This window comes from Priestia sp. Y58, assembly GCF_029522095.1.
GTDB lineage: Bacteria > Bacillota > Bacilli > Bacillales > Bacillaceae_H > Priestia > Priestia megaterium_E.
In genome coordinates this window covers 54120-169462 of sequence record NZ_JAKWFL010000001.1, presented here as the reverse complement: position 1 = coordinate 169462, position 115343 = coordinate 54120, and the positions used below count along the sequence as shown (strand labels likewise).

General features: G+C 39.7%; 123 protein-coding genes, 1 tRNA gene, 2 riboswitches and 1 other annotated feature (2 of these 127 cut by a window edge). Of the genes, 85 read left to right on the top strand and 39 right to left on the bottom strand.

The features are described 5' to 3' along the window. On the bottom strand, nt 1–288 hold the 5' portion of the coding sequence (locus tag MMB68_RS00970) for an amino acid permease (RefSeq protein ID WP_264408490.1). It extends 1083 nt beyond the left edge of the window; 288 of the gene's 1371 nt are visible here — the first part of the coding sequence; it begins with the start codon at nt 286–288; its stop codon lies off the left edge, out of view. 67 nt (nt 289–355) lie between these two features. After that, nucleotides 356–587 (bottom strand) — a binding site (T-box leader). 228 nt (nt 588–815) lie between these two features. Between MMB68_RS00970 and MMB68_RS00965 the strand changes: the two genes are divergently transcribed. The 7 genes from MMB68_RS00965 to MMB68_RS00935 all read left to right on the top strand — a co-directional run bounded on the left by MMB68_RS00965 (nt 816) and on the right by MMB68_RS00935 (nt 8169). Next, nucleotides 816–1709: a DUF4405 domain-containing protein gene (locus MMB68_RS00965; protein WP_260507768.1), complete on the top strand. Its 894-nt coding sequence runs from the start codon at nt 816–818 to the stop codon at nt 1707–1709. A gap of 108 nt (nt 1710–1817) precedes the next feature. Next, nucleotides 1818–2003 (top strand): Fur-regulated basic protein FbpA, encoded by a 186-nt coding sequence (locus MMB68_RS00960; protein ID WP_013058636.1) that lies wholly within the window; start codon nt 1818–1820, stop codon nt 2001–2003. 194 nt (nt 2004–2197) lie between these two features. Beyond that, nucleotides 2198–3325, top strand: a complete 1128-nt coding sequence (locus MMB68_RS00955; protein WP_221783593.1) for an NADH-dependent flavin oxidoreductase — start codon at nt 2198–2200, stop codon at nt 3323–3325. 151 nt (nt 3326–3476) lie between these two features. Then, entirely contained in the window at nt 3477–4376 is a 900-nt protein-coding gene (locus MMB68_RS00950; protein WP_221783595.1) for a DMT family transporter, read from the top strand. A 52-nt stretch (nt 4377–4428) separates the two neighbouring features. Further along, the gene (locus tag MMB68_RS00945) at nt 4429–4782 is read left to right on the top strand and encodes a cupin domain-containing protein (protein WP_221783596.1); all 354 of its coding nucleotides are present in this window, start codon (nt 4429–4431) and stop codon (nt 4780–4782) included. Between the two features lie 408 nt (nt 4783–5190). Next, nucleotides 5191–7113, top strand: a complete 1923-nt coding sequence (gene ltaS / locus MMB68_RS00940) for a lipoteichoic acid synthase (RefSeq protein WP_221783598.1) — start codon at nt 5191–5193, stop codon at nt 7111–7113. 75 nt (nt 7114–7188) lie between these two features. After that, entirely contained in the window at nt 7189–8169 is a 981-nt protein-coding gene (locus MMB68_RS00935; protein WP_406626915.1) for an LCP family protein, read from the top strand. 37 nt (nt 8170–8206) lie between these two features. Here MMB68_RS00935 and MMB68_RS00930 read toward each other — a convergent pair whose 3' ends face one another. Beyond that, nucleotides 8207–8788: a YitT family protein gene (locus MMB68_RS00930; protein ID WP_042992429.1), complete on the bottom strand. Its 582-nt coding sequence runs from the start codon at nt 8786–8788 to the stop codon at nt 8207–8209. 200 nt (nt 8789–8988) lie between these two features. Here MMB68_RS00930 and MMB68_RS00925 point away from each other — a divergent pair, with 200 nt between their 5' ends. Beyond that, nucleotides 8989–9486: a GNAT family N-acetyltransferase gene (locus tag MMB68_RS00925; RefSeq protein WP_221783602.1), complete on the top strand. Its 498-nt coding sequence runs from the start codon at nt 8989–8991 to the stop codon at nt 9484–9486. A gap of 42 nt (nt 9487–9528) precedes the next feature. On the opposite strand, the gene MMB68_RS00920 is transcribed toward MMB68_RS00925, so the two are convergent. Then, nucleotides 9529–11571, bottom strand: coding sequence for a catalase (locus tag MMB68_RS00920; RefSeq protein ID WP_221783604.1), 2043 nt, complete (start codon nt 11569–11571; stop codon nt 9529–9531). Nucleotides 11572–11743: 172 nt separating this feature from the next. Here MMB68_RS00920 and MMB68_RS00915 point away from each other — a divergent pair, with 172 nt between their 5' ends. Further along, nucleotides 11744–12715, top strand: a complete 972-nt coding sequence (locus tag MMB68_RS00915) for an NAD(P)H-dependent flavin oxidoreductase (protein WP_221783606.1) — start codon at nt 11744–11746, stop codon at nt 12713–12715. A gap of 70 nt (nt 12716–12785) precedes the next feature. Beyond that, complete coding sequence (locus MMB68_RS00910; protein ID WP_116372278.1) at nt 12786–13181, top strand: hypothetical protein; 396 nt, start codon at nt 12786–12788, stop codon at nt 13179–13181. Nucleotides 13182–13208: 27 nt separating this feature from the next. On the opposite strand, the gene MMB68_RS00905 is transcribed toward MMB68_RS00910, so the two are convergent. Next, nucleotides 13209–14561, bottom strand: coding sequence for a cation:dicarboxylate symporter family transporter (locus MMB68_RS00905; RefSeq protein ID WP_269870277.1), 1353 nt, complete (start codon nt 14559–14561; stop codon nt 13209–13211). A 234-nt stretch (nt 14562–14795) separates the two neighbouring features. Further along, entirely contained in the window at nt 14796–15560 is a 765-nt protein-coding gene (locus MMB68_RS00900; RefSeq protein ID WP_028415040.1) for a sulfite exporter TauE/SafE family protein, read from the bottom strand. A 271-nt stretch (nt 15561–15831) separates the two neighbouring features. Between MMB68_RS00900 and MMB68_RS00895 the strand changes: the two genes are divergently transcribed. The 6 genes from MMB68_RS00895 (at nt 15832) to MMB68_RS00870 (ending at nt 23547) form a co-directional block, all read left to right on the top strand. Then, the gene (locus MMB68_RS00895; protein WP_221783610.1) at nt 15832–17106 is read left to right on the top strand and encodes an ATP-binding protein; all 1275 of its coding nucleotides are present in this window, start codon (nt 15832–15834) and stop codon (nt 17104–17106) included. A gap of 147 nt (nt 17107–17253) precedes the next feature. Further along, on the top strand, nt 17254–18270 hold the full coding sequence (locus MMB68_RS00890; protein WP_221783612.1) for a LacI family DNA-binding transcriptional regulator: 1017 nt from the start codon (nt 17254–17256) through the stop codon (nt 18268–18270). An 85-nt stretch (nt 18271–18355) separates the two neighbouring features. Next, nucleotides 18356–20476, top strand: coding sequence for an amylo-alpha-1,6-glucosidase (locus MMB68_RS00885; protein ID WP_221783614.1), 2121 nt, complete (start codon nt 18356–18358; stop codon nt 20474–20476). A gap of 66 nt (nt 20477–20542) precedes the next feature. Next, nucleotides 20543–21784, top strand: coding sequence for an ABC transporter substrate-binding protein (locus MMB68_RS00880; RefSeq protein WP_264408477.1), 1242 nt, complete (start codon nt 20543–20545; stop codon nt 21782–21784). Between the two features lie 23 nt (nt 21785–21807). Further along, nucleotides 21808–22710 carry a carbohydrate ABC transporter permease gene (locus MMB68_RS00875; protein ID WP_060747159.1) on the top strand — a complete coding sequence of 301 codons (903 nt, stop codon included), beginning with the start codon at nt 21808–21810 and terminating at the stop codon, nt 22708–22710. 15 nt (nt 22711–22725) lie between these two features. Next, nucleotides 22726–23547: a carbohydrate ABC transporter permease gene (locus MMB68_RS00870; RefSeq protein WP_014458643.1), complete on the top strand. Its 822-nt coding sequence runs from the start codon at nt 22726–22728 to the stop codon at nt 23545–23547. 106 nt (nt 23548–23653) lie between these two features. Here the strand turns inward: MMB68_RS00870 and MMB68_RS00865 are convergent, their stop codons facing one another. Next, the gene (locus MMB68_RS00865) at nt 23654–24556 is read right to left on the bottom strand and encodes a TetR/AcrR family transcriptional regulator (protein WP_277447274.1); all 903 of its coding nucleotides are present in this window, start codon (nt 24554–24556) and stop codon (nt 23654–23656) included. A gap of 266 nt (nt 24557–24822) precedes the next feature. Here MMB68_RS00865 and MMB68_RS00860 point away from each other — a divergent pair, with 266 nt between their 5' ends. Beyond that, nucleotides 24823–26346, top strand: coding sequence for a DHA2 family efflux MFS transporter permease subunit (locus MMB68_RS00860; protein WP_277447275.1), 1524 nt, complete (start codon nt 24823–24825; stop codon nt 26344–26346). Between the two features lie 33 nt (nt 26347–26379). Here MMB68_RS00860 and MMB68_RS00855 read toward each other — a convergent pair whose 3' ends face one another. Further along, nucleotides 26380–27432 carry an aromatic ring-hydroxylating oxygenase subunit alpha gene (locus MMB68_RS00855; protein WP_277447276.1) on the bottom strand — a complete coding sequence of 351 codons (1053 nt, stop codon included), beginning with the start codon at nt 27430–27432 and terminating at the stop codon, nt 26380–26382. Between the two features lie 210 nt (nt 27433–27642). Here MMB68_RS00855 and MMB68_RS00850 point away from each other — a divergent pair. The 5 genes from MMB68_RS00850 (at nt 27643) to MMB68_RS00830 (ending at nt 32121) form a co-directional block, all read left to right on the top strand. Continuing rightward, a tRNA-Thr gene (locus MMB68_RS00850) sits at nt 27643–27715 on the top strand. A 267-nt stretch (nt 27716–27982) separates the two neighbouring features. Next, nucleotides 27983–28933 (top strand): ABC transporter ATP-binding protein, encoded by a 951-nt coding sequence (locus MMB68_RS00845; RefSeq protein WP_277447277.1) that lies wholly within the window; start codon nt 27983–27985, stop codon nt 28931–28933. Beyond that, nucleotides 28933–30456, top strand: a complete 1524-nt coding sequence (locus MMB68_RS00840) for an ABC transporter permease/substrate-binding protein (protein WP_277447278.1) — start codon at nt 28933–28935, stop codon at nt 30454–30456. The genes MMB68_RS00845 and MMB68_RS00840 overlap by 1 nt, the downstream gene beginning before the upstream one ends. A 259-nt stretch (nt 30457–30715) precedes the next feature. Continuing rightward, a complete protein-coding gene (locus tag MMB68_RS00835; RefSeq protein WP_277447279.1) occupies nt 30716–31462 on the top strand; it encodes a YwaF family protein in 747 nt (248 codons plus the stop codon). Nucleotides 31463–31602: 140 nt separating this feature from the next. Beyond that, nucleotides 31603–32121 carry an NAD(P)H-dependent oxidoreductase gene (locus MMB68_RS00830; protein WP_221812541.1) on the top strand — a complete coding sequence of 173 codons (519 nt, stop codon included), beginning with the start codon at nt 31603–31605 and terminating at the stop codon, nt 32119–32121. A gap of 27 nt (nt 32122–32148) precedes the next feature. Here MMB68_RS00830 and MMB68_RS00825 read toward each other — a convergent pair whose 3' ends face one another. Continuing rightward, complete coding sequence (locus MMB68_RS00825) at nt 32149–32517, bottom strand: cupin (RefSeq protein WP_228540864.1); 369 nt, start codon at nt 32515–32517, stop codon at nt 32149–32151. Nucleotides 32518–32726: 209 nt separating this feature from the next. Then, nucleotides 32727–33458 (bottom strand): LCP family protein, encoded by a 732-nt coding sequence (locus MMB68_RS00820; RefSeq protein ID WP_416234864.1) that lies wholly within the window; start codon nt 33456–33458, stop codon nt 32727–32729. Between the two features lie 537 nt (nt 33459–33995). Between MMB68_RS00820 and MMB68_RS00815 the strand changes: the two genes are divergently transcribed. The 3 genes from MMB68_RS00815 to MMB68_RS00805 all read left to right on the top strand — a co-directional run bounded on the left by MMB68_RS00815 (nt 33996) and on the right by MMB68_RS00805 (nt 36649). After that, on the top strand, nt 33996–34670 hold the full coding sequence (locus MMB68_RS00815; RefSeq protein WP_269870268.1) for a hypothetical protein: 675 nt from the start codon (nt 33996–33998) through the stop codon (nt 34668–34670). A gap of 75 nt (nt 34671–34745) precedes the next feature. After that, nucleotides 34746–35846 (top strand): M24 family metallopeptidase, encoded by a 1101-nt coding sequence (locus tag MMB68_RS00810; protein WP_153255266.1) that lies wholly within the window; start codon nt 34746–34748, stop codon nt 35844–35846. Between the two features lie 224 nt (nt 35847–36070). After that, nucleotides 36071–36649, top strand: coding sequence for a suppressor of fused domain protein (locus tag MMB68_RS00805; protein WP_013084584.1), 579 nt, complete (start codon nt 36071–36073; stop codon nt 36647–36649). Between the two features lie 41 nt (nt 36650–36690). Here the strand turns inward: MMB68_RS00805 and MMB68_RS00800 are convergent, their stop codons facing one another. The 3 genes from MMB68_RS00800 to MMB68_RS00790 all read right to left on the bottom strand — a co-directional run bounded on the left by MMB68_RS00800 (nt 36691) and on the right by MMB68_RS00790 (nt 38903). Beyond that, nucleotides 36691–37632, bottom strand: coding sequence for a DMT family transporter (locus MMB68_RS00800; RefSeq protein ID WP_269870267.1), 942 nt, complete (start codon nt 37630–37632; stop codon nt 36691–36693). Beyond that, a complete protein-coding gene (locus MMB68_RS00795; protein WP_221783638.1) occupies nt 37629–38309 on the bottom strand; it encodes a GntR family transcriptional regulator in 681 nt (226 codons plus the stop codon). The genes MMB68_RS00800 and MMB68_RS00795 overlap by 4 nt, the downstream gene beginning before the upstream one ends. Before the next feature lie 75 nt (nt 38310–38384). Then, nucleotides 38385–38903 (bottom strand): acyl-CoA thioesterase, encoded by a 519-nt coding sequence (locus MMB68_RS00790; RefSeq protein WP_013058600.1) that lies wholly within the window; start codon nt 38901–38903, stop codon nt 38385–38387. Between the two features lie 150 nt (nt 38904–39053). Between MMB68_RS00790 and cuyA the strand changes: the two genes are divergently transcribed. Next, entirely contained in the window at nt 39054–40046 is a 993-nt protein-coding gene (gene cuyA, locus MMB68_RS00785) for a D-cysteate sulfo-lyase (protein ID WP_153255264.1), read from the top strand. A 35-nt stretch (nt 40047–40081) separates the two neighbouring features. On the opposite strand, the gene MMB68_RS00780 is transcribed toward cuyA, so the two are convergent. Together MMB68_RS00780 and MMB68_RS00775 are read right to left on the bottom strand one after the other, a co-directional pair. Then, on the bottom strand, nt 40082–41431 hold the full coding sequence (locus tag MMB68_RS00780; RefSeq protein WP_221783642.1) for a sensor histidine kinase: 1350 nt from the start codon (nt 41429–41431) through the stop codon (nt 40082–40084). Continuing rightward, the gene (locus MMB68_RS00775) at nt 41428–42099 is read right to left on the bottom strand and encodes a response regulator transcription factor (RefSeq protein ID WP_153255262.1); all 672 of its coding nucleotides are present in this window, start codon (nt 42097–42099) and stop codon (nt 41428–41430) included. The genes MMB68_RS00780 and MMB68_RS00775 overlap by 4 nt, the downstream gene beginning before the upstream one ends. Before the next feature lie 222 nt (nt 42100–42321). Here MMB68_RS00775 and MMB68_RS00770 point away from each other — a divergent pair, with 222 nt between their 5' ends. Next, nucleotides 42322–43596, top strand: a complete 1275-nt coding sequence (locus MMB68_RS00770) for a S1C family serine protease (RefSeq protein WP_277548015.1) — start codon at nt 42322–42324, stop codon at nt 43594–43596. Continuing rightward, the gene (locus MMB68_RS00765) at nt 43593–44495 is read left to right on the top strand and encodes a peptidyl-prolyl cis-trans isomerase (protein ID WP_269870264.1); all 903 of its coding nucleotides are present in this window, start codon (nt 43593–43595) and stop codon (nt 44493–44495) included. The genes MMB68_RS00770 and MMB68_RS00765 overlap by 4 nt, the downstream gene beginning before the upstream one ends. Before the next feature lie 438 nt (nt 44496–44933). Here MMB68_RS00765 and MMB68_RS00760 read toward each other — a convergent pair whose 3' ends face one another. Continuing rightward, entirely contained in the window at nt 44934–45389 is a 456-nt protein-coding gene (locus MMB68_RS00760) for an Lrp/AsnC family transcriptional regulator (RefSeq protein WP_221783646.1), read from the bottom strand. A 120-nt stretch (nt 45390–45509) separates the two neighbouring features. On the opposite strand from MMB68_RS00760, the gene MMB68_RS00755 reads away from it, so the two are divergent. The 4 genes from MMB68_RS00755 to MMB68_RS00740 all read left to right on the top strand — a co-directional run bounded on the left by MMB68_RS00755 (nt 45510) and on the right by MMB68_RS00740 (nt 48742). Next, nucleotides 45510–45968: a carboxymuconolactone decarboxylase family protein gene (locus MMB68_RS00755; RefSeq protein ID WP_221783648.1), complete on the top strand. Its 459-nt coding sequence runs from the start codon at nt 45510–45512 to the stop codon at nt 45966–45968. A gap of 115 nt (nt 45969–46083) precedes the next feature. Continuing rightward, nucleotides 46084–46228, top strand: a riboswitch (cyclic di-AMP (ydaO/yuaA leader). A 124-nt stretch (nt 46229–46352) separates the two neighbouring features. After that, complete coding sequence (locus tag MMB68_RS00750) at nt 46353–47012, top strand: potassium channel family protein (RefSeq protein ID WP_013058591.1); 660 nt, start codon at nt 46353–46355, stop codon at nt 47010–47012. 3 nt (nt 47013–47015) lie between these two features. After that, complete coding sequence (locus MMB68_RS00745; RefSeq protein WP_221783649.1) at nt 47016–48335, top strand: TrkH family potassium uptake protein; 1320 nt, start codon at nt 47016–47018, stop codon at nt 48333–48335. A 326-nt stretch (nt 48336–48661) separates the two neighbouring features. Then, entirely contained in the window at nt 48662–48742 is an 81-nt protein-coding gene (locus MMB68_RS00740; protein WP_016765202.1) for a YjcZ family sporulation protein, read from the top strand. A 187-nt stretch (nt 48743–48929) separates the two neighbouring features. Here MMB68_RS00740 and MMB68_RS00735 read toward each other — a convergent pair whose 3' ends face one another. Continuing rightward, nucleotides 48930–49016 (bottom strand): YjcZ family sporulation protein, encoded by an 87-nt coding sequence (locus tag MMB68_RS00735; RefSeq protein ID WP_016765201.1) that lies wholly within the window; start codon nt 49014–49016, stop codon nt 48930–48932. Nucleotides 49017–49189: 173 nt separating this feature from the next. Here MMB68_RS00735 and MMB68_RS00730 point away from each other — a divergent pair, with 173 nt between their 5' ends. The 4 genes from MMB68_RS00730 to MMB68_RS00715 all read left to right on the top strand — a co-directional run bounded on the left by MMB68_RS00730 (nt 49190) and on the right by MMB68_RS00715 (nt 55248). Next, on the top strand, nt 49190–49687 hold the full coding sequence (locus MMB68_RS00730; protein WP_221783651.1) for a tetratricopeptide repeat protein: 498 nt from the start codon (nt 49190–49192) through the stop codon (nt 49685–49687). A gap of 409 nt (nt 49688–50096) precedes the next feature. Continuing rightward, nucleotides 50097–52175 (top strand): gamma-glutamyltransferase, encoded by a 2079-nt coding sequence (gene ggt, locus MMB68_RS00725; protein WP_221783653.1) that lies wholly within the window; start codon nt 50097–50099, stop codon nt 52173–52175. A 509-nt stretch (nt 52176–52684) separates the two neighbouring features. Continuing rightward, nucleotides 52685–53584: an arginase gene (gene rocF, locus MMB68_RS00720; protein WP_013058586.1), complete on the top strand. Its 900-nt coding sequence runs from the start codon at nt 52685–52687 to the stop codon at nt 53582–53584. 230 nt (nt 53585–53814) lie between these two features. Further along, complete coding sequence (locus tag MMB68_RS00715; RefSeq protein ID WP_043978423.1) at nt 53815–55248, top strand: amino acid permease; 1434 nt, start codon at nt 53815–53817, stop codon at nt 55246–55248. A gap of 50 nt (nt 55249–55298) precedes the next feature. Here the strand turns inward: MMB68_RS00715 and MMB68_RS00710 are convergent, their stop codons facing one another. Next, a complete protein-coding gene (locus MMB68_RS00710) occupies nt 55299–56474 on the bottom strand; it encodes a hypothetical protein (protein WP_221783655.1) in 1176 nt (391 codons plus the stop codon). A gap of 164 nt (nt 56475–56638) precedes the next feature. Further along, complete coding sequence (locus MMB68_RS00705) at nt 56639–56872, bottom strand: YczF family membrane protein (RefSeq protein WP_050689902.1); 234 nt, start codon at nt 56870–56872, stop codon at nt 56639–56641. 158 nt (nt 56873–57030) lie between these two features. Here MMB68_RS00705 and MMB68_RS00700 point away from each other — a divergent pair, with 158 nt between their 5' ends. The 3 genes from MMB68_RS00700 to MMB68_RS00690 are packed head-to-tail and all read left to right on the top strand — an operon-like array spanning nt 57031 to nt 61005. Next, on the top strand, nt 57031–58653 hold the full coding sequence (locus tag MMB68_RS00700) for a spore germination protein (RefSeq protein WP_221783657.1): 1623 nt from the start codon (nt 57031–57033) through the stop codon (nt 58651–58653). Continuing rightward, entirely contained in the window at nt 58643–59872 is a 1230-nt protein-coding gene (locus MMB68_RS00695) for a Ger(x)C family spore germination protein (RefSeq protein WP_014458677.1), read from the top strand. The genes MMB68_RS00700 and MMB68_RS00695 overlap by 11 nt, the downstream gene beginning before the upstream one ends. Before the next feature lie 17 nt (nt 59873–59889). Further along, entirely contained in the window at nt 59890–61005 is a 1116-nt protein-coding gene (locus MMB68_RS00690; RefSeq protein ID WP_221783659.1) for a GerAB/ArcD/ProY family transporter, read from the top strand. 21 nt (nt 61006–61026) lie between these two features. On the opposite strand, the gene MMB68_RS00685 is transcribed toward MMB68_RS00690, so the two are convergent. Beyond that, nucleotides 61027–62436, bottom strand: coding sequence for a polysaccharide deacetylase family protein (locus MMB68_RS00685; RefSeq protein ID WP_221783661.1), 1410 nt, complete (start codon nt 62434–62436; stop codon nt 61027–61029). 158 nt (nt 62437–62594) lie between these two features. Here MMB68_RS00685 and MMB68_RS00680 point away from each other — a divergent pair, with 158 nt between their 5' ends. The 3 genes from MMB68_RS00680 to MMB68_RS00670 all read left to right on the top strand — a co-directional run bounded on the left by MMB68_RS00680 (nt 62595) and on the right by MMB68_RS00670 (nt 64681). Beyond that, complete coding sequence (locus MMB68_RS00680) at nt 62595–63095, top strand: RNA polymerase sigma factor (RefSeq protein WP_221783662.1); 501 nt, start codon at nt 62595–62597, stop codon at nt 63093–63095. Then, nucleotides 63092–63955 (top strand): anti-sigma-V factor RsiV, encoded by an 864-nt coding sequence (rsiV, locus tag MMB68_RS00675; RefSeq protein ID WP_221783665.1) that lies wholly within the window; start codon nt 63092–63094, stop codon nt 63953–63955. Before MMB68_RS00680 ends, rsiV begins: the two co-directional genes overlap by 4 nt. 195 nt (nt 63956–64150) lie before the next feature. Further along, entirely contained in the window at nt 64151–64681 is a 531-nt protein-coding gene (locus MMB68_RS00670; RefSeq protein WP_013058578.1) for an HTH-type transcriptional regulator Hpr, read from the top strand. A 40-nt stretch (nt 64682–64721) separates the two neighbouring features. Here the strand turns inward: MMB68_RS00670 and MMB68_RS00665 are convergent, their stop codons facing one another. Continuing rightward, complete coding sequence (locus MMB68_RS00665) at nt 64722–66011, bottom strand: globin-coupled sensor protein (RefSeq protein WP_221783667.1); 1290 nt, start codon at nt 66009–66011, stop codon at nt 64722–64724. 184 nt (nt 66012–66195) lie between these two features. Here MMB68_RS00665 and MMB68_RS00660 point away from each other — a divergent pair, with 184 nt between their 5' ends. From MMB68_RS00660 to MMB68_RS00625, 8 genes are all read left to right on the top strand, one after another. Beyond that, on the top strand, nt 66196–66870 hold the full coding sequence (locus MMB68_RS00660; RefSeq protein ID WP_043978437.1) for a C40 family peptidase: 675 nt from the start codon (nt 66196–66198) through the stop codon (nt 66868–66870). A gap of 258 nt (nt 66871–67128) precedes the next feature. Further along, nucleotides 67129–67476 carry a DUF2642 domain-containing protein gene (locus MMB68_RS00655; protein WP_221783669.1) on the top strand — a complete coding sequence of 116 codons (348 nt, stop codon included), beginning with the start codon at nt 67129–67131 and terminating at the stop codon, nt 67474–67476. 18 nt (nt 67477–67494) lie between these two features. Continuing rightward, complete coding sequence (locus MMB68_RS00650; protein WP_221812531.1) at nt 67495–67695, top strand: hypothetical protein; 201 nt, start codon at nt 67495–67497, stop codon at nt 67693–67695. A gap of 2 nt (nt 67696–67697) precedes the next feature. Further along, a complete protein-coding gene (locus tag MMB68_RS00645) occupies nt 67698–69224 on the top strand; it encodes a glycosyltransferase family 2 protein (protein WP_221783673.1) in 1527 nt (508 codons plus the stop codon). Continuing rightward, complete coding sequence (locus MMB68_RS00640) at nt 69217–70440, top strand: nucleotide sugar dehydrogenase (protein WP_221783675.1); 1224 nt, start codon at nt 69217–69219, stop codon at nt 70438–70440. Before MMB68_RS00645 ends, MMB68_RS00640 begins: the two co-directional genes overlap by 8 nt. 44 nt (nt 70441–70484) lie before the next feature. Further along, nucleotides 70485–71906: a glycosyltransferase family 2 protein gene (locus tag MMB68_RS00635; protein ID WP_221783677.1), complete on the top strand. Its 1422-nt coding sequence runs from the start codon at nt 70485–70487 to the stop codon at nt 71904–71906. Between the two features lie 155 nt (nt 71907–72061). Beyond that, entirely contained in the window at nt 72062–72457 is a 396-nt protein-coding gene (locus MMB68_RS00630) for a DoxX family protein (RefSeq protein ID WP_013058570.1), read from the top strand. A gap of 169 nt (nt 72458–72626) precedes the next feature. Continuing rightward, entirely contained in the window at nt 72627–73841 is a 1215-nt protein-coding gene (locus MMB68_RS00625; protein ID WP_221783679.1) for a cytochrome P450, read from the top strand. A 23-nt stretch (nt 73842–73864) separates the two neighbouring features. On the opposite strand, the gene MMB68_RS00620 is transcribed toward MMB68_RS00625, so the two are convergent. Next, a complete protein-coding gene (locus MMB68_RS00620) occupies nt 73865–74233 on the bottom strand; it encodes a winged helix-turn-helix transcriptional regulator (protein ID WP_014458688.1) in 369 nt (122 codons plus the stop codon). Between the two features lie 242 nt (nt 74234–74475). Here MMB68_RS00620 and MMB68_RS00615 point away from each other — a divergent pair, with 242 nt between their 5' ends. The 3 genes from MMB68_RS00615 to helD all read left to right on the top strand — a co-directional run bounded on the left by MMB68_RS00615 (nt 74476) and on the right by helD (nt 77819). Further along, complete coding sequence (locus tag MMB68_RS00615) at nt 74476–74991, top strand: enoyl-CoA hydratase/isomerase family protein (RefSeq protein ID WP_221783682.1); 516 nt, start codon at nt 74476–74478, stop codon at nt 74989–74991. 140 nt (nt 74992–75131) lie between these two features. Beyond that, nucleotides 75132–75257 carry a hypothetical protein gene (locus tag MMB68_RS00610; RefSeq protein WP_014458690.1) on the top strand — a complete coding sequence of 42 codons (126 nt, stop codon included), beginning with the start codon at nt 75132–75134 and terminating at the stop codon, nt 75255–75257. A 243-nt stretch (nt 75258–75500) separates the two neighbouring features. Continuing rightward, on the top strand, nt 75501–77819 hold the full coding sequence (gene helD / locus MMB68_RS00605) for an RNA polymerase recycling motor HelD (protein WP_221783684.1): 2319 nt from the start codon (nt 75501–75503) through the stop codon (nt 77817–77819). Nucleotides 77820–77852: 33 nt separating this feature from the next. Here helD and comJ read toward each other — a convergent pair whose 3' ends face one another. Then, nucleotides 77853–78260, bottom strand: a complete 408-nt coding sequence (comJ, locus tag MMB68_RS00600) for a competence protein ComJ (RefSeq protein WP_221783686.1) — start codon at nt 78258–78260, stop codon at nt 77853–77855. Between the two features lie 35 nt (nt 78261–78295). Then, complete coding sequence (locus MMB68_RS00595) at nt 78296–78670, bottom strand: NucA/NucB deoxyribonuclease domain-containing protein (RefSeq protein ID WP_223269005.1); 375 nt, start codon at nt 78668–78670, stop codon at nt 78296–78298. Between the two features lie 445 nt (nt 78671–79115). Between MMB68_RS00595 and MMB68_RS00590 the strand changes: the two genes are divergently transcribed. Beyond that, nucleotides 79116–79376: a metal-sensitive transcriptional regulator gene (locus MMB68_RS00590; protein ID WP_013058561.1), complete on the top strand. Its 261-nt coding sequence runs from the start codon at nt 79116–79118 to the stop codon at nt 79374–79376. 156 nt (nt 79377–79532) lie between these two features. Further along, nucleotides 79533–81482, top strand: coding sequence for an FUSC family protein (locus MMB68_RS00585; RefSeq protein WP_221783688.1), 1950 nt, complete (start codon nt 79533–79535; stop codon nt 81480–81482). Between the two features lie 35 nt (nt 81483–81517). On the opposite strand, the gene MMB68_RS00580 is transcribed toward MMB68_RS00585, so the two are convergent. After that, nucleotides 81518–82336 carry a squalene/phytoene synthase family protein gene (locus tag MMB68_RS00580; RefSeq protein WP_221783690.1) on the bottom strand — a complete coding sequence of 273 codons (819 nt, stop codon included), beginning with the start codon at nt 82334–82336 and terminating at the stop codon, nt 81518–81520. Nucleotides 82337–82661: 325 nt separating this feature from the next. On the opposite strand from MMB68_RS00580, the gene MMB68_RS00575 reads away from it, so the two are divergent. The 6 genes from MMB68_RS00575 (at nt 82662) to MMB68_RS00550 (ending at nt 88535) form a co-directional block, all read left to right on the top strand. Continuing rightward, nucleotides 82662–83333 carry a response regulator transcription factor gene (locus tag MMB68_RS00575; RefSeq protein ID WP_221783692.1) on the top strand — a complete coding sequence of 224 codons (672 nt, stop codon included), beginning with the start codon at nt 82662–82664 and terminating at the stop codon, nt 83331–83333. 1 nt (nt 83334) lies between these two features. Further along, a complete protein-coding gene (locus MMB68_RS00570; protein WP_221783693.1) occupies nt 83335–84369 on the top strand; it encodes a sensor histidine kinase in 1035 nt (344 codons plus the stop codon). A gap of 87 nt (nt 84370–84456) precedes the next feature. Continuing rightward, nucleotides 84457–84813 (top strand): DUF1093 domain-containing protein, encoded by a 357-nt coding sequence (locus tag MMB68_RS00565; protein WP_221783695.1) that lies wholly within the window; start codon nt 84457–84459, stop codon nt 84811–84813. Continuing rightward, a complete protein-coding gene (locus tag MMB68_RS00560) occupies nt 84810–85577 on the top strand; it encodes an ABC transporter ATP-binding protein (protein ID WP_221783697.1) in 768 nt (255 codons plus the stop codon). The genes MMB68_RS00565 and MMB68_RS00560 overlap by 4 nt, the downstream gene beginning before the upstream one ends. Continuing rightward, nucleotides 85564–87474 (top strand): ABC transporter permease, encoded by a 1911-nt coding sequence (locus MMB68_RS00555; protein WP_269871344.1) that lies wholly within the window; start codon nt 85564–85566, stop codon nt 87472–87474. Before MMB68_RS00560 ends, MMB68_RS00555 begins: the two co-directional genes overlap by 14 nt. Before the next feature lie 128 nt (nt 87475–87602). Further along, nucleotides 87603–88535 (top strand): patatin-like phospholipase family protein, encoded by a 933-nt coding sequence (locus MMB68_RS00550; protein WP_221783701.1) that lies wholly within the window; start codon nt 87603–87605, stop codon nt 88533–88535. 11 nt (nt 88536–88546) lie between these two features. Here the strand turns inward: MMB68_RS00550 and MMB68_RS00545 are convergent, their stop codons facing one another. Next, a complete protein-coding gene (locus tag MMB68_RS00545) occupies nt 88547–88912 on the bottom strand; it encodes a DUF3221 domain-containing protein (RefSeq protein ID WP_016765167.1) in 366 nt (121 codons plus the stop codon). 173 nt (nt 88913–89085) lie between these two features. Between MMB68_RS00545 and MMB68_RS00540 the strand changes: the two genes are divergently transcribed. The 3 genes from MMB68_RS00540 to MMB68_RS00530 all read left to right on the top strand — a co-directional run bounded on the left by MMB68_RS00540 (nt 89086) and on the right by MMB68_RS00530 (nt 90850). Further along, the gene (locus tag MMB68_RS00540; RefSeq protein WP_221783703.1) at nt 89086–89694 is read left to right on the top strand and encodes a hypothetical protein; all 609 of its coding nucleotides are present in this window, start codon (nt 89086–89088) and stop codon (nt 89692–89694) included. A gap of 136 nt (nt 89695–89830) precedes the next feature. Next, nucleotides 89831–90091, top strand: coding sequence for a hypothetical protein (locus MMB68_RS00535; RefSeq protein WP_016765166.1), 261 nt, complete (start codon nt 89831–89833; stop codon nt 90089–90091). A gap of 420 nt (nt 90092–90511) precedes the next feature. Continuing rightward, nucleotides 90512–90850 (top strand): hypothetical protein, encoded by a 339-nt coding sequence (locus MMB68_RS00530; RefSeq protein ID WP_277548006.1) that lies wholly within the window; start codon nt 90512–90514, stop codon nt 90848–90850. 43 nt (nt 90851–90893) lie between these two features. Here the strand turns inward: MMB68_RS00530 and MMB68_RS00525 are convergent, their stop codons facing one another. Further along, a complete protein-coding gene (locus tag MMB68_RS00525; RefSeq protein WP_171776728.1) occupies nt 90894–91367 on the bottom strand; it encodes a YtxH domain-containing protein in 474 nt (157 codons plus the stop codon). Nucleotides 91368–91694: 327 nt separating this feature from the next. Between MMB68_RS00525 and MMB68_RS00520 the strand changes: the two genes are divergently transcribed. Together MMB68_RS00520 and MMB68_RS00515 are read left to right on the top strand one after the other, a co-directional pair. Next, entirely contained in the window at nt 91695–93173 is a 1479-nt protein-coding gene (locus MMB68_RS00520) for a glycoside hydrolase family 32 protein (RefSeq protein ID WP_153255233.1), read from the top strand. A gap of 132 nt (nt 93174–93305) precedes the next feature. Continuing rightward, nucleotides 93306–93479 (top strand): hypothetical protein, encoded by a 174-nt coding sequence (locus tag MMB68_RS00515; RefSeq protein WP_221783843.1) that lies wholly within the window; start codon nt 93306–93308, stop codon nt 93477–93479. A gap of 40 nt (nt 93480–93519) precedes the next feature. Here MMB68_RS00515 and MMB68_RS00510 read toward each other — a convergent pair whose 3' ends face one another. After that, entirely contained in the window at nt 93520–93801 is a 282-nt protein-coding gene (locus MMB68_RS00510; protein WP_028414975.1) for a hypothetical protein, read from the bottom strand. 86 nt (nt 93802–93887) lie between these two features. After that, nucleotides 93888–94076: a hypothetical protein gene (locus MMB68_RS00505; protein WP_221783708.1), complete on the bottom strand. Its 189-nt coding sequence runs from the start codon at nt 94074–94076 to the stop codon at nt 93888–93890. A gap of 123 nt (nt 94077–94199) precedes the next feature. Between MMB68_RS00505 and MMB68_RS00500 the strand changes: the two genes are divergently transcribed. Further along, nucleotides 94200–94490: a hypothetical protein gene (locus MMB68_RS00500; protein ID WP_221783709.1), complete on the top strand. Its 291-nt coding sequence runs from the start codon at nt 94200–94202 to the stop codon at nt 94488–94490. Nucleotides 94491–94539: 49 nt separating this feature from the next. On the opposite strand, the gene MMB68_RS00495 is transcribed toward MMB68_RS00500, so the two are convergent. Together MMB68_RS00495 and MMB68_RS00490 are read right to left on the bottom strand one after the other, a co-directional pair. Beyond that, the gene (locus MMB68_RS00495) at nt 94540–95784 is read right to left on the bottom strand and encodes an MFS transporter (RefSeq protein ID WP_260506654.1); all 1245 of its coding nucleotides are present in this window, start codon (nt 95782–95784) and stop codon (nt 94540–94542) included. Next, nucleotides 95781–96524, bottom strand: coding sequence for a MerR family transcriptional regulator (locus tag MMB68_RS00490; protein ID WP_277447288.1), 744 nt, complete (start codon nt 96522–96524; stop codon nt 95781–95783). Before MMB68_RS00490 ends, MMB68_RS00495 begins: the two co-directional genes overlap by 4 nt. 84 nt (nt 96525–96608) lie before the next feature. On the opposite strand from MMB68_RS00490, the gene MMB68_RS00485 reads away from it, so the two are divergent. Next, nucleotides 96609–97289: a CPBP family intramembrane glutamic endopeptidase gene (locus MMB68_RS00485; protein ID WP_221783712.1), complete on the top strand. Its 681-nt coding sequence runs from the start codon at nt 96609–96611 to the stop codon at nt 97287–97289. A gap of 227 nt (nt 97290–97516) precedes the next feature. Then, nucleotides 97517–98479, top strand: coding sequence for an aldo/keto reductase (locus MMB68_RS00480; RefSeq protein WP_264408460.1), 963 nt, complete (start codon nt 97517–97519; stop codon nt 98477–98479). Nucleotides 98480–98516: 37 nt separating this feature from the next. On the opposite strand, the gene MMB68_RS00475 is transcribed toward MMB68_RS00480, so the two are convergent. After that, nucleotides 98517–98903 (bottom strand): MerR family transcriptional regulator, encoded by a 387-nt coding sequence (locus MMB68_RS00475; protein ID WP_277548005.1) that lies wholly within the window; start codon nt 98901–98903, stop codon nt 98517–98519. A gap of 185 nt (nt 98904–99088) precedes the next feature. Here MMB68_RS00475 and MMB68_RS00470 point away from each other — a divergent pair, with 185 nt between their 5' ends. The 7 genes from MMB68_RS00470 to MMB68_RS00440 all read left to right on the top strand — a co-directional run bounded on the left by MMB68_RS00470 (nt 99089) and on the right by MMB68_RS00440 (nt 101336). Continuing rightward, a complete protein-coding gene (locus MMB68_RS00470; protein ID WP_176551730.1) occupies nt 99089–99259 on the top strand; it encodes a hypothetical protein in 171 nt (56 codons plus the stop codon). 62 nt (nt 99260–99321) lie between these two features. Beyond that, nucleotides 99322–99480, top strand: a complete 159-nt coding sequence (locus MMB68_RS00465; protein WP_277548004.1) for a hypothetical protein — start codon at nt 99322–99324, stop codon at nt 99478–99480. Nucleotides 99481–99630: 150 nt separating this feature from the next. Further along, a complete protein-coding gene (locus MMB68_RS00460; protein ID WP_260506655.1) occupies nt 99631–99765 on the top strand; it encodes a hypothetical protein in 135 nt (44 codons plus the stop codon). Between the two features lie 157 nt (nt 99766–99922). Then, the gene (locus tag MMB68_RS00455) at nt 99923–100444 is read left to right on the top strand and encodes a hypothetical protein (protein ID WP_221783717.1); all 522 of its coding nucleotides are present in this window, start codon (nt 99923–99925) and stop codon (nt 100442–100444) included. Nucleotides 100445–100508: 64 nt separating this feature from the next. After that, nucleotides 100509–101027 carry a GNAT family N-acetyltransferase gene (locus MMB68_RS00450; protein ID WP_221783719.1) on the top strand — a complete coding sequence of 173 codons (519 nt, stop codon included), beginning with the start codon at nt 100509–100511 and terminating at the stop codon, nt 101025–101027. Between the two features lie 2 nt (nt 101028–101029). Next, a complete protein-coding gene (locus tag MMB68_RS00445; RefSeq protein WP_260506657.1) occupies nt 101030–101185 on the top strand; it encodes a hypothetical protein in 156 nt (51 codons plus the stop codon). Further along, a complete protein-coding gene (locus MMB68_RS00440; RefSeq protein ID WP_221783721.1) occupies nt 101169–101336 on the top strand; it encodes a hypothetical protein in 168 nt (55 codons plus the stop codon). The genes MMB68_RS00445 and MMB68_RS00440 overlap by 17 nt, the downstream gene beginning before the upstream one ends. Nucleotides 101337–101347: 11 nt before the next feature. On the opposite strand, the gene MMB68_RS00435 is transcribed toward MMB68_RS00440, so the two are convergent. Both MMB68_RS00435 and MMB68_RS00430 read right to left on the bottom strand, forming a co-directional pair. Continuing rightward, nucleotides 101348–101989, bottom strand: a complete 642-nt coding sequence (locus MMB68_RS00435) for an MSMEG_1061 family FMN-dependent PPOX-type flavoprotein (protein WP_221783723.1) — start codon at nt 101987–101989, stop codon at nt 101348–101350. Nucleotides 101990–102113: 124 nt separating this feature from the next. Continuing rightward, nucleotides 102114–102368 (bottom strand): hypothetical protein, encoded by a 255-nt coding sequence (locus MMB68_RS00430; RefSeq protein WP_264408455.1) that lies wholly within the window; start codon nt 102366–102368, stop codon nt 102114–102116. Between the two features lie 297 nt (nt 102369–102665). Between MMB68_RS00430 and MMB68_RS00425 the strand changes: the two genes are divergently transcribed. The 3 genes from MMB68_RS00425 (at nt 102666) to MMB68_RS00415 (ending at nt 105301) form a co-directional block, all read left to right on the top strand. Next, nucleotides 102666–103676: an aldo/keto reductase gene (locus tag MMB68_RS00425; RefSeq protein ID WP_221783727.1), complete on the top strand. Its 1011-nt coding sequence runs from the start codon at nt 102666–102668 to the stop codon at nt 103674–103676. A 154-nt stretch (nt 103677–103830) separates the two neighbouring features. Then, nucleotides 103831–104049, top strand: coding sequence for a hypothetical protein (locus MMB68_RS00420; protein ID WP_221783729.1), 219 nt, complete (start codon nt 103831–103833; stop codon nt 104047–104049). 113 nt (nt 104050–104162) lie between these two features. Next, nucleotides 104163–104266: riboswitch (purine riboswitch) on the top strand. Nucleotides 104267–104422: 156 nt separating this feature from the next. Beyond that, nucleotides 104423–105301: a 5'-methylthioadenosine/S-adenosylhomocysteine nucleosidase gene (locus MMB68_RS00415; RefSeq protein ID WP_221783731.1), complete on the top strand. Its 879-nt coding sequence runs from the start codon at nt 104423–104425 to the stop codon at nt 105299–105301. A 140-nt stretch (nt 105302–105441) separates the two neighbouring features. On the opposite strand, the gene MMB68_RS00410 is transcribed toward MMB68_RS00415, so the two are convergent. Continuing rightward, nucleotides 105442–106176, bottom strand: a complete 735-nt coding sequence (locus MMB68_RS00410; RefSeq protein ID WP_221783732.1) for a class I SAM-dependent DNA methyltransferase — start codon at nt 106174–106176, stop codon at nt 105442–105444. A 156-nt stretch (nt 106177–106332) separates the two neighbouring features. Between MMB68_RS00410 and MMB68_RS00405 the strand changes: the two genes are divergently transcribed. Further along, nucleotides 106333–107682: a TcaA NTF2-like domain-containing protein gene (locus MMB68_RS00405; protein WP_221812516.1), complete on the top strand. Its 1350-nt coding sequence runs from the start codon at nt 106333–106335 to the stop codon at nt 107680–107682. A 100-nt stretch (nt 107683–107782) separates the two neighbouring features. On the opposite strand, the gene MMB68_RS00400 is transcribed toward MMB68_RS00405, so the two are convergent. The 4 genes from MMB68_RS00400 to MMB68_RS00385 all read right to left on the bottom strand — a co-directional run bounded on the left by MMB68_RS00400 (nt 107783) and on the right by MMB68_RS00385 (nt 110032). Continuing rightward, nucleotides 107783–108508, bottom strand: coding sequence for an AbrB/MazE/SpoVT family DNA-binding domain-containing protein (locus MMB68_RS00400; RefSeq protein ID WP_277548001.1), 726 nt, complete (start codon nt 108506–108508; stop codon nt 107783–107785). Nucleotides 108509–108975: 467 nt separating this feature from the next. Beyond that, entirely contained in the window at nt 108976–109131 is a 156-nt protein-coding gene (locus tag MMB68_RS00395) for a hypothetical protein (RefSeq protein WP_277548000.1), read from the bottom strand. A gap of 144 nt (nt 109132–109275) precedes the next feature. Then, nucleotides 109276–109476, bottom strand: coding sequence for a hypothetical protein (locus MMB68_RS00390; protein ID WP_141425866.1), 201 nt, complete (start codon nt 109474–109476; stop codon nt 109276–109278). 22 nt (nt 109477–109498) lie between these two features. Continuing rightward, a complete protein-coding gene (locus MMB68_RS00385; RefSeq protein ID WP_057273824.1) occupies nt 109499–110032 on the bottom strand; it encodes a ferritin in 534 nt (177 codons plus the stop codon). A 293-nt stretch (nt 110033–110325) separates the two neighbouring features. Between MMB68_RS00385 and pgaC the strand changes: the two genes are divergently transcribed. From pgaC to MMB68_RS00360, 5 genes are all read left to right on the top strand, one after another. Next, on the top strand, nt 110326–111582 hold the full coding sequence (gene pgaC, locus MMB68_RS00380) for a poly-beta-1,6-N-acetyl-D-glucosamine synthase (RefSeq protein WP_221783740.1): 1257 nt from the start codon (nt 110326–110328) through the stop codon (nt 111580–111582). Then, the gene (gene pgaD, locus MMB68_RS00375) at nt 111540–112001 is read left to right on the top strand and encodes a poly-beta-1,6-N-acetyl-D-glucosamine biosynthesis protein PgaD (protein WP_221783741.1); all 462 of its coding nucleotides are present in this window, start codon (nt 111540–111542) and stop codon (nt 111999–112001) included. The genes pgaC and pgaD overlap by 43 nt, the downstream gene beginning before the upstream one ends. Further along, a complete protein-coding gene (locus tag MMB68_RS00370; RefSeq protein ID WP_221783743.1) occupies nt 111998–112864 on the top strand; it encodes a polysaccharide deacetylase family protein in 867 nt (288 codons plus the stop codon). Before pgaD ends, MMB68_RS00370 begins: the two co-directional genes overlap by 4 nt. Nucleotides 112865–113242: 378 nt before the next feature. After that, on the top strand, nt 113243–114958 hold the full coding sequence (locus MMB68_RS00365; protein ID WP_221783745.1) for a putative bifunctional diguanylate cyclase/phosphodiesterase: 1716 nt from the start codon (nt 113243–113245) through the stop codon (nt 114956–114958). A gap of 83 nt (nt 114959–115041) precedes the next feature. After that, a complete protein-coding gene (locus MMB68_RS00360) occupies nt 115042–115194 on the top strand; it encodes a hypothetical protein (RefSeq protein ID WP_221783747.1) in 153 nt (50 codons plus the stop codon). A gap of 22 nt (nt 115195–115216) precedes the next feature. Here MMB68_RS00360 and MMB68_RS00355 read toward each other — a convergent pair whose 3' ends face one another. After that, nucleotides 115217–115343: the 3' portion of a hypothetical protein gene (locus MMB68_RS00355; RefSeq protein ID WP_260506658.1), read on the bottom strand. Its footprint extends 53 nt past the window's final position; only the last 127 of its 180 coding nucleotides appear in the window; its start codon lies beyond the right edge, outside the window — the gene reads right to left on this strand; its stop codon occupies nt 115217–115219.

Genomic DNA, 115343 nt, shown 5'->3' with positions numbered 1-115343 from the left:
GTAAATCCAGTCTAAAAAATAAGCGGGGTAGCTTCCTAAAATCGACTGAACTAAATCACGAAACGTTCGTGCGTCACTGTTTCGAACCGCCATTTCAGCAAGACCTTGCATAATGAATAGTAAAATAATTCCGCCAATTAAATAAGCAATGATAACTGATGGTCCTGCCATATCAATAGCTGAGCTGCTTCCTTTAAATAAACCAGCGCCAATTGCTCCACCTAGCGCCATCATCATAATGTGACGTGAAGTCATTGTTCGCTGCAAACCTTGGTTGTCCTTCTTCATGACTTTTCCCTCCACTTTTTTATAAAATAAAAAAAGCTTATCGTCTCCTACCTCATTATCAAATGAGAGAAGAGACGATAAGCTTTAGCTAACCGCGGTACCACTCTTGTTGGCTCTTAAAGAACCCTGCTTAAAACCTGATAACGAAGGTTAGACGTTAAAACTTAGAGAATACTTCTGCATTCTTTCTGAATTACCACTCCTGGGCGAGTTCAAAGTATTATTGGACTACGTTACACCAACCCGTAGCTCTCTTGACCGAATAATAAGCTTCTACTACTCCCAATCGCTGTGTTTTTGATTAAAATCTGAAAACTCTTGATGAATAACCATTACTATACGTGCTTCTTTTTTTTTTGTCAACAGCTATTTTCTAAAAAATAAAATGATGGAACTTTGTTTTTTATAGAACTCAGGACTGGTTATTTTGGTAAAAAAATCAGTCGTTTCACCTAATTTTCACCAACTCTGATTACATTAAGAAATATGAAAAAGAGGTTGTTTTGACAAATACATAGCTGAGGAGAATGAATAGAGTGAAAAAGATGATGTACGTCCGGTTTGGACTGGATCTTTTAATGGCCGTTACGTTTGTTTTATTTTTTAACAAACAAGTATTGGGAGGGTTAACGTTTCATGAAATTGCGGGGCTAGCGATTGCCGTCGCGTTTTTTACCCACGTGCTGCTAAACTGGCAGTGGGTAAAGAAAGTTACGGTTAAATTATTTGACCGCAAGCTTCCGCGCAGAACAAAGTTCGGTTATTTTTTAAATATCATGCTGTTGATTACGATGTCATTTATTATGATTAGCGGTATTTTTATTTCAAGAGTAGTATTTCCAAATATTAATGTTGGGAACGAACAGTGGTTTAAGGTTTCGCATATTTCGGTATCATTCTTAGTGTTAATTTTAGTAGCCGCTCACATAGGTCTTCATTGGCAATGGGTTATAAATGTATGTAAAAATATGACGAAATTCAAAAAGTCAAAGAAAAGCTTAGGCATAGCAGCTAAGCTCGCAACCGTTGCACTGTTAGTCGTTGGCATATACGAAATAAATGAGACAGACTTTCTTGGAAAACTTGGAGGAGTAGCGAGAGTGTTGAATTTAAGTTCCTCAGATATGCCGCAAAAAGACGGTGGGAAGCCGGATTTTGATCGCCATTCATTTAGCGAGAACAAATCTCCTGCGACGGCATCTGCTGGTCACGAACGTCCGAACTTTGATCACGATGGCGAAGGTTTGGAAAGAGGGATGAAAGGAAAAGAAGGCGGTTTTGAAAGTCCAAATCCTTTTGTTGTAATCGGTACTTATTTTGCTATTATGTCGGTTTTTATTATCGTTATTTATTATATTGAAAAAATATTAACAGGAGTAAAAAGACGCAAAAAAATGTCGGGTCCGGCTGCGGAAATTTAAATAAAAAAGCTATCTATTTCACTGTTTTTTCATCGTACAGAAGTAAAATCATTTATGTAAAAGCGAATGCTTTGCAAAATTAATATGAGATAAACTTAGGTGGTGGAAATCGTGAAACAACACACACAGCCTGAAACGGAACATAAGAAAAATTGGTTTATTAATGCGCTATTGAATTTTGGTATTTATAAAAAAGGAAATCGGCATCTATACGAACTGACACTTCAAGAGTTAGAAGCTCAATATGTTAAAGTGAAAGCATTCATGTATAATCAGGAACCTCTTTCGCAATGATAAAAAAGCACTCAGTATATGAGTGCTTTTTTATATGAGAAAGTCTTATTCTTTGACAGGCAAAACTGTACAGATTAAAATCACAGTATATTTTAAAGTTACAGTTTTAAATGACACATGTTATAGGAAGGGAAATAGTTGCTACCTATAATGTGCCACTATTTTTGACCGTATCATTTTTGGAGGGAAATAAAATGACAAATAAAAAGTATGAGCCGCTTTTACAGCCATTTACTTTTTCAAATGGCATCAAATTAGATAACCGCGTTATTCTTGCGCCTATGACAAATTTTTCATCAAATGAAGATGGAACAGTATCAAATGCAGAAGTAGACTACTATGTACGACGTTCAAAAGGTGTTAGCATGGTCATTACAGCATGTACATACGGAACGCCGAACGGCAAAGGATTTCACGGAGAGTTTGCTGCAGACAGCGATGAAATGATTCCTAGCCTGCGCCGCTTAGCAACAGCAATTAAAGATCAAGGAGCAAAAGCAGTTCTTCAAATTTTCCACGGAGGCCGCATGTGTCCGCCTGAGCTTGTTCCAAATGGAGAGGTTGTTAGCGCAAGTGCTGTTGCTGCAGAACAAGAAGGAGCACCGGTGCCTCGAGAGTTAACAAATGAAGAAATCGAAGGCATTATTCATGATTTTGGTGAGATGACGCGCCGTGCTATTGAAGCAGGATTTGACGGAGTTGAAATCCACGGAGCAAATAACTATTTAATTCAGCAGTTCTTTTCTCCGCATTCTAATCGCCGCGAAGATAAATGGGGTGGCAGCGTAGAAAAACGTTTAACATTCCCGCTGGCAATCGTAGACGAAGTAAAGCAAGCCGTTTCCAAACATGCAAAAGAGCCATTTTTAGTAGGCTATCGCTTCTCGCCAGAAGAGCCTGAAACGCCAGGAATTACAATGGCTGATACGTTGAAGTTAGTTGATGCACTAGCAGAAACAGACCTTGATTACCTTCACGTATCCCTAATGGAATTCTGGTCAAAACCGCGCCGAGGCGTAGAAGATACTCGCTCACGTATTGAAATTATTCAAGAGCGAGTAGGAAGTCGCGTGCCTGTGATGGGCGTAGGTTCTATTCATACAGCAGACGAAGCAGCAGCAGCTCTTGAAACGGGTATTCCACTGCTCGCGATTGGCCGTGAATTAATTATGGATCCAGACTGGGTTCAAAAAGTCAAAGAAGGCCGCGAAAATGAAATTGTGACAACATTAAGCAAAAAAGATCAGGAAAAGCTTGTGATTCCTGACCCGCTGTGGCAAGCCGTTATTAACACACCAGGCTGGTTCCCGGTTGAAGATTAAAAGAAAGACAGAAAAGCGCAAAGACGATGGGACTGACCCCGTGTCTTTGCGCTTTTTGCTTTTTCATGGAACAGCGCTTATGAACCATTAATTTATAAATAGACTTCTTTGTGTTTGAATAATAATAGTTTTCTGAAAGTGAGGTGGAAAAATGAAAGCAGGCCCAATGGTGAAAATGATGGTTTCAATGAGCATTTTTGGTTCAATTGGCTTTTTCTCCACACAAACTGGACTGCCTTCTTTTGATTTAGTGTTTGTTCGCTGTATTTGTGCAACGCTTTTTCTCGGAATGTGCTGGTTTGTAACGGGTGAATATAAAAGGGAGAAATGGAATGCCAAAGAAATAAAGCAGATTTTACTGTGCGGAATATTTCTTGTGTTTAACTGGGTATTTCTATTTAAAGCATTTGAAATGATGTCCGTTACGGTAGCTATTTCTATTTATCATCTTGCGCCCGTTTTAGTATTGCTTCTGGGGAGCTTTATCTTTAAGGAGAAATTAACGGTTCTGGGCGTTATGTCTATTTTCATTTGTTTTGTGGGAACACTTCTGGTTATTGGGGTGAAGGAACTTACGATTGATGGCTTTATGTCGTCAGGAATACTGTGGGCGCTTTTAGCCGCTTTGTTTTATGCATGCACAACGCTGCTTGGCAAAGGAATTATTCATACGAGTGCTTACGCTGTTACATTTCTTCAGACTTTTGTAGGAATTTTTCTATTATTGCCATTTGTTCATTTTAGTGATTTTTATTTCTTAACAACGGCCAATTGGACAGCTATTTTAGTAACGGGCTTTGTACATACTGGTTTAGTGTATTATTTGTTTTTCGACAGCCTGCGCTATTTAAAAACTCAGGTGATTTCGGTTTTAGTGTTTTTAGATCCAGCCGTTGCTATTTTACTAGATACAGCATTCACGGGATTTCGCCCGACGCTTTTTCAGCTGGCAGGCATTGTTTTGATCTTTTTAGGAATGCTTTTTACTTTGAAGCCAAAACCTTCATCTAAAAAAAATATTTCCAATAGCAAGATTAAAAAGATCACATAGAATTTCTATTTCATCTGCAGGTGCTCATTTATTAGAAAAAGGGGAGCTAGTCATGAAAGTCAGTAAGCAAAACGCAGAACACTACGTGTGGGGAGGAAAATGCGATGGGTGGCACCTAGTGAAAAATAAAGGCGTAAGTATTATTCATGAGCGCATGCCCCCTCATACGAAAGAGGTAAGGCATTATCACACGAGAGCACAGCAATTTTTCTTTGTATTAAAAGGAACAGCTGCTCTAGAAGTAGACGGAATTATTTATGATGTAAAAGCACATCAAGGAATAGAAGTGCTTCCGTCCATTCCTCATCAAATGATGAATCGTTCGAGCGAAGAGATTGAGTTTCTTGTTATTTCACAGCCCTTTGCACAAGGAGACCGCGTAGCTGTTTGTGAAGAGGAAGACTAAGCATAGATAAGTCTATTTTTACTAGTCCTAACAGTAAGCGAAGAATACCTTCCAGTACAATAGTACCTTTTCATTAAGTAAGTGAAATATTATGCGTAATAAATATAAAAATACTTTTATTGCAGAGCAGAAATGTGGTAAATTAATATGTATGCAATATAGGGAGAACAAAATTTACAAATTAACAATTGTGTAATATTAACATCACGATAAAAAAATAAGAGATTACAAGTTAAAATGTAAATTTTGTAGATGACTAAAAAAAGAGATGAAGATGATATTGTTTGACAAATTGAATCATTTTCAGGTAATCTTTTGCAGGACGTAACCGTTACGATTTAATGTAGGGGATTTTCCTGAGGTTAGCTGAACATGAAATCTCTACTTTTTAGTGAAAGGAATTTGAAAATGAAAAAACTATTTTCAAAGCCGTTGTTTTACTTTTTTATAGCGGTTTTATTCATGTGGATCAAGTCTTACATGTCTTACAAAGTGGAGTTCAACTTAGATATAAGTGACTCAATGCAAAAAACGTTATTGTTTATTAATCCAATTAGTTCAACTTTGATCTTTTTAGGGTTAGCATTGTTTGCAAAGGGAAAAAGAGCCATCGTTTGGACGCTTATCCTTAGTACAATCATGACGGTCATTTTGTACAGCAATATTTTATATTATCGATTCTTCAATGACTTTGTGACATTGCCTACTTTAACGCAAACAAGCAATGTGGGTCATTTAGGAGGCAGTATCGCTGATTTAGTAAAAACTCACGATATTTTTTACTTTGTAGATATCATTTTACTGATTGCGCTATTGTTTGTTAGAAAAATCGAATGGCCAAAAGCACGTCTTAAATTCCGCTATACGTTCATGGTACTAGCGGCAGGAGCTATCGCTTTTGCAATTAACTTGCACTATGCTGAAAAAGATCGCCCTGAATTATTAACAAGAACATTTGATCGCAACTACCTAGTGAAATATTTAGGAGCATACAACTACACGGTGTATGATGCAGTTCAAACGTTTAAAAACTCAAAGCAGCGAGCATTCGCAAGCAGTGATGACTTAACAACAGTGAAAAACTTCAGTACAAGTCACTATGCAGCTCCAAATATTGAGTATGCCGGTAAAGCAAAAGGGAAAAACATTATTAAAATTCATCTAGAATCATTTCAGTCATTCCTAATTAACTATAAGTTAAACGGGCAAGAAGTAACGCCGTTTTTAAATTCATTAGCAAATGGAAATGAATTTATGTATTTTGATAACTTCTTCCATCAAACAGGACAAGGTAAAACAGCTGATGCAGAGCTTATGATGGATACGTCATTATACGGCTTGCCTCAAGGATCAGCATTTAGCTTAAAAGGCCGCAACACGTACCAAGCAGCACCAGCGATCTTAGATCAAGAGGGCGGCTATACAAGTGCCGTTTTACACGGAGACTATAAAACGTTCTGGAACCGTAATGAAATTTATAAACAGTTCGGTGTGGATAAATTCTTTGACGCAAGTTATTACAATATGACTGGTGATAACAAAGTAAACTATGGATTAAAAGATAAGCCATTCTTCAAAGAATCTATGCCAATGCTACAGTCATTGAAGCAGCCGTTCTATGCACATATGATTACATTAACAAACCATTTCCCATTTGTCCTTGATAAAGGCGATGCTAGCATTGAGCCGGCAAACACAGGAGATGGAACGGTAGACCGTTATTTCCAAACGGCTCGTTATTTGGATGAATCACTGCAAGAATTCTTTACGGAGCTAAAAGCTTCAGGCTTATATGACAACTCAGTTATTATGATTTACGGTGACCACTACGGTATTTCTGAAAATCATAACAAAGCAATGGAAAAAGTTCTTGGCGAGAAAATTACGCCATATAAAAATGCTCAGCTTCAACGCGTACCGTTCTTCCTTCACGTACCAGGTGTAAAAGGTGGAGTGAACCATACGTACGGCGGTGAAATTGACGTAGTACCTACGCTTCTCCACTTAGTGGGAATTGATAGTAAAGAGTATGTTCAGTTCGGTACAGATTTATTATCAAAAGACCATGATCAGGTAGTAGCATTTAGAAACGGTGATTATGTTTCTCCGAAATACACGTCAATTGACGGCAAGTATTACGATACAAACACGGGAGAAAGAATCACAGCAACAGACGAAGCGAAAGCTTATAAAAAGAAAGTTGGAAGAGAGCTAGAACTTTCTGATAAAGTGTTATACGGTGATTTATTACGATTTAATAAATTAGATGACTTTAAACCGGTCGATCCATCAAAATACATGTATGGAAAAGACCAGGAAACAGAAAAGTAATGTAAGCTTTCACACCATACAATCCAAACAAGCAAGTAGAGGAGCTTTTTAAAAGCTTAGCTACTTGCTTGTTTTATGAGAACTTCATTGAAAAAGAAAGCTGGTGACAGAAACGTGGAGCGAACAAGACGCAAAAGAAGAAGAAGAGTTCGATGGGGCAGAGTGTTCTTTGCTTTGTTGTTTCTTTTTATTATCGTTGGAGGCATATACAGCTATTTCCAATATAAGCAAGGGCTATCGATGGCAAGCGATGGTAAATTTGCGGATGACGGCACGACATTTGAACAGTTTCAAGGCAGTCTCCCAAATAACGGAGAAGTAAATATGCTGCTGTTAGGAAGTGACTCGCGCGGGGAAAAGCATTCTCGTACAGACTCTATTTTAATTGCTCACTACGATTCTAAAAGCAAACACCCGAAAATTGTTTCGCTTATGAGGGATATGTACGTGGATATTCCAGGACACGGCAAGCAAAAGCTGAATGCTGCTTACGCGTTCGGAGGTCCTGAGCTGCTGCGTAAAACGATCAAACAAAATTTTGATATCGATATTAACTATTATGCAGTTGTGGACTTCGAAGGATTTTCAAAAATTGTAGATACGATTGCACCTGATGGCATTGAAGTAACCGTGCCTCACGACATGTCTTCTGGAATTGGTATGACGCTTCACAAAGGTACTCAAGTTTTACACGGTGAACAACTGCTTGGCTACGTGCGTTTTCGCCATGATAACATGAGTGATTTTGGACGCGTTCAGCGCCAGCAAGAAGTCGTTTTGAAGCTTAAAGATGAAGTAGCAAGCCTAAACAGCGTGTTTAAAATACCGAAGCTTCTCGGCGTAATGGATCCTTACATCGATACAAATTTAGATACAAAAAGCATGATGCTTCTGGCTAAAGATGTGATAACAGGAAACATGAAAGATGTTCAAAGCCTGCGACTGCCGTTAGACGGATCGTTTGAAAACAAAACGTATAGCGGTGTTGGTATGGTGCTTGATATTGATTTAGATAAAAATAAAGAAGCGCTGCAAGAATTCTTAAATGACAAATAAAGAAAAGCCTCGAGACGCATGTCTTGAGGCTTTTTCCTTATACATAGACGATGATGCGTTTGAATGAAGTAATTAAACTGGTCACTATACCGGAGCATACAACAATGAATAATGAATAAATAGCTGTATCGTTTTGAAGCAGTAAAATACCTGAAATAATAATAGATGCGTCAATCACTAAAATAATGATGCCGGGGTTTAAAGATAACCATTTCGCAAGTATCAGAGAAAATAAGTCGACCCCGCCTTGACTTGCGTGCTGCCGGAGCATGATGCCGGTTCCGATTCCGTTAAAAACACCTCCAAGGCAAGCGCTTAAGATAATGGGAAGGTGAAAAATCCCGTGAAGCGGAAACAGCAAATCAATCATCACGGCTGAGAGAACCATGCCATAGATAGCATTTAGAAAATAAGAGCGGTTAAAACCTAGTGCCAGAAGGTAAATGGGAAAGTTTAAGCAAAAAATCATAACGCCTACTTTATAGCCAAGTAAATAATTAAGGATTAAGCTAATTCCCGTAATGCCTCCTGTTACAAGCTGAAGCGGAAGAATAAAAACATTAATTCCAATACTAATAAATACACTGCCAATTCCTATGGCAATCAATTTTTTGTACATGCTGTCTCATCCTTGTCTATGAATCTCTTTACATGTATATGAAGACAAGCAGAGTTTCAGCACAAAGACTGCTTCAGAAACCATAATGAACGGATTAAATATATGCAAAGGAAGCTGTTTTGAGATGCAAATGTGTTGCATAAACGTGCTTCACCATAGACAATAAGAACAAACGAAGAAGGTAAATGGAGGAGAAGAAATTGATCGTTCGAAAAGCTAGAGAAGAAGAAAGACCATCTATTGAAGCAGTGACGCTTGCTGCTTATGAGCAATATGCAGCTGTAAAATCAGAAGCACACTGGAAAAGATATCGAAAGGGAATTTTACATACCCTGAGTGAAGAAAAGAAATTTGAGTGCATTGTAGCTGAAATCGATGGAGAAATGGCAGGGAGCGTTTTGTTTTATCCGCCGAATACGGATGTATACGGAGGATTGTTAAAGCCATTTCCATGGGCTGAAATTCGTCTGCTGGCAGTTGCTCCGTCGCATCGCCGAAAAGGAGTTGCTAATGCGCTCCTTGAAGCGTGTGAAAAAAAATCTCGGGAGCTAGGGTGTTCTTATTTAGGTTTACATACAGATCATTCAATGGAACATGCCATTAAACTGTACACTAAAAGAGGTTACGTCCGCTTTCCTGATAACGATTTTTATCCGGTAAAAGATTTGCACGTTATGGCATTTAGAAAATCAGTTTAATAAAAAAAGCCTTTGAAATCAATGATTTCAAAGGCTTTGTATTTATATAACGTGACGATTCCAGTGGCGGTGAGCTGAAATAGCTTCAATAAATTCATCTGTAAAGCGTGTAGTTTCTCCAGTTACGACACCGGGACTGCTGTCTAAGCCAGCAGCTTTTAGCCACTTAACACCTTCATCTGTCGTGCCAATCGGTTTAAAATGCTCGAATGCTTCTTGAGCAAACGTCAGTGCTTCTTTACGGAACTTTTCATCAGCTGACGAACTTCCGACAACATAAACCGCATCGAATAAAACAGAATCACTTGTTAAGAAGGTGTGCTGTACTTCAAGCTCTGACCCGTCTGTTCCTTTTACGTTTTGGAGGGTTGTGCTTACAATTTCAGGCTGAATGCCCTGTTGTTTTAAACTGTTTAACACCTGTGGTAGGTCACTGCTAAAGTCATCAGCTACAATGACAGCTACTTTACGCGTATTCGGCTTTTTAATCGTCTGTTCCTGACTAAGAGCCGGAGATGACTTGGTCACTGGCGCGTCTTCTCCTGATGGAGGCGTGGCACCAATCGCTTGTGCTACTTGTTTAGCTAGCACTGTACTGACGTTGGCAAACATATCAACGACCTGCTGCTGAACAGACTTGCTTTTCACTTTTCCAAGCTCAAAGCTGAAAGCATTGATAATATGCTCTTTTTCAGGGTCGCTCATGCTATTCCAAAATAGCGTTGCCTGTGAAAAGTGGTCTTTAAAACTTTCGCTTCGACTTCGAACTTTTCTTCCTTCCACTTTTTCTTGATAGTGAGCATAACCGCCCTCTGACTCTGGGACAGGAGCCGGCGTATTGGCTGCAAGAGAGTTTCTGTGATAGCTGACAGGCCCTTTGTTAATTGTTTGACGTCCGTAACCGTCTCGTTGATTGTTATGAAACGGGCATACTGGACGATTGATTGGAAGTTCATGAAAATTAGGACCGCCAAGACGAATAAGCTGGGTATCTGTGTATGAAAACAACCTTCCTTGTAAGAGAGGGTCATTGGAAAAATCAATTCCCGGTACCACATGCCCTGGATGGAATGCGACTTGTTCCGTTTCGGCAAATACGTTGTCCACATTTCGATTTAAGGTCATTTTTCCAACTAGTTTGACGGGAATGTCTTCTTCAGGCCAAAGCTTAGTTGGATCGAGAATGTCAAAGTCGAATTTAAATTCATCTTCCTCATTTATGATTTGAATGCCTAGCTCATATTCAGGATAGTCTCCGTTTTCAATCGATTCCCATAAATCGCGGCGATGAAAATCCGGGTCTTTCCCAGAAATGGTTTGAGCCTCGTCCCAAACAAGGGAATGGGTTCCGAGCACAGGCTTCCAGTGGAATTTGACAAAATGAGCTTTTCCTTCTGCATTAACTAAGCGAAAAGTATGTACGCCGAAGCCCTCCATCATACGCAAACTGCGTGGAATTGCACGGTCTGACATTGACCACATGACCATGTGAGCAGACTCTTGATTATTGGCGACAAAATCCCAAAACGTATCATGTGCTGAAGCCGCCTGCGGCATTTCGTTGTGTGGCTCAGGCTTAACAGCGTGAATTAAATCTGGGAATTTAATCGCATCTTGGATAAAGAACACGGGAATGTTATTTCCAACTAAGTCATAGTTTCCTTCTTCTGTATAAAATTTTGTTGCAAAACCACGGGCGTCGCGCACCGTTTCAGCTGAACCTTTAGAACCTGCTACAGTAGAAAAACGGACAAATACAGGTGTTTTTACAGACGGATTCTGTAAAAATTTAGCTTTTGTATATTCACTGAGAGAGTCATACAGTTCAAATTCTCCGTGAGCAGCGAAGCCTCGTGCATGAACGATGCGTTCAGGAATGCGCTCGTGGTCAAAATGCGTCATTTTTTCACGGAAATGAAAGTCTTCCATAAGGGTTGGACCACGTTCACCCGCTTTTAAAGAAAATTCATCTTCGGAAAGCTTTAACCCTTGATTAGTTGTGAGCGCTTGGTTTCGATCATCTGTTTTAAACTGCTCGAGCTGTTCTTGCTTGCTTTTTTCATTTACAGGGTGCTTTTTTGTCATACATGTCTTCCTCCTTGATCTTCAGTTAATAATCATTACAAAATGTGTACCCTATCAAAAGTTGAAGCAAACAGAAATGTTGGAATTTTTTCGTAGGAAATCCGTTATTTTCTTGTTATGATTATGAATAAGTATTCATAAATACAAAAATAAAAGGAGAGGGGATACATAGATGAAAACACGGGTAACAGATTTATTAGAAATTCAATATCCAATTGTACAAGGAGGTCTTGCGTATTTAGCGTACGCAGAACTTGCCGCTGCTGTCTCAAATGCAGGCGGGCTTGGACAAATTACAGCTATGACGCTCCGAACACCTGAGAAACTTCGAGCTGAAATTAAGAAAGTACGTTCTTTAACTGAGCGTCCTTTTGGCGTTAATTTTGCTGTTGGAGGTCAAACAGAAGGTTCTTATAAAGAACTTCTCGACGTAGCAGTAGAAGAAAGCGTTCCGGTTGTTTCCATAACAGGAGCAAATCCCGCACCTATTTTTGAGAGATTAAAAGGAACGGGAATTAAAACACTCGTACTGGTAGCCAACGTGCGTCAAGCTCAAAAAGCTGAGCAGCTGGGAGCAGATGCCGTCATGGCAGTGGGGCAAGAAGCAGGAGGACATATCGGACGTGAGGATCTCGGCACAATGGTGTTGATTCCTCGAGTAGCTGCGGCTGTGTCAATTCCGGTCCTTGCAAGCGGAGGGATTGGAAACGGACAAGGATTATTGGCAGCGTTATCATTAGGCGCTGAAGGAATTGAAATGGGAACACGCTTTATCGCGACAAAAGAATGTGTAGATGCTCACGATGCGTATAAACAAGCTATTGTAGAAGCAAAAGAAACCGATACTGTGGTTATTAAACGTTCGTTCGGAGCACCTGGACGCGTGTTGAAGTCACACTACACCCTTGACATTATTGAACGTGAGCACCAAGGAGAGAGGTACGAAGAGTTAAAAGACGTCATTAGCGGAGGGGCAAACTGCCGGTATATTTATGAAAATAAAATCGATGAAGGCTATGGATGGGCAGGTCAAGTCGTTGGACTGATTGATAGTATTCCAACGGTGCAAGAGCTTTTTGACAGTATGATAGAAGAAGTAGAAGCCGGTTCTAAACGACTGCTGAGTATCGTAGAAAAGAAGTAGAGATACAAGCCGTCATACCGCAGCAATTATTCGCATATTTATAATCTATATCTCTAAATGAGGTGAGAGAATGAAAAGGATGCGAGCATTTGCTATTATGACGTTTTTAGTAGTAGGTTCGGGGTATGCAGTTTTTACTAAAAAAGAAGAAGTTTTCAAGACTCAGCAAGCACAAGTGTACGAAGAAGCAAAGCCTGTTATTAAACAAATGGACAAACTGGATATTTGGCATAAAATCAGCAGCGGTTTAACTGAATCGGGCTATGAATCAAGGGGCGTGAATTCTTCCCTTTACTCAAAAGACAGAGTAGAGCTGGATGTGTATATGGAGCCTTCCGTTTCAGCTGATGCCAAAACACAAGAAACGATTAAACAAATGGTATATAAAATACTCGAAGAAAATAAGTTTCAGCAAAAGGCCTTTCATGTAACAATTAAATTCCTGCCCGAAAAACAAGCAAAATAGACTTGTCTCGGCCAGGAAATTTTTTTATTAAAATGCTTTTTCATTGGCTACTGGAATACTCTCTGGGAGAGAAATTTCAGCATTTTTGGGCTGATATGCAATTTTTCCGTCCAGCACATCATTTGCTTTTTGTAGATCTAATAAATTTTCCCATCGTGCGATAATAAAAGCAGCTACCGCATAACCAATAATATTAACTGTGGTCCGGTAATTACCCATAAAGCGATCAGGAGCGAGCATCAGAGCAACGGCAGCTACCGGAATGGATCCGGTTGCTGCTGCGGTAGCAGAGAGAGCAACAAAAGCTGATCCTGGAATACCAGCCATTCCTTTAGACGTAAGAAGAAGGACACCAAGCATTAAAAGCTGATCAGTGAGGCTCAAATCCACGCCCGTTGCTTGTGCTAAAAAGACGAGGGCAAGAGACAAGTAAATGGAAGCACCGTCTAGATTAAATGAATAGCCCGTAGGTACAACAAGGCCAACGACTGCTTTGTTGCATCCTGCTTGTTCGAATTTATCCATGAGCTGCGGCATAACGGCTTCAGTGGAACCCGTAGCAAATGCCAGCATAATTTCTTCTCGTATATATAGAATGACTTTCCACAAACTTAATTTTAAATAGATTCGTAAAATAACAGCTAAAACAAGAACAAATGCTAGACAAGCAATTGTCATAGCGATAAATAGCTTTCCGAATGCAGCAAGTGTTCCAAGACCGTACTGACTAACTGCAAATGCCATGGCACTAAACGTGGCAAGAGCTGTTAATTTCATAATGTATCCCATAATTTTAAACAATACATCATTTACTTTTTCCAATACATTTAAAAGGGTCTCTGCTGTTTTTCCGCCTATATGGACAAGCGCGATGCCAAACAAACAAGAAATTAAAAGCACTTGAAGCATGGAGTTGCTTGAAAAAGCCCCAACTGCACTGTCTGGAATCATATTAAGAAAAAAATCACCTTCACTCGGAAGTTCGGAGCCGTTAGTCTTCGCGTCCACTTCGCTTGTGCTTAAGCTTGAAGGGTCAACATTCATACCGATGCCGGGATTCATTACGTTTGCTACTAATAGACCAATCAATAGAGCGAATGTTGTGACAATTTCGAAATAAAGAATGGTTTTTCCGCCGATACGCCCAACTGTTTTAATGTTTCCAACCTTCGCAATTCCAACAACGACTACTCCAAAAATAAGAGGAGCAATCAGCATTTTGATAAGCTTAATAAAACCGTCTCCAATCGGTTTCACAGCATTTCCAAAGCTTGGCCACAGATATCCTACGGCTATGCCAAGTACAATTGCCATCATAATTTGAAAGAAAAGACCTTTGTAAAAAGGTTTTTGCTTACTTTTTGCCGCTGTTTGTGTCATGTGTTCTCCCTTCGTCGTACAATTTTTTGGATATTACATATAGATGTTATGTTTTTTTACATTTTAACGTAAGGTTGTTTAAGGTGTCATTGGTCTCTTTGACTAAAATTCAATAAAAATATTAGTTGAAGTGTATAAGAAGGGAAGGGAGTGGTTTAAAACATTATTATTTTTAATGCATCTCTTTAAAAAAACTAATAAAAAGCACATGCAAAGGCATGTGCTTTTTATTTATTAAATTAGTTTAATTCCGCTAATTAAAATGATGGTCGCCATAATGGCTTGAAGCGGTCTTGAAGGCACTTTCGTTGATAAACGGCTTCCGAGTAACACACCTGGAATAGATCCAGTTAATAGGTTAGCAGTCAACATGTAATCTACGCTTCCAAAGCTTGCATTTAAAATACCAGCCACTGTAACGAGAAGAAATGCATGTGCAATATCAGTTCCAACCAGCTCAGATGTTTTGAGCTTAAATAAGTACAGCATCGCAATCGCAAATAATGAGCCCGAACCAATCGATGTTAGTCCGACAATGAATCCAAAGACTACGCCAATTCCGATTGTTAATCCTTTTTTCTGATTTAAGTCCATTTCCTGAAACCGATTTGGGCGAATTAATTTATCAAAAAAGACGCGAAAGATAATTGAAATGGCAACCAGCGTCATAACATATCCAAGAGCGTGCTTAATAATCGTCTCTTGATGCTCGTGAAAAGATGGAAACGCATGAAGTGTGACAATAGCCAGCACAGCGCTCGGAATACTTCCGAAGGCTAAATATTTTGCTAATTTAAAGTTAATGGTTCGCTGTTTGTAGTGCTGAGCGACTCCGAATAATTTTGTGATAGAATTGTAGACAAGATCTGTTCCTACGGCAATGGAAGGGTTAATGCCGAGTACAATCAGTAAAGGTGTTAATAAAGCGGCGCCTCCAACCCCGGTTAAGCCTACAAGGGTTCCAACGAATAATCCCATTAAGGTAATTGATAATTCCATGTTTCGTCCTCCTACTCTCAAAACCAAGTACATTGATCTGATTATAGAGCATTATAACTCATATGTAAATAAAATTCTGAATATTTTTAGTGGAGTTGAAAAGGTTTTCTTAGCCTTCACTATTTTAGGGAACGGACGATAAAGTCATAGGAAGTTATAAAAAAGTGAATAGAATACGTTTATTTATCTATGATTACGCTCTAATTTGTGTTACAAATGTAAATGCAATAAAAGAGTTTATTTTTATCTCATTTGAAAGACCGGTGAATGCATGAGTTTTGTCACGAAAGATTTGTTAATTAATTTTTTATTTATTTTATTGGCGCTGTTTTTAGTGCAGATGTTTTATTTAATCAAGTATGCTAAACAAATTCATTGGTGGAAAGATCGTTATATCGCGGTATTTCCGATTTTAGCTATTACCTTTTGCCTTTTGTTTCCGGTTAACGGAGCTTATGTCCCGGATGATTATCGAATGGATTTACGAAGAATTCCTTATATTTTAGGAACGTTATATGGAGGCTGGCCGCTAGGAAGCTTGCTTTTTGTCTTTATTTTACTGCTGCGCTTGCTAATTGGCGGGTATGATGTAGGGTTTTTATCAACATTAATTGCTCTTCCGATTTTATCCATTCCTTTATTTTTCATAACGAAATACTTTTTACATTTCTCATTAAAAAATAGAATTATCGTGAGCACCTGTCTTAGTATAATCGGTTCTTTATTAGCTATGCTTGTATCTATTTTTGTCTTGCATGTAACAAGCATTCCTATTAGCGTGTGGGTTCAATTCGCGATTTTAGATGTAGCAGGCATGTTTGTAATTACCATACTGTGGGAAGCGATACGGGCAAATTTACTAGTGCTTCAGCGCCTGATGAAAGCAGAGAAACTAGAAATTGTCAGTCATTTAGCTGCCAGCATCTCTCATGAGGTGCGAAATCCTCTAACGGCAAGCAGAGGATTTATGCAAATGCTGCAAGAAGATGAAAAAGAACCTGCTAAAAAACGCTACATTTCAATTGCGATTAATGAACTAGACCGCGCAAAAGAAATCATTGATGATTACTTGCTGTTTGCCAATTCTGCACCAGAACGAAATGAAAAAATGAATATTTCAGAAGAGATTCATCACGTCACCCATATTATGACGCCTCTTGCCAATATGAATGGAGTCGCGATTGATTTTACATTTGATGAAGAGGTGAAGTGCTTCGTAATGGGAGAAAGAAGAAAGCTTCAGCAGTGTTTAATCAATTTATTTAAAAATAGTATTGAGGCGATGCAAAACGGAGGCACGTTAACTATTAAAGTAGGAAAAGAAGGCGGAGCTGTTATTGTGGATATTATTGATACGGGCTGCGGCATGACGCAAGAACAAATCAACCGGCTAGGCGAACCGTATTTTACAACAAAAGAAAAAGGTACCGGGCTTGGAACGATGGTATCTTTCAGCATTATTCATTATATGAAGGGAAAAGTGAGTGTGTCTAGCGTAAAAGGAAAAGAAACGTGTTTTTCACTTGAATTTCCACTTTGTGAATAAAGAGCAGCCTTAGGGCTGCTTTTTTTATACGCAAAAGTTTTAGAGGTAGATAAGAGTAAACCGATTATTAAAAAAAGTATTGATTTTAATAAATGAAAGCGTTACAATCTATTTAAAGTTATCCGAAACGTTTTGGAGGAATTTTGAGTGACAACGATTAAAGATATAGCGCGAGTTGCTGGCGTGTCTGTAACGACGGTGTCTCGGGCTTTAAATGGTTATTCAGATGTAAATGAAAAAACACGGCAAAAGATTGCAGCCGTAGCAAGAGAGCTGAACTACAGCCCTAATACGTTAGCTCGAGGACTGGTTATGCAAAAGTCGAAGACTATTGGACTACTAGTTTCAGGAATCAGCAGAGAGAGCGTAAAAGATAATTTTACATTTGAAGTGCTGTGCGGTGTAAATGAGCGAGCATCTACTTTAGGGTATGATTTGATTTTATTCAATACAAACACGATGATGCAACGAGAAAAAACGTATACCCAGCTTTGTCGAGAGCGAAGGGTGGACGGGGCAATTATTCAAGGTATTAAGAAAGAAGATCCCTATTTAAAAGAAGTAGTAGAAAGTGATATTCCCTGTGTTTTAGTTGATATTCCCGTTCATTCTAATTCAGTGGGCTATGTCACCACTGATAATGCCTTGGGAGCTAAAAAAGCAGTTGAACACTTAGCGAGTCTTGGCCATAAGCATATTGGGATGATTAACGGACATGAAGACGCATTTGTCAGTCAAGAACGTCTCAACGGATACACAGAAGCGCTTAAAGAATGCGGTTTGTCGTTTCGTCCTGAGTGGGTTGTAAGCGGGAATTTTGAAGAAAAAAAAGCAGAGAAAGCTGCTCAGGAGCTTATAAATCGGCATAAAGAGGTTACGGCTATTTTTTGTGCAAGTGATTTAATGGCACTTGGAGCACTAAAAGCATGCAAAGAACTTGGCCTTCATGTACCGAAAGAGATGTCGATTGTCGGATACGATAATATTGTCCTTGCCTCTTACTCTTCTCCAAATCTGACGACAGTAGGACAGGAAGTATATCAGATTGGCTATGAAGCTGCAGATTTACTAATTGAAATGCTAGAAGGAAAAGAAACAAATATGAAGCGATATCTTGATACAAAGCTGATTATTCGAGAATCAACAGCTAAAAACCACAAATAGTGGTTTTTATATAATGTAAAACCGAAACGTTTCGGGTGTTGTGCGCTTTTTCCAAAACGTTTCGGTAAAACTTAGGGGGATGGAAATGGATTACCGTGTTATTAAAGAAAATGACTTATTTTTACTGACTGATCCAGCAGGAAATATTAATGAAAACCATCAGTATGGTTTAGGATTATATATGAAAGATACGCGTTTTTTGAGCAAATTTCGTTTGAAGATTAATGATGCAGATCCTGTGTTATTGTCCTCAAGTGCAGAGGAGAACCTATTAGCTACAATTCTTCTTACTAATCCGCATATGGAAAAAGAAGGAGATCTCGTCCTATGGCGAGAGTCTATAGAAATAGAGAGAAAACGCTTTATATATGGAGGAGTTTTCTATGAAAAAATAAAGTTAAAAAGCTATTTTCCTAAAAAAATTGCTTTTACATTAAGTGTCCAAGCAGATGTCGATTTTAACGATATGTTCATCGTAAGAGGTTTTCAAACTGGAAATGTCGGAAAACGAACGGGGCAAATAAAAGGAGAAAGCAGCCTAACATATACATACAAAGGAGCAGATAATATTAAGCGGGCGACACGGATTCTCTGGGATAAAAAAGCTTCATATGTGGATGAGCAAGGAGAAGTTACATTTTCTTTTGAACTCAATCATCAAGAAGAAGAAGAAATTACATTAATGGTTCAGCCGCAAATGGGCGAAGACACCAACGAAGATGTTTTATCAGCCGGTGAAGCATTTAGTTTACTAAGCCAATCATATAAAGAATGGGAAAAATTTTCTACAAAAGTAACAACTGATCATCCGACAATGCAGCGTCTTATTACAAGAGGACTTAACGACCTGCGCGTCCTGCTAACGGACGTAGGATTCGGTGTTTTTCCAGTAGCAGGGTTGCCTTGGTTTGGCGTGCCGTTTGGAAGGGATAGTCTAATCGCAGCGCTTCAAATGCTGGCTTTTAATCCCGAAGTAGCAAAAGGAACGCTGCGTACGATGGCAGCGTATCAAGGAACGGCAAATGATCCATGGCGTGATGAACAGCCGGGTAAAATTATGCATGAAATACGTTACGGAGAACTCGCCAACACCAATCAAATCCCTTTTACGCCGTACTATGGAACAATTGACGCAACGCCATTGTTTTTAATTTTATTAACGGAATATGTAAAGTGGACGGGAGACTTGGAGTTTGTACAAGAAATGCAAATGACTATTGATGGAGCTTTGACATGGATCAACGAATATGGGGATAGAGACGGCGATTTATTTCTTGAATATCATCAAGAGTCAAGTAAAGGAATTGCTAACCAAGGCTGGAAAGACTCAGGAGATTCCGTTGTCCATCGCAGCGGTGAATATGCAAAAACTCCCATTGCTTTAGTGGAAGTACAAGGCTATGTATATCAAGCAAAAATGGGTATTGCTTCTTTATATGATAAGTTAAACAAAACAAATGAAGCTAATAATTTACGTGAAGAAGCAAAGCAGCTGCGTAAAAAATTTAATGAAGCCTTTTGGATGGATGACGTATCATTCTACGCAATTGCACTCGATGAACATAAACATCAAGTAGGAACAGTTACGTCAAATCCAGGTCATGTACTTTTAGCTGAGATGATGGATGAGGAGAAGCTGAACAAAGTAGCAGAAAGGCTAGTATCAGAATCTATGTTTTCGGGATACGGCATCCGCACAATGGCAGAAGGAGAAGCAGGCTATAATCCAATGAGTTATCATGATGGGAGCATTTGGCCGCACGATAATAGTTTAATTGTTCTTGGTTTGAGTAAAGCGAACAAGCAAACAGAAGCCAATAAAATTATAAAAGGGCTGGTTGATGCAGCTGGGCATTTTGAATACGACCGCCTTCCAGAATTATTCTGCGGCTATTCAAATAAGTCTGGCAAGCCTGTTAAATATCCCGTTGCCTGCTCACCTCAGGCTTGGGCAGCCGGTACGCCTTTAGCTTTCGTACAGGCAATACTGCGACTGTTTCCAGATAGTACAGCAGGTACTGTACAGATAAATCCTTTGCTCATAGACGATATGAATGAACTTTCTGTAGAAAACCTTGTGATTGGCAGTGGAAAACTGTCATTAACGGTTAAAAAAGAAGGAAGCGAAACTATTATTTACGTGAAGGAAAATACGACAAAATACGAGCTTCTATCTCAATGTAAAGTAAGAGCTCATGTAGGTTAATTCGACGGCGGCTTATTAAGCGTCACTTAATAAGCCGCAGGTCAATGAAATGAAAGGAGACAACCGATGAAGAAGTGGATACTTGCTTTATGTCTGCTGCTGGCAGTGACCGGAGCAGTTTTAACTGGATGTTCAAACGTACAAGAAGTTTCTGGGGAAAATGATCGAGTCGAAATTGTGTTGGCCGGCTGGGGAGGCAACCCAACAGAAACGAAGCTGCTTAATCAAACTATTCAAGACTTTGAAAATCTTCATCCTTCCATTCATGTGAAGCATGAAGTAATCACTGATCAATACATGGATATTTTAAAAACACGTTTAATCGGGGGAAACGGTCCAGATGTTTTTTACCTTGATGCACTTGAAGCGCCTGGCCTTATCAATACAGGGGTTTTAGAACCTTTGAATTCTTATGTAAAGTCCGATTTTGATGTTCAAGATTTTGAGAAACCATTATTGAAAGCGTTTCAAAAAGATGGAGAAACGTATGGTTTTCCGAAAGATTACTCCACGTTAGGCTTATTTTACAACAAAAAGCTGTTTAAAGAAGCAGGAGTAGAAGTACCAAAAACATGGGATGAGTTTGAAGCAGTTTCAAAGGTATTCAAAAAGAAAGGGATTCAAGCATTTGGGGTCACGCCGGAATTAGCGCGTGTCTTTTATATGGCGCAGGCAAACGGAGGAGACGTGGTAAAGAACAATAAGGCAAACTTTGCTACGAAAGAAGTGGTGGACGCTCTTCAGCCGCTCATCGACCAGCATTTAAAAGATAAAACGTCTGTACAACCCTCTGATGTAGGTGCAAGTTCAGGTACGGACATGTTTGCACAACAAAAAGTAGCTATGGTAATTGAAGGGAATTGGATGATTCCGTTTTTACAAGAGTCCTTCCCAAAACTTGATTACGGTACAGCGGAAGTTCCGACAATAAACGGTCATAAAAATACAATGGCATTTACGGTCGCGTATGTAATGAATGCTGATTCAAAAAAGAAAAAAGCATCTTGGGAGCTCATTCAGTACTTAACAGGAAAAGAAGGAATGGAAACTTGGACAAGCAAGGGCTACGCATTACCAACAAGAAAATCCGTAGCGGATAAACTTGGTTTTGCTGAAGACCAAAAACGAGGTCCATTAGTAAAAGGAGCTGCTTATGCTACTGTCTGGCAAGACGGCCCGTATTTACCTATTATCATGAATAACTTTAATAACCAGTTTTTAAGCGCCTTTTTAGGACAAAGTGATTTAGAAACAGCTTTGAAAAAAGCACAAAAGCAGGCAAACCAAGAGATTAGTATTTATCAATAAGACTAGGCGGGGGAGTGGAGGAAATGAAAAACAGAAAAATACGAACGTACAAACCTCGTGATGTTGGGCAAGGATATGCTTTTATGTCACCTACACTGTTTGTGCTTTTGTTATTTGTTATTGCACCTATTTTTTACGCCATATTTTTATCCTTACATAAAGTTCAGTTGTTGGGGGGGACTGAGTTCCATTTTCGAGGGCTTGAGAACTACATGAAGGTCCTTGAAGATGACAAAGCTAAAATTGCTCTTTGGAATACGGTGAAGTATGTAGTAATTGTTGTACCGGTACAAACCGCATTGGCACTTATACTGGCTGCCACATTAAATGCAGGGCTAAAAGCAGAAAAAGTTTTTCGTATTATTTATTTTTTACCTACGCTTACATCATCGGCTGTATTAACGCTTATTTTTATGTGGATGTACAATCAGAATGGGATTGTGAACGAGTTTCTAAAGTTTGTTGGTCTTCCAACTTACAATTGGCTTGGAGATCCGCAAGTTGCTTTAATTGCCATTATGATTATGAACATCTGGGCAACAGCGCCATTTTTTATGGTTATTTATTTGGCAGCTTTGCAGGACGTACCCGATTCGCTGTATGAAGCAGCTCAGTTAGATGGTGCTAATGTGTTTCAACGATTTTGGCATATTACAGTTCCAAATCTGAGGCCGGTTACATCGTTCGTAGTGATCATGGGACTAATTGGTACGTTTCAGTTATTTGATCAATCATTTATTTTCTCAGGAGGCTCAGGAGGTCCTAATAACTCCACTCTGACTGTTGTTCTTCTTATTTATCAATATGCATTTAAAAATTTAGGTACCATGGGGTATGCTGCAGCACTAGCCTTTATGCTGGCGCTCGTGATTTTGGTGGCAACGGTTATTCAGCGAAAGTTTTCAAAAGAAGAAAGTATGTACTAAGGGGGGAAGAAAAAAGTGAAGAAGAAAACGGGAGTCCTCATTTTATATACGATTTTAAGCATATATGCGCTGATTACGCTGATCCCATTTATTTGGGCGCTGTCAGCTTCTTTCAAAACGCTTGAAGAAATTGTGTCAGGTACGGTGAACTTTATTCCGAAACACTTTACGCTAGACAACTATAAACAAATTTTTGTGGAACAAAAGTTGTTCCCTCGCTGGATGTTTAATAGCTTATTTATTGCTGTTGTAGGAACAGCTCTGAATTTGCTATTTAACTCAATGGCTGGTTATGCCCTTGCACGCCTCAGTTTCCCGGGAAAGAAAAGTTTGTTTATTATTATTTTAGCTGTTCTTATGATTCCTGGACAAGTAACCATGATCCCTAATTTTTTAATTTTGAAAGAGTTAGGCTGGTTAAATACCTATCAGGGAATGATTGTACCCGGAATGGTGAATGCGACATTTATATTTATGATGCGTCAATTTTTTATTAATTTCCCAAAAGAGCTTGAAGAAGCAGCGGAGTTGGATGGGTTATCAAAGTTTGGAACATTCTTTAAAATAGTCCTTCCACTTGCAAAACCTGCCCTAGCAGCACAAACGATTTTTGTATTTATGGGATTTTGGAATGATTTTATGAAGCCTTTAATTGTGATGTCTGATGAAAATATGTTTACATTAACTTTAGGTCTCAACACATTCAAAGGTCAGTATATCAGTTATTGGAACTATATTATGGCAGCTTCCATGGTTTTTACACTTCCCATTTTACTCATTTATGCGTTTTTTAATAAATATTTTATTAAAGGAATCTCGTTTACTGGAGGAAAATAAAAAAGAGGCTGGGATAAAAATATTTTAGTTAGAATTATAAACGAACGATTAATTTAATTAATCGTTCGTTTTTGGTTATTATGATGAACGTGAATTTCATATGTTTTTAATGAAGTTCACTCACATACTGATCAATCATCGTCTGTAAATCCTCTAGCCTTGTCTTACTTTTGTTGACAGACATCTGCTGTAACGAATGAAGAGCACTATCAACAACAAATTTGCGGGGATTTGATTGTTTAAACAGCTCTTCTTCAATAAAACTAATAAGCTCTGTGCATTTTTGACGTTCAAATTCATCCGTAAATTGTTTGTGAACTTGTTTTTTTAAATCGATAAGTGCTGCAGAAATGTCCTGTTCTATTTGATTTTTAGTATTCGGGCAAGATGGAAGCCATTCTTTAATCGTTTGCGGATTGAGCAAAATGTCTCCTGAATTTGCTACTTCGTCTACAAGAGGAAGCAGGCGCTTGACACTGTAGCTTATAATTTCATGCGGATCGGTACTTGTGCCGTTAACCATAAAATTATAGTGAAAGTTGCGATGAAGCATGCCAAGAAACATAATTGCGCAATCTAGCAGGTACGGTTTTTTTTCTTCTCCAAATAAATCAATGAACCGTTTGTAGAACCAGTTTACTTCAATAAACTGGGTTTTTTTTATGTATGCTTTTAAATCAGGGTCATTGGAAACAAATACTTCTTCAAGTAATGTAAAAAATTTATGTTTGTGATGGTTTTTCATCTGTGCATCAATTTGTTTAACAAATATATCTACATCGTTCAGACTTTTACCAACCAGCAGCTGATTCCGCTCTTGTTCAATGGTCGTATGAAGCCATGTGAAAACAGCGATTAATAATTCATTTTTTGAAGAAAAATAGTTGTAGAATGTTCCTTTTGAAATGCCGCTATAATCAATGATGTCTTGAATAGAAGTAGCTTGAAATCCTTTTTCAACGAAGAGATGGTGTGCATTTTTTACAACTTGCTGTTTTCGGTTATTCATTATTATCACCTAAATATAAAATTAGACTCATGGTCCAACTTTATGATACATGATTTAAAGCGTTTACACAAATGTTCTTTTTGAAGCGAATTATGATATTGCGTATATGTATTGATATAAAAGGACTGTACCGTTAAAAAAAGCTCAGTAAATAAAGAAAATTAACGCAGGATTTTTCACTTGCATAAATTGAACTCACAGTATAATATACTCTATGTAGAACATGTGTCTAAAAAAATGAACTTAAAGTATAAGGGGGTACAATAATGAGTCAATCGATAAATCAAATGGAAAAGCCGCCTTATGGCATAATTGCTATTTTGTTAATAGGCGCTTTTATCTCATTGTTGAATGAAACGTTATTAAATGTTGCGCTTCCGTCTATTATGAAAGACTTAGATGTGACAACGTCAACCGTCCAGTGGCTTTCTACTGGTTATATGTTAGTGAATGGTATTATGATTCCAACTACCGCTTTTTTAATTCAGCGCTATTCTGTGAGAGGCTTATTTTTAACGGCGATGACTTTATTTACAGCAGGAACAATACTTGCCGGTGCTTCGTCCGTCTTTTCGGTCTTGTTAACCGCTCGTATTATTCAAGCATCAGGCGCAGCCATTATGATGCCGCTTTTAATGAACGTATTGCTCACAAGTTTTCCATTAGAAAAACGCGGAGCTGCGATGGGGATTTTCGGTTTAGTTATGATTTTTGCTCCGGCAATTGGTCCTACCTTATCAGGGTGGCTAATTGAACACTATGAGTGGAGAATGCTGTTCCACCTTGTTACGCCAATTGCAGCAATTGTGTTAATAGGCGCTTTCTTCCTATTAAAAGACAAAAAAGAAAAAGTGGAAATCAATTTGGATTTCCTATCACTTGTGTTATCTACAATTGGATTTGGAGGACTTCTATACGGATTTAGCTCAGCAGGGGATAAAGGCTGGGATTCTGTGGAAGTATACGGCACCATTATCGTAGGAGCTGTGTCTCTGATTTTATTTATTACGCGTCAGTTCAAGCTGAAAACACCTATGCTTGAATTTCGCATTTTTAAATATCCAATGTTTGCTTTATCATCAACGATTTCAATGGTGATCACAATGGCATTATTCTCAGCCATGCTGCTAATGCCAATTTATGTTCAAACGGTACGAGGCATTTCTCCGCTTCATTCAGGATTACTAATGCTTCCAGGTGCGCTATTAATGGGTGTGATGTCACCGATTACCGGAAAATTATTTGATAAATTCGGAGCGCGTGCACTGGCTGTAACGGGTCTGACGATTACAGCCGTTACGACGTATTTCTTCAGTAACTTAGAGCTTGATACGACGTATACAACGCTCATTACGCTTTACACGCTTCGCATGTTCGGAATGTCCATGGTGATGATGCCGGTTATGACAAACGGATTAAATCAGCTGCCGCAGCGCTTTAATCCGCATGGTACTGCCATGAACAATACGCTTCAACAAGTATCAGGAGCTATTGGTTCGGCTCTATTAGTAACGGTGATGTCAAACCGTACAGCTACGCATGCAAAAGAGCTCGCTCAAGATGCAATGAGCGGAGCAGGAGCAGCGAATGCAACCGCAGCCGGAGCAGCTCAAATGAAAGAACAGATTGGGATGCAGGCAATGGTACAAGGGATTAACGATGCGTTTGCTGTCTCAGTAGTACTAGTGGTAGTTGCCTTAATTCTTTCATTGTTTATGAAACGCGCAACGCCGGCAAGTGAAGATGAAGTGATAAAGGAAAAAGCAGGACGCGAGCAATTTGCTAAATGAAAAAAAATCCCCGCTGAGACAGCGGGGATTTTTTTAGCTTGTATATCTAAAGCTTAAGCCCATTTTCTTTAATAATTTCCGGTAGCCGATGGACGTTTGATCAGCCATAATATGCGCTTCCATCTGCAGGTCTAAAGGCAAGTCTTCAGGTTTTTGGTTTTCAACCATTTCACGGTCTTCGTCAAAGACGCGAAGGTTAAAGTCATACACACCTTCAACGGGAGAATCTTTGTCAAAGTTTCGAGCAATTGGTGCGAATAAACGTGTTTCGCGGGCTGAAATAGGAGAGACTGCATTCATAATCCACAGCTCTGCGCCTTCTGGGAAGTATACTTTTAGCGTAGCTGCAAACGGCGGATAAACATCAAAGACGCGAAGCCATTTAAAATCAGGTGGATTTAAATGCTGCTGTTCTTTGGAATAATTGCTCATGGTGCTCGTATATTCTACATGAAGCCCATACTCTGTATCGCTTACTTTATATTTAGGCACAAAGGCGTTGTTTCGATCACCAAATGTGTCCGTGTGAACCCAAGCAAAATGAGCTACGTCTAAAAAGCCTTCCATTTGACGACCGGCCGAACCCATGATATCAAAGCTCGGACAAACAATTTGCTGAAAATCAGGGTCCTCCCACGCATCGAAGTAAGGCAGGTTATCTTGTTCTCCTGTCAGGGAAGTCCACACTAATCCAAATCGTTCAATAACTGGATAGACGGCCATACACAGGCGGGGAGAAATGTTGGCATCAGGGTGAGCTGGAATCGATGTGCATGCGCCGTCCGTTGCATAGCGGAAGCCGTGGTAAGGACAGACAATTTCATCATCTTCCACCCAGCCCATGCTAAGGGGGGTGCCTCGGTGAACGCATAAATCACGAGCCGCTACTACTTTGTGTGTGGTACGGTATAGAACTAGATTTACATCTAGCAGTTTTACGGACGTTGGTTTCTCTGTTACATCACTGCAGCGTGCGACGGGGTACCAATACTTAGCGAGCGTCGTCCAATCTTCCAGGCTGAACGTGCAGTCTCTTGGGTAGGGAGTTGCCGTTTTTGATTTGGTCATGGTTGGTTGTTGTTCCATCTATTTTCTTCCCTTCTTTTGTAAGCTCTTTTACTAAGGGTAATATAAAAAAAGAAAATTCACACAATTTATGTAAGGAGTTCTAACATAAAATATGGAACTTTGTAGAAAGTGCGAATTTCAGAAGACGCAAATTAGAGAATATACTAATAAAAAAATTTAAAAAAGCGCTTCCTAAATGAATTTAAACGTGATATAATTTTCCAAGACGCTGGTGTAGCTCAGTAGGTAGAGCACTTGCATGGTAAGCAAGAGGTCGCAGGTTCGATCCCTGTCGCTAGCATACTAAAAAACCTTCTTTCTTGTTGAAAGAAGGTTTTTTTATCTGTGTTGGCTTTAAAATTCTTCTCCGAATTATTCTTCCCCGCCTTGTGAAAATTTTAACAGTTTGATAGCCTTATTAGGACGCTGTGAGAAAACATGTGTATCTTTTTCACTATGTCTTATGAATCATATTCAGAAATAATCTTAAAAGAATGTTTATTGCCTCTAAGTATTGGGTACACGAAACTGGGGGGGTTAAATTTCAACAGGGAGTGTGAACGGTAATTTGATTACGTTTAAGAATGTGTCAAAGCAATATCCAGACGGTACGACCGCCGTGAAAAATATTAATCTAGAAATTAACGAAGGAGAGTTTTTCGTTTTAATTGGTCCGAGTGGGTGTGGGAAAACAACCACCTTAAAAATGATTAACCGTCTTCATGATATTACCGAAGGAGAACTATACATAAAAGATAAGCTCGTATCGGACCACAACATACATGAGCTACGCTGGAACATTGGTTATGTCTTGCAGCAGATTGCTCTTTTTCCTCATATGACCATCGCTGAAAATATAGCTATTGTACCCGAGATGAAGCATTGGAAGAAAAACAAAATCAAAACGCGCATTGATGAACTGCTTACCTTGGTAGGACTAGACCCAAAGCAGTATCGAAATCGAAAGCCGTCTGAGCTCTCAGGTGGCCAGCAGCAACGTGTAGGTGTAGCACGTGCCCTCGCAGCTGATCCCCCCGTTATTTTAATGGACGAACCCTTTAGTGCCCTCGATCCGTTAAGCCGCGAACAGCTTCAGCAAGATGTTATTAGCTTAAAAGAAAAAATCAAAAAAACATTTGTGTTTGTTACGCACGATATGAGCGAAGCGATGACGCTTGGAGATCGTATCTGCCTAATGAAAGACGGGGAAATTGTTCAAGTTGGAACCCCGGAGGAATTCATTCAAAAGCCTAAGAATGAATTTGTAAAAACGTTTATTGGAAATCAAGGAAATGCTTTATTTGAGACATTGGATATGTTTCTCAAAGAAAGTGAACAGCCAGACGTAGAACCTACTGAAGAGCTAGCTTCAACCGCTACTGTTCAGCAGGCAATGGACGCCCTTTACGACCATGAAGCAATAGCCGTGAAAAAAGGGAGCAAACGCATTGGCGTTGTAACGCGCAAAACTCTATTAGCGTTTCTTTCTGATAAGACGAAAGAAGGAGGAACGCTGTAATGAATGCACTAAGCACATTACTAGATCAACGAGGAGACGCACTGTTTCAAGCTCTTCTTGAACACATTCAAATTTCAGTACTGGCCCTTGTTATCGCCGTATTAATTTCAGTGCCGCTCGGACTGTACTTAACGAGACATGACCGCATTGCTGAACCGATCATTGGCGTAACAGCCGTACTGCAAACCATTCCTTCACTCGCTTTATTAGGATTACTGATTCCTCTTGTCGGAATTGGAACCTTTCCCGCGGTTATTGCACTGTTTTTATATTCGCTTCTTCCTATTGTACGAAATACATATACCGGAATTAAAGAAGTGGACCCATCTTTAATTGAAGCATCCAAAGCCATGGGGATGAACTCGTGGAGACGATTAATTAAAGTAGAACTTCCTCTAGCGCTTCCTGTCATTATGGCCGGGATTCGCACAGCGATGGTACTCATTATTGGTACAGCGACAATCGTGGCTCTTATCGGAGCGGGCGGACTCGGAAGCTTAATTTTGCTTGGTATTGACCGAAGCGATAATAGTTTGATTTTATTAGGAGCCATTCCAGCAGCATTATTAGCGCTTATTTTTGATGGAATTTTGCGAACGATTGAACACTCAGCTAAAAAAGGGTCCAAAAAACGCTCGTTTATTATGATCATCGTATTAATACTCATTCTTGTTTCTCCGTTTGCAGCTATGAGCGCAACAAAACCAGACCTTGTTATCGGAGGTAAAATTGGTGCAGAACAAGATATTTTAATTAATATGTACAAAGAATTAATTGAAGATCAAACCGATATGAAAGTAAATCTTCGATCGTCGCTTGGAAAAACAGTATTTGTATTTGAGGCTCTGCGTAACAAGGAAATTGATTTGTACCCTGAATATACGGGTACAGCCATTGTGACGCATCTAAAGGAACAGCCGGACAGCAAAGATGAAACAGAGGTGTACAAGCAGGCAAAAGAAGGATTTCAAAAGAAATTCGGCATTGTCTATTTAGATCCAATGAAGTTTAACAACACGTACACATTGACCGTAACAAAAGAATTTGCAAAAGAAAATAATCTAACTACCGTTTCAGATTTGGCAAATGCAACAGATAAAGTAAAAGCAGGGTTTACGCTGGAGTTTAAAGATCGTGAAGACGGCTATGTAGGCATTCAAAAAGAATATGGTCTTACCTTCCCGAATATTAAAACGATGGAGCCGAAGCTTCGCTATCGCGCTGTAGAAAAAGGCGATATTAATATGCTGGATGCTTACGCAACAGATCCTGAAATCAAACAGTTTGGTTTGAAAGTCTTAAAAGACGATCAGCAGTTCTTCCCTCCGTATCAAGGAGCGCCTGTGCTTCGTGAAGATACGCTAAAAGAGCATCCTGAACTGAAAAAAATCTTAAATCAACTGGGCGGTAAAATCAGTGATGACGAAATGCGTGAAATGAACTATCAAGTAAATGCAAAAGGAAAAACAGCTGAAGAAGTTGCTCATCAATTCTTAGTGAAAAAAGGATTAATTAAAGAGTAAAAACGAAGAAAAAAGCTAGGACAACAGTATGTTAGTTGAAAAAAGATCCGAATGATGAATCGTTCGGATCTTTTTATTTTAGTTGGTTCTAGCAGTTGATTCATACTCGATTATTTACTCCATTCGTCCGTCTTTAGATTGGCGTGATTTTGTTAGGTCTCAATCTCTTTTTTATGCGAGAGAAGCATTAATGAAAATGAGGCCTTATGAACAAGCTAAAGGTACCGAATTTGTTTTCTGATGGAAGGGAGGCGCTTTTATGAATTCATTTTTTACGTGTCATCCTGCACAACATTCCTTTCAGCTTTTTTCAGTTGAACATCTTGTAACTTTAGCTATTATCGTGATCATAGGAGCATTTATTTTTTTGTGTCGAAAGCAGCTGCGAAAAAAGAGGTTTGTGTTCGTTTTGATTTCACTCGTTCTAATTACTTCAGAAACGGCCTACCAGGCTTGGGAAATCGTATGTCATCAGTGGTCTGCTGAAACTTCCTTGCCTCTTCAGCTCAGTGACATAGTCGTGCTGCTGGCTGCTGTTATGCTGATAACCAAAAGCAGGTTTCTTTTTTATTTTGTGTACTTCGCAGGAATCAGCAGCTCTGTTCAAGCGATGATTACCCCAGACCTTGGCGGCTATGCGTATGCCCAGTTTCGCTATGTGCAGTTTTATGTATCGCATGGCGGTGTGGTACTTGCTTGCTGTATGCTAATTGCTGTCTGCAGATATGAGCCGACGTTTCGTTCTTTGTGGGTAAGCGTAGTATTTGTTAATCTGTACGGAGGTTTTATCTATGTCATGAATCGTTTACTCGGGGCGAATTATTTATACATGATGAAAAAGCCAGAGCACGCTTCCTTGCTGGATGTTCTTGGACCTCATCCTTGGTATTTAGTATGGATTGAAGGAATCATGATTTTTAGCTTTCTTGTCCTTTATCTGCCGTTTTGGGTACATAAAAAAATTGAAAATGATAAAAGCAAAGTCAATTTTATTGAAGCAGAATGATAATACTGGTAGTTTATAAGTGTAAACTAACTCGGATTTTCTGAAGGAAAAGGAAAGAATGACTGAACAAGCCGTGAGAGGCAAGCGTAAAAAATAGAAAAGAAAAAAGTAAGCACAGACATCAGAAGGAGAGTATCAAAATGAAAACACTGGTTATTTTAGCGCATCCAAACTTAGCATCTTCTCGTATTAATAAAGCGTGGGCAGAGCGAGTAAAAAAAGAGAAGGATGTGTACGTTCATGATTTATATGCAAACTATCCCGATTTCAAAATTGATGTAGAAAAAGAGCAGGAGTTAGCTGTTCAATTCGATCGTATTGTTTTTCAATTTCCATTTTACTGGTACAGCTCACCGGCACTCTTAAAAGAGTGGCAAGATGTTGTCTTAACATACGGATGGGCTTATGGAAGCAAAGGTACTAAACTTCAGGGAAAAGAGTTTGTCGTAGCTACTTCGACAGGGGGCCCTGCAGAAGCTTATCAAGAAGGGGGATACAACCGTTACCCAATGAATCATCTGCTTCTTCCTTTTCAAGCTATGGCAAATTTAACAGGTATGAAGTTCCGAACGCCATTTTTATTTCAAGGAGCAGGCGGTGATCTGAGTGACAAAGTTATTCAAGATAGTGCGGAAAGCTACGCTCGATTGCTAAGATAATAAAAAAAGCCGCGTCACAGCGGCTTTTTAATTTGCGTTTGTTCGTGAGAAAGAAGTAAGCAGCTTTTGAGGAGCAATATCTAATCCTTCAATGAGTAGTCCTGTCATAGCCGTTAGACTCCCGACTTCAAAAGATTCCCCGGCTCTCCAAAATGCTGATTCACCTTGTTTGATATAAATTTTCAGTCCGTTATCGCCAGCTACCCAGCCTTCCCCGTGAACGACTAAAAGAAGCTGTGGAATCGTAGCTTCTTGACGAGGGGTATAATCATTTTCTTGAAAAGATAAAAAGCTGATTTTGACATCTCCAGTATGAGAAAGTAACGGGTTTACTTTATAGGTAGAATGAAGAAAGGAACGCTCTTCTTCAGCTTGAAAACCATATAATTTCATCATTTCATCTCCTTGGCTAAAAAATATAAAAAGAAGTCCTTCTCCTTTCATATACGCATGTAACAGCAAAAATAGAACTCCAAAGAAACGGCTGTTTCTAGGAAAATGGCTTCATTTTTTGTCGAAGCTGAAAATTTTTTGAAGGATAGGGAGGAAAAACAGAAGTTTTTTTGAATAGTATAAAAAAGGTGTCCGCTAATGGACACCTTTTCCTAATTTAAAAATGACTGTAACGCTTGTTTGTTTTCTTCAAGGTCGATGCTTAAAACAGCACCAATACCGGATATTCGTTCATTTGAATAGGAACCTTCAACCGGTAAACGAAGAGATTTTAAATCTGGCTGATTTCCAACTAAAAAATCTTTTCCTATCACGATAAATGTTTTTGGCGGAATATTTGTATCCACATATGGATCAATGACGCCCCATAGCTTAGGAGCTTTCGCCAGCGTCCTTACTTGAAGAGCTTCATCCATTAATTTACCGATCACTTCTTGTTGACGCTTTACGCGCCCGAAATCACTTTGGCTATCATGTCGGAATCGCACGTATCCTAGTAATTTATCTCCGTGAAGAGTTTGTTTTCCAGGTTTTAGCGTCATGCCAATTCCTGATGACATTTCGTGCGGCACGGTAACCGTAATTCCCTCAGGGGCAATCGTATCGGCAACTTTAGAAAAACCTTTAAAATCAACAACGGCATAATAGTTTACATCTACGCCGAAATTTTCTTTAATTGTCTTACGCATTAATTCGGGCCCGCCAAATGCATAGGCTGAATTTAATTTGTTTTTGCCATGTCCGGGAATATCCACATATGAATCACGCATCAAAGAAACAATTTTAGGCTGATTGCTGTCTTTGTCATAATGAGCAATCATGATTGTATCGGCACGCGAATGTTCTTCACCTCGAGAGTCAATTCCAAGAAGCAGCACATTCATGCTATCTAAATTGGCACTTGCACCATTAAAATCAAATTGTCCATCTTTCCCAAAAGCTCCGTCTGCTTCTGCTAACCCTTGTTGGTATTGATAATACACATACGCACCAGCGGCGATTACAAGAATGAGAAAGAAAAGAAGTAGCTTTCTAAAGCGTTTCTTTTTTCTTTGCTTTTTTCTTTTATGTTGTTTACGTTCTGTACGTTCTTCCAAATGTCTCACCATCGCATTCAAAAATATTAATACTTTTTTGTTTGAAACCAACTATGCAAAAAATTATAAAACGACATAATAAAATTAACACTAAGGAATTAGATTAGCAAGTACGTTCACTAGTAAATCTGCGAAGACAGCTAAAATAAGAGAAGTGTACAAATAGAAGAAAGAGGAAATAAAGGTTATTTTTTTCGAAGATATTTGTTATAATCTATCATAGTTAGGGAAAAAGTTCTGCCTTTTAAGAATGGAATAAGAGGAAAGTCTCTGTTTGCGGAGAATCAAATATAGGTCTAAATGCAGAAAAAAGGAGTGAAGCGAATGAGTATATATGTGTCATCTTCGAACCTTGTGCTGATTCCAGAAGCGGCGTTAAGTCATTGGAAACCTTATGGCGCGGGGGAATTGACCGGAGCTATTATTTCAGGTAAAGATAGTGCTGAAATAATTAAAGAGCTTAATCAATCGTCTATTCTGCCTTTTACAAGTTTTTTCTATCGAAAGCATTTTGTTATTCTGTTTGATAAAGAACAAGCGAAAAATCATTTTGAACAGCTGCTTTTATTATATAAATCTCAGGGCTATATTTTTTATTCTTCTACTTTGTACGATGATCACTGGTCCCAGGTCCTTGAAGGAACGAAGCAGCTGCTAACGGTAAATGGGCAAGTGGTGCCGGTGCTCGAGCTTGAACAAAACGGTGAATTTGATGTTGTGCGTGATGACTGCGGTCTGCACATTGTTATAGATGATGACGAAGACGAAGAGAAGCAGCTAGAAAAAAAAGTTCATGAGCTTCCGCTTGAAGAAGGTACCTATTTCATTGGCGATCCGGGATTTGTTGAAAACCGAGACATGCTGGTAAAAGAATATTTTCCTAAAGGTACGTATGAATTTATTTATAGATACGGAGAAAATGGCTGGCTGATGAAAGTAAGTATTCAGCGAAAAGCGATTAAAGAGCAGCTTACTACTCTTCACGCGGCTTTGTCTTAACCTCTATTCATTGTACAATATTGCTAAATAACTATGTTATAATAGTAATATTGCACAATGAAAGGGGTTTTTTTAATGGAAGCACGTTTACAAAAAGTCGTATCGTGGCTGGAAGAAAAGAACGTAGAAGCAGCCTTTATTTCGTCAACCGAAAACGTATTTTATTTAACTGGATTTCATACGGATCCGCATGAGCGTTTACTTGGCTTATTTGTGTTTAACGAAGCAGAGCCGATGCTTGTTTGTCCATCAATGGAAGTGGGACAAGCAAAAGAAGCCGGCTGGAAGTTTGATGTAATTGGATATGAAGACCATCAAAATCCTTGGGAACTTATTAAAGAAGCTTTACATAAACGAAACGTAATAGATGTGAAAAAGGTTGCTGTAGAGAAAGAGCAGCTGCTGTATGCGAGAGCCGAAGAACTGCTTAGCTTATATCCAAATGCTGAGCTAGTCGGAGCAGAAGAGAAATTAAATCAGCTGCGTTTAATTAAAGATGAGCGTGAAGTTGAGATTCTGCAAAAGGCAGCTGCCTTAGCTGATTTTGGTGTAGAAGTAGGCGTAGCTGCTTTAAAAGAAGGCGTTACGGAAATGGATGTTCTGGCTAAAATTGAATACGAGTTAAAGCGAAAAGGAATTCGCGAGATGTCGTTTTCAACGATGGTTTTATTTGGTGAAAAAACGGGAGAAGCGCACGGGAACCCAGGTCTCCGCACGTTAAAGCCAGGAGATATGGTTCTGTTCGATTTAGGTGTAGTGCTAGACGGATACTGTTCAGATATTACGCGTACAGTCGCTTACAAGTCTATTAATGATAAGCAAAAAGAAATCTATGAAACGGTACAGCGCGCTGAGCAGGCAGCACTTGAAGCTTCCAAGCCCGGCACTCGCATTGGCGACTTGGACATGGTAGCACGCAATATTATTACAGAAGCAGGATATGGAGAGTATTTCTTGCATCGTCTTGGTCATGGTCTTGGTATTAGCGTGCATGAGTTTCCTTCAATGAGCCGCAACAATGATGATGTGCTTCAAGAAGGCATGGTATATACAATTGAACCGGGTATCTATATTCCAGGACTTGGAGGCGTGCGTATCGAAGATGATGTAATCATTACAAAAGATGGATACGAAACGTTAACGAAGTACCCAAAAGAATTACAAATTATTTCATAATAATGTCATAAAAAATAGAGGCTGCCGTGGTGCAGGCTCTATTTTTTTATGGGAAAAGAAAAAATTGGTTAAGGTTTCTTGTTTGCTTCTTGATACAATTTCATAGTATGTTACGAAACGATAACATTTCTATCACATTTTCTAAAAACTATATCGTAAGCGAGTGCAGTAGTATATGCTGTACAGTAGGGAGCTTTTTAAGGTCGCAAGCAAGGAGGTTTTTTATGAGTAATTTTACAAAAGATGAAGAATTAATTATACATAAAGCAATAGATGTATTTGGTCAAAAGGATCGAATTGAAGATTATTCAGATGAAAGAAAAAAGCATGGTATTCACGTTGTGGCGTGTGAAAATCATCCGCGTCAAGATGTAACCGCGTATGCAACGCTCGGTGGTCATCAATGTCCGACAGGCTACACAGTTGGAGGGATCCCGCTTCGAATTGAAATCGTTGGGGCTTGTCATGAGGAATTCGGTATTTATTCTGCTATTTTAGCAAACTGTATTTTCCATATGATGAAATCTCATGTGTCCATCTTCCCAGGAGCTATTTATAAAGACGTTATCGCAGTCCTTGATGACAGCTTTCATATGCAGCATATTTTGCTGATTCCGCCGTTTTTATGGGATAATTTTTCAACGATTGAACTATCTGATAAAAAAGTAACGTTCCTGCAGGCCGTTCCGATTTCAGAAAATGAACGTGCTTTTGCACTTGAGTACGGGGTAGATTCGTTGCTAAGCCGCTTTGATGCTGAGCAGGTGAATGTTTTCAATTTAGAAAGAAGATCTGTTGTATAAACAAAAAGAGCGCCGACTGAGACGCTCTTTTTTGTTATTGATTAGTAGGTCAATTCTTTTTGCGGTATAGCTTTTTTATGACTCGTTTGGTAGCTGTGAAGCACCATGCCTGCTATGATAACTCCCATTCCAACCCAAGAAAGAATCGATGGCAAAGGGCTTGATAGAAGGAAGACCTCTCCTAGCAGGGCAAATAAAACTTCCATCGATTGTGTAGCTTCAACTGCACCTAACTTTTGAGAATCTTTTTTAACAAGGTCGGTTGCTGCAAAAAATAAGACCGTTGCACATACTCCTGAAAGTAAAGCAACTAAACTGCTTTGATAAATCTGAGTTGTTTTTGGTAGTCCATCGGTCACGTAGGCATAGACAGAAAGAATAATCCAAAACGGCAGGCTTGAAAGCGTCATTCCAAGCACGCGCTGAAACGTATTAAGTGACGACACTTCCATCATTTTACGGTTGCCAAGCGGGTACGCAAAAGAGGCAATCAAAATGGGAACGGTACAAAGCAAGGCAGTAGCGGCCGACAGTTCAGTCGCATGCTCAAGCTGCATGAGCACAACTCCTATTAAAATAATAAACGAAAAACCTAGCTGCTTGAAAGGAATGCCTCCTAGCTTCTTTCTTTCCTTGTAAAACAAAGGAGCTAGGAGAGACCCCGATAAAATTGTGATTTGCCAAGTTCCTGCAATAAGCCAGCCGGGACCGTAGGCTGAAGCAAAACAAAGAGGAGCGTAAAATAACCCAAATCCAACCGTGCTCCAAAGCAGCCATTTTTGCGGCTGGGCTTTTATTTCTGCCACCACAGGTTTAATACCACCCCAAAAATAAACGAGTACAAGCAAAAGAGGTACCATAAAAAAATAGCGCAGCGACGCGCTCCACGCCCAGCTGCCTCCGGATAAATCCATCGCTCTATTTAAAACGAATGTAAAAGCAAAAAAGAATGAAGCAGCAATGCCTAATGAAAGAGGCTTCACTTGGATTCCTCCTCACTTGTCAGCGCTTCACCTAGCGTCAGCCAGTTCGTTTCGACAAGCTGCGATGTCAGTGCGGCATCTTTTTGACCGCAAGCGTTTATGATTTCTTTGTGCTGATCAACGGAAGCAAGGCTAGCAAGAGACGAAAAACGAGCGATTTCCAGACGTTGAATTTTGGAGCTTGTTTGTTTTACAACACGTTCTAGCTCTATATTGTTCGCCCGTTTTAAAAAGACGGAATGAAATGCTTCATCCGCTTCGATCGCTTTAAGGACATTTCTTGTTTTGATTGCATGTTCTAGAGATTGATTGTGCTTGATTAGTTCGCCCATATCTTCTTCTTGTAACGAAGTACAAGCCAGCTTAGCAGCAAGTGCATGAAGAGCTGCGACGACAATAAAAGATTGTTTTGCCTCCTCAAGGTTTAATGGAGCCACTTTTGTAGAAGAGCCGGGTGTCGTTTGGACAAGGCCTTCATCTTCAAGTCTTTTTAATGCTTCTCGAACAGGAGTGCGGCTAACTCCAAATTGCTCAGCCAGTTCTTTATCCTGAAGCTTTTGTTCCGGCTGAAATTCAAGCATGACAATATTGTGTTTAAGTGTTTGATAGACTTCTTCCCTTAAAGAAAGTCGTTTGAGAGGTTGAATGTTATTTTTCATAAAACCAATATATCGCATATTACATTAAATAACAATGTGCAAACTAAAAAAACTTCGTCTAAAAAGCAGACAGCTGCTTTTTAGATGAAGAGCTTAATTACTGCTGCGCAAAGATTTAGATAAAATGCTCGCAATCGCTTTGCTGTGCTCAACCTGCGTTTTTTTGGACTCTTTTCGTTCAAGAGCTACTTTTTGAAGACTTTTTTCTTCTTCAGTTTGAGCAATAACTTGAGGAACGGGGGCAGGTTTCCCGTTTTCTAATGCAACAAAGGTGAGAAAAGAAGTAGCTGCAATACGCTTAATGCCCGTTAACAAATTTTCTGCAATCACTTTAACAAAAATAATCATGGAGCTTTTTCCTGTAACAACAACGAATGCTTCATATGAAATAAAATCTTCTTCGGTGACGGGTTCGATAAAGTCAACGTGATCAATGGAAGCCGTAACACACGACTTTCGGGAATGTTTAGCTGCTGAAAGAGAAGCCGTCATGTCCATGTCAGCGACAATTTTTCCCCCAAAAAGGGTGTGGTGATTGTTTAGGTCATTTGGAAAAATGTGCTGTGATTTGACTACTCGTGAGACGCTGCAAAGTACTGCTTTTTCACTCATTGAAAACACTCCTTCAAACTGTTTATATGGTTTAATGTATGTTGACTACTTGTTCTTATGTATACAAGTTATAGAAAGCCTTTTCGTAAAAAGCTCTTCAAAAGCTTCTATATGGTAAAATAGAACAAATATGAAAGAGAGGATGAGAGCATGAACTTAACTCAATTTTCTAGAAGAAAATATACGGATTCCCCTACACCTTTAGAAAAGCTATCGGTTTTATCTCAGCAGTTAAATGGACCTTCAATTTATATGAAGCGCGATGATATGCTTGGACTGACAGGAGGCGGAAATAAGACGCGCAAGCTTGAATATTTAGTAGCTGATGCAAAGGCGCAAGGAGCAGACGTACTTGTAACGTGCGGTGCGATACAATCCAATCACTGTCGTTTGACGCTCGCTGCGGCTGTAAAAGAGCAAATGAAATGCGTGCTCGTATTAGAAGAAGGGGAAAATAAAGCAAGCGATCAGCCGACAGGAAACTATTTTCTTTATCATTTATTAGGCGCTCATGACATGCGGTTTGTAGCTGAAGGTTCTGATTTGACAGCGGAAATGAAAAAAGTAGAGCGAGAGCTAATTGAAAAAGGTCATAAACCGTATTTAATTCCAGTAGGAGGTTCGAATGTTATCGGTGCAACCGGATACGCTGCCTGTGCACAAGAGCTGCTTATGCAAAGCTATGAGCAGCAAATAAAGCTTAGCCACGTGGTTTGCACAAGCGGCAGCGGAGGCATGCACGCGGGGTTAGTGGCAGGCTTTCAAGGTCTTCAAAGTGACGTATCTGTTATTGGAATGAACGTTAGTCGTGCTAAAGAAGAGCAAGAAGCAAAAGTTGCTAAGCTGACGAGTGAACTTTATGATCATTTACATAGTAAAACGCCTTTTAAAGAAGAAGAGATTGTGTGTATGGATGAATACGTAGGTCCAGGGTATGCTGTTCCGACTGAAGAGATGGTGGAAGCAGTCAAACTTGTGGCCAGTACGGAAGGGATTTTATTGGATCCTGTGTATACGGGAAAAGCGATGGCTGGTCTAATTGATTTAATTCGAAAAGGTTACTTTAATAAGGATGAAAATGTGGTGTTCGTCCACTCAGGCGGTTCACCGGCTCTTTATGCCTATACATCAATTTTTTCATAAAAAAGCAAGGGATTCGGCTCCCTTGCTTTTTTAGTTTATATAGGAATAGTAAGTGAAAACGTTACTCCGGTGTCTGTATTTTCAGCCGTAATTGCTCCGTCGTGCATCGTAATAATACGCTTTACGATACTTAAGCCGATACCGAATTCACCGTTTGCTCCTTTTTTAAACGGCTCAAACAAGTGTTGAAGCACGCTTTGATCAATCGGCGGACCATCGTTGCTGATTGTACATTGAACGTTCGTTTGGTGTTTAGCAAGTGAAAGTGAAACCTTCGTCTCGGCATAGCGCAGCTGATTGTCGAGTACATTTTCAAGAACTTTTGTCCATAGCTCTTTGTCTCCTTTAATTGTTGCGTTTGCGTCGTCAAATTCCCACTGTATTTCAGGGCGCCTCCACCGCAAGCGATCCACTACTTCATGAAGAAGTGCAGTAAAATCAAAGTCATCTTGTGCAAGCTGATGAGTGGACATATAGTCAAGCTTGGTTAAGTAAAGCAAATCGCGGATTTTTTTCTCAAGATTTTTGGATTCATCTTCAATAACTTTTACCGTTTGAGATAAATCACCTTTTGGATAAATGCCGTCTTGAATCGACTGAGCGTAGCTTTGAATAACCATAACCGGTGTTTTTAAATCATGTGAAATATTTTGAAGCAGCGTTTGCTGTGCTTCATCTTTAGATACGAGCCTTTTGCGCATTTGCTCGATGGACGCGCCTAGCTTGCCAATTTCATCGGAACGGTTCACTGTAACGGGCTCATGCCAATTTTGTTCGGCAATTTTTTTCACATCTTTTTCAAGCGATACAAGCGGCTTGCTTAAATATCTTGATAGCCAAATAGATGGAAGCCAGCTGAATAGAAATACAATTGAAATTACAAGAAGCAGCTGTTTAAACAGAGTAGAAGTGAGCGCGTTGCGATACGTATCCCACGAAAACGAAAGCAAAAAAGCAGGCTGTCCGTTTACACTTACTTTTCGAATTACATAAAAAAGTGTCCGGTTGCCAAGATCTTTTTCATAGCGAGCGACGATTTTTCGCTGATTGATTGCATCTTCCTGTGCTTTTCTCAAAAAGTCTTGAGGCAACACCCGTGATGAAAAATAAGAGATATCCGCATGTTCAGGCAATAAAATATGATCCACGGTTCGATTGCCCAGTGTTGGTTCACTGTCTTCATTGCTAAAGTAGTATTCACCTGAGCGGCTTGGCAGGCCGTATTCTTTTAAAATATGCTGTTCATTTTCAATAGTGGTATAAATTTCATTCGTGAAGAACTGCCTGAGCGTCGTTGGGAATAAAATAGCGAGCAAAATTGAAATAAGCAATAAAATACCGGAGATGACGAGCCAAATTTGAAATGCAAGCGACTTGTTTTTCATGCTTTCATCATCCGGTATCCATATCCATAAATCGTTTCAATTCGTGCTTGCGGCATTTTTTTACGCACGCGCCTTACTAAATCATCCACCACTCGGTCTGTGCCAAAATAATCTTCTCCCCAAATGAGATTCAGCAGCTGCTCCCGTGAAAAAGCCTGTCCAAGGTCTTTTGAGATAGTGACAAGAAAATCAAATTCTTTAGACGTTAAATCAATCGGCTTTCCATCTTCACTGACTGTACGGGTATGTAAATCGATTTCATAAGGAGTCAGCGTAATGGTATCGGTTTTCTTTTGATTGGAACCATATACGCGGTTTAGCAGTTTGTTTGCTCGAATAACTAGTTCACGAGGCAAAAAAGGCTTTGATAAATAGTCGTCGCTGCCCATCTCAAGCCCAAGAACCCGGTCAATATCGGCATCGCGGGCTGAGATAAAAATAACAGGCACTTGTGGCGTTTGCTGCTTGATTTCGCGAATGAGCTGATACCCGTCAATGTCAGGCAGCATAATATCTAAAATCCACAGATGCGGAGGAGTTGCAATCATTTCTTTGGCGTCCGTGCCGTTAAAAAATGAGCGAACGTCCCAGCCTTCTTTTTGAAGGTAAAGGGTTAAAACTTCATTTAAATTTTGTTCATCCTCTACTAAATATAGTGTAAAGCTCAAATTTGACACCTTCCTCTGAATATATGAAAATTAAGGTAAATAAAGAATATTACGCCATCTATGCGCGTTTCTTTAAAGGTCTATGTACCCGCTATTATACTACGTGTTTGCTGTTATAAAGAAATTTTTCACAATTTCACACATTGTTTTGATACTTATCCCAAACTTTTATTTTATAGTATAGATAACATAAAATTTGCTACGTTAAAAGGAGTGTTTTTCATGGATCCACGTGATTATGAAAGAGAGCAAGAACGAAAAGAAGAATATGAAAATCGCCAGCAGCGCTACGATCAGTATCAGCTTGCGTCATCATCACAGCCTCCAAGAAGACGCTTATTTCCAGTGATTGCATCTTCTATCGCCGGAGCAGTGCTAGGGGGAGGAATTGTGCTATACGGTGCTCCGCAGCTGGGGTTAATGGATTCAGCTGATACGCAAACAGCGAATCAAACAACGCAGACTCAAACCGCAACAACAACGAGCACAACGCCTCGAACAGTAAGCACAACCGTGAATCAGTCAGATCTTGTTTCAGTTGTAAATAAAGTATCAGCTGCTGTTGTAGGCGTGAACAATATTCAACAACAAACAAATCCATTTTCTGGAGATACCCAAACGCAAGAAGCAGGAACGGGTTCCGGTGTTATTTTCAAAAAAGAAAATGGAAAAGCTTACGTTGTGACCAATAACCACGTTATTGACGGCGCAAGCGAAGTAGAAGTGTCACTTTCAAACGGACAAAAAGAAAAAGCTAAAATTGTCGGAGCTGACGCGCTAACGGATTTAGCGGTGCTTGAGATGTCTGACAAAAATGTTGAACAAGTGGCGAAGTTCGGGAAATCATCGGATTTAGTAGCGGGTGAAACGGTGCTTGCAATCGGAAATCCTCTTGGTGAACAATTTTCTCGTACGGTCACACAAGGTATCGTGAGCGCAGCAAAACGCTCTGTCCCTATTTCAGAAAATTGGAACGTAGATGCAATTCAAACGGATGCGGCAATTAATCCAGGAAACAGCGGCGGTGCCTTGATCAATTCTTCCGGTGAAGTAGTCGGTATCAACAGTATGAAAATTTCAGAAGACAATGTAGAAGGCATCGGCTTTGCTCTTCCAAGTGATGAAGTGCAGCCGACGATTGAACAGCTGATGAAAAATGGAAAAATAACGCGTCCATATATGGGGGTAGGTCTTCAGGATGTAGGTCAGCTTTCAGCTGCAACAAAACAAAACCAGCTAGGCCTAACAAGCGATACGTCTGAAGGAGTTGTCGTAACGACGGTTGAACCATTCTCTTCTGCTTCTGATGCAGGTTTACAATCAAAAGACGTGATTGTTGCCATCGATGGAAATGAAGTCAAAACATCCAGTGATTTACGTCAATATATATACACAAAACGTAAAGTAGGAGACACGGTAAAATTAGACGTATATCGAAATGGAAAAAAACAAACCATTTCTCTGAAGCTTTCAGAACAGCAGGATAACAATGGATGAATTCAACACCGTTAAAGCTGCTGCTAGCAGTATTAACAGCGTTCGGATTTTTAACCGGCTGCGGAGGGAAGCATTCAAACACGATGTTTCCTTCTGTAGAAATTAGTCAGCTATCTTCTACCAAAGAACTGGCAGCGTATGAGGGAGGCAAGGTGACAGGAGCTGAATTCAACCGTTTTTTAGCCGTTGAAGGGTTCTTAAATCCAGATGCTCCGCTAAATGATACAAGCTACCGCAAAGAGTTATTGCGGCAGCTTGTTATGCAAAAAATCTTAATTTCGCATCTAAAGACAAGCGATAAAGTACAAAAACAAGTTGAGGATATGTGGAAGCAAATTAAACGCTCATATGACGAGGATACAAGAAAACAAGGTTATGAAGTGTTAAATATTCGTTCTAGTGATGTAACCAACCAGCTAACAAATCAGTTTAAATTAGAAGAATATTTCCGTAAACAAATTACGTCTGATGAACTAACTGCTTACTATAAACGTATTGAAAACGATCTAACGCGCGTATCTTTTACACAGCTGGATTTTTCCACTTTACATGATGCCGACGCCGCTGCGGCTGAACTGCAAAAAGGAACATCTCTTCAAGACGTTCAAAAAAAATATGCTGATGTCCAGACAATCAGCAAAATAGAGAATGCTGATAATCTAAAGCTTTCAAGTCTATCTCCCTCTTTTATAGATGTTTTAAAAAAACAGCACATCGGAGAGAGTAGTGAGCCCATTAAAATGGGTAAAGTCTATTATATTCTTATTTTAAAACAAAAAGATAAAAAAACGGAATCAGAAGTCAAAGAAGAAATGATGAAAGAACTTGTTTTGAATCATATCAACCGGTATATCCAGGATGAACTGCCAAGGTTCCACGTGACTTTCAACCTTAGGTAGTTCCCTTTTATATAGATTGATTGTTTTCAAAAAACAAGCAGGTAAAAGAGCTTTCTATTAATAGAGAGCTCTTTTACATTTTTAAGTAGACAGAAATGTCGTCACCTGATAAAATGAAGTTGTAAAACTTTCATTATTCGGAAAATTTATACCCTCCAGCTTTGGAGGGTTATTTTTTATGCTGTTGGACGAATAAAAGAGCTTGGGACAAAAGTAGTTTAGTGGAAAGAAGATCCGAACGATGAATCGTTCGGATCTTTTCGTTAGTATGGTGAACGTATGTTTAATCTATTTATTTGTTTCTGGCTGTTGATTGGAGGGCAAGGCGAAGACTGACACGGAAATCAACAGCGGTGTCAAAAGTGATTCATACGAGCTTATTGATTCCATTGATCCCATTGTTCGCTTTTCGATTGGATTGCTTTCGTTACGTTTCAATCACTTTTCATCTTTTAAATGGCTCAGTAATCCAGGAGACATCTCCACGTGAGAAAGGGCGATGTGTGAAATCGTTTTAGCATAAGGTGTAATTTCGTTAATAAATTGTTCGAGTACGTGCAGGTGGGGAAGCTGAAGCTTTGTAATAAAGCAGGCTTGCCCGGCGATGCGTTCACAGAATAAAGCGTAGGGATACTGAGAAATAAATCGTTTAAAACGCTCGTGCTCGCCGTTTTTCATAGTTACTTCAATAAAACACGATACAGGCAGGTGCATCTTTTCATAATCAATATCAATCGTATATCCTTTTATAACGCCAAAGCTTTCTAGCTGCCTTACTCGCTCTGCCACCGAAGGGGGAGACAGGTTAATTTGTTTTCCTAGCTCTCGTAAGGAAAGGCGGCTGTTTTGCTGCAGCGCCTGTAAAATCGATAAATCAATTTCATCAATTTTCAATTGAAAACCTTCTTTCTCATTAACGTTTCATTTGATTAGTAATAGTAGCTAAGATGTTTTATATGTAATCTAAAATTTCCGTTTTTCTTACTATAATAATTAAAAAGGAGTGAGTAAAAAATGGCAAGAGTTTTGTTAGCAAACGAAGAGGGAACAAATTTTGAAAAAGCACTGAATTTAATTCCGCATGTAAAAAGATTGTATGATGAGCTTTACGACACGCTTTGGAACAGCGATATAGTAGGAAAAGAGACTAAGGAAAAAATTAGGCTTTATCTAGCAGGTGTTAACGGCTGTGAGACGTGTATGAGCATGTCATATGTAGGGGATGAGACGCTTAATCAAAAAGTGTTAAGAGAAAAAGAGCTGGAAGAAAAAGATCGGCTGCTGTTTCGATTTATTGATGTATACCGGGTGCGTCCAAGGGAGTTGACCGATGCTGATATGGATCAATTAAAGAAATTTTACAGTGATACGCAGCTGTTAGAGCTTTTGGCTGTTATTAATTTATTTGATCAATTTCACAAAATGATTGTCAGTTTAGATTTATATGATTTTTGCAGCTTGCAGCGCAAGTGAGGTCTTCGCTAAAAATATCTTGACAGACAAAATTCACAGGAGTAAGATAGCTTTCGTGAAGTGAAACGTATCATGAATCGAATCGATTATTCTAAAAAATAGATCATAGACATTTGAATAAAAATCGCTTAATCCATTACGGAGCGGAGGACCCATTATTTACGCACATATTGTGCTCCGGGGTGAATCCTTAAAAAGGTAGGGTTACTCTTAAAACCCGAACCCGACAGCTAACTTCGCAAGCGTTTTGAGGGGGAAGAGTGTGGAAAAACACAGGAGCCTTCCTGTGTTTTTTTGCGCTTTTTTTAAGAAAAAGATGTAATTTTTTAGAAAAAGTATAAGCTAAGAGAACACACAGCAGTTGAAGAAAGGAATAAATACACTATGAAAAAACAGTTTGCTGTATTGGGATTAGGTCGTTTTGGAGGCAGTTTGGTTGAAGAGTTTGCTAATCTGGATGTGGATGTGCTCGCTATTGACCGCAATCAGGAGGTAGTAAATAAATTTAGCAACTCAGCTACATATGTTGTCCAAGCAAACGCGATTGATGAAGCTAGCTTAAAGGGGCTAGGTATCCGCAATGTTGATCATGCGCTTATTTCGTTTGGAGATGATATCGAAGCAAGTGTGCTCGCAACGATGCTTTTAAAAGATATGGGCGTTAAGCAAGTATGGGTAAAAGCAGTGAATATGTATCATCAAAAAGTGCTCGAAAAAATAGGAGCGGACAAAGTTATTCATCCAGAGCGCGATATTGCTAAGCGTATTGCTCATCACGTGGTGTCAGAAAAAATCATCGATTACATTGAATTGTCAAAGGATTATAGTATTGTCGAAATTGTCGCTTCTAAGAAACTTCATAATAAAACGCTGTTTGATTTAAACATTCGTGCCAAGTACGGCTGCAACATTATCGGCTTTCAGCGAAAAGACGGGGAAATGGTGATTTCGCCTACCGCGCATGAAATAATTGAACAAGGAGATATGCTGATTGTTATCGGACATAATCGCGATTTGAACCGTTTTGAAGAAGAAGGAGTTTAACTGATGAAAAAACAAATCATTAAACTCACCCCTCCGCAGCTGCTTGTCTCCATTTTTGGCGGAGGAATTATTATTGGTGCTCTTCTATTGATGATGCCTGTTTCTACTACTGAGCCAATCCGGTGGGTAGACGCCCTTTTTACATCTACTTCCGCTATGACAGTGACCGGCTTAGCCGTCGTAGATACAGGTACGCGTTTTACCGTCATCGGTCAAACAATCATTATGCTGTTAATTCAAATAGGCGGTCTTGGCATTATGTCATTTGCCGTGTTGATTTTTATGATGCTAGGTAAAAAAATTGGATTTAAAGAGCGTATGCTCGTTCAGCAGGCATTAAATCAAACGAGCGTCGGCGGAGTTGTCCTGCTAGTTAAAAGGCTGTTTATCTTTTCATTTTTAATTGAGTTTATTGCACTTATTTTTTTAGCGATACGCTGGGTTCCGGAATTCGGATGGTCTAAGGGGCTGTTCTTTAGCTTGTTTCATTCAATTTCAGCTTTTAATAACGCAGGGTTTGGACTACTGTCTGATAACTTAGTGCAGTATGTTGGAGATCCTATTATTAACATAACGATTTCTTTTTTGTTCATCATTGGCGGGTTAGGGTTTACCGTTCTTGCTGATATGTGGGTGAAAAAATCGTATAAAAAACTAACGCTGCATTCAAAAATTATGATTATCAGCACGTTTGCGATTAATGTGATTGCCATGCTTTTTATTTTTTTCTTAGAGTACAGCAATTCGCATACGCTCGGAAATTTATCATTAGGAGACAAAGTATGGGCTTCTTATTTTCAAGCGGTAACGACAAGAACCGCTGGATTTAATACAATTGATTTAGCTCACCTGCATGACGCAACGGTTTTTTTAATGGTCTTATTAATGTTTATTGGTGCAGGAAGTGCGTCAACAGGAGGCGGTATTAAACTAACAACGTTTGTGGTGATTGTTTTTTCTGTATGGGCATTTTTACGAAGCCGGGAAGATATTGTGCTGTTAAAGAGACGACTTCTTCCTCTTCACGTGTTTAAGGCACTAGCCATCACGATGATTTCGATTATGTTTGTGTTTGGGGCCATTTTTCTGTTAAATATTTCGGAAAATCTGCCGTTTGTAAAAATTATGTTTGAAGTTGTTTCTGCGTTTGGAACAGTAGGCTTATCGATGGGAGCGACTCCTGAACTTTCATACTTTGGCCGCGTGATTATTGTTTTTATCATGTTTTTAGGAAAAGTGGGGCCATTAACGCTTGCGTTTTCATTATCTAAGCAAAAGCGTGAAGCCGTTCGTTATCCAAACGAAGATATAATGCTAGGGTAGAAAAATCGCCTTCGATGAGGCGATTTTTTTATATTATTTATACGTTCAAGACATATAAGAGGTTACGCACAAAACAGTTGCGATGAATAAAAAGAAGGCAAAGACAAGAACAATGGGCAATTTGGAATGTCGGCGCATTAAAGGTCCCCCTTTTTTATAGTAAAAAATCTCTTACTATATATAACGAAAGAAACAAAAATATGATTCACTTTTTTTGGCGAAATTTGAAGGTTTTTCTCGTTGGAAAAATCCGCACCCCTGTCCTAAACATTTTGCCAAGCTGTTGCATACACTAAAAGTAGATAACAGGAAGTGAGGGATGGTACGTGGGAAAACAAAATTTTGCGTTAATCGTTGTGTTATTTGTTTTACTTGTTATTGTAGGTGCGTCTGGCTTTCGCTTTTAAACGTTAACTTTATTTACGCATGGCCCCCGTCAAAAAGGGCATACTAGGCGGAAGTAAAAACCAAAAATTTCTTCAATATTGCCGAACAATGAGTTCCTCTACTCATTCATCTAATCGGTATGTAGCCATGCGAAAGCATGGTTTTTTTTGTCGTAAGAGGATGAATGATGTTCATCCTCTTTAGAAATTAATAGTAGCAAGAACACCCTACGATTACTAATAGAATAAATAAAACAACGATAAATGAAAAACCAAAACCGCCTTTTGCGCCCATATGTGTAACCTCCTTTAATAAAAGTCTCTATATCCTATGTACTAATTGGGTTAAGTGATTGAGAAATTTGCCTATTTTTTAACGGTAACGATCTTTTGAGAAGAATGAAGAACACTTACTTTTTTCATTTTCGTAAAAATCCTTTATGATAAGAAGAAAAGGAGGGCAAACAGGTGGGAATACATGCACAATACGTCATGAATCAGCTAGAAGAGGGAAAGTGGAAAGAGATCAAACGCGAAATTCAACAAGAAATGAAGAAAAAACCTCAAGCATCTGATTTGTACTGTTACTTAGCGGTTTGTTTAGCAAAGCAAATCGAAGAATCAATTATCTTTGAAAAAATGGTATTAAATTTAGAAATGGACCGAGCTCTTCATCAGGCATTAACATTAAATCCATCTTCAAGCTTGGCGCACTTCGTTCGAGGAATAAAATACCGGGAAACTCCGCTTATGTTTGGAGGGAATTACGAAAAATCGCTGTCTTATTTGCATCGGGCGCAAGATCTTGGTTTTGAAGGGATTATGCTGCCGCTCGAACTCGCCAAAACCTATATTCAATTAAAAGAAATGGAAAAAGCGAAAGAACAAATCGCCTATGCCCGGGAAATCAATCCTACTCACGGAGATATTAAAAAAGTCGAAAACATGCTGCAAACAGGACGGTGAATCAAAAGTCCTGTTTTATTTTTGGTCTTGAGGAAATATATGCTGATTTTCATAAAGAATTGCTTTTTATATAACAATAAGAATATTTATAAAAATTTTAAGAAGTGCATGTAAGTCCAACGACTTCTTAACTGCTAGATTTTCTACATTATTAGAGCATTCAGTCTACATAATTCCAAAAATAGTAAGAAACTATCAGCCTATGGATAAATTGTTAGAAAATATAGATAATTGTAAAAGGATAGAGAGAAAAGTTAAACATGCGACTAACTAAAAAAGCAAAGGTCTGATTTACTTTGCTTTTTATTTATACATACATGTAAAAAATATCATAATAAACCAATTTATTCTTTGTGAAATCCATCGTTTTAGACGATGTGAAATAATTTATTTGAAGGAGGAGACCCAGATGAAGATTATGAAGATGTTGGTTATTGCATTATTTAGTTTAAGTTTAGTTGTCACACCAGCTGCTGCTGAAGTTCCGGGTGTCGACCATTCAATGAAACGAGGTGCTACACAAGGAATTGTAGCGGCATCTCACCCGCTGGCTGCTGAAGCGGGAAGGAAAGTTTTAGCTGAAGGCGGAAACGCTGTGGATGCGGCAGCTGCCATTCAGTTATCTCTAAACGTTGTGGAACCGATGATGTCAGGTATCGGCGGCGGCGGCTTTATGATGATTTATGAAAAAAAGAAAGATAAAATTACGATGTTAGACAGCCGTGAAATGGCACCAGCTGATGTCACGCCTAAGCTGTTTTTAGATTCAAAAGGAAAAGTTATCCCTTTCAGTAAGCGTCATATAACAGGAAAAGCAGTTGGAGTTCCTGGTACGCTAAAAGGAGTAGAAACAGCCCTTAAAGATTATGGAACAATGGACTTATCAGATGTTATTAAACCAGCTATTACTCAAGCAGAGCAAGGAATCAAAGTAAATTGGTCGATGGCTCAGTACATTGATGAAAATGTGGACAAGCTTGAAAGATACCAAACGGCCGGTAATGTATTCGTGCCGAATGGCAAGCCGTTAAAAGAAGGAGATAAGCTTGTTCAGCCGGATCTTGCTAAAACATTAAAGCTTATTCAAAAAGAAGGAGCAGACGCTCTTTATAAAGGAGAAATTGGAAAAGCGCTTGTTAAAGAAGTTCAAAAACGCGATGGAAGCATGACCATGGATGATTTGAAAAATTACGTTGTAAAAGAACGTGAGCCGGTCAAAACAACTTACCGAGGCTACGATGTGGTCAGTGCGGCTCCTCCTAGCTCCGGCGGATTAACCGTGCAGCAGATTTTAAAGCTAATGGAAGGTTATGATGTAGAAAAAATGGGTTCCAATACGCCTCAGTATTTGCAGCATTTAACGGAAGCGATGCACTTAGCTTTCGCGGACCGCGCGGCGTATATGGCAGATGAAGACTTTTACGAAGTACCGAAAAAAGGACTGTTAGATGAAGATTATATTAAAGAACGTCGTAAATTAATTAATCCAAACAAAGCAACGCCTAATGTCAAAGAAGGAGATCCTTGGAAATATGAAGGAAAAGAAAATCCAAATAAAGCAACAGTAAAGGAAGAAAATCCAATCGGCCAAACGACTCATTTCTCTGTTGTAGACAAATGGGGAAACATGGTTTCTTACACGACTACCATTGAACAAGTTTTTGGTTCAGGAATTATGGTTCCTGACTACGGATTTATGCTTAACAATGAAATGACGGATTTTGATGCCACTCCGGGAGGCGTGAACCAGGTTGAGCCTAAAAAACGTCCTCGAAGCAGTATGTCTCCAACGATGCTGTTAAAAGACGGAAAGCCGTTCATGGCAATTGGTTCACCGGGAGGACCGACCATTATTGCGTCTGTAGCAGAAACGATTATGAATGTTATTGACCACAAGATGCCAATTCAAAAAGCGATTTTAACACCTCGTATTTATTCAGGCGGCTATCCAACCGTAAGATGGGAACCTGGCTTTAGCCAAGATACAATTCTTGAAATGATGGCTAAAGGACATGCGTTTGAAGAAAAGCCTGAGCATATTGGAAACGTTCAAGCGGTTATCTATGACTATGAAACAGGGAAAATGTACGGAGGCGCTGATAATACGCGCCAAGGCACGGTATTAGGAGTAGACGCAATTAAATATGTATCCAAACAGCCAAAACCAATTAAAGAAGAGAAAAAAGGAGAGTTTACAGTTGAAGTCAACCGTGCCGTTTATCCATTTACTGATAAGCAAGTGAAGCTGATTGGTGGAAAGCCTTACGTTCAGTCCGATCGCCTGCTGTTAGGCTTAGGTGTCATTGATTCGAGTGACTTAAAGCTGTATAAACCAAATCATCACTCTTATTTATCAGTTATCAAAGTAGCCAAATCACTTGGCTACAAAGTGAAATGGGATGACGAAAAGAAAGTGGTCTCATTAGAAAAAGATCCTGGTGAAGACGATGCCGGCGATGATGAAGACGGAGACGTTATTACAAATTAAAAAATAGGCTGGGAAAAAAGTAGTTTAGTTGAATGAAGATCCGAACGAGGAATTGAGATTCTTGATGGAGAATCCTACTCGTTCGGATTTTTTTATTGGTATGGCAAACGTAGTCTTCTGTGTGTAGTTACTTCTAGCTGTTGCACGGAGATCAACAGCGGTGTAACGAGCGATTCATACTAGCTCCTTTATCCCATTTGTTCATCTTTAAATTGAATGGATTTTGTTATGTCGCCACCTCATTTTTTATGAAAGCAAATAAAATTGGCGATTTTAAACCAAACGACAAAAAAATTTGCGCGGTTTACCAAAAAGTTGTAGAAATCGACAGTTTTTTTGGCATGTGTAAGAAAACCCGTGATAAAAAGACTGATAGAATGCTACAAACAAAGTTGGCATCATTTTTGCATAAGAAATAGATGAGGGGCTGTATCAATGAAAAAAATACATAGTTAAATAACCACCTATGTTTACTTCACACAGAATAAAATGCAACGGAGGTATAGAAAATGAAAAAAGACATTTCAATTATCGGTGTACCCATGGATTACGGACAAACAAGAAGGGGTGTAGACATGGGGCCGAGCGCGATTCGCTATGCAGGCATGAATACACGCTTAGAAGCTCTTGGCTATACCGTACACGATGAAGGCGATATTAAAGTAGAAATTAAAGAGCGTGCAGATGTAGATAAAAATACGAATCTAAAAAACTTAGCGGCTGTAGCCAGCGGAAATGAACAGCTTGCTGCAAGAGTTGAAGAAGTGAGAGAGCAAGACCGCTTTCCGTTAATATTAGGCGGAGACCACAGCATTGCAATTGGAACGCTTGCAGGAGTCGCGAAAGGTTCAGAAAATTTAGGCGTTATTTGGTATGATGCTCATGGTGATTTAAACACAGCTGAAACATCTCCATCAGGCAATATTCACGGCATGCCGTTAGCGGTGAGCTTGGGTATTGGACATCCTGTACTTTTAAATATTGGAGGGTATACCCCAAAAATTAAACCTGAAAATCTAGTTATTATCGGTGCACGCTCACTAGATGATGGTGAAAAAGAGTTAATTAAAGAAAAAGGAATTAAAGTGTATACCATGCACGAAATTGATCGTTTAGGTATGACGCAAGTGATGAAAGAAACGATTGATTATTTAAGCGGTACAGACGGCGTGCACCTGTCGCTGGACTTAGACGGCTTAGATCCGGATGATGCACCAGGCGTAGGTACACCTGTAAAAGGCGGCATCAGCTACCGAGAAAGTCATTTAGCAATGGAAATGCTAGCGGAAGCAGACATGGTGACATCCGCTGAATTTGTAGAAGTGAACCCCATTTTAGATCAGCATAACAAAACTGCAGAAGTAGCGGTTGCGTTAATGAGTTCATTGTTTGGCGATAAGCTTTTATAAGAAAAAGCTACTTATAGGTATCGTGTGGAGAAAATCTGTTATGATCCAAGAAACGGTCATGCAGGGCTAAGCGGCTGCCATCCTCGCTACGGGGGTGGCGCCATTTGAAAATCATCCGGAATCAATGGACTTCAGTCATGAAGAGCTACCTAATAAGCGGCTATAAAAACAAAATAAACCTAAAAAAATGAAAGCGATTTCATTTTTATGCAGCAAAGGGAGGAAATGGGATGAATATTCCACAGGGGCAGCCAGGAGAATTAAAAAGAACGATGAAAACAAGGCATCTTTTTATGATATCACTAGGAGGATGTATCGGTACCGGTTTTTTCCTTGGTTCAGGTTATACCATCAATGAAGCAGGTCCGATGGGAGCAATGATTTCCTACTTAGTAGGAGGAATCATTATGTATCTAACGATGCTGTGTCTTGGAGAATTATCCGTTGCTATGCCAGTTGCAGGATCGTTTCAAACGTACTCCACTAAATTTATCGGCCCTGCAACCGGTTTTGCGATTGGATGGCTGTACTGGCTAGGATGGGCAGTAACGGTGGCACTTGAGTTCTTAGCTGCTGGGCAATTAATGCAAAGATGGTTCCCAGACTCGCCCGTTTGGTTATGGTGCGCCATTTTTGGAGCGTTAATTTTTTCACTAAATGCACTTTCAGCTAAAGCATTTGGTGAAACAGAATTTTGGTTTTCAAGCGTTAAAATTTTCGCCATCATTATGTTTATTGTTGTAGGTGGAGCGGCAATGTTTGGACTCATTGATATGAAAAGCGGACAGGAAGCACCGCTTCTATCAAACTTCTTTGCCGAAGGGCTGTTTCCAAATGGCGTAACGGCTTTGCTGATTACAATGATTACGGTGAACTTTTCGTTTCAAGGAACAGAATTGATTGGAATTGCGGCAGGAGAAAGTGAAAATCCGGAAAAAACAATTCCAAAAGCGATCAAGCAAACGGTTTGGCGTACGCTTTTCTTTTTCGTCTTATCCGTGTTTGTCCTAGCAAGCATGATTCCTCGTGAAAAAGCAGGGGTCGTAGAAAGTCCGTTTGTTGTTGTGTTAGACAGTGTAGGTGTACCTTACGCGGCGGATATTATGAACTTTATCATTTTAACAGCTCTTCTTTCAGTCGCAAACTCTGGATTTTACGCGGCTACACGTATGCTTTATTCTCTTTCAAGAGAAGGAATGGCAAGTCCTGCGCTTGGAAAAGTTAACAAAAGAGGAGTTCCGTTTAATGCACTATTAATTACGCTTGTGATTTCATGTTTTTCGCTGCTTTCAAGCGTAGTGGCAGCTAAAACCGTTTTTGTATGGTTGATTTCACTCGCTGGACTTGGCGCTCAAATTGGCTGGATTGCGATTACAGCTTCACTGCTTGCGTTTCGTCGTGCTTACGTGGCTAAAGGTGGAAAAGTAGAAGATCTGAAATTTAGAACACCTCTTTATCCGGTTCTTCCTATCGTAGCGCTTATTACGAACTGTATCGTTATGATCAGTCTTGCGTTTGATCCCGAGCAGCGAATGGCGTTATACTGCGGAGGTATTTTCTTTATAGGTTGCTATGTTTATTATTATTTGAAAATTCGAAAACAAAATCAGTCAAAACAAGAGCAAGAAGTTCAGCTTGCGGAAAATAAACGAATGATTATTTAACATAAAAACCCGGAAAATCACGATTTTCCGGGTTTTTTATGTACTTGTCTTTAGCTATCTAGTGTTGTTTCTTCATTTTTACGGCGGCGAAGTCTCCATAGCGTGATAAGGGCAACCAGTGTAAGAACAATACCGCTGCCGAGCAGGATATGACTTACTGTTTTATCCTGCTTTTTTTGGCCTTGTTCAAAATATTTCTTGTACATTGCCACCGCAGCTTTATTTTGCTTGTATTTTTTCGGAACGCTCATTTCTTTTCCGAGTTTCCAGCCGTCTTTATAAGCTTTTTGCTGTAAAGATTTCACATCTTTATTCGAATAAAAACCTGCTTTGTACCATTTTTCTAGTTGAGGCTTGTCCTGAAGACTTTTAGGCGCTCTATAGGTCTGATAAGTGAAAGCTGAGTCGTATCCGTCTGCTTTTACGTCTTTTTGTTTTTGTTTCTGTCCTTTTTCATATCCTTGCTCAAAGGCTGTTTGCAATTCGCCTTCTGCTTCTGCAGGTACTTCGAGTGGAAGGTCGTGATAACCTTGTACGTAGCCCTGCTTTTCAAACTGCTTTTTTTGCTGCTTCAGCACTTCAGCTTGAGCGGTTTCAAAGCCTTCTGTAAAAGCCTGACGTGTGACATCCTCATCATCATACATGCTCGGAACACTCATTGAATCATTTTCAAGACCTTGGTCATAGCCTTCTTTTTTTGCTTTAACAGATAAGTCCATTAAAGAAATAGCTTTTTTGTAGCCTTGAACATAACCTTTATTCCAGTCGGATGACTTAGAAGGGAAAGGGTCGATTTCTGATTGAATAGTAGCATGTTTGTAATCAAGGACGCCTTGCTGATAGCCTTCCTCTTCGCCGGCAGCCATTTCATTTTCTTGTTCAGTCTTAAGTTCTTCCTCTTTTTGCTGCTGACCTTTTTTATATCCTACCGTATACCCCATCATAAACCACGTGAATTCTTCTGAAGATTTGTCCAGCCCTGTTGTTTGATCAAACTGTTCGAATTTTTTCTGTGCGTACCCATCTTCTTCTCCAAGCGAATAGCCTTCTTGATAGAGAGAGTCAAAAATAGCTTTTACATCTTCAGTTGTATCCACGTCTGTTGACTGGTCCAAAACATCGGAAGAGGAATCCGGGGAATCGGGAGTAGCATAAGAAGGGATGGGATCACTTGCAAGAATAAGTAAGCAAGCTGTACTAATAACGGCTAATTTTTTTTTCATCATTTCTTCACCTTTTAGTTCAAAGTCAATGTTTATTTTGTAGTTTAAACGTACAGCTTTCTATGTAGAAAGGCGTGTAAAAGTTTTTCCAATTATGAAAATTATAACATTTAAATGAGAAGGAGAATAGGTGGTAAAAAGGAGAAATATGTGTTTTTCGCAGAGTTTTATCTCTGGCGCTGTTTTGCCTTTTTTACTCTGTATGATCGGTAAAATATTTCAGCTACAAAACAGAATAAAAGGAAAAAAAGAACAAATAATTCGGCGAACTCCATAACACGAAACGGACTGTAGGCATTTTGTAAGGCCATGGAAAAACTAAATCCTTGCATCATATCCACTCCGATAGAAAATCCCATTAAGCATCCTAATAGCAAAGCTGATATCCAAACGATTTTCATACGTCTCACTCTCCGTTTTTGTTTTTTTTCTTAAAAACATTCTACCGATAGTTTTTGTTATTTTTTTTGTCTTACGCTTTGATTGCTCTATTAAAAATTGCATACAAAGCATTTATTTGGAAAAAGCTAAAAAAAAGAAAAGAAAGGTGTTTTTAATCGTGCCTTCTTTATTTAAAAATAAAAAAAGCAAAGACAATAAAAAGGAAACAGAAAGTTCGCTACCGGAGGAACAAGAACTGCTGATGCAGTCGCTTGAAGGTAATATAGCCAACATAAAAAAGCGAACGGGGCACAGCTCGGATATGGTGATCCGCTATATAAAAATCGGGGAACGGGCAGCCATTCAAGCAGCTGTTATCTATATAGACGGGATTGTAGACAATCAGTCTATTCAAGAGCTTTTAGTAGACACCATGATGAAAGATGACGTGTTTTCTGAACCAATAACGCCTCAAAACGCCTTTACGTTATTAAAAGAAGATGTAGTAGGAATTGGAGACGTTGCGATTTTACATACGTGGAGTGAAGTTTTTCCAGCCTTGATGTCAGGAGACACGCTTATTTTGATAGATGGAAACAACCATGCAATGAGTGCAGGTACGAAAGGCGGAGAGTGGCGTTCGATTCAAGAGCCGACTACACAGCTTGTCGTTCGGGGTTCGAAGGAAGGGTTCACGGAATCGATTGCTAAAAACATGCCCATGGTTAGGCGAATTATCAAATCGCCCGACTTATGGGTAGAAACGATGAAAATTGGGAAAGTAACGCAGACAGACGTTTCAATGATGTACATTAATGGAATTGCCAATGACAAAATCGTAAAAGAAGTAAAGCAGCGTCTTAACCAAATTAATATCGATAGCATCTTAGAATCAGGCTATGTGGAGCAGCTTATTGAAGACCAAACGTACACTACTTTTCCTACGATGTATCACACGGAGCGTCCCGATATCGTTGCAGGAAATTTGTTAGAAGGGCGTATTGCGATTTTTGTAGACGGAACGCCATTTGTGCTGATTGCACCGGCTGTCTTCATTCAGTTTTTTCAGTCTCCTGAAGATTATTATTCGCGCTTTGATATTGCAACGTCGATTCGTTTTTTACGCATTCTTATTTTTTTTATTTCACTAATTGCACCGGCTACGTATGTAGCGATCACAACTTTTCATCAGGAAATGGTTCCGACGAAGCTGCTCATTGCCATTGCTGCACAGCGGGAAGATGTTCCATTTCCTTCCTTGGTTGAAGCGCTTATTATGGAAGTCACATTTGAAATTTTGCGAGAAGCCGGTATTCGACTTCCAAGGGCGATCGGTTCTGCAGTTTCAATTGTAGGAGCGCTCGTGATTGGGCAAGCATCGGTTCAAGCGGGGATTGTATCTCCAGCGATGGTTATTGTTGTGGCGATGACGGCGATTGCAAGCTTTGCTACACCTTCTTTTGCCATTGCGATTTCCGCACGGCTCATTCGTTTTGTTTTTATGATTGCAGCAGCTACTTTTGGGTTTTATGGCATTATTCTGTGCTTTTTAATGATGATTGTTCATCTCTGCAGTCTTCGTTCATTTGGCGTTCCATATATGACGCCTCTTGCTCCGTTTATTCCGAGCAACTCAGGTGATACCATTGTTCGCATGCCGTGGTGGATGCTTAGACAAAGACCAAGGCTTATTAGCAGTGGAAATATGGTGAGAGAAGGAGACGGACAGCGGCCGATGCCTCCTAAAAGCCGAGGAATGGCAAACACTACTGTGAAAGAAGGCGATCAAAATGATGCGTAAAGGGCTCTTATGTACAGTAATGGCGTTTACGATTTGCTTTCTTTCAAGCTGCTGGAGCAGTAAGGAATTAACCGATTTAGCGATTGTCGCAGCGATGGGAATTGATAAAACAAAAGATGGTCAGTATCAAATCACGCTGCAAATTATTAATCCAGGCAACGTAGCCGGCGGTCTTCAAGGAGGCGGCGGAGGTACACAAAGTCCGTCTGTTTCTGTATACGGAGCAAAAGGCGCAAACTTAGTGGAAGCAAGCAGAAGAGCATCGAGCACGGTATCAAGAAGACTGTACTACGCTCATACAAACTTAATTGTTATCGGAGAAAGTCTAGCGAGAACGGAAGGCATTGATGTCATTATTGATGCCATTGACCGAGATCCGGAATTTCGAATTACATCTGATATGGTCATTGCAAACGGCGTAAAAGCCTCCAGCTTTGTAAAATCTCTTACGCCAATTGATAAAATTCCAGCTAATAAAGTCCTTAAAACGCTGGAGCTCACCGAACAAAAGTGGGGAGAACATATGAAAGTATCGGCTCAAGAAGTTATGAAAAACCTCGAATCTCCTGGAAGTCAAGCGCTGATGTCAGGGTTTGGAATAAGAGGTAGCGCTCAAAAAGCCCAAACGCTGCAAAATCTTCAGCAAACTGCTCCTGAATCGACTCTTCGTGCAGAAGGACTCGGCATGTTTAAAGATGGCAGGCTGATTACATTTTTATATGGAAAAAAAGCGCGAGGCGTGATGTGGCTGCGGGATAAAGTGCAGGGAACAGATGTGAATATTTCATGGAAAGATAAAAAGAAAGCTATTGCTTATCAAGTCGTCCGTCAGCGAACAAACGTGAGTGCAAATATGGTGAATGGCAAACCAAAGATGATTGTAAGAACTAGGGTAGAAGGAGATATTGGTGAAATGGAAGTACCTGTAGATATTAAAAATCCATTTGTGATTCTTGATATTGAAAAAAAAATAGAAGCAGCGATTGAAAACGAAATAAAAGAAGCGTTTGCTTTTGCTCAAAAAAAACAGACGGATGTTGTGGGATTTGGAGAAGTCGTGCACGAAAATTATCCGAGGCAGTGGAAAAGGCTTCAGCACGAGTGGAGCGATGTGTATTTTCCTGAAGTGGAGATGGATGTGAAAGTAGAAGCGTATGTAAGACGAGCAGGCTTGCGAAACAAGTCGTTTATGTCTGATGCGGTAAAACAACGACAGTAAACAGGAGGGAGCAATGAGTGGAAAAAGTGAAAATTAGCTCTGTGCAGTTTTTTATTTTAATCGTCCTTTTTGAACATGGAAGCGCATTGCTCATTCCGCTTGCAATGGATGCAAAACAAGACGCCTGGCTTGCTATTTTACTCGGTATGTTTGGGAGCTTGTTGCTTTACCTTATTTACTACGGCCTGTATAGATACTACCCTACTATGTTACCTACGGAATATATGCAAAAACTGTTAGGGAAAGTCTTGGGGTCCGTACTGGCCTTTTTATATTTGCTCCATTTCTCATATGCTGCCGCTCGCGTACTTCGTGATTTTGGAGAAATGCTGCTGACATTTGGCTATCCCGACAGCCCTTTGTTTGTGGTGAACGCGATGCTGATGCTGTTGATTATTTATACCGTGCACAAAGGACTTGAAGTAGTGGCTCGGGCAGGAGAGCTAATGTTTATTTTGATGTATATCTTGGCTGTAGCAGGATTTGTGCTTATTTTTGTTTCAGGCTTAATTGATTTTACCTCTTTAAAACCGATACTTGGAGATGGGATTTGGCCGGTTTTGAAAACGGTGGCTACTCAGACTCTGTATATTCCGTACGGAGAAGCTGTTGTGTTTACGATGATTTTTCCATATGTAAAAGATCCTAAAAAAGTAAAGCTTGTAGGCCTTTGCGGCATTGTGTTAAGCGGCATTAATTTAGCAATTACAATGGCGATTAATGTTAGTGTATTAGGGATAGGATTGACTAACAGGTCAGTCTTTCCGCTTTTAAGTACGGTAGAGAGCATTAGGGTAGCTGATTTTTTAGAACGGCTGGACGTGTTTTTTATGATTGCATTAGTCATCGGAGGATTTGTTAAAATCAGCGTCTTTTTTTACGCCGTGATTGTTGGACTTTCCACACTGTTTAAGGTGAAACGACCTTCTGCGCTGACATATCCTGTGGGCACGGTGATTTTATTTTTTTCTTTGACGATTGCAAGTAATTTTCAAGAGCATTTAAAAGAAGGGCTAACGATTATGCCGGTGTTGCTTTTTATCCCTTTTCACGTAGTGATTCCGTTTACGCTGCTCTGTATAGCATTTATTAAACATCGCATGAAAAAAACAAACGCGCTGCAGCCATCCTAATGGCTGCAGCGCGTTCGTCTGCTACTGCAAATGCAGGTGCTCCCGCTCTTTTTTTACTTGTTCTAGCTGTGAAATCGTAACAAGCTGATACCCTTGTGTGTGAAGCTGCTTCATAATTTCAACCGCTGCTTCGGCACTTGTTTGATAAATATCATGCATTAAAATAACTTTTCCGTCTCCGACTTGGCTCATAACTGCTTGAACGGAGTGAGGAACGTTTCGATATTTCCAGTCTTCGGGGTCGATATCCCATAGAGTCACGCCAACATTTCCGATATAACGTCTTACATTTGCGTTCACGGCTCCATAAGGAGGGCGTACATGCAGTGGTTCATAGCCGCTCACTTGTTTAATGAGCGCTTGGGTATCGCCTATTTGGTGTTTGACCTGAGCTTCGTTCAAACGTGTGAGCTGAGGATGATCCCAAGAGTGATTTCCCACTTCGTTGCCTTCCTTGACCATACGTTCGATTGTTTCAGGATAATATTGAACGCGGCTCCCTAACACAAAAAAGGTAGCGTGCCCGTTCACTTCTTTTAATCCATCTAAAATCACATTGGTAGATGAAGGGTTAGGTCCATCATCAAAGGTCATTGCAACGACTTTTTTAGTTGGATCAATAGGCGCTCCTTGCTGCGGCATTTCGTTAACGATATGTTTTGGAGGCGTTTCTTTGACTTTATTTTTATTTGCTGCTTCGTCTTTGTAAGCATCGCTCAGCATGTCTTTAAATAAATCTTTTTGGATAGCGATTGTTTTGGTTTTCGTTTGTTCAGTACCTAGCTGATAAGGCTTAAAATAAATCACAATACTGTTTTCAAGCAGCGCAAACTGACTGAAATTTTGATTAGCTGCCTGAGTTCCTTTTTGAAGGTCCGGGTCAAAATCAGCTGTTTTCATTTGTTTTTTTAATTCAGCATATGAAATAGCCGACAGGCGATCTAAATAGTTTGCATCTTCTTTAAATAAATCCTTTAATGTCATTTGTTTTTGAGCAGGCAGGTCGAAGGTAAAGGTTTTGAGAGAAGAAGTTCCTTTCTCTCCATTTACAGATTCATATTCATCAAAGACAACGCTTAGCGTTTGCTTGCTGTAATGGACGATTTTGTATGTAATCGTTAATTCAGATTTTTTCTTTTTTGACTGCTTCTTCAGCTTTTTTTCATAGTGTGCCACTTGATCTGTTACGTAAGCTTGAATGGATTGATCGATTTCTTTTTTACCAAAGGAAGGGTAGCTAATGGCATAGCCTCCGTCGGTAAGGTCTTTAACTAGTGTTTGAATTTCAACGTTTGGATAGGTTTGATCTGTTTGAATATTTGCCGTTTTTTTCTCTGTACTGTTTGCTTTGACGATATACCCTGCTGTACCAAGAAACAAAATACAGCATCCAAGCAGTGTCAAAATACGTTTGTAGCCCATGGTTTTCATGTAGTAATATTCCCCTTTTTGTATATATCTACCTAATAGACGCATGAGACCATCATTTAGTTTTACTTTTTTTAAAAAAAACCAAACTATTTTTCTACTCATTCCGTCTACCTTATAGATGTACTTCAGCAAGAGAAAATAGAAGGGTATGAAAGACGATGAAAAAACATGATGCACATCAGGTGCTCGTAGCGTGCGTAACCGAGCATAAAGCGGATTTTTACCGGCTTGCTTTCAGCTATGTAAAAAATCAAGAAGATGCGCTTGATATTGTGCAAGAATCGATTAAAAAAGCACTCATTTCAATGGACAGTATCAAGGATATTCAATCGATTAAAAGCTGGCTTTATAAAATTGTTGTACGAACAGCAATCGATTTCCTGCGCAAGCATAAACGTTTAACGCTTATGGAAGATGAAGCGCTTGAGTACTTGAGCAGCGGACGTGAAGATCAGTATGAAGATATCGATTTAAAGCAAGCAATGGATCAGCTGCCGCTTAAATATAAAACCATTATTATTCTGCGTTTTTTCGAAGATTTAAAAATGGACGAAATTGCGGAAATCATTGAGGAAAATGTAAATACGGTCAAGACAAGGCTATACAGAGCGTTGAACCTGTTGCGGATTACGATGACGGAGGAGGACTTAGAACAATGAATGAAAAAATAGAAAAGTTAAAGAAGCAGTATCATGACATTCCTATTCCAGAGGAATTAGATGATGTTGTTGCAAAGGCACTTTCTTCACATCCTCGTAAAAAGAAATCCTATATTTGGCCGAGCGCAATTGCGGCAGCAGCGATGATTTTTATCACAACGGTGAATGTGAGTCCAGACGCGGCAAATGCAATGGCAAAAATTCCTGTGCTTGGAAAAGTAGTAGAAGTGATCACATTTGATGAACTAAAGCAAGAAGAAAAGCATTCTCGTATTGACGTGAAAACACCATCGATTTCAGGCTTGGAAAACAAAGGTCTTCAAACAAGCTTGAATGAAAAGTATATAAAAGAAAACGAGCAGCTGTATGAACAGTTTAAAAAAGAAATAAAAACATTACAAAAAGGAGAGAAAGGAAACGTGGCTGTCAGCAGCGGCTATGATATTATGACGGATACCGATGATTTGCTTGTGGTTCATCGATATGTGGAACAATCGAGAGCTTCAACGTCGAGCGTCAATCAGTACGACACGATTGATAAAAAACACGAAGTGCTCGTTACGCTTCCAAGTTTGTTCAAAGATAAAAGCTATATAGAGGTCATTAGTGAAAATATTAAACAGCAAATGAAAGATCAAATGAAACATGAAGAAGGCAAAATCTACTGGCTGACTGAAGAAGATATGGATCCTTTTAAAGAGATTGCTGAAAATCAAACCTTCTACATTACAAAAGATCATAAGCTTAGAATTGTATTTGATAAATACAAAGTCGCCCCAGGATATATGGGAAACGTTGAGTTTGAAATTCCAACGGACGTTATTTCAAACCTTCTGGTTGGTAAACGGTATATTCATTAAAAAACAGGCGTGGACGCTGAATGTTCACGCCTGTTTTTTACATAAAGAAACGTTAAAATTTATTTTTATGCAAAATAAGTTGAAATATATAAGCAATCATGTATAATATTTTGTATATATTTTCATTCTTTTTGTTTATAAAGTCTTAGGAGAAAATGATGTGATCGGTTGCATTTCTAGAGAGGAAGTGAAGAGGTGAAACGCACGTTAAATCAAGATACAATTAAAGATGCCATGCTGTTTAATCAGCTTGTGATGCAAGTAAGCAAAGCTCTTTGGAAGTCTACTGAAAAGGATTGGGAGCAGTGGGTTAAGCCGTACGATCTGAGCATTAATGAGCATCACATTTTGGGGATTGCTTATCAGCTGGAAATTGCGTCGATGACCGACATTTCAAAGCTAGGCGTCATGCATTTATCCACAGCTTTTAACTTTGCAAAAAAATTGCACTTGCGAGGCTATCTTACCCTTTCTAAAAATGAGAAAGATAAGCGGAATACATACGTACAGCTCACAGAAGAAGGCAAAAAGATGTTTTTAAAAACGCTTGAGGATTATAACCCTCTTGAAAATCCTTTGTTTCAAGGAGCGATGCCGCTGCGAGATGTTTACGGAGAGCTGCCTGACTTTGTGGAACTGACGGCTCTGATTCGAAGCATATACGGAGAGGATTTTGTCCAGTTTATCGAACGTTCTTCTCAAGAGCCCGCTAGCTTAAAAAAATAAAAAAGCCTTCTTGTGCAAGCTGAGAAGGCTTTTTTGCATATCAATTTTTTTCAGTTAACCGTTCAAGTTCTTCCGAGGAATGGGCCATCTTCTCAATTCGCAGAGACAGCTGCTTCATTACGTCAGCTATTTTTTCAAGCTCTTTTTTTGTTAGAACGGTTTGCTGTTTGTTCTCGGTTGTTATGCTAAGAACGTTCGTGAAAAAAGAAGTAATGTTGTTCATATTGTCAGCCGTATCTTTTGTTAATGTAGCGACTTCTCCGCCTAATGCCGAGACGCTTTCGATTTGTTTTTGAATGTCTCCGATAAAAGTGGAAATATTGGCAATAGATTTCTTCGTTTCTTCTGCAAGCTTCCGTACTTCCTGTGCCACCACTGCAAATCCTTTTCCATGCTCGCCCGCTCGAGCAGACTCAATTGAAGCGTTTAATGCTAGTAAATTCGTTTGCTCAGCAATAGAAGTAACAATCGAAACAATTTGATGAATTTGCTGTGATGTATGTTCGAGCGTTTTCATTTTGTTTTGAATGAGCGACGTATTTTTTTGTATGCTTCCAAGCATGTTTTGTTCTTCTTTTAATTTTGCTTGACTTGTAACAGATTCTTTCTCAATGACTTCTGCTAGTTCAGAGCTTTTGTTTGCATAAGAAACGACGTCAGAAGACTGACTGTGCATTTGATTCATAAATGTCTTCGTTTCTTCAGATAACGAAGAAAGGATAGATGATGTACGCGAGATTTCTAGCTGAATTTTCTCTTTTTGAGTCTGAAGTCCAGCGCGCTGCTCGTCATATTCAAGCTCATAGGCTTTTAATACAATTTGCTGTTCTAGACTAATAAGCTTTGTCATACTTGCAATAAAAGCCAGACATTCTTCTTTTGATTCCATCGCACGTTCACATACTGAAAGAAGCGAAGTAAATAAATTTTGAAATGCGCACAAATACCAGTTTGGCTCAAGTCCAATTTTAACGTGCATCTTGGAAATTTTTTGACGTTTTGCCACAAAAGCATCGTCTATTTGTCCATCAAACATTTCTAAAATATGCCGTTTTAACGTTTGTTTTAATGCATGGACGCTGCTGTGCTTTTCGATAGTCGCAACCAAATGGGGCTGTTCGCCAATAGCTTTGTAAAAATCGTTCACAATCTCTTCGATGGCATTCAGCGCGTGAACTTGAAATCTGGCAATCCGTTCGAGATCCTCTGCTGTTAAGGAAATCATGTTAATCTGCTTTTTTATCATCGGGTCCGATACATGAAGCTTTACAGTGATGAATTCGACAGCCGCTGCTTCGGCGTGCGCTTTGTTTCGTTTAAACCAATTCATGTTTATCACCTTTATTTGCTAGAATAGTTGTTTTCTCTTCTTCTTATATTTCGGCGTTTTACATCCAAGAGTTGAGGCTGTTTAAGAAGATTGTTATCAAATTGTTATCTTCTATTAATTGAATTGTTATCCGCAGATGGTATGGTTGTACGGTGCTTAAAACATGATTCGGGGAGGAAACGAAATGAAAAAAATGCTATCGGCGCTTCTTGTAGGAGGAGCTTTATTTGCAAGTCCGGCAATGGGACACGCTGCGTTTGGCGACACGGTTTTAAAACAAGGGATGACAAATGATGATGTTGAACAAGTTAAAACGGTGTTAAAAGATAAAGGATTTTTAAAAGGCGAAGTATCGCGTTATTTTAATTATGAAACAAAAAAAGCGGTTATGGCTTTTCAAGAGAAACACAACCTAGAAGCAGATGGAGTTGTTGGAGAGAATACATACAATGCATTAGGTAAAGGCGGCGTTGTAGAAGGCGAATCAGAAGTGAATACGGATAAAGTAATCAGCAAAGCAAAATCTTTAATGGGCACGCCGTACAAATGGGGCGGCACTACACCTTCAGGATTTGACTGCAGCGGATATCTTCAGTATGTATATAAAGAAAGTGTAGGCGTTGATATTCCCAGAACGGTTGAAGATATCTATAAAGCAGGTGAAAATGTAAGTGAACCGCAGGTAGGAGATCTTGTGTTCTTTGAAACGTACAAAGAAGGCCCTTCTCATGCAGGCATTTATCTTGGAGACGGAAAATTTATTAACGCATCGTCTTCTAAAGGCGTTACAATTAGCGATAAAAATTCAAGCTATTGGAAAGAGCGCTATATAGGAGCAAAGCGTATTGCAGCCAACTGATTCTTTATTTAATAGATAAGACAAGACAAAGCTTAGGAGCTTTGTCTTTTTTTGTTTGGGTTTCAGTAGGTAGGAGGAAGTAGGAAGTAATCATAAGCAAAACGGGCTAGTCATGTGCGTATTTGTATGGAAATACGCCAAAAGTTCTGTCACCTTTCTGATAAAGCTTGTATATATTAGTAAAGTAATCTCTTGAGTTACGTCAATGGTTATAGGTAATTGGAAGGGATAGCAGTATAAAAAGGAGGAACAAACTTTATGTTTTTTTGTTGTTACCGTCGCTATATAGAAAAGATAAAACACCTGTTGTTTTCAAATCAATTTGCTGAATTTATTCAGGAAAACATAAAAAAAGCAGTAGAAGAAGTCGTTTATTCTGACACGTTTAAAGAATATGTAATAAGTATTATTAAAGAATCTCAAGAATCACCTTTTAGAGAAATTGCCGAGCAGTATATCGGACAAGAAGTTGTGATTGAAACAACGGCTGGTTCACTCGAAGGTGTTGTGACGTTTGTAGGAGGTGATTATTTAGAATTATTAGAGTCTTCAACATCAATGGTATTACTTCCATTTACAAGCATTGTTACTATTCAAAGCGCTTAAACGAAAGGAGAGAAAAGTATGTTTCAACATGCATTACGAGAAAATGTCGGCTCATTTGTGCAAATTATCACAGCTATTGACATTATTAATGGAACACTGCTTGCTGTTACGGACGCAGCGGCTGTTGTGCGTACATCAAGCTCATATGGTGAGCCAACGGACGTAACCATTCCACAGGTAGCCATCACCTATGTTCGAATTTTCAGCGGAGTTGAGTAAGTTTGAAAATATCAGTGATTATTCCAGCCTGTAACGAAGCAGATTCATTATTACCTGTAATTAAAGAAGTTCAAAAAATAAAGCCGTTTGAGATTATTGCCGTCGTAAATGGAGCTAGTGATGGAACTAAGGCAATTGCCGAGGATGCAGGCTGCCGCGTCATTTATTATGAGGAAGCTCTTGGCATTAATATTGGAAGAGCCATTGGGGCAAAAAAAGCAAAAGGAGAAATTTTGCTTTTTTTGGACGGAGATATCGCGGTTCCTCATCAAGAGCTAATAAAATATACGCAAGCTATAGAAATCGGTCATGATATAGCATTAAACGACCTTACGTGGATTATGAAACGCAAGGTGCGTCCTCATTCTGTTTCTATTGCAAAATACATGCTGAACTTATGCTTGCAGCGTGAAGATTTATCCGTTCAAGCATTAACAGCCATTCCTCATGCCATAAAAAAAACATCGGCTGCTGAAATTGGATATGAGAATTTAGCTCATCCCCCCCTCGCTCAAACGATTGCTCTTTTAAAAGGAATGTCAATTGTTGCACCGTATTCTTCAGACGTTATTTATACAAACAAAATTCGAAACACTCATAAAACCATTCCCACCCATTCCCCTTTTCCTATTTCCACTACTTATATTATTGGAGATCACATTAAAGCGTTAGCTCATCTTATCGAAGAAAAAGGAATAAGAGGCGGACTAACAGACGGCGATCGAAATCGAGAAGTTGTTTCAGCTTATACACCAAATGTAAAACGGAAAGCAGGCGTTAAGTACAGCGCTGTTATCCCGGTAGGGGAAGAAAAAGAAACGATTTCAAGCGTGATTAAAGAAGTAAAAAAAGCCGGAGTGGAAGAGGTCATAGTGGTTGCCAACGGAGCCGATGAAGTAACGGTTAAGCGAGCTAATGAAGCCGGAGCTACTGTTCTTCATTACAAGCAGCGGCTTGGGCATAATGTACCTCGAGCAATCGGTGCGATGTACAGCAGCGGTGAAGTTTGCTTGTTCATAGACGGAGATATTGTTATTTCTGCGGAAAATTTACGTCCGTATTTAGAAGCTGCTGATCAAGGAATTGATGTAGTGCTTAATAATTTAGAGTGTCTGCTTGACGAAGTGCATCCTATTCACTCGGTAAGTGCGGCGAAATATTTCCTTAATCTTGTTTGCAAACGTCCTGATTTAACGATTAATACAACGACGGCGATTCCGCATGCAATTAAACGGGATGTAATGAAGAAAGTGGGCTACGAATCTCTTATTATTCCGCCTTTATTTCAATTAAAAAGTATCATGTACGGCTTTACGGTTCAGCCTGTTCATTTTGTAGATGTGGCGCGGACAAATCGGATTCGAAAGGAGCACATGAAAGTCAAAGGTTTGGCGGCATCAACGCAGCGCATTTTAGGAGATTATGTTGAGGCCCTTGCATATTATATTGGCCAAACTAGTGAAAGAGGCGAATTTCTTCCTGACATACGAAGACATGATCTTTTGTTTGAGGTGTTGAAGAATGAATAAAAGAGTTGCCGTTATTGGTCTAGGGTATGTGGGACTGCCGCTTGCTCTTTTGTTTGCTAAGAAAAACTACACCGTGATTGGACTTGATATTGACGTCCGGAAAATTGAAGCGCTAAAACAAGGGAAAAGCTATATTCCAGATGTACGTAATGATGTGATTCAAAGTGAGAAAAACTTTCAAGCATATGAACTGAAAAAAGGTATTTCCGCATTTCAAGCATGCGATTATGTAGTGGTGACCGTGCCAACTCCTATTACAGAGAATCATAACCCAGACCTAGGACCCGTTATTAGCGCATCTACATTTTTGAAAGAACATATGGTAAAAGGACAAACCGTTATTTATGAAAGCTCTACCTATCCAGGCACGCTTGAAGAAGTCGTTTTACCTATTTTAAAGGAGTCTGATTTGCAAGCGGGAGTTGATTTTTATTTAGCTTACTCTCCAGAGCGAGTCGATCCAGCAAACAAGTCGTACGACATTGAGTATATTCCAAAAGTGATTAGCGGCTACAGCAAAGACTGCCTTTATCACGTGCAGACGTTTTATGAAAGTATTTTTCAGCAAGTCGTACCTGTTTCTTCTCCAAAAGTAGCGGAAATGTGCAAGCTGTTTGAAAACATTCAGCGCCTTGTCAATATTTCGTTGGTGAATGAAACAAATGAACTGTGCGAAGAATTAGGGATTGATTTTCATGAGGTCTTACAGGCGGCATCTACTAAGCCGTTTGGGTTCACACCGTATTATCCAGGTCCCGGAATTGGAGGACACTGCATACCCGTTGATCCGCTTTATTTTTTATGGAAACTAAAGCAAAATGGGTTAACGAGCGAACTTATTGAAGCTGCTCATCATATTAATGAAGAAATGCCAAATAAAGTAATTAGACGTGTTGAAAAGCAGCTGGCAGCAAATGAGAAACACGTGTTTGTTGTAGGCATGGCGTATAAAAAAGACGTAAATGATATGCGTGAATCACCGGCGCTGACGGTATGTGAAGGTCTTTTAGTAAAAGGATATGAGCTGACGTATCATGACCCTTACATTGACTCCGCTATATTAAATAAACAAACGTATTTATCTGTCCCGCTGACAAAAGAAGAAGTTGAAAAAAGCGATGTTGTACTTGTGTTAACCGATCACAGTCAAATCGATTGGTCGATTGTAAAATACGCAAAAAAAGTTGTGGATACAAGAGGTATTTTAAATGAATGAAGCCGCTGAATTGTTCAGTGGTTCTTTTTTTAGGGGGGATATCAATGAAAACTCTTTCTGTCGTTCTGCCCGTTTACAATGAGGAAGAAATGTTAAAAAACGTGCTTAAGCAAATTAAAAAAGTGAACGTGCTTGAGATTATTGTGGTCGCAAATGGCTGTACGGATGCTTCAGTGAAGATAGCGAAAGAAGAGGGGTGCACGGTAAAAGTAATAGAAAAGCGTATGTCTCCACATGAAGCGAGAATGGAAGGAGCAAAGACTGCCAAAGGAGATGCCGTCTTATTTGTAGACGGAGATATTGTTCTTTCGGCTTCCGAGCTTGAGCGTTTTGTTCAGCCGCTGTTATTTGAATATAGCGATGTGGTACTAAACAAGTGGGGAAAAACGAAAATGAATGCTTTTAACCGGAGCGAGCTGACGTGGAGTACGGTTTTACATCATGCGATTGGGAAGCCTCATCGTGCCAACGCTTATTTAAAAGCGCCTTACGGGGTACAGTTAAGCGTGTTGAAAAACTACTGGGAGCTGCCTCCTCTTTCTTTATTTGTGACATTTTTAACACAGCACCGAGTAAGCATGTCTATGTCGATTGAAACACAGGGGAAAGGAAGCTTTCGTCCGTTTGATCGCCCGCTGCGCAGCAAAGAGCGAATTCAATCCTATCAGCAGCTTCTTCAAACATACTATACGCTGGAGTCAAATCTTAAAAAGCGAGTGGATATGCTTGCGCATCCCATTCCAGTTGTGGAGCACGGCTGGGGGAAATTATCTTCTTTTTATGGAGGCAAACAGCTGTCTGTTATTGTTCCGGTTTGCAACGAAGAACAAACAATCAAACAAGTGATTGCAGAAGCAAGAAAACTTGAGCCGTTAGAAATCATTGTCGTGATTAACGGTTCCACTGATCAGTCGGAGGCGTATGCCAAAGAAATGGGTGTCAAAACCCTCGTCTATGATAAGCGCTTAGGGCATGATTGCGGAAGAGCTGCGGGGGCCCTTGCAGCAACGGGAGATATACTTCTCTTTATAGACGGGGATTTTGTTCTTTCAGCTCAAGAGTTGTATCCGTTTGCTTCAGCGGTAGCGAGCGGCGTTGATGTAGCTTTAAACGTATGTGAAGATGAAGCGAAGCTCACGCATGTTGTGCAGGGGTGGAAGTACGTGTTAAATGAGACGGTAGGAAGAAAAGATTTATTAATGAGCTCGATGACAGCTGTTCCTCATGCTATAAGCAGAGAGTGCCTGCAAAAAATTGGACTCCAGTCTCTTGTGATACCGCCTCTTGCCCAAGTAAAAGCGATAATAGAAGATTTTCATGTGCAGGCCGTTCACCATGTTGATGTAAATAAATTTAACCGATTTCGATATTCTGAACACCTATCATTAAAGAGCCATTCTCCTACGGCAGAACTCATTATTCAGGATCATATTTTTGCATTTCTATCGTATCTTCAGCGCGACTGAGCAGGGAGTATTGCCTTACTTCCAAAAGAAACGTTTAAAATGAGATAAAGAAATTTGCTGATATCTTGTTTTTCTGTTCTAACCCCTTGAATTTGTGCTCAGTTGTAACTAAAATTGTTACATGTGCAGACAAAAGTAAAAAAGGAGGAAAAGAAATGAAAAGCTATCAGCTTGGAACGTTTTTACTTCGTCTTATGTTAGGGCTAACGTTTTTTATTCATGGCCTTGGCAAATTCCAAAGCGGTATTGATAATACGGTCGGTTTTTTCCACAGCATGGGCATTCCTGCGTTTTTCGCTTATGCGGTTGCGGTTATTGAATTCGTAGGGGGAGCCGCTATGATTCTTGGATTTCAAACGCGTTTAATCGGTGTCTTGTTTGCGATTGTGATGATTGGCGCTATTTTTACAGCGAAAAGCGGTGCTGGTTTTACAGGCGGCTATGAGCTTGAGGTTGCCCTTTTTGTCGTTTCGCTTCATATGATTCTAGCAGGAAGCGGCGCGTACGCGTTAGACAACCGATTACAAAAACCAGAAGAACATTATTCTTAAAAAGGTAGGCGCTATGCGCCTACCCTTTTTTGTAAAAAATATCCTTCTATCGATTCATTTTTACTAAAATATACAGCTATCATTTTTAAGAAAATTCGTATATATGGTACTATTTGGTCATAGATGACTACATAGTCATTCTATTTGAACGATACGGGGAGGTTTTAACATGAAAACCGAAAGAGAAAACGGAATTGTCCGTCAAGTGAATACAATTCAATCAAAAGAAGAGCGCTTTAATCCTTTTTCATGGTATGAAGAGATGAGAAACAGCGCGCCTGTGCAATGGGATGAAGAAAGGCAGGTATGGGATGTTTTTCACTATGACGGGGTCAAAGAAGTGCTAGAACAAAAGAATATTTTTTCTTCTGATCGAAGACCTCCACAAAACCAAAGACAAACTGCTCTAGGAACGAGCCTAATTAATATTGATCCGCCTAAGCATGCTGAAATGAGAGCGCTTGTTAATAAAGCTTTTACGCCTAAAGCAATGAAAGTATGGGAGCCTAAAATTGCGCGTATTACAGCTGAATTATTACAAGAAGTGGAGCATCTTGAAGATATTGATATAGTCGAGCATTTGTCCTATCCGCTTCCGGTTATGGTAATTGCCGATATTTTAGGCGTGCCGATAGAAGATCAGCGTCAGTTTAAAGATTGGTCGGATATTATCGTAGCCGGTCCCTCTAATAACGAACGTGAAACGCTCGAAAAATTGCAGCAAGAGAAAATGAAAGCAAATGATGAGCTAGAAACTTATTTTTATAAAATCATTGAAGAAAAACGCACGCATCCAGGGGATGATATTATCTCCGTGCTTCTTCAGGCAAAAGAAGAAGGGAAGCAGCTAACGGATGAAGAAATCGTCGGGTTTTCCATTTTGCTGCTGATTGCAGGAAACGAAACAACCACGAACTTAATTTCAAATACGATTTATTGTTTAATGGAAGACAAAGCTTCTTTTGAACGACTCAAACGAGAAAAAGAACTTTTACCTTCTGCGATTGAAGAAGTTCTTCGCTATCGTTCACCCGTTCAGGCTCTTCACCGAATCGTAAAAGAAGATGTGACTCTTGCAGGCAAGAACCTAAAAGCGGGCGAACACGTCGTTCCATGGATGGGATCTGCGCATCGAGACGCGGAGTACTTTGAAGACCCGGATGTATTTAAAATCGATCGAAAGCCAAATGTGCACATGGCATTTGGAAGAGGCATTCATTTTTGTTTAGGAGCACCGCTTGCTCGAATAGAAGCAAAAATTATGCTGGCTGAGCTGATTGACCGCTATCCGCAGATGGACTGGAGCCCGGCATTTGAGTTAAAGCCGATTGAAAGCACATTTGTGTATGGGTTAAAAGAATTATTGATTCGAAAACATGTATAAAAAAAGCACGCTTTGCGTGCTTTTTACTCTTTTTCTGCCTGAATTCTCGCTTCAGCAATTTTATCGGTATGATTATATCCCCATTGAAACATCAGCTCGATAATAGGGATGAGAGTTTCTCCAAAAGGCGTTAAATAATATTCTACTTTAGGCGGAACTTGTTTATAGACTTCGCGGTGGATAATTCCGTCGCGCTCGAGTTCGCGAAGCTGCAGCGTGAGCATTCGCTGCGTTACGCCAGGAATGAGTCTGCGCAGTTCATTAAAGCGCCGGCGTTCCTTAGATAATTGATATAAAATGACGCTTTTCCATTTGCCTCCGACTACATCAACGGCTGCTTCCACAGGGCAAGAATAGCCGTGAGGCTCCCATTTTGTTAAGTCGTATTTCATAGTGATTACTCCTTTTATCAGTGAGTTCAGCTGCATTTGTGCTGTTTATACTATAGCACGTCTTATTTGATAAAAACATGGAAATGATTCATGGGATTATTGACGGAAAATTAAAAAAGTAATGGAAATAATTATGAGTTTGTTGTATGATGAAACTATGAAAATAACTTTTCTATTAAAAAGCGAAATATTTTGAAAGCGCTTTATTTATAAAGGACGACAGGGGAAAGGGCGGAGGAACGATGAAAAGATTTATCAAAGTAGAAAAAATAAATCATGTGGCGGTTATACGAATGAATCAGTCGATGCTTAATCGTTTGAACAGCGAAGTTATGTATGAGCTGCAAGAAACGATGAATGAGCTGCAGCACGATTCGTCGGTTGGATCTATTGTATTCATGGGAGAGTACTATAAAATGAACGGAGATCATAGAACAACCTCTTTCCTACGAGAAGAAACAGGAAGGCTTTATCAGCCGATTCATGCAGTAGCAGCTCGAGCGATTTTTCAGCGTATTTCATGCAGTGCCAAACAAACGATTGCGCTTCTTACAAACTTTACGTTTGGCGGAGGGTATGAGTTAGCTTTAGCATGCGACGTACGAATTGCGGAAGAACCTGTGCAGCTCAAGTTAACAAACGGTATGACTGTTAGTGCGCAAGAAGCATGCAACATGGGAAAAGTGCAGCACGTTGTGCAAAAAGGGAAAGGATTAGAATATTCACTTGCGCTCAATGCATTAGAAAAGGAAGCTTAAAAAGCGCTTTCACTTTATTTCCTATAAAGTGAAAGCGCTTTTATTTTATTTCATTGACAAAATGGTATTGAAAATTCTGAAAAAAGGAGTAGAATGATAACAAATCTACTTATTTTAAATAAGCAAAGGAGCTGGTATCAATGCCATTCATTTTTAAAGAAGCGGTAGTCGGATTGTTTACAGCGGCAGCAGCAGGTTTACTGGCGTTTCAAGGAGTAGAAGTGGTGACAGCCATCATTCATATGCTAACTTTTTGGAAACAGTAATAGCTAATAAGTAGAGGAACAACTTATAAAGATAAGGGGCTTGAGAGTTTCTCAGCCCTTTTTGTTGTGGAGCTCATGATTTTTCAGTATACTAACGGTGGAAATTAAGACATAATATGGTTACATAGCAGGGATTTACGAACTTAGTAGGGAAGTATGTAGACTCTGAAAAAATAAACAATGATCGCTTTTACCCGGTAACAAGTTTTGTTATCGGGTAACGTGTGTAAGGGGTGTGGATAAGTGAAAGATAAAAATTTAACAGAAGAACAGCAGCGAGTTGATTGGGTAGTAGAAGAAATCAGCCAAAAAGCTGAAAAGATAGGCAAAAGCGTAGGAAACGTAAAAGGTGAAATTGTCGATTTGCGAAGCACGTTTTGGGACGATGTTACGGTTAATATGGATGAGCCAGATGACGTGATTGAGACATTTACGAGCATTAAGCAGCAGGCAGAACTTTTAGCTGAACGTGAAATTACCCATAGACAAGCGTATGATCAATTAAAAACATTAAAAAAACTAACGCAATCCCCTTATTTTGGGCGTTTTGATTTTATAGAAAATGGTGAAAAAGAAGCGGAAGCTATTTATGTGGGCGTGGGCTCTTTAATGGATCAAAAAGATGAAGAGTTTTTAATTTATGATTGGCGTGCGCCTATTTCGAGTCTTTATTATGATTATTCGCCTGGAAAAGCACAGTATGAAACGCCAGGTGAAGCGATTAAAGGCGAGATGAAGCTAAAGCGTCAGTTTATTATCGAAAATAGCGTAATTAAAAGCATGTTTGATACAGGGATTACCATTCGAGACGAGCTGCTTCAAGAAGTGCTCGGACACAATGCAAGCAGTCAAATGAAAAGTATTGTAGCGACCATTCAAAAAGAACAAAACCAAATTATTCGAAATGAAAAAAATAAAGTGCTGATCGTTCAAGGGGTAGCAGGGAGCGGTAAAACCTCTGCAGCTCTTCAGCGCGTGGCTTATCTTCTCTATCATCACCGAAAGCAGCTGACTGCAGAAAACATGATGCTGTTTTCACCAAATCCGCTTTTTAACAGCTACGTCTCAACCGTTCTTCCGGAGCTTGGAGAAGACAATATGAAACAAACAACGTTTCAGCAATATGCCGATGGCCGGTTAGGAAACGAGTTTGAAGTGGAGGACTTGTTCGTTCAAATCGAATATTTGCTAACGGAAAAAGATGCTGCGGCAAAAAAGCAAAAAATGCAGGAAATTCGCTACAAAGCAAGCCGTGAATTTAAAAAGCAGGCAGATGCCTATATTGAAGAACTGTCTACTAAAGACATCATTTTTAAAAACATTAAGTTTCGCGGCGAAATCGTGTTATCTGCTCGGCGTTTGCTGTCTTATTTCTATTCGCTTGATACGGAAATTTCCATACCTAACAGGATGCAGCTCGTAGCGGAATGGGCGCTTAAACTCATTAATCAGCTTGAAAAACTTGAGCGCAAAAAAGATTGGGTTCAAGAAGAAATTCAGCTTTTGGAAAAAGAAGATTATGTGGAGGCCTATCAGCACCTGCAGAAAAAGGAAGGCTATACGGAAAGCTCATTTGATGATTTCGACCGGGAACAAGCATATTTAGCCAAAGCGGTTGTAGCTAAAAAAATGAAATTTATTAAGCAAGCCATCAAGCAGCTTAAATTTATCGACATTCGCCGTATCTATATGCAGCTGTTTGAAAGAAATCACCTTTTTTCCCACGTAGAGGGATGGGAAGACACTGCTAAAAACACGGTGCACAGAGTCATGAACATGAAGCTGTCTTATGAAGACGTAACGCCTTACTTATATATAAAAGATCAAATTGAAGGGCGCAAAGCCAATCCTGTCATTCGCTATTTGTTTATTGATGAAGCACAGGACTATTCACCTTTTCAGCTGGCGTTTTTAAAAGAGCTGTTTCCGCATGCCAGAATGACGCTGCTTGGAGACTTGAATCAAGCGATCTATGCGCACGCCTTGAACGCACCGACCATTCTTTCAAGCGAACTGTACGAAGAGAAAGAAGCAGAAACGCTGACTCTTACGAGAAGCTACCGATCAACACGTCAAATTGTGGAGTTTTCAAGGGATATGGTGGCAAACGGTCATTTAATCGAGCCGTTTAATCGAGATGGAGCGAAACCGACCGTGGCGGCTACAGGCGACGTCAAAGAGTTGCATGAGGCAATTATACACAAAATTAATGAATTGAAGCAGCAAAACTATAAAACAATTGCTGTTATTGCCAAAACAGCTGAGGAAAGTCTTCAGGCATTCCAAGCACTGCCTGAAGCGATGTCTGCAAGGCTGCTGACAAAAGAAACAAGTTCATTTGAAAAAGGCATGCTTGTTCTGCCAGCTTACTTAGCAAAAGGAATTGAATTCGATGCCGTCATCATTTACAATGCATCGAGTGAATGTTACCAAGATGAATACGAGCGTAATTTATTTTATACAGCATGTACAAGAGCGATGCATGAGCTGCACTTGTTCTCACTTGGTGAAATCAGCCCGTTTATATCAAATAAAGAAACCTATGACTATCAAGGTCAATAAAAAGAAGGCAGCCAGTAGGCTGCCTTCTTTTTATTACTGACCTTCAAAATGCAGCAAATACTTCACTAAATAAAGGCCTGAGTTTGTTTTTTCTTGAAGAGGAATGGTCAGGCATGTGACGTAATAATACCCGTTTGGAATATCATAGCTTAAGGTTTCAGATAGGACACTTTTGATTTCAATCCCATCGCTTTCGACGTGAAAAGGAAGGCGAGTGGTCTTTTCAGCCCGTGATGCGTCTGGAGTTTCGTTTACCCACACTTCAATAATGGCTTTTGTGTTCGATACGGCTTCAAATGAAATAGCTTTGTCGTCTGCGACATATCCTTTTTGAATATCTTCATCACTCCAGTCGTGATGGGGCTTTGGCTGTCCTTTTTGAAATAGCGTAAACTGATGATAAGACATGGTTAGCTCTTGTTCTTTCCATTTTGTTTTCATGATTTCACCTCTTCAAAATAAAGCTTGTTCTGCTATTATTGCACGATAAATTGTACGCGTGTACCATCTGGATACTGTTCTAACTGATTTCCAACCCATGAGCCGGCTCCGCGGTTATCAGAAGGTGAAATATAGCGAATGTCAGCTCCTGCTCCGCCTTCTTCGCACATAGCCATTGGCCATTCATCACGGTCATAACCTGTTTTTGTCGGATATCCTTTCAGGGATTCTTCTCGGTTCGCTTCAGCACCGTCGCGATCAATCGTGCAAACGGAAGAGTGCCCAGCGGCAATTGCGTCACGAATATGATCACCCGTTTCAGGATATCGGTCTAACGGAAAATAAAGCGTCGCATCATAGTTTACTTCAGCTTCCGTTTTTTCAGGAGCTAAAAAAGCCGCATGTCCCATAAATCCTAAAATACATGCCATGATAATGAATAGACTTGCCATTAATTTTTTCCCGTATGTAGCCATCTCAAACCTCCAGTGTAAGTCGTTTTTACAGCTTAACTATACTCTCAGATTGCTAAGTTTAGATTACAGGACAATAAATACGGTGTAAACAAGTATTAACATTTATGTAAAAATGATCTTTTTGTCTTATCTGTAAGGAGTAAAAAGGCTGCGTAATATTCCGGGAATTATACTTTTTATTGTGAACCTGCTTACCAGTCAGGTTAAATGGAGTGTGAAGAGGTAGGTAACGAAAAGAAATCTCAGCAGTGCAAAAAAGAGTATACTTCCTTTACTTGACATCATACCCTAATAGGTATAAAGTTGTGTATACATTTACTTCTTGCGTACAGCTTAAAAGCAAGAAACGCAATCATGCATGAGCGGAGGTAGTAGTATGATGGAATATGATAAGCAAGTTAAAAATCGTTTGAAACGTATTGAAGGTCAGTTAAAAGGTGTCTTAAATATGATGGAACAAGGAAAAGACTGCCGTGACATTGTGACACAGCTCTCAGCAGCCAGAAGCGCAATTGATCGCACGATGGGTGTTATTGTCAGCACCAATCTTGAACAATGCGTAAGAGAAAGCATTGAAAAAGGCGAGAACACGGAAAACTTAGTAAAAGAAGCAGTAGAGCTGTTAGTAAAAAGCAGATGAGACATTCGTTTCATCTGCTTTTTGTTTTCACTGTACGCTGCTCATAAGGATAAAAACCGCTGTTCCTAAACACAATACGGATAGGAACAGCGGTTTTTTAGGTTTATCTCGTTTTAAGAACAGGAAAGATATATGGAGAGAAAGGAGGAGGTCAAGGTGAGTGATGACAAAAAGTCACCAACATATAATCATACGGAAATTCATCATAAAATTGAGGCTTCTCCAAAAGCGCCGGGAATCAAAGCTGCTTTTCGCTTTAACCACGCTTCTTCTCCGTGGGTAAGAGGGATCAGCTCAGGCTTGTCTTCAAGTTTGCCGATTTTAATAGGAATTTTGTTTGATCATTTGCAGTACGGACTCATTGCAAGCATTGGAGGCTTTACATATTTATATACAAAAGATGAGCCTTATGCGCAGCGTGCCGTTAAGTTATTTTTAGCTTTGCTTGGCGTTACGCTCTGCTTTACACTCGGCTCATTATTTGCTGACGTAGCTTGGATGAAAACTATTTTATTTGGTGTGATTGGAGCTGTATCGGTTTATGTTTTCGGAGCGTTAAAAATTCCAGGACCTTCTGCCATGTTTTTTGTCCTTTCATTTGCGGTGAGCACGAGCATTCCAGCGCCGAATTTGCAGGCTGTTTTTTTGCACGCAGGACTTGTTTTTTTAGGAGGGACACTATCTTGGTGTATTAGCATGAGCGGCTGGCTTATTAACCCGCGCGGACCTGAAACTGCCGCTGTGGCGAAAGCGTACAGGCAGCTAGCTTCATTTGTCGGGTCTCTTGGTACGGAATCGTTTCACGCCGAGCAGCATAAAACGGTTGTCGAGCTTCGAGCAGCGGAAACAGCGATGAAACAAGCGAAAATTAATCGAAAAAAATCATCATTTGCGCATCGTCTGTTTTTATTAAATCAAAAAGCCGAAGGGCTGTTTATCTTTGTGATGGCCGCTGCGAACGATTTTAATCCAGCTGTTTCTAAAAAAGCACAAGCGGTGATTGAAACGTTCGCATCTGAAATGGCCACGTTAAAAAAACATAAAAAAATTCGAGACGTGCGTGAAGAAATTGAAAAGCTGTCCATCAAAGAAGAGCTGCGCACATTGCTATTGGATGTAAATGACGTTCTTCAAATGAAAGAATTAAAAGAAACGGAGTATATTCAATTTTCACAAGGCAGCGTAAAAACACGGTTAAAAGCTGCTTTTCACAAACGTTCGTATGTACTTAAAAATGCTTTGCGCTACGGAATTATTATGATCATCGCCGCAGCCGTTGCCTACACGACAAATATTCCGAGGTCTTACTGGATTCCGCTTACGTGCGCGGGAGTGATGCTTGGAGCAACCGTTCGTGCAACGGTTCAGCGAGGTATTCAGCGCTCTGTCGGAACCATTTTAGGTATTTTAATTGGAACCGGGATTCTGATGCTTGAACCAACGGGAATCGTCATTGCGCTCATTGTCTTTGTGCTTCAGTCGACGATTGAAATTGTAATTGTTAAAAACTACGCGCTCGGCACGCTCTTTATCACACCCAATGCTCTTTTAATTGCTGAAAGCGGTCATCCGGATAAAGCGATTAGCTATTTTACGTCTGCTAGAGTGATTGATATTGTCATTGGTTCTGTTATTGGAGTGGTCGGCACGGTATTAATTTTCAAACGAGCTTCTTCACTTCGTTTGCCGTATTTGCTCGGAGATGTGATACGAAAAGAAGGACAGTTTTTAGAAATGCTAAGCACCGAACAAGATGAAGAAAGAATTAAACGAGAAAGAAATAAGCTTCAAGGCGAACTCGTTAATCTTCGGGCGCTGTACGATAATGTGATTGGAGAATATTCTAAAACGGCCGTCAAACTGGAAGGATTGTGGCCTGCCGTTGTCGCTACACAGCAGTTAGGTTATATGCTTCTTGCGTCGTTTGAAGGGTATGAGCTGTCAGAAACGGAGAAACGAGAGCTTCAGGAAACATTTGCTCAGCTAGCTGCAGCAGCTGAGCAAAAACGAGCGCCAAAGCTTTCAAGTGTTCCGACCCTGAAACACTACCCTATTATACAAGGAGAAATAGTCGCTTTATATGAAAGTCTGCAGGTAGAGATATAAAAAGCACGGAGTCCAGGGGCTCCGTGCTTTCGTTTTTACATATCCACAACTTCATTTACCGTTTTATTTACATCGTCACGCGTCATTTTTTCTTTTCCTTTCATCAAGGCGTTTAATGTTCCATCAGCAAGCGCTAACGGAATTTTACAGAAATGAAGGATCGGAAGCGATTTAACATCTTCTAAATATTTCTTTCCTAGTGAAAGATTGCGGCGAGCGTAGGCAAACATATCTTCTCTGCTCCAATTGTTAGGAAAGAAGCTGACTCCGCGCTCTGAATCTTCCGAGGTATTACGCAGGATATTAACAGACTGCAAGCCGCGTCCAAACGCAATAGCTAAGTCTTTGTCTGTTTCCGTGCCGTCATACCATTTCCAAATGTCATTAAGCATCACACCTACTAGACCAGCTACGTAGAACGTATAGTCATCTAAATCCGCTTCATTTTGAATATGCCAGTCTTTTTCTACCCAATCGGCCATTCCTTTGGCCATAATAGAAGTTGCATCTAATACTTGATCTGCAACTCCAGTCGGACAAAGCGCAATCCAGTTGCCGAGCTGAAGCGTTACGTCAGGTAAATCAGCTTGATAAGGACCTACTAATGCCATGTACTCGTCTTCGTTAAAAGACTTTTTTAACAGGTCACTAATGGCGTAAAGCAAGCGGCTTTTTACACCGGCTTCTAGCTCAGGGTGATCTTCAATTTCATCAATTGCCCTCATACATAAGTAAGCAGATCCTACTGCATCCTGCAATTCTGCCGGCAAGTGGCTAATTGGAATAAAAAATGTTCGGCTTGTCTCTTTTAACATCACCATTGCGTTGTCGCGTAATTTGTTGGGTACACTCATTGATAACTAGCTCCTTTTTACATATCCACATGTCAAATTAGTTTAAGTTTTCATCTTATATACTATAGTAACAAAAAATGAGCATTTAATGGAGTTTAAAGATTACTTATTAACGATATTGTCATTATTTTGTAGTATTTGAACAGATAAACTTGTAACATATACAAGTTTACACTACGATAATACTCGTTCATTCCTCGTTTTAAAGAAATAAATGGTTTATTTTTAAGAAAATTGCTGTCATGCTAATGAATTAGGTGAGCTTTTAAGAGAGTATTCAACAGTGGGTTATACATAATATATAGGACAATACAGAGGTGAATGTATGAAAATTTTAATTGTAGAAGACGATGATAAAATATATGAATTAGTAAAAGAGAAATTTGAACAGTGGTCATTTGAAGTGGCTGGAGTAGAAGACTTTCAAAAGGTAATGGAAGTATTTATTGCAGAAAGCCCAGAGCTTGTTATTTTAGACGTGAATTTGCCTGTATATGACGGGTTTTACTGGTGTCAGCAAATACGTACAGTTTCAAAAACTCCTATCGTCTTTCTTTCCTCTCGTGAACATCCAATGGATATTGTTATGGCAATGAATGTTGGGGCAGATGACTATATTCAAAAGCCGTTTAACTTAGATGTTCTTGTTGCTAAAGTGCAGGCGCTTCTGCGCAGAACGTATTCATATGGAGACACGATTTCAGACGTTATCGAGTGGAACGGCGCGGTGCTAGACTTAAAAAAAGGAAGTTTGCATTACAACGATCAAGAAATTCATTTAACGAAAAATGAATTTTTTATTTTACGGCTTCTTTTGGAAGAACGAGGCAAGATTGTATCGCGAGAAGAGCTTATGCGAAGATTATGGGAAGATGAGAAATTTGTAAGTGACAATACGCTTTCTGTCAACATCACACGCATTCGCACCAAGCTGGAAGAAATCGGGCTGAATGATAAAATTGTGACCAAAAAAGGCCAAGGATATTTGGTGAATTAAGATGTGGAAAAGTTTTTTAAGAGAAAGACTAAGCTGGATTTTATTTGTTCTTCTATGGCTGAGTGTAATCGATGCTCTGCTGCTGCTTGAGTATGATATTAAGGTGTCGTCCACTTCGTTTTGGTATTTGAATCTTTTAACGCTGTGTCTGCTGATTCTGTTTCTTTTATGGAGAGGAGTAAAAGAAAGAAGATTCTTAAAAAAATTAAGCTTAATGCTACGGAATGATGCGTACGATTTACAAGAAATGCAGCCATATGTTCGAACAAAAGCAGATGAAGACATGCTGAGTTTGCTGCAGCATATAGATCGTGTGTATCGCAGACAAACTCATGCTCTTCACGTACAGCAGCGAGAGCAACAGGAATATGTAACGACTTGGGTTCATGAGATCAAGACGCCCCTTACTGCAATGAAGCTGCTTATTAATGCTCATCGTACAGAGCTTTATAAATGGCCTTGGCTAAAGGATATTGAAGATGAGTGGATGAAAATTGACGGATTAGTAGATCAGAATTTATATTCTGCACGCCTGCAGTACTTAGAAAAAGATTATCAGGTGCAGGCAGTGTCGCTAAGTGAACTTGTTTTTCCAAACGTTGCGTACTTCTCAAAATGGTGTATTGAAAAGAAACTGCATATTGATGAAAAAAATCTAGACATACTGGTGCACACTGATCCAAAGTGGATGCAGTTTGTTGTGAGGCAAGTGCTGTCTAACGCCATTAAATATAGCCCTCTAGAAGGAAAGCTTTCTTTTTTTAGTGAAGAAACGCCAAAGTACGTAAAGTTATTTATCGCTGACCAAGGGAAAGGGATTCCAACTCAAGATCTTCCCCGGATTTTTGAAAAAGGATTCACAGGAAATGCTGGAAGAAAAACGAAGGGAGCTACGGGGCTAGGGCTGTATTTTTCAAAAAAAATTACAGATGCTCTTGGCCATCGAATAGAAGTGAATTCACTTTTACACGAAGGAACCACGGTGATTCTGACCTTCTACAAACCGAATTCTTTTGATAACCTTTCAAAAATGTAAGATTGCACGATGAGATTGTCATCTGCTTCAAACGAATCTTTCCTTGTTTCAAAGTAAGGTAGAGTTATACACAAGGAGGGAACGTACATGAAGCGAAAGTGGATTAGCCTCTTAGCTCTGCTTTTGGTTGTAGGAGCAGGTATAGGAGGAGTAAAGATTTATCAAAAAGCCGCAACGGAGCATCAATACGGGATTATCCCAAAAGAAGCAAAAAAAGTGGATGAGTATGGACGAGTTCAATATACAATTTCAGTGATAAACGAAAAAGGACAAACAACGTTTCAAACGTTTACAACGATTAAACAGTTAAAAGAAGGAACGGTTATTGACCTTTTCGTTCGAGGCAATGAAGTTCGGAAATATGACATTATAACAAAAAATGAGCTGCCGCAGCGGGTGAAAAGCGTGTGGCCTACAAAAGAACGAAAGGAGGAGGAAAAGTGAGCATTGTTCTTGAAGGGAAAAATGTAACCAAAACGTTTGGATCAAGAGGAAATGTATACGAAGCGCTAAAAGGAATTGATTTTACAGTCGAAGAAGGAGAGTTTGTCGGTATTATGGGACCATCTGGAGCGGGAAAAACGACGCTGATGAACATTCTTTCAACGATTGACCGTCCCACAGATGGCGAGATATGGATTCAAGGAGAAAACGTGGCGCTCATGAAAGATAAGAAGCTGTCTGCTTTCAGACGCAATCATTTAGGGTTTATTTTTCAAGATTATAATTTATTGGATACGTTAACGGTAAAAGAAAATATTCTTCTGCCGCTTACGGTTACAAAAATGTCTAAGAAAGAGATGGAAGCGAAGCTGAAAGACACCGCAGCGCGACTAGGCATCTATGAGCTAGCGGATAAGTATCCGTATGAGATTTCTGGCGGACAAAAACAGCGCGTTGCAGCAGCGAGAGCAATGATTACGAATCCAGCTGTTATTTTCGCCGATGAGCCTACCGGAGCTCTTGATTCAAAAGCTGCTTCAAGCCTGCTTGAAAAGCTGTCGCAATTAAATCAAGAAGACCGTGCCACGATTATTATGGTGACGCACGATCCGCTGGCTTCAAGCTACTGCAGCCGCGTGCTGTTTATTAAAGACGGACAAATTTACACGGAGCTGTTTAAAGGCGAACAAACGAGACAAGCATTTTTCAAACGAATTATGAACATTCAAGGCGCATTAGGCGGTGAAGGCTATGACCGTATTTGATCTTGTTAAAAAGAATATGCGCAAAAATATTAGCCGGTACAGCCTTTATTTCTTTTCAATGATTTTTAGTATTATTGTGTACTATGTGTTTGCTACGCTTCAGTACGACCAATCGATTTCAAAGGTGATTGGAGAAGAGCTGAGGCTGCAGGGCATTTTTAATGCTTCAAACTACGTTCTCCTTACCTTTATTGTTGTCTTTATTTGGTACACAAACTCATTTTTTATCAGACAGCGTAAGAGAGAGCTTGGGCTGTATCATTTAGTTGGTATTGAAAAGCGTACGATTGGGAAAATGATTTTCTATGAGAATATGCTGCTGGGGATTTTTTCTTTGGTGGTCGGTATTTTACTAGGTACCGTGTTTTCAAGGCTGTTTGTGCTGTTTTTACTAAAGCTTATGGGACTGTCGCTTTCTATTACGCTCACATTTTCTCTTCAAGCGGTTTTAAAAACAGCCGTAGTGTTTTTGATTGTTACCATTTTTATATCGTTTCAAGGCTATTTTATTATGTACCGCTATACGCTATTAGATCTGTTTCAAGCAGAAAGCAAAAGTGAGCGCGTAAATAAAATGAATTCGAAACGCTCAATTGTAGTGGGAGGACTGGGTATCTTACTCGTTGGCTATGGGTACTACCTTTCATCGGGAAACATTGTGACGCCTAAGTTTTTTCTAATTGTAGCCGTTGTACTGTTCTCGGTCATTTTCGGTACATTTTTACTTTTTAAAGCCACAATTGAGTGGCTGATGGGACTTTACCGAGAGCATGCAAGCCGATATTATTCGTTTGCAAATATGCTAAGCGTTTCTACTATGATGTATCGAATTAAAGCAAACGCACGAGTGTTAACCCTAATTACGATCTTGTCGGCTACTACACTTGTAGCAGTTGGTGTGACGTATTCCTCGTACTATAACACAAAAGCCGACGCCAGAAGCATGCAGCCTTATGACTATACGCTGCACAGCAAAAAAGCAGCGCAAGAATTTATGGATGTACTGGATGAGCTAGATATCCAATCAAATCGGTATGTCTATCATATCGTGAAGCACTCCGCTGATTTATCGGATTTTCGATTTATTACATCGGGCTACTATAAAGATAGGGAACAAATCAGCTTTTTAGATGAAGAAGAAGTGCGGAAAAATGGCGTTTCGGTTCCTGCGCTAAGTGCAAACGAAACCGTTATTTTTGATTCAATGGCAAAAGGAAAAGTGTTTAAGCCTAGTACAGGTAAAACCGCAGCTGTGCAGCTGAACAAATCAGAAGAGCTTGCTTTAAAAGTCGTTAAATCCGAGCCTTTGCTCATTCTTGATTCTGACAGTGCCGGCTATCAGTTTGTAGTCAACCACGATACATTTAACAAGCTTTTAAAAGCTGGACAAAAGCAAGCGGTCTACGTATTTAATACAGGTGATGGAAACAAACAAAATGAACTTGCTAAGAACTATCATCAAATCGCAAAAGAAGCTGGCGAAAGACGTACTTCATACTATGATGTGTTTCAGGCAGGCTTAATGAGTAAAGGATTGTTTATTTTTATTGGAGGGTTTTTGGGGCTCGTCTTTTTGATGGCAACGGGCAGTATTATTTATTTTAAGCAAATCTCCGAAGCGGAACAAGAGCGCAAAAGATTTGAAGTTCTGCGTAAGCTTGGGTTTTCAGTATCTCAAATGATGAGCGCCGTTCGAAAGCAGCAGCTGTTTACGTTTGGTTTGCCTTTAGTGATTGGCATCTTGCACAGTCTATTTGCGCTAAAGGTCATTACGAACCTAACCGGTGAAAGTCTGATAGTCCCTGTTTTAATAGCGGATGCAGTATACGGGATTATTTATTTCTTTTTCTACTGGCTGACAATGAATTACTACCGAATGGTAATAAAGCGACTGTAAAGAAAAGACTGTTTCGATTAAAGAAACAGTCTTTTCTTTGTTGGGAAAATAAAAGGTATGGAGTAATGAAACCCTGAATATAAAAAAAGGGTATATAAAAAGTAGAGAGTGGTATTGGAGGGGGAAATGTGAAAGCAGATGCTGTATTTGAAGGGGGAGGCGTTCGAGGAATTGCATTCACGGGTGCGATTGAAGCGATGGAAGAAAGCAATGTAGAATGGCAGCGTTTAGCAGGTACGTCAGCCGGAGCGTTAATTGCGGCACTTTTAGCGAGTGGCTATAAAAGCAGTGAAATTCGCAGGGAGCTTCAAAACATGGACTATGCTAAGTTTCGCGGGAAAACGATCATTAACCGAATTCCTTTGATTGGAAACTTGATTGAACTAATGGTTCATTTAGGTTTCTATAAAAATGATTATTTGGAAAAATGGGTGCATGGTCTGCTGCGTGAAAAAGGAATCGAAACGTTTGCGGATTTGCCGGCAGATAAGCTGAAAATTATTGCCTCAGACATTTCGAACGGACAGATGCTTGTGCTGCCTGACGACTTGCCTCGCTACGGAATGCAGCGAAGCGATATGAAGATTTCACAAGCCGTGATGATGAGTGCGTCCATTCCTTTTTTCTTTCGTCCCGTCATCTGGAAGTCCAAAGGGTTCAAGAGGTCATACATTGTCGATGGAGCGCTTTTAAGCAATTTTCCGATTTGGCTGTTTGATACGGAGCATCCGCGTTTCCCGACATTTGGTTTTCGATTTGTAAAAGAAGAAATTGATACAGCCGCTATTATTCCGACCCCGGTCCATTTATTTAAAAGTATGTTTACGACGATGCTGCAAGCTCACGATTTGCGGTATTTGAACGCGGAGACAAAAGAACGAACGGTGCAAATTCCAACCGGTGTGATTACGGCAACGGATTTTGCCTTAAAGGAAGAAGAAATCGAATTTTTATATGAATCTGGTTATATATCCGCAAAGCGTTTTTTAGAAAAGTGGGATTTTGAACAGCATAAAATGAATCGGACCGGACGTCAGCTGACACGAAGAAAGCTCCCGTAACAGGAGCTTTTCTACGGCTGTTTTAAAATGTTGACTTCAACAGCTTCGCCTTTTGCCGGAACGGAATACTGAACGCTTTTGTCTTTTTTGAGCCATGCTTTAACGAGCTGTCCTTTTTTGTATGTCTGATCATCCGAAACTTTTACATAAATAGGCTGTACATCGCTAGAACCAAGTATTTCTTTTGTTGTATAGTCAAGCGCAGTATCTCGCGGAATGACGTTTGCAATAAGAATTTCATCCTGTTTCACTTCTAAAATGCGCCCTTGAACTAAATAGCCGGCCGGCTTTTTTGACTGCTCGGCGTTATCAGAACAGCCGCTTAAACAAATAAAAAAGAGAAGAAAAAGTGCAGTTGATTGAACGGTAAACTTCATAAAATCTCCTTTCCGTTTCAACATGACTACCATTATAACGCGTTTGCCCATTTCTTTTCCAGTTTTCGGAGAAAGCAAGAGGTAATCATTGACGTTATTTCAGCGCGCGTGATATGTTTTAACTCATAAACGCTATATTACTAGAAGCTATGCTTAGTACGGGAGGTCCTTGTATGGATGTTACCTTTTTAACCAATGTTATTCGACATATATTAGAACGAGATAATTTTGTCATTGACTTTGAAGAATCAGACGAACAAAATATTCACTTTTGGCATCGAGACGAGCCGTTTCGCCTTTTTATTTCAGAACAAACGGAAAGTTATTTAGTATGGACCGTTTTTGAAGATGAAAAGGAACAGTGGAGCGGAAAAACATTTCTTCAAGAAGTGACGAATACGTGTAAAGACTGCAGTGAGCCAATTGCGCACTGGATTTATAAAGACGGAGGCAAAGCAGGTTATTGCAATCACTGTCTTCAAACGTTTGGAAATGCTTATTTTACAAATGCTGATGATATTAAGCAAAACCTTCATTTAATTGACGGTTCTATTTGTTTTATTACCGATGAAACCGGAAGCGATTGGTGGATTGCATATGAAGGATTCAAACGAGTAATTGCAAGATTAGAAGAAAATCCCGATCAAAAAGTCGAAATGTACAAGCCCGAATATCCGGTCTTTAAATGGGAAATACATTTTCTAACGGAAAACAATTCTGCTAGCTTTAAGTTCAAAGATGACTTTGCATCTGGAATTGTACCGAAGGGAAGAATACTCTAACATCCTTGTTATAAGGGTGTTTTTTCTTATAATGGGAAGTTTTTTTGAAAAAAATAATTAATTTAGGTTAAAAAGAAGGAATTAAAGGGTAAAGAGTAGAAGATATATCACTATAGGAAGAATGGGGGAAATAATTATGACAACTACAACAAATTTAACACTGGGGTACAAAATGTACACGATTGATTTTAGCCGTCCAACGCAGTCTAACGAGGCACTGCTTGATTTCTTTAAAGATGTGCAGCACAGACAGGGAAATAACGCAGAAAGCTTTTCTAAAACATTAATGGAAATCGAAGAAATCAAAACAAAATATGTAGATCATGAAATCGTACTGCTGGCTAAATCGCTTGAACAGCAAATAAGCCGCTCAAATGCAGAAAAACTTGAGGTCTGATAATCACCAGAAATGGTCGATTTATCAGACCTTTTTTATATTTTTATCGATGTAGCACTTTATACTTGGCTAAAGTGCAGCCAAGTATAAAGTGCTAGACCTATGCGGAAGTTGTCCTCCCTTGCGGGCTGCCAACTTCCGCATAGGTGGACCTTTTTGGGAGAAATCAAGGGGGCAGGGTATCAGGTAGTGTGGTTTTTAGGCTGAAGAGAGAATAGGGAGTTTGTTTGGGGTGTGAAGTGCAGTTTCTTGGTGATAAGCAAATTCACGTAGGCAAACCATTGGTGGTGAAATTACGGCGGATGGATATCTGGAAATGCAGTTTTTTAAGTGGAAAAGAGAATTCTGTACATTTTAAAGAATGTTTGATTTTATCAAAAATTGTAGATGAATAGACTATTAAGTCGTTGGAGGCGTTGTATGGTTGGAATTTGCAGCTGGAAGTGTGCAGTGAGTGGAATAAGTATTGCGAGTGTCTACAGTAAGCAGCCATTGTGGCAGCGGGAGTGTTATTTGGTAACACCTGATGAAGTTTATTATGAATCGTGCTATCAAGGGCACGGAGAGTTTGCCGGAATGGATATTTTTCGTTTGATGAGAGAAAGCGGAGCGGAGAAAGAAGACAGTGAAGTGGTAGCGGCTTTTAAGCCTAAGATTGTGCTGGCGAAGTATTACAGCGGACAGTGTTATGAAGAACTGCCGGAATCAGAGCCTTGTCCGTACGGGGGCTATTTTTTTGAAGGATGGAAGGAAGGGTAGCGAATATACATAAAAGCTGTAGAGATATCTCTACAGCTTGTTATTAACGTCTTGTTTCATCGACAGATTGTTCTAAGTCACTTACTTCTTGCGTAATTGTATTTAATTCTTCTTGCACCGCTTCAGCTTCAAGAACAGGATCTTGAACGATTTCTGTCGTTTCAAGCTCTTCTGCTGCAGCCGTTTCTGCAAGCGGCTGTTCTTTAACAGTGCGCAGAGATTTCACTTTGTTGACAACTTGCGAAGACTGTTCGGAGACTTTTTGTGAAAGGCGAGCCGTGCGCTGTTTGAGATCTTGGCCTTTTGCATATACCGTTTCTTTCACTTGACCTGTTTTAGCAAGTGCTTGATTCGCTCCGTCTTGAATAGAAGCACGCAGCTCTTTTCCTGACTTTGGCGCTACTAGTAAAGCTGTTGTTACACCCACTACGCTACCTACTAACGTGCCGACTAATAACTCTTTGCTTCCACCTTTTGTTTCTTTACCCACTGTTTCTTTTACGTTTTCTTTTGTCATGACATTTCCTCCTTTTATAATATGTAATATGAAGGGTTTACCATTTTGTTGAATACTTCCTGCAAAACGCAAATGATTCGCTAAAAAAATCTGCAAGTGCCGTCGGACGCTCGTACAGGCTGGTGAAATTTGATTGTATATAGTATTCAACCACCTGACAGAAAAACCTTCTTTTCTGCTATAAAAACAGAAAAAAACTTATCTATAAAATCCGACACAAGAAAACGACAACATTCGTTCTTTGGTAGCATTTTCACTTGAAATTTTATATCATAGAGTGCAAGGAGAATACGTTCTCTTTTTTTAAATGCTGGAGGGATTGAAGAAATGGCTGAATCGAAGTACAGAACGATTTTAGAAGCGAAATCTGGAGAGTTAGAAGCATTAAAAGACAAAGCAATCAAAGACACCTGGCAGCCGATTTATCATATTCATCCACAGTACGGGCTGATGAATGATCCAAACGGATTGGTTCAATTAAACGGTGAATATCATGTGTTTTATCAGTGGTATCCGTACGGTGCAATGCATGGAATGAAGCACTGGGCTCATGTGAAATCTACGGATTTGGTAACGTGGGAACGCCTTCCGGTTGCCCTAACGCCAACGGAAGAATATGAATCGCACGGCGCATATTCAGGCGGCGCGATTGAAAAAGATGGTCAAGGGCTGCTGTTTTATACGGGGAATGTAAAATACGAAGACGGCTCACGTTCAGCTAATCAGTGTATCGCGATGCTAAACAGGGATGGAAGTGTAGAAAAATACACGAATAATCCAGCGGTACGAGGCGTTCCTGATGGGTATACAGGACATGTGCGCGATCCGAAAGTATGGAAAGAAAATGATACATATTATATGCTGCTAGGCGCTCAGCGTGAAAACGAGACGGGCGCATTAATTGTGTATGAATCAAGCGATGCGCTTCAGTGGTCATTTAAAGGCGAAGTTAAAACATCGCTTCCCGACTTTGGCTATATGTGGGAGTGCCCGGATTACTTTAAACTGGACGGAAAAGATGTGTTTGTCTTTTCACCGCAAGGAATCAAAGCGGATGGCCACGATTTTCATAATATTTATAATGTGATTTACGCGGTTGGAACATTTGATGTGGAAAGTTTAACGTTTGAAATGGAGTATTACCGTGAAATTGATAAAGGGTTTGACTTTTATGCACCGCAAACGTTCCAAGATGAAAGCGGACGTCGCTTGCTGTTTGCGTGGATTGGAAACCCAGACGTTGACTATCCGTCAGACGAATATGGATGGGCTCATGCCTTAACGCTTCCTCGTGAGCTTTCGCTTGAAGGAAATGAACTTGTTCAAAAGCCTGTAGAAGAGCTAAATAAGCTTCGAGATCAAGCGGTTCATTTTAGAGGAACGCTAAAAAATGAAGAAGTGATTATTGATGAAGCAACAAACAATGCATATGAAATCAATATGACGTTCCGCGAGATAGGGGCCAAACAGTTTGGTTTAGAGCTGTTTAATAGTAAAGAAGAAGAGCTTCGCCTCGTGTTTGATACAGAAAAGCAAGAAGTGCGACTCGACCGCTCCTCATTCCACCATCAATATGCAACGGAATATGGTGTGGTTCGCTCTGAAAAATGGACAGCGTCAAACGAAGTCGATGTTCGCGTATTTGTCGACAAAAGCATCGTCGAAATTTATATAAACGGCGGCAAAATTGTCTTCACTTCCAGGGTATTCCCGAAAAAAGATTCCAAATCAGCTGTAAATGTATTTGCAGAAGGATCTGTGGACTACCGCATTGATTATTACGGCATGTCGCGTGGCATTTCGTAAATGAGAAAAGAATCTGGGACAAAAGTATTTTAGCCCAAGTGAAAAACGAACCACTAATTAACATGTTTGATTAGTGGTTCGTTTTTTTTATGATGGTGAATATAGTTTTATCTGTTTCGTTCCTTCTAGCAGTTGATTGGAGGGCAAGGCGAAGACTCCTGCGGGACAAGCGGAAGAGGTGAGACCCCGCAGGAGCCAAGCGACGAGGAGGCTCAGCAGCCGCCCGCGGAAAGCGAAGCCTTGCACGGAAATCAACTGCGGTGTAACAAGCGGTTCAGCTCATGTATCTCATTTGTTCGTCTTTAGGTTAGAGTCATTTCGTTATGTTTTAACCTTTTTTTGAGCTCTATAAAAATAAAATACAAATACATGAAGCAACTAAATGAGGAACAGCTGCAATAATAAAACGTTTCATCCATTCTGTATCCTCTCGCTGCCGGACCGGGGTAAAGTAAGGTCCTCTCGTTTCAAATCGAAATGTATCCAGTAAGGTTACGAGTGCAATTGCCGTAAGTAATATGCCAAGAGGGCCTGAAATATAGTAAATATACTGCCAGTTGCCTGCTGTAATAGAAATGATAATCACAATAATTAAAGATATAATGCCAGATATTAATCCTGTTTTCAAACTCAAAATCTCCTTACATCCAGTTTTTGCTTATCTATTTTACCATAACCGAATGAAGGTTTGTATATACGGCTCGGGGCGGATATTTACTTCTTAATTGACCTTTTATGTAAGTATCTTCTCGTATAAAATGAGTTTCCTAGCAAAAGCAGCGTCCCTAGAATCCAGCCGGCTGCAGGGGAATAAGGAAAGATATTTTTTAAAGCCATCCCAAAAGAAATAGAGGCTGCTCCGAGTATAAATAAAAGCAGCGTGATTCCTTGACGTTTTTTCATATGTACCACCTCTCTTACTAATTTTACCATAAAATGTGAGTGTAGTAGAATAAAATGTAAGGTGTCATACAAAAAAAGAAGTATATGGTAAAATTTGAGGAGTAGGAAGGGAAGAGGAATGCAATGATTAAAAAAGGATTTATAGCAGGAATCGTGATGGTCGGGATTGTTCTTGCTCTTGCTGCTTTTACAGGGAAGTGGAGCTATCTCTATTTTGTGTCAGGCACAATGGGGGCAGTATCGCTGGTTTTAGCTTTGGCATACCTTATTGACAGTATCGTGCTAGGAAGTACAGGCACATTCTTTTCAGCCAAAAAGACGCGCAAGGTGAGCCGAGTTGAAGATGCAAAAGGATTTGGAGCTATTGCAGTACCGAACGTATTAGCTGCTTTGATTTATGTAGCCGCTGGTTGATGAACAGAAGTCTATAAAAACAGCTTGAGGTATAACCTCAAGCTGTTTTTTATGCGTCAATCTGAACGTTCCTTTCCCGTTTATCACGCAGCGGCATCAGCATACTTATAAATCCAACGCTTACGATGATGATTGCCGCCGTTAAAAAAGTCGTCTGAGCACCTGCAAGCTTTACGACCATGCCTCCAAGAAGAGGAGCAGTAAGTAAAACGGCACTCGTTAAGGTGTTAATGAATCCGTACACTTTTCCGAGGTGTTTCTTGTCGCTGTATGTTTGAACGATATAGTTAAACAGCAGTAAATTAAGCCCAACTCCGGCCCCTCCAATAGGTGCAGCAATCAAAATGAAATAGCGTGACATAACGGCTGGATTAAAGCAGCTAATGAAAAATAAAGCCCCTCCAAATAGAAGCAGGCCGAGTGATAAAAGTCTAAATGGATGGTGAACCTGTTTTTTTCTATTAAGATACACTCCTGTTGCTAGCGCTCCCAGTCCGATTCCAGAAAGCAGCCAGCCGAGCATTTCCGGATGGTGAGGCAGCACATCTCGTAGGAAGATGCTAATTTGAGCGTCAACAAGCATCACGACAAAATACGAAAGGTGAAACAAAATAACGGCGCGTAAAAGGATTGAGTGCTGAAAAACGATTTTCCAGCCGTTTGAGTACGTTTTTTTCGGTGGATGGGAAGAACGAGCAGCTTGCCCTTGAATATTTTTACCTGCTTTTTTAAGTGAAAACAGCACCCAAATAGAAATCATACAAGCTGCGGCATTAACTAAAATGCATGCTTTTGGCGTTGTAATCGTCAGCGCGGCGGCTCCGAGAAACGGCCCCACAACTTTGGCAATTTGAAACATAATGTTTTGTAAAGTAGAAGCCTGCAGCAGCTGCTCTTGTTTGACCACTTCTCGAACGTAAGCGAGCTGTGCGGGCACTTTCATAACAGAACTCATCGAGCGCAGCGTCAGCACCCCAAGTGCCAAAAGCGGTTCATTTGTGAAAAATAACAGACACGTGAACAGAAGACGGACTAGTTCAGACAGAAACATCAGCTGTACTTTATCGCAGCGGTCCGCTAAATTTCCTGCTGCTTGACTTAGCAGGATGCTAGGCAAAGCGTACGCGACAGGAATAAGCGTAATCCAGAGAGAATTTGCGTGCCACACGTATGTAAAAAGCGTCATCACCGCGAACATATCAAATAAATCTCCAAAGCTTGCCGCAGTGCTTGAAATAAATAATTTTTTATAAGAAGAATTAGCAAACAGCTTTTCTTTTTTCAATACCTTCATTCCTTTGTGTGTTGTTCGTAAAAAATAATCGCACCTTCAATAAATTGAAGGACTTCGCTGTCAATAGGGTAGAGATTAAGTGAACTTGATGCCTCAGGAGATTTGCGAACATCCCAAAAGGCTTTTTCTAAAGCCGTATGAGGGCCAAATAGCTCACTCGATAAAAGCAGTATATCAGCTGCAATCAGCTGTCCGTCTTCAGATTGAGGTGCACGCTGATGCTTTAAGCAAAGCTGAACTCGTTTTATGATGTTAATCCATTTATCCGCACTCGCATGCTCCATTTTAGGCAGATCATGCTGCAGAATCTCGCTTTCTTCTAAAGAAAGCGAAAGCAGATCCGTCCAGCTGCTCTTGATATTAGTTTCATTGTCAACTAAAGGAAGGAGCTGCTTCCAGTTTAATTCACCTTCTATTTTTATACTGTTGCGAAGCGTGTGAGTATGTTTTAAAGCTTGTTGAATTTCCATCGCTTTTTGCTGAAGTTTTTGCTGATGAATGGCTAGAAGTTCATCGATACTCACTTTGTGAAGAATAAGTTCAATATCTCGCAAAGGAACAGCTAAGTTTTTTAACAAAGTAATTTTCTCTAGTGTGACTAAATCCGTTTCTGAGTAGGAGCGTTTTCCATTTTCTGATTTTGACGATGGATGAAGCAAGCCAATTTGATCGTAGTAACGGAGCGTACGCACCGTGAGGCCTAATTTTTTAGCGGCTTGCCCAGTAGAAAAATAAATCATTTTTAACCCCTCCAAAAAAAATGCTTGCAGGTAACGTCACGTCACCTTTTACACTGAATATATGTAAAAGGGAGGCGAAGTAAATTGAAACAAAAAAATCAAGGATTATGGACAATAAAATCATTTGTAATTATGCTGGTCGTCACGTTTGTTGGTGTGCCTATCTTAATTGAAGGTATATTGCAGGATGCTTTACATTCCTTGTTTAAAAATGATCTTTATGCTGGAACAGCTACTGGGTTTGTTATGGCAGCTGTGTTTTTATCAGCTCTGTATGGGCTGATGGTTCAGGCTGGTGATAGAAAAATTGGTTTTCAATCGTTTTCAAAACGGCACTGGCCGCGCATTCTTTTTTGGCTTTTTGTGCTGATCTTAGGAAGCGTGGCAATTGTTGTGCTAATGGAATGGTTTGGTATGACGTATGAAAATAAAAAAACAGCCAGTTTACAGCAGGACCTGTCGCTGTTTTCATTTATACTTGCTTTTGTTTCAGCTGCTGTAATCTCACCTTTTTATGAAGAGATTATTTACCGAGGATTTTTTTATACATGGCTGAAACGTAAAGGAGGAATTGTGTTTGGATTAGTGGGAAGTTCGTTTATCTTTATGCTAGTGCATATTCCAACGTACAATACCTTGCCCGTTAACTTTTTATCAGGTCTCGTGTTTGCATGGGTGTACGAAAAAACAAAGTCGTTGCTTCCGAGTATGATCATTCACGCTTGTTTTAATGGAATCGCCGTTATTTTAACAGCGGCAGCTTAATGTAGTTTTGATAACGAGTAAGCTATGATTTATCTTACCATATTATGTATACTGAAGAAGCGAATTACAAAAAAATAAGCGGAAAATGAAACAAAAAACTGCTAGAAGCACTGCCTGTTCCTAGCAGTTTTTTGTATATGCACGCACGCTTAAGGCTTGTCTTAAAGTGGACGTTAAGGTGTATGATGAGAGAGAGTAAAGACAGCTATAAAAAGGAGAGGGTATCGATGCAATATCGAAAGCTTGGAGAAACAGGTCTGGAAGTATCAAATTTATGTCTAGGTACTATGGCGTTTGGACGATGGATTGACGAAAAAGCGTCGGCAGCTATTTTACATAGCGCCATTGACAACGGAATTAACTTCATTGACACAGCCAACTATTACGGAAAAGGGCAGGATGAAGAGTTTAGATATGGCACAGGGGAATCTGAAGAAATTATTGGACGTGCGTTAAAAGGAAAACGAGATGATGTTGTGCTTGCAACAAAAGTCGGCATTGCCGTAGGAAAAGGCAAAAATGATAAAGGTCTTTCACGTACACATATTATGAGAGAAGTGGATAATCAGCTGCGACGACTGCAGACGGACTACATTGATCTTTATCAAGTTCATCTTTTTGATCACCATACACCTATGGAAGAAACGCTTCGCACGCTAGATGATTTAGTTCGTCAAGGCAAAGTTCGTTATATTGGCTGCTCCAATTATGCCGCGTGGCAAATCGCAAAGTCTCATCATATTAGTGACAAAATGAATCTTGAAAAATTTATTTCCGTTCAGCCTCAGTACAATCTTCTCTCTCGTGAAATTGAACAAGAGCTGCTGCCGTTTAGTCAATCTGAAGGTGTAGGCGTCATGGTATACAGTCCGTTAGCGCGCGGCATGCTTTCAGGAAAATATAAAACACCAAATGACGTGCCGCCAGAAAGCCGCGCTGCGCATGGTGAAAAGCTGCTGCGAAACTACTTTACAGACCAAAACTTTCAGCTGGTGGAGCAGTATCGCAAGTTAGCAGAACAAAATGAAGTAAGTTTGTCTCAGTTTGCTCTTTCATGGGTATTGAATCAGCCCGCTGTAACGTCAAGCATTATCGGAGCTAGTAAATTGCACCACGTAACAGATGCGGTTGAAATCAGCGATTGGACATGGTCAGAAGAGCTGTTGAACACCGTAAATTCACTGTATTAATAAAAAGTCCGCAGGTGCACCTGCGGACTTTTTGTGTTTAAATTTTAATTTCTTTTTGCGTTAATTTTGCTTCTAGTGAGTCGTACAAAGCGAGCTTATAGTTAATTTGTTCTAGGTATTTAAAGGTTTTAGCCATTTCTTCTTCCACCGCTTCTTTGTGCTGAAGCATCATGTTTTTTCGTTCTTTAATCGTGCTTTCGCCTTGTTTATAGAGCTCTACATAGCGCTTGATTTCTGCAAGCGGCATGCCTGTTGAGCGCAGAGCTAAGATAAAATGGACCCATTCAATATTCGTATCATTATAGAGGCGTTTTCCATTTTCATCACGCTCTATAAAAGGAAGGATTCCTTCTTTTTCATAGTAGCGTAAAGTCGGTGCGGAAAGCCCGGTTTTTTCATTCATTTCTTTCATGCTATAAGACAAGGTTGTTCACTCCCACTTATGAATCGTAAAGCTTACTTTAAGGTATATGATAATCGATAGTTGAACGTTTTATCAAATTATTTTCCGTTTATTTAAAAAATATGGAACTTTTATACAGTTTGTCCGTAATAACAAGTAGACAATAAGAAACTTACTGTAAAAGGTTAAGTAAAGGGGATAGAGTAATGAAAAAAGTAAAATGGATTAGTTTTATCCTGCTGCTGATTTCAAGCGGAGTGTTTTTTATCAATCATCAGTACGCCATTTTACTAGCGGCTTGGACCGTTTACGGAATGGCTTTATCAATCCTAGTGTATTTCTTTTCATACGGTATGAGTGATTCAAATCAAGAATAAAAAGTGTATACGCGTTTCTTATTGTCTTCAAAATAAAAGTAGAAAATGAAAGGGTGGAAGAAATGGGAGAACTTTTTTGGATGATTTTGTTCGGAGCGTGTATTTGGGTGCCACTAATTTGGAATAAAATTGCGATTGGCAAGCGCATCGCACACGAAGAAAAGAAAGCAGGACGTGATTTAACAGGGGAAATCAATCCGTTTAACGGAGGAAGAATGTAAATAGGCGTAGAAAAAAAGCTGTGACAAAAGTATTTTCGTTGAAAGAAGATCCGAATGATGAATCGAGATTCTTAATACAGAGTCAACTTCGTTCGGTTTTTTTATTAGTATGGTGAACGTAGGTGTCATGTATATAATAGTTTCTAGCTGTTGATTGGAAGGCAAGGCGAAGACTCCTGCGGGAAAAGCGGAACAGGTGAGACCCCGCAGGAGCGTAAGCGACGAGGCGGCTCACCGGCCGCCCGCGGAAAGCGAAGCCTTGCACGGAAATCAACAGCGGTGTAACAACCAGTCCAGCTTATTTATCCCATTTGTTCGTCTTTAGGTGGGAGTAATTTTGTTATGTCTAAGCCTCTTTATTAGTAAAGAAAACCATAGTTTAATTTTGTTATTAATAGTATAATTAACCATATTTATTTTGAATAGAAAGGCTGATGAAAAGGTGTCAATATTCTTTTTAGCTGGCATGGTACTTGTGCTGGCGATGATTATTTTTTCGCGTACGCTGTGGGTGCCGAGCGGAGTGGTAGAACGTCTCAGCAAGAAAAAGTGGTTTCAAAATCACTGGCTGAGCGGAGGCTATTTGTTTGGCATTAATGCTTTATATTTTGGTACTACAATATTTTTACTCTATCTTCTTATGTTTACAGATATCCCTTATCTACATATTATTCTTATGTTTTTAGCGACGATTGTAAGTATTTTCACGTGGAGCGCCTTTAGTGCAGCATGGACAGGGTCATTTAAAAACCGTCTTAAAATGGCTTTAACAGGAAGCAGCTTTTACTTGATAGTGGCATTGATTATGGTGATCCAGTGGCTAAGCGTTAAGCCTCTGTATCCCAATGAAGATACGTTTATGCGAGCTTTAGGGTGGATGCTTGGCTTTTTCGTTTCAGCCGTCGCTTTTAGTATATGTTTTATCTTCACTGCTTTTCTTGGAAAACGTTCAGCACGTGTGTAAGGATATCATCCGTTTATTAACGTTCTTTTCTAGTTAACTACTATTGACGAAAGCAGGGGTAAACGTGATTCGAGAAATTTCAGCTTCTGATGCAGCTGCTTTTTTAGCGTTAAATAAAGAGCTTGATAAAGAAACAGCATATATGCTGTACGAAGAAAATGAGCGTGCGACTACGCTTGAACAGCAGAAAAAAATGATTACAGCTTTTTTAAAGATGCCGAACTCGACCATTTTAGTGGCGGAACAAGACGGACAGCTTGTCGGACATTTATCTGTGATTGGCGGAAGCGTTAACCGAAAAAAACACAGCGCATACTTAGCTGTTGGCGTACTTCAATCTTACGGAAACCGGGGCATCGGCACTTCGTTGTTTAAGGAAATGGAGAAATGGGCAGCACAGAGCGGCATTAAACGAGTGGAGCTAACGGTTATGACCCACAATGAACCGGCCATTTCGCTGTATAAAAAGATGGGTTTTGAAATAGAAGGGAAAAAAGTATGTTCACTCGTTGTAGATGAAAAATCAGTCGATGAATATTATATGGGGAAGGTTTTTGAAAAAACGTGCTTAAAGGAGAAATGAACATGGAAACGACGATTGTTCAGTTAAATGAATGGGTAGAACTGCAGCACTATCAAGCTACGCCCATGGAAGAAATAGTTGCCCTATGGTGCAGTTTAAATAAGCAAATTGACGCTCAACTGCCGCTAGGAGGCAAAGAGGATGAAAAAAGAATATAAAAAAGAAGAATCTCAGGTGAAAGTAGATTTTAGATCAGGCCGCGCTTATGGTGATCATGAATACATAGGAAGTTCAAAAAAAGGCGTGCTTCTTGCTTTGTTACCAGTTTTAATCATTGCCGGAGGTATACTGTTTCTGATGGTAAAATGACAAAAGCCGCATTATAGCGGCTTTTTTTCATAGAGGTGCTGAGTTTTGTTTTCTTCGGGATTGGTACGGCTTTCTAGAGTGGAAAAGCCTGCATGTTCTGCGACTATTTTAGCTGCGGAAGGAAGCGTTTCGACTCTTTCCCAAGATTCTGGATTCCACAGTTTTGATCGCTTGAACGCTTTGCTGCAGTGGAGAAAGCATTCCTGTACTTCAACGCCGATAGCGAGCAGTGGAGTTTCGTTGTGAACCGTCATTGTTTCAAGCAGCGTTTTGTCTTTTACAATGCAAGCTCTGCCGTTCACCCTCAGCGTTTCTTCTACGCCTGGAATCAAAAAAAGCATCCCTATTTGAGGGTTAGATAAAATATTTTCCAGTGAATCTACTTTTTGATTGCCGCGCCTCTCTGGAATCAACAGCCTTTTCTCATTCACTACTTGTACAAAACCAGCATAATCACCTCGCGGAGAGCTGTCGCAAATTCCTTTATGATCAGCTGTAGCGATGATGACAAAAGGGGAATGTTTAATAAATTCCCGGCAGTGTCGATCTAAATAAGAAATTATTTTTTGATGTGCTAATTTGTTAGGCGCGCCGACTATACGGCGAAGCTCTTCCTTCGTTTTTACTCGTTCTTTAAAGTGACCGTTTTTCATTCCTCTTTTCACTCCTACAGTTTGCGTATACTGAAAATACCATTTTTACATATGAAATTCTATGTTTTTATATTTAAAAAACAGAAAAATCAGTATATTAAAAAGAAGTAGAAGCATTGTAACGCTAATTTCGGTCTTTTTTTAAGTTTTTGATTGCGTTATCAAATATGTCATTAACCGTTTTCATATGTTCACTGACAAGATGGTCGGAGTCTTTTTCTCTCTGGCGCATGTCTTTTAACAAATCATCCATATCATTTAGCAGACTTTGAAAATACTCATCTTTTTGTTCTTCTTTCATTGTGGAATCGTCCATTTCATCAAGCTTATCGAGCTTATCTTCAATTTTTTTGAAGTATTCATCTCTCAAAATACTCACCTCATTTATAAAGTAGCTTTCTGCTTATTGTATGCACAATGTTTGTTTGCATGAGTAAGAAGTAGAAAGTACATAAATAAAAGGAGAGTCTGAAAAACTCATTTGCTCCTTAGTAGGTTACTTTTTAGTTCCCATATTACTTTGAAGTGCGTACTTTTTTTTATTGTGTATATGCTTCATAATAAATTTTGTCAGGGGATAATATGACATTTAATGAATAGATCAGTCGTTGAGTTTACCCTCATACTGATAAATTTTTAAAATAGAGTTACAAAAATTTCAGGAGGTTTTATGAATATGAGAGAGATACTGCAAGGAAAATTAGGCTTTGGAACAGCACCACTGGGCAATATGTATCGTAATATTCCAGAAGAAGAGGCCATTGCAACGGTCGATGCTGCTTGGGAAAGCGGGATTCGCTACTTTGACGCAGCCCCTCTTTACGGAGCTGGTTTAGCGGAGATGCGCCTTGGTGAAGCACTATCAAAAAGAAATCGCGATGAGTATGTGCTAAGTACGAAAGTAGGTCGCGTCATTTCAGATGAACTAGAAGACACATCTTCACGCGATATGGGAGAAAAAGGCGGACTTTTTGAATTTGGCCGTAAAAATAAAATTATCAATGACTACAGCGCAGATGCTACACTTCGTTCGATCGAGCAAAGTTTAAACCGTTTGAAAACAGATCGCTTGGACTTTGTGTATATTCATGATGTCGCGCAAGATTTTTATGGAGATGAGTGGGTAGGACAATTTGAGTCTGCTAGAACGGGCGCATTTCGTGTGCTTACACGCTTGCGTGAAGAAGGAGTTATTAAAGGATGGGGGCTTGGAGTAAACCGAGTAGAACCAATTGAAATCATGCTGGAGCTGGAAGAAGCAAAGCCGAATGTCTCGCTGCTGGCTGGCCGTTACACGTTATTAGATCATGAACGTGCGCTGCAGCGAGTGATGCCCGAAGCTGTAAAGCATAATATGGACATTGTTGTCGGTGGACCGTACAGCTCAGGCGTTCTTGCTGGAGGTACACATTTTGAATATCAAAAAGCATCTCCAGACATTATGGCAAAAGTAGAAAAAATCAAAGCGATTGCAGATCGTCATCAGATCAGCATTAAGGCTGCTGCTGTCCAGTTTTCACTGGCTAATCCAGCGGTTGCTGCTGTTATTCCGGGCGCTAGTCGTCCGGAGCGTATTGCAGAAGACAAAGCTGCATTAAACACCGTCATTCCGGCAGCCTTCTGGGAAGAAATGCGTGAACAGAAGCTTGTAGCGGCTCATGCACCGCTGCCAATAAACGTTAAATGAAGGTAGAACGGTAAATAGTAAGTAGAAAAAGAGGCTGGAACAAAAGTATTTTAGACGAAGTGAAAAACGAACCATTGATCAAAATTTTTGATTAGTGGTTCGTTTTTTTTGTTAGGGTGAACGTAGGTTTCACCTGTTTAGATCCTTCTAGCAGGTGATTGGAGGGCAAGACGAAGACTCCTGCGGGGAAAGCGGAACAGGTGAGACCCCGCAGGAGCGCAGGCGACGAGGAGGCTCACCGGCCGCCCGCGGAAAGCGAAGTCTTGCACGGAAATCAACTGCGGTGTCACAAGCGGTTCAGCTCATGTATGCCATTTGTGCGTCTTTAGATTGGATTCATCTCGTTATGTCTCAGCCTCTTTTTTTGTTTTGAGATAGGGATTTGTAATATATTTAGTGAGAATTTGTTAAAGACGAACAATTTATATAAATAATATTAAAATATTCGCTTTTTATATTGAATAACCATTTTGTATTTGATACATTTAAAAAGTGAAAAATATTGCTCGTATATGCTTAGAAATATGGTCTGAGTGTCTCTACCTGGTTCCCATTCAAAGAACTGGACTACGAGTTAAAGTATAAAAATGTTCGGTTTATCCAGACACAAGCTTTATTCCATGCTTAATTTTTTATACTTTGACTCTAAAAAACGTAGACGATCAAAAATGTTCTATGTTTTTTGCTTTTGTCCGATCATCGAGTGTATGAAACAGCAAAATGAAATGGAGTGAAAGTATCAATCTATGAAAAACAAGATGTTAAAAACAGGGGCTTTATTTACCATTGGTATGGTTTTATTATTATCTGTACTTGCCGGGTGTAACACAGCTTTAAAAAAGGAAGCTGGAGATAAACAGAAGCAGAAGCCTATTATTGTTCAAGGGCCGATGCCGATAGAAGCGCAGAAATTCGCTAAAAAATTAGAAAATGTAAAAGAAGAGAAGTCAGGGAATTTTGTTTTTTACAAAGGAACTGTCGATAATTATCCAGTCATCGTAGTTAAAACGGGAAAAGGAATGGAAAACACGGCAGCTGCTACAGCGATAGCTATAGAAAAATACCATCCTAGAGCAATTATCAATCAAGGAACATCAGGCGGACATGATGAAAACCTGAACGTGTTTGATATTGTGTTAGGAAAGCGAGCAACGAATATAGGCTCTTTAAAAACCGAAGATAAAAAAGAAGGCGAAGGAATAGATCCTGCTGCTTGGAAGCCTATGGATTTAATGGCTTCTGAAGGAAGTGCTGGCGAAGATCCTGATGCTGAAAAAGCTCGCTATTATGAAGGCGATAAGAAGTTACTGGCGGCTGCAAATGCAGTAAAAGATACATATAAAAAAGGAAAAGTAGTTGAAGGAATGATAGGATCAGCAGACACGTGGAATAACGAAGTGGATCGAATTAAGTGGTTCCATACTAAGTACGGGACGTCTGTAGAAGAAATGGAAGGCGCGGCGGCAGCACAAATCGCAGGAAGCTATGACGTTCCATTCTTAGGTATCAGAGTGCTATCTAACAACAAAGTAAACGGTGGAAAATATAATCCAAACACAGCAGCAGCTTGTCAAGACTATGTTTATGAAGTAATTAAACGCTATATTAGTACAAACGCTAAGTAAACTTTTCTTTAAAAAAGCATCAGACCCTTTGTTTCCTTAACAAAGGGTCTGGTGCTTTTTTTGGTCAAATAATTGAAAATGACTACACATGGATTCTACCTATAGAAAGACTAGTTAAGATCTTTCTTAGCATTTTTAGTTTATCTATTTTTCACGCCGCTCATTAGTAAAAACAAAGGAATACGCATTCGACGCTCGTAAGTTTCAACATTGTCAAAGTGTTCTTTTTGAGGGCACGCTTCCTTTAAGTTTGTGACCGTAAAGCCGCTTTGCTGCATCAAAGAAAAGTACTCCTCAAGCGTGCGATGATACTTTTGAACGTATCCGCCCATCCAGTGCTGCTGACGGAATCCCATTGAGAAGTAGTTATCCACCGTCCAGTTTGTGCGCAGAGCGGAAGGCTGCAAAGTGGAAGTAATGACTGGGTGTTCAACGGAAAAAATAAATCTTCCTTCAGGTTTGAGTGCTTGATTCACTTTAGTGAAAATGGAGGCTAAGTCTTCCATGTAGTGGAGAGACAGTCTTGCAGTAACCAAATCGTATTCGGTGCGTGGTGGAGTATAATGCTCCATCGATTCATGGAGCACTCTTGCATTTGGATAGTTTAAAAGCTGTTGCTGAGCCGCGTTTATCATATTAATCGAGCCGTCTACTCCGGTATAAGAGAAACATCCCTGTTCAAGAAGCTCCGCGCCAAATCCAGCGTTTCCGCACCCTAAGTCTAAAACGTCTGCATCTGTAACATCATCTAGAAGCTGTAAAATGGCCGGTTTTTCAATCGTATCGTTGGCATTTTCTTTTTGCTGCCGGCGTTGTGTATAGGCCAAAAACGTCTCGTCATTATCGTAAAATTCAGCTCCTGTTGAGATCTTCAACTAAATCAGCCTCCTCTATGCAAAGTACCTCATTATAATCATATATTCAAATTATTTACAACAGTTTGAATATATATGGAAATTATGTTTTATTTTAGTATAATTGTAGTGTTAATGAATCGTTCTGTGTAACTAGAGAAGAAAAGAGGAGAAGTCATGAAACGTTCCACTATAAGCATCAGTGTGGTTAGTATTTTGCTGTCGGTTAGTTTACTTATAAGCGGCTGTCAGCAAAATGAGGTATCTTCCCGCGACGAAAAAGAAAGCATTACTTCAAGTGCTCAACATCTTGAACAAAAAGAAAGTGCTATTCACGCATCGGAGCAAAATGATGATCAGGAAAAGGGCAACCATCAAAAGTCAAGCACTCCTTCAACAAGTACTACAGCTTCTGTTAAAGATGAAATCAACGTATCTACCCCTACAAAACAAACGGCTAATGTATTAATCAAGTCATATTTGCAAGGTTTAATAAAAGGAATCAACAACGGTTCTTTCAAAGAAGTAAACAGCTATCTGGTGCAAGGAAGTTCTCTTTATAGAGATCAGCAGTCTTTAATTAGTCATTTACATGGCAAAGGAATTCAAGAAAGATTAGTAGATTATGAAGTGGTTGACTTTAAAAAAGCAGACTCTGCTTATGATATCCAAACCCATGAAGTGATTATGATTGTTCAGCCTAATGGTCCGGAAACGATAAAGGAGTATGATTGGGTATATTCAGCGGTATGGTCGGGTGATCAATTACGCTTAAAGGATATTTCTAAGGCAGAGAACACTGATTCAATCAAAGCATCGGCACAATCGAAGCAAAGTAGCGGAAGCTATGACGGAGAATGGTCAAGAGACATTCATCATCAAGAAGCAGGGTTAACCATCACTAATTCAACAAGCGGCTCTTTTGATTTTACAATAGGTGCAGCATACGGTGCGCATGCAGGAGGAATAGAAGGGAAAGCAGAGGTGGAAGGAAATAAAGCTATTTATAAAGACACGGAAGAAGCTACTGAATGCGTACTAAACTTCACGTTAAGTCAAAAAGAAATCAAAGTTGATGCTACTGCCGGCTGTTCCTATTACGGCGGGTTAAATGTTTCTTTTGACGGCACGTATAAAAAAGGAAAGATCACAGAACATACGAAGACTTTATCAGAACTCGATATCCTTCCAAGTGAACAGGATGAAAATGTGAAAAAACTTGTAGGAAATGACTACGAAGCGCTTGTTGATAACTTTCAAATCGTCCATGAAGAAAAAGATTTAGACGGCTTAGGAGCAACAGCGCTATCAGGTGGAGTAACCGGTTTGTACACGCTTATGGAAGGGATCATTGAATATGATAAGCAAGGCTATTATTACGTAGCGTTAATTGTTGACAGTGACAAAGTGAAATTCTACACGAATAATCCCGCATATCGAGATCGTATCACACTCACAGTAAAAGAGTGGATGAGCCGCTTTAGCGATTATCCAGTAGAGACAATCTATAAAGAAATAAAAAGATAAGTCTAAAAGCTAAGAGTTGAGTATAGAAAGGGTCAGTCTATGCGTAACTCTTAGCTTTTGCTTTGAAATCGTAGGAAACCATTTGTTTTTGGCGTCGTTCTTATTTCCGTAATTTTTCAACAATTGCTGCGTCTATTTGCTGAGATAATACGCTGCTAATCTCTTTTTCATTCTCCACTTTTTCTAAAATGAGCTGCTTATTACCTTTCTTGATTTTTAACATCGTACCTGAGTGGATGGAGAAATCATCTCGCAGCTTTTTAGGAATAGTAAGTCGAAAACGGTCATCAATTTTTCGAGATTGAGCTGTAAATGTTAAATTCGTTTTCTTACCAAAATTCATTTCATATTTCTGAATCACAATGTTATTTTCTTTGTTAATAAAAAATTGAACCTCCATGTTTGCATCTAATTCGACGGACGTTAAAAGTTCAGAAGTGAGCTGAATCTGCCGGCCGGCTAATGTTGCATAATAAGGAGGAGACGCCGTAGGTTTTTGTGAAAGCGCTATCGATTTTTCGTCTCTTTTTTTCATAACAATTTGCTGTTCTACCACGTATAGTTCTACATAATCAAAGGGCTTAAGTTCATAGTCATCTCGCAGGGATCTCGGAATGACTATTCTACCCATATGGTCAATTGTTCGAATGAAGATATGAGAAGGAACCAGGATATTTTCATCATGATGATCGATAATAATCCAATCATCACAGCTCCGTAAAAAAACTTTGTCGTTCGTCTCGAGTTTTGTTAGTTGCATAAACAAAGAAGGAAGGGATACTCTTCCCATTTCGTCAATTATACGCTCTTCTTTTTTTGTACGCATCTTGCTACTTAATCCTTTCTAAAAACATTTTAGATGGGGTATGTTACTTAAATTACACAGCATTTATTTCTTTGTCAAATGAAGCAAATGAGTATTTATTCATTCTACAGATTGAGAAATACAGGAAGTTTGACCTCATTCAGTAGATGCACAGCTGTCCCGTGTAAATGGTCATCATCTGTAGAAAACAGTTAATCTGTTAATTAGAAAAGCATAGAATAAAAGCGTTTTTCTTTCTTTTGATTTTATTGTCAGAAACAAAGGTTTAAAAAGAAGCTTCCTTCCTTTTCTAAAGAGTAGGTTTTTTATTAACAAAATGCAGCCGGATTTACGCTGAATGATGAATAGATTTATGCATATTAAGTCTAGAAAAAAATTTCAAGCGGAGCTTTTTTACTTGTTTTGAAGAGCGGTTATAGTTGAAGAATAAAGAAAAAAGCTCAAAGCAATGAGCTTTGAACCAATTTTTATCGTTTTTCAATCAGCAGTAAGATGAAGGTAGCAAGCGGTCCTAAAGCAAGAGATAATAAGAACCAGTTCAGACCCGTTCGATTTTTACCTTGCGCTAATCCGGCACTAATTAAAGCCAGCGTTCCCCAACCTACAACGTATTGATTATCCATATGACACCCCGCTAATAATTGTTTCTTTATTTGATTAACAAAATCTATATTAGCATAAATATCCATATTTTTGATTGAGATTCCTGAATTAGGGTAGAGAAACGGTGAATTTCTTCAAGAAGCAAAATTCTTATTCTCCTCAACTTAGTGAAGGTAGTAGTGAATAAGAGAAGGGTGCACGTAGTAGACGTGAACATATTGAGGTCGATGATAGTGAAGCTGGTGCATATATTGATTCATAAGCCTTTGAATAGCGTTATACACATTAGGCGGATAGCCATAATAGCCGTGATGAATACCAACTCGAAACAAGGAAACGGGCGTCGTGTTATTGGTTCTGCACATTGTTCTACACTCTTCTGCGCTTTTAACCTTGCGCAGCTGCTCCACCCGCTGGTGCTCCGCCCGCCGGCGCAGCTTTTCGCTGTCCTAGTTCTTGATCGAGTATAAAAATAGCTGCAGGGTTATTTTGGGCGATTTTTAAGCGGTCTACAATCGTTTGAGCTTGAGCTTCTTCGTCGACTTGTTCTCGTAAAAAGTCCTGCACGATGACTAACGTTTGAGGGTCATTCGCTTGGCTGATAAACTGAAACGCTTGGCGATAAGAATTCGTGACGAACTTCTCATGCTCCAGTACTTTTTGAAACGTTTCTAACGGTGTCCCAAACTCACTTGGCTGAGCAGGTAAAGAACTTAATTCAACCGTTCCGCCGCGGTCAACTAAATAGTCAATAAGCTTTAGCATATGAGTGCGTTCTTCTTCAGACTGCAGACGCAGCCAGCTTCCCATTCCTTTATAGTTTAATCGATTCATATAGTTAGACATAGCTAGGTACAAAGTCGAAGAGACGTGTTCAAGTTGAATTAAGTTATTGAGCAGTTTTTGAATTTGTTCGTTCATATTTGTTATTCCTCCTCAGGGAAAGGATTTTTTTCGTATACTACCTGCAACCACCACGTTTTTTACGGTGAAAGAAATCTACAGTGATACTATATGTCACTTCTTTAAGTAGGTAACTTGCCCATCCTTTATTAGTGCTTCTTACTTACATATAAGGGTTGTATAATATAGGAATAAAAGTAGTTTAAAAGTATCTTTTTTTAGATGGTTAAAATTACTATGTTCTATTTAACCAATTTAGTGATAAAATTGTCACTCTGTGCAATTTTAATTGGTGTGAAGGAGTCAGAAAAATGAATATGCAACACGTATTAATACCTGGATTTGAAAAGCTTGCGAGCTTTGTATTCTGGTATCCATTTATTATGTCTTTATTTTGGATTGCAGGCACGTTTATTTACATACGCTATCGTGACCGAGATCCTAAAGTTGATTTTTCAACAATTGATTGGCCGTTAGTGAGCTTTTTAGTGCCTTGCTATAACGAAGAAGAGACGATTGAAGAAACGCTTAAGCACCTTTTGGCGTTAGATTATCCGTCTAAAGAAATCATCCTTATTAACGATGGAAGCACGGATGGAACAGCTGATATTTTAAAGGAAATCAGCAGAAATCACCCTGAAGTTCGTGTGATTCAGCTTTATGAAAATAAAGGAAAAGCCAACGCGTTACATTTAGGTGCGCACGCATCTAAAGCTGAGTTTTTAATCTGCTTAGATTCCGACGCTATTTTAGATCAAGACGCTCCGTATTATCTAATCCATCATTTTCTTCATAAAGGGGAACGGCTGGGAGCCGTTACCGGAAATCCGCGCATTCGAAACCGTAATACACTGCTGAGTCGCATTCAGTTAGTTGAGTATTCTTCTATTATCGGTTCTATTAAACGAACACAGCGAATTTTAGGAAAAGTAATGACGGTCTCAGGCGTAGTAGTAGCTTTTCGAAAGAAAGCACTTGTGGACGTCGGGCTGTGGGATCGCGATATGATTACGGAAGATATCGCCGTGAGCTGGAAGCTGCAGCAGCGCTTTTGGGATATCCGCTATGAACCGCGGGCACTGTGCTGGATGCTTGTGCCTGAAACCTTAAAAGGAATTTGGAAGCAGCGAGTACGCTGGGCTCAAGGCGGGCAAGAGGTAATGCTTCGCCACTGGAAAGTGTTATTAAAATGGAAGCAGCGCAGAATTTGGATTGTATACCTAGAGCAGTGGATCAGTACCTTTTGGTCGTTCGCATGGCTGTTTGTGACTCTAATGCTGCTTGTTACCGCGAGCAGTCCTCAAGACATGCTGTTTTGGTTTACATTCACGTCATTTTCCCTTGTGTTTATGAGCTTAATTCAGCTGTTTATTGCGCTGAAAATTGATTCGAAATACGACAACGTGAAGCGGTATTACGTATGGGCTGCATGGTACCCAGCGCTTTACTGGATTGTGAATACGATTGTGGTAGTGGGCGCATTTCCTCGTGCTATCAGATCTAGAGTGAAAGGAGGCTATGCTACATGGAGCAGTCCAGACCGCGGCTTAACGAAGAGCAAATCATGATTCAAGCCAAACAGCCTCTTGCTCGATTAGTGATAAGCATCATTGTTTCATCTGTTTTTTGGCTCTATTGTGCCATTGTTCTTTGGTTTTTCCTTTCAGCTGTTATCGGCGTAAATGACCGTTACAGCGGGATATTAAAAATTGCGTTCAAAACGACGAACGGCGAAATTCGAACGTTTTTAGTAATTGGACTCGCTATTTTTTGCTTCTTTTTCCTGGCTCTGTTTTTATGGAGATCCTACAATAAAAAGAGATTTGGAAGCTTAAACCGACGAAAAGAGCCGGCGTATACGAGTATTAAAGATTTAGAGCGTCTTGAGCTTTTATCCAAGGAGCAAATTCAAGAACTTCAGCGTGCACAGTACATCGAGTTTGATGTTAATCCGTTAAAACATACTGAAGAGAGGAAGCGCGCATGAAGAAATATGTATTCTTTCTTTTGATTGCGGCAGCGGTAGTTGGCTTTATTTTCTTTAAAGTAGTGAACTGGGAAGACAAGGCGAAAGCAACAACGACCGTGGAGCCAGCGCTTGAGACGAACGGATGCTTAGGCTTAAATTATCATCGCGTGCGCAAGCATAATTGGTTTAATCGAGTTGTCAGCTCAGTTACAAAGTCTGACGAACTGACGGAGTACAGCGTCTACAGCAATGATTTTGAACATCAGTTAAAAAAGCTTAAGGAACTTGACGCTACGTTTGTTACGCCAAAAGATATTGAAACGTATCAGCAAAAAGGCACGTTTCCAAAACGCTGCGTTTGGATTTCATTTGATGATATTGACCGTACCGTGTATCAAAACGCGTTTCCCATTTTAAAAAAGGAAAACATTCCGTTTACGCTATATGTAATCGCAGGACAAGTGGGGGCAACGGATTTTCAAAATTTAAACATGGCTTCGTGGAGTCAGCTAAAAGAAATGAAAGACAGCGGCCTTGCGACAATCGGTTCGCATACATATGACATGCACCGCTTGGAAGAAGACAAGCCTTTATTTCTGACGCCTGCTAAATACAGCGCGTTTGCTGAAGATTTACGGAAAAGCAAAGAAACGATTAAGAACCATTTAGGAATAGACCCGGTTTACTTTGCATATCCATACGGCAATACAAATGATGACGTAGCTAAGATTGTGAAAAATGCTGGTTTTCACCAAGCAGCTATCCTAGCGCCGCATCTTATTACAAAAGACAACGATCCTTATTATCTTAATCGAATTGTTGTATACAATAAAACCTTTCAAGACCTTATTCTTCCTTGGCTGACGCGTACAAGCTCGTAAGAACAAAGTGAAAAAAGCCTCTGTCTAAAGCAGAGGCTTTTTTTGTTCACCATCAAAAGGTATGTCAATTACGTGAAGAAAGTACACTTTCATTTCTATAAAAATCATTTTAATGGTACCATAGAAAAGTTGTGATAAAAGATATGGATAAACGAAACTATCTATCAATCCTTTTACAAACTGCGTGTAAGAAGTTTGTGAAGGTGAAAAGAGGAAAACAGCGATCCTACGCTTGCTATTTTAATAATGTAAGGCAATCGGACAAACCAATTCGCTGTCCGTTGCTGGTTAAATTGTATTCATTATTCACGATTCCTCTCTATCATTTCGTCATGGGTTTTGTTTTATCGTTAAAATTTTGATAAAGGTGTATAGGCTATGGAAAACAGGCATTTTGAATATAAATTTAAAGAAGCGCTGAAAAAACTAAATGATATTGAACTTGCGTTAAATGAATCATCGATCGTAGCGATTACGGATAGCCGCGGATTCATCAATCACGTGAACGATAAATTCTGTGAAATTTCTAAGTACGAAAGACATGAGCTTCTCGGTCAAGATCATCGTATTATTAACTCTAAACATCATTCAAACTTGTTTTTTAAAGAGTTGTGGAACACGATCAGGTCCGGCAAGGTATGGCACGGAGAAATAAAAAACAAGGCAAAAGACGGTTCGTACTACTGGGTGGATACAACCATTGTTCCTTTTTTAGATGAGCGGGGCAAGCCGTATCAGTACGTATCGATTCGCAATGATATTACAAAACGAAAAGCATATGAAGAAAAAATTAAGCAAATGGCTTATTATGATCCTTTAACCAATTTGCCTAATCGCTACTGGTTAAACAAACAGCTGAAAAAACTGTTTTTAGATGAAGAATCTCCAGAACTGCTGGCTATTTTATTTTTAGATTTAGACCGCTTTAAATCAATAAATGATACGCTTGGCCATCATCACGGCGATGTGCTGCTGAGGCGCGTAGCAGAAAGATTAAAAAAATGTATTCCTTCCTCTGATTTTATCTCGCGGCACGGGGGCGATGAGTTCATTTTAGTGCTGCATTCTCTGAAGACTGTTGAGGAAATTGAAGAAATGACCGAGCAGATTGTAAAAGAAATGTCGCTTCCTTTTTATATAGACGGAGATAAAGTGCTAACCTCTACAAGCGTTGGCATCAGCCTATTTTCAAAGGAATGTCAGCAGCATATTATTCCAAAAGACGCAGATGAACTAATCGACCGGCTGATCAAGCAAGCAGATATTGCGATGTATGTAGCAAAACGGAATGGACGAAACACATATGAAATGAGTTCGTCTTCATCTAATGAACGAATAATTAAAACAATCAGCATGGAGAATGAGTTAAAGTATGCGCTCGAAAGACATGAGTTTCAGCTCGTTTATCAGCCGTTAATCGATTTGAAAACGTCTGATGTCATAGGGGCAGAAGCGCTTATCCGCTGGAATAGCGCAAAATTTGGTACCGTCTATCCAAATGAATTTTTGCCTATTTTAGAAGAAGTGGGTCTAATTGTGCCGGTTGGCAAGTGGGTGTTAGAAGAAGCGTGCAAGCAAATGAAAGCATGGACGGAGCTGAATTCAAAAGCGAGCAAAATAGGAGTGAACGTATCACCTATTCAGCTGAAGTCCTCACGATTCGTAGCGGAGATTGAACAAATCTTGCAAAAAACGGGCCTTGAGCCACACTTTCTGGAACTTGAAATCACCGAAAGCGTCATTCAAAACAGTCAAGAATCGAAAAAAGTGCTAAACCGCCTGCGGAGTCTAGGGATAAAAGTGGCGATGGATGATTTCGGAACGTGCTATTCATCCCTTAGCTATTTGAAACACTTGCCGATTAATACGTTAAAAATTGATAAATCATTTATTGACGACTTAGACGAAGTTGGAAAAGTGCTGGTGGAAACGATTATTCAAATGGGAAAAAAACTTAACTTTGATCTAACTGCAGAAGGAATTGAAACCGAAGAACAGCTGCAGTTTGTGACGGAACAAGGCTGTCATATCGGTCAAGGCTATATATTTGATAAGCCGCTTTCTCCTGAAGAAATGAGCCGTTTGTTGAAATGAAGGAAAATCCTATGTACGGAAAGAAGCTCTTTAATAGAGCTTTTTTTTATGGTTTTTAATCGTATGGAAGGAGTGAGAAAGTCGTGAAAGAGTACGTTGGAATCTGCACCGTATGTCAAAAGAACGTGTACTGCTTAGAGGGGTTTTTGAACGGTGTGGTTGTTGAAGGGAAGCTTGTGTGCTTTGCGTGTGAAGAAAAAGAGAAGCGTGACACTCATAAAAACGAAAGAGGTTGAGACATAACTACATCAATCCCATCTAAAGAAGAACAAATGGGATAAAGTAGCTCGTATGGATCATTTGTTCCACCGCTGTTGATTTCCGTGCAAGGCTTCGCTTTCCGCGGGCGGCCGATGAGCCTCCTCGTCGCTTGCGCTCCTGCGGG

Bases quoted from the DNA above. Each gene is read 5' to 3' on its own strand.
- MMB68_RS00965 (WP_260507768.1), top strand. From the start codon at position 816: ATGAATAGAGTGAAAAAGATGATGTACGTCCGGTTTGGACTGGATCTT.
- MMB68_RS00955 (WP_221783593.1), top strand. From the start codon at position 2,198: ATGACAAATAAAAAGTATGAGCCGCTTTTACAGCCATTTACTTTTTCA.
- MMB68_RS00950 (WP_221783595.1), top strand. From the start codon at position 3,477: ATGAAAGCAGGCCCAATGGTGAAAATGATGGTTTCAATGAGCATTTTT.
- MMB68_RS00945 (WP_221783596.1), top strand. From the start codon at position 4,429: ATGAAAGTCAGTAAGCAAAACGCAGAACACTACGTGTGGGGAGGAAAA.
- ltaS (WP_221783598.1), top strand. From the start codon at position 5,191: ATGAAAAAACTATTTTCAAAGCCGTTGTTTTACTTTTTTATAGCGGTT.
- MMB68_RS00935 (WP_406626915.1), top strand. From the start codon at position 7,189: ATGAGAACTTCATTGAAAAAGAAAGCTGGTGACAGAAACGTGGAGCGA.
- MMB68_RS00930 (WP_042992429.1), bottom strand. From the start codon at position 8,788: ATGTACAAAAAATTGATTGCCATAGGAATTGGCAGTGTATTTATTAGT.
- MMB68_RS00920 (WP_221783604.1), bottom strand. From the start codon at position 11,571: ATGACAAAAAAGCACCCTGTAAATGAAAAAAGCAAGCAAGAACAGCTC.
- MMB68_RS00915 (WP_221783606.1), top strand. From the start codon at position 11,744: ATGAAAACACGGGTAACAGATTTATTAGAAATTCAATATCCAATTGTA.
- MMB68_RS00910 (WP_116372278.1), top strand. From the start codon at position 12,786: ATGAAAAGGATGCGAGCATTTGCTATTATGACGTTTTTAGTAGTAGGT.
- MMB68_RS00905 (WP_269870277.1), bottom strand. From the start codon at position 14,561: ATGACACAAACAGCGGCAAAAAGTAAGCAAAAACCTTTTTACAAAGGT.
- MMB68_RS00900 (WP_028415040.1), bottom strand. From the start codon at position 15,560: ATGGAATTATCAATTACCTTAATGGGATTATTCGTTGGAACCCTTGTA.
- MMB68_RS00895 (WP_221783610.1), top strand. From the start codon at position 15,832: ATGAGTTTTGTCACGAAAGATTTGTTAATTAATTTTTTATTTATTTTA.
- MMB68_RS00885 (WP_221783614.1), top strand. From the start codon at position 18,356: ATGGATTACCGTGTTATTAAAGAAAATGACTTATTTTTACTGACTGAT.
- MMB68_RS00880 (WP_264408477.1), top strand. From the start codon at position 20,543: ATGAAGAAGTGGATACTTGCTTTATGTCTGCTGCTGGCAGTGACCGGA.
- MMB68_RS00875 (WP_060747159.1), top strand. From the start codon at position 21,808: ATGAAAAACAGAAAAATACGAACGTACAAACCTCGTGATGTTGGGCAA.
- MMB68_RS00865 (WP_277447274.1), bottom strand. From the start codon at position 24,556: ATGAATAACCGAAAACAGCAAGTTGTAAAAAATGCACACCATCTCTTC.
- MMB68_RS00860 (WP_277447275.1), top strand. From the start codon at position 24,823: ATGAGTCAATCGATAAATCAAATGGAAAAGCCGCCTTATGGCATAATT.
- MMB68_RS00855 (WP_277447276.1), bottom strand. From the start codon at position 27,432: ATGGAACAACAACCAACCATGACCAAATCAAAAACGGCAACTCCCTAC.
- MMB68_RS00840 (WP_277447278.1), top strand. From the start codon at position 28,933: ATGAATGCACTAAGCACATTACTAGATCAACGAGGAGACGCACTGTTT.
- MMB68_RS00835 (WP_277447279.1), top strand. From the start codon at position 30,716: ATGAATTCATTTTTTACGTGTCATCCTGCACAACATTCCTTTCAGCTT.
- MMB68_RS00830 (WP_221812541.1), top strand. From the start codon at position 31,603: ATGAAAACACTGGTTATTTTAGCGCATCCAAACTTAGCATCTTCTCGT.
- MMB68_RS00825 (WP_228540864.1), bottom strand. From the start codon at position 32,517: ATGATGAAATTATATGGTTTTCAAGCTGAAGAAGAGCGTTCCTTTCTT.
- MMB68_RS00820 (WP_416234864.1), bottom strand. From the start codon at position 33,458: ATGAATGTGCTGCTTCTTGGAATTGACTCTCGAGGTGAAGAACATTCG.
- MMB68_RS00815 (WP_269870268.1), top strand. From the start codon at position 33,996: ATGAGTATATATGTGTCATCTTCGAACCTTGTGCTGATTCCAGAAGCG.
- MMB68_RS00810 (WP_153255266.1), top strand. From the start codon at position 34,746: ATGGAAGCACGTTTACAAAAAGTCGTATCGTGGCTGGAAGAAAAGAAC.
- MMB68_RS00805 (WP_013084584.1), top strand. From the start codon at position 36,071: ATGAGTAATTTTACAAAAGATGAAGAATTAATTATACATAAAGCAATA.
- MMB68_RS00795 (WP_221783638.1), bottom strand. From the start codon at position 38,309: ATGCGATATATTGGTTTTATGAAAAATAACATTCAACCTCTCAAACGA.
- MMB68_RS00790 (WP_013058600.1), bottom strand. From the start codon at position 38,903: ATGAGTGAAAAAGCAGTACTTTGCAGCGTCTCACGAGTAGTCAAATCA.
- cuyA (WP_153255264.1), top strand. From the start codon at position 39,054: ATGAACTTAACTCAATTTTCTAGAAGAAAATATACGGATTCCCCTACA.
- MMB68_RS00780 (WP_221783642.1), bottom strand. From the start codon at position 41,431: ATGAAAAACAAGTCGCTTGCATTTCAAATTTGGCTCGTCATCTCCGGT.
- MMB68_RS00770 (WP_277548015.1), top strand. From the start codon at position 42,322: ATGGATCCACGTGATTATGAAAGAGAGCAAGAACGAAAAGAAGAATAT.
- MMB68_RS00765 (WP_269870264.1), top strand. From the start codon at position 43,593: ATGAATTCAACACCGTTAAAGCTGCTGCTAGCAGTATTAACAGCGTTC.
- MMB68_RS00755 (WP_221783648.1), top strand. From the start codon at position 45,510: ATGGCAAGAGTTTTGTTAGCAAACGAAGAGGGAACAAATTTTGAAAAA.
- MMB68_RS00750 (WP_013058591.1), top strand. From the start codon at position 46,353: ATGAAAAAACAGTTTGCTGTATTGGGATTAGGTCGTTTTGGAGGCAGT.
- MMB68_RS00745 (WP_221783649.1), top strand. From the start codon at position 47,016: ATGAAAAAACAAATCATTAAACTCACCCCTCCGCAGCTGCTTGTCTCC.
- MMB68_RS00735 (WP_016765201.1), bottom strand. From the start codon at position 49,016: ATGGGCGCAAAAGGCGGTTTTGGTTTTTCATTTATCGTTGTTTTATTT.
- ggt (WP_221783653.1), top strand. From the start codon at position 50,097: ATGAAGATTATGAAGATGTTGGTTATTGCATTATTTAGTTTAAGTTTA.
- rocF (WP_013058586.1), top strand. From the start codon at position 52,685: ATGAAAAAAGACATTTCAATTATCGGTGTACCCATGGATTACGGACAA.
- MMB68_RS00715 (WP_043978423.1), top strand. From the start codon at position 53,815: ATGAATATTCCACAGGGGCAGCCAGGAGAATTAAAAAGAACGATGAAA.
- MMB68_RS00710 (WP_221783655.1), bottom strand. From the start codon at position 56,474: ATGATGAAAAAAAAATTAGCCGTTATTAGTACAGCTTGCTTACTTATT.
- MMB68_RS00705 (WP_050689902.1), bottom strand. From the start codon at position 56,872: ATGAAAATCGTTTGGATATCAGCTTTGCTATTAGGATGCTTAATGGGA.
- MMB68_RS00695 (WP_014458677.1), top strand. From the start codon at position 58,643: ATGATGCGTAAAGGGCTCTTATGTACAGTAATGGCGTTTACGATTTGC.
- MMB68_RS00685 (WP_221783661.1), bottom strand. From the start codon at position 62,436: ATGAAAACCATGGGCTACAAACGTATTTTGACACTGCTTGGATGCTGT.
- MMB68_RS00680 (WP_221783662.1), top strand. From the start codon at position 62,595: ATGAAAAAACATGATGCACATCAGGTGCTCGTAGCGTGCGTAACCGAG.
- rsiV (WP_221783665.1), top strand. From the start codon at position 63,092: ATGAATGAAAAAATAGAAAAGTTAAAGAAGCAGTATCATGACATTCCT.
- MMB68_RS00665 (WP_221783667.1), bottom strand. From the start codon at position 66,011: ATGAATTGGTTTAAACGAAACAAAGCGCACGCCGAAGCAGCGGCTGTC.
- MMB68_RS00660 (WP_043978437.1), top strand. From the start codon at position 66,196: ATGAAAAAAATGCTATCGGCGCTTCTTGTAGGAGGAGCTTTATTTGCA.
- MMB68_RS00655 (WP_221783669.1), top strand. From the start codon at position 67,129: ATGTTTTTTTGTTGTTACCGTCGCTATATAGAAAAGATAAAACACCTG.
- MMB68_RS00650 (WP_221812531.1), top strand. From the start codon at position 67,495: ATGTTTCAACATGCATTACGAGAAAATGTCGGCTCATTTGTGCAAATT.
- MMB68_RS00640 (WP_221783675.1), top strand. From the start codon at position 69,217: ATGAATAAAAGAGTTGCCGTTATTGGTCTAGGGTATGTGGGACTGCCG.
- MMB68_RS00635 (WP_221783677.1), top strand. From the start codon at position 70,485: ATGAAAACTCTTTCTGTCGTTCTGCCCGTTTACAATGAGGAAGAAATG.
- MMB68_RS00630 (WP_013058570.1), top strand. From the start codon at position 72,062: ATGAAAAGCTATCAGCTTGGAACGTTTTTACTTCGTCTTATGTTAGGG.
- MMB68_RS00625 (WP_221783679.1), top strand. From the start codon at position 72,627: ATGAAAACCGAAAGAGAAAACGGAATTGTCCGTCAAGTGAATACAATT.
- MMB68_RS00620 (WP_014458688.1), bottom strand. From the start codon at position 74,233: ATGAAATACGACTTAACAAAATGGGAGCCTCACGGCTATTCTTGCCCT.
- MMB68_RS00615 (WP_221783682.1), top strand. From the start codon at position 74,476: ATGAAAAGATTTATCAAAGTAGAAAAAATAAATCATGTGGCGGTTATA.
- MMB68_RS00610 (WP_014458690.1), top strand. From the start codon at position 75,132: ATGCCATTCATTTTTAAAGAAGCGGTAGTCGGATTGTTTACAGCGGCA.
- comJ (WP_221783686.1), bottom strand. From the start codon at position 78,260: ATGAAAACAAAATGGAAAGAACAAGAGCTAACCATGTCTTATCATCAG.
- MMB68_RS00595 (WP_223269005.1), bottom strand. From the start codon at position 78,670: ATGGGACATGCGGCTTTTTTAGCTCCTGAAAAAACGGAAGCTGAAGTA.
- MMB68_RS00590 (WP_013058561.1), top strand. From the start codon at position 79,116: ATGGAATATGATAAGCAAGTTAAAAATCGTTTGAAACGTATTGAAGGT.
- MMB68_RS00580 (WP_221783690.1), bottom strand. From the start codon at position 82,336: ATGAGTGTACCCAACAAATTACGCGACAACGCAATGGTGATGTTAAAA.
- MMB68_RS00575 (WP_221783692.1), top strand. From the start codon at position 82,662: ATGAAAATTTTAATTGTAGAAGACGATGATAAAATATATGAATTAGTA.
- MMB68_RS00570 (WP_221783693.1), top strand. From the start codon at position 83,335: ATGTGGAAAAGTTTTTTAAGAGAAAGACTAAGCTGGATTTTATTTGTT.
- MMB68_RS00565 (WP_221783695.1), top strand. From the start codon at position 84,457: ATGAAGCGAAAGTGGATTAGCCTCTTAGCTCTGCTTTTGGTTGTAGGA.
- MMB68_RS00555 (WP_269871344.1), top strand. From the start codon at position 85,564: ATGACCGTATTTGATCTTGTTAAAAAGAATATGCGCAAAAATATTAGC.
- MMB68_RS00545 (WP_016765167.1), bottom strand. From the start codon at position 88,912: ATGAAGTTTACCGTTCAATCAACTGCACTTTTTCTTCTCTTTTTTATT.
- MMB68_RS00540 (WP_221783703.1), top strand. From the start codon at position 89,086: ATGGATGTTACCTTTTTAACCAATGTTATTCGACATATATTAGAACGA.
- MMB68_RS00535 (WP_016765166.1), top strand. From the start codon at position 89,831: ATGACAACTACAACAAATTTAACACTGGGGTACAAAATGTACACGATT.
- MMB68_RS00530 (WP_277548006.1), top strand. From the start codon at position 90,512: ATGGTTGGAATTTGCAGCTGGAAGTGTGCAGTGAGTGGAATAAGTATT.
- MMB68_RS00525 (WP_171776728.1), bottom strand. From the start codon at position 91,367: ATGACAAAAGAAAACGTAAAAGAAACAGTGGGTAAAGAAACAAAAGGT.
- MMB68_RS00520 (WP_153255233.1), top strand. From the start codon at position 91,695: ATGGCTGAATCGAAGTACAGAACGATTTTAGAAGCGAAATCTGGAGAG.
- MMB68_RS00505 (WP_221783708.1), bottom strand. From the start codon at position 94,076: ATGAAAAAACGTCAAGGAATCACGCTGCTTTTATTTATACTCGGAGCA.
- MMB68_RS00500 (WP_221783709.1), top strand. From the start codon at position 94,200: ATGATTAAAAAAGGATTTATAGCAGGAATCGTGATGGTCGGGATTGTT.
- MMB68_RS00495 (WP_260506654.1), bottom strand. From the start codon at position 95,784: ATGAAGGTATTGAAAAAAGAAAAGCTGTTTGCTAATTCTTCTTATAAA.
- MMB68_RS00490 (WP_277447288.1), bottom strand. From the start codon at position 96,524: ATGATTTATTTTTCTACTGGGCAAGCCGCTAAAAAATTAGGCCTCACG.
- MMB68_RS00480 (WP_264408460.1), top strand. From the start codon at position 97,517: ATGCAATATCGAAAGCTTGGAGAAACAGGTCTGGAAGTATCAAATTTA.
- MMB68_RS00470 (WP_176551730.1), top strand. From the start codon at position 99,089: ATGAAAAAAGTAAAATGGATTAGTTTTATCCTGCTGCTGATTTCAAGC.
- MMB68_RS00465 (WP_277548004.1), top strand. From the start codon at position 99,322: ATGGGAGAACTTTTTTGGATGATTTTGTTCGGAGCGTGTATTTGGGTG.
- MMB68_RS00445 (WP_260506657.1), top strand. From the start codon at position 101,030: ATGGAAACGACGATTGTTCAGTTAAATGAATGGGTAGAACTGCAGCAC.
- MMB68_RS00440 (WP_221783721.1), top strand. From the start codon at position 101,169: ATGAAAAAAGAATATAAAAAAGAAGAATCTCAGGTGAAAGTAGATTTT.
- MMB68_RS00435 (WP_221783723.1), bottom strand. From the start codon at position 101,989: ATGAAAAACGGTCACTTTAAAGAACGAGTAAAAACGAAGGAAGAGCTT.
- MMB68_RS00425 (WP_221783727.1), top strand. From the start codon at position 102,666: ATGAGAGAGATACTGCAAGGAAAATTAGGCTTTGGAACAGCACCACTG.
- MMB68_RS00415 (WP_221783731.1), top strand. From the start codon at position 104,423: ATGAAAAACAAGATGTTAAAAACAGGGGCTTTATTTACCATTGGTATG.
- MMB68_RS00405 (WP_221812516.1), top strand. From the start codon at position 106,333: ATGAAACGTTCCACTATAAGCATCAGTGTGGTTAGTATTTTGCTGTCG.
- MMB68_RS00400 (WP_277548001.1), bottom strand. From the start codon at position 108,508: ATGCGTACAAAAAAAGAAGAGCGTATAATTGACGAAATGGGAAGAGTA.
- MMB68_RS00395 (WP_277548000.1), bottom strand. From the start codon at position 109,131: ATGGATAATCAATACGTTGTAGGTTGGGGAACGCTGGCTTTAATTAGT.
- MMB68_RS00390 (WP_141425866.1), bottom strand. From the start codon at position 109,476: ATGTGCAGAACCAATAACACGACGCCCGTTTCCTTGTTTCGAGTTGGT.
- MMB68_RS00385 (WP_057273824.1), bottom strand. From the start codon at position 110,032: ATGAACGAACAAATTCAAAAACTGCTCAATAACTTAATTCAACTTGAA.
- pgaC (WP_221783740.1), top strand. From the start codon at position 110,326: ATGAATATGCAACACGTATTAATACCTGGATTTGAAAAGCTTGCGAGC.
- pgaD (WP_221783741.1), top strand. From the start codon at position 111,540: ATGGAGCAGTCCAGACCGCGGCTTAACGAAGAGCAAATCATGATTCAA.
- MMB68_RS00370 (WP_221783743.1), top strand. From the start codon at position 111,998: ATGAAGAAATATGTATTCTTTCTTTTGATTGCGGCAGCGGTAGTTGGC.
- MMB68_RS00365 (WP_221783745.1), top strand. From the start codon at position 113,243: ATGGAAAACAGGCATTTTGAATATAAATTTAAAGAAGCGCTGAAAAAA.